This is a genomic window from Aeromonas sp. R7-2, from assembly GCF_040908105.1.
Lineage (GTDB): Bacteria > Pseudomonadota > Gammaproteobacteria > Enterobacterales > Aeromonadaceae > Aeromonas > Aeromonas caviae.
The window spans coordinates 451,262-554,943 of the sequence record NZ_JBFODC010000036.1; the positions used below are offsets into that span (position 1 = coordinate 451,262).

At 63.0% G+C, this 103,682-nt stretch carries 86 protein-coding genes, 14 tRNA genes and 1 riboswitch (1 of these 101 cut by a window edge); of the genes, 37 read left to right on the top strand and 63 right to left on the bottom strand.

What is annotated here, in order from left to right; translation table 11 throughout:
- Together AB5Y47_RS17525 and AB5Y47_RS17530 are read right to left on the bottom strand one after the other, a co-directional pair.
- A protein-coding gene (locus AB5Y47_RS17525; RefSeq protein ID WP_010675416.1) for an NAD(P)H nitroreductase crosses the window boundary here: on the bottom strand, positions 1-263 show its 5' portion. Its footprint begins 286 nt before the window's first position; 263 of the gene's 549 nt are visible here — the first part of the coding sequence; its start codon is at positions 261-263; its stop codon lies beyond the left edge, outside the window.
- Positions 264-370: 107 nt separating this feature from the next.
- Entirely contained in the window at positions 371-2,398 is a 2,028-nt protein-coding gene (locus AB5Y47_RS17530; protein ID WP_368220433.1) for an FAD-dependent oxidoreductase, read from the bottom strand.
- A gap of 321 nt (positions 2,399-2,719) precedes the next feature.
- Between AB5Y47_RS17530 and sppA the strand changes: the two genes are divergently transcribed.
- Entirely contained in the window at positions 2,720-4,564 is a 1,845-nt protein-coding gene (gene sppA, locus AB5Y47_RS17535; RefSeq protein ID WP_214004378.1) for a signal peptide peptidase SppA, read from the top strand.
- 62 nt (positions 4,565-4,626) lie between these two features.
- On the opposite strand, the gene AB5Y47_RS17540 is transcribed toward sppA, so the two are convergent.
- Positions 4,627-5,184 (bottom strand): NUDIX domain-containing protein, encoded by a 558-nt coding sequence (locus tag AB5Y47_RS17540; protein WP_048207040.1) that lies wholly within the window; start codon positions 5,182-5,184, stop codon positions 4,627-4,629.
- The gene (locus tag AB5Y47_RS17545; protein WP_139738047.1) at positions 5,181-5,984 is read right to left on the bottom strand and encodes a DUF2989 domain-containing protein; all 804 of its coding nucleotides are present in this window, start codon (positions 5,982-5,984) and stop codon (positions 5,181-5,183) included. The genes AB5Y47_RS17540 and AB5Y47_RS17545 overlap by 4 nt, the downstream gene beginning before the upstream one ends.
- Before the next feature lie 211 nt (positions 5,985-6,195).
- Here AB5Y47_RS17545 and AB5Y47_RS17550 point away from each other — a divergent pair, with 211 nt between their 5' ends.
- Both AB5Y47_RS17550 and AB5Y47_RS17555 read left to right on the top strand, forming a co-directional pair.
- Positions 6,196-7,629, top strand: a complete 1,434-nt coding sequence (locus AB5Y47_RS17550; RefSeq protein ID WP_279976167.1) for a glyceraldehyde-3-phosphate dehydrogenase — start codon at positions 6,196-6,198, stop codon at positions 7,627-7,629.
- Positions 7,630-7,712: 83 nt separating this feature from the next.
- Positions 7,713-8,006: a YeaC family protein gene (locus AB5Y47_RS17555; RefSeq protein ID WP_010675423.1), complete on the top strand. Its 294-nt coding sequence runs from the start codon at positions 7,713-7,715 to the stop codon at positions 8,004-8,006.
- Positions 8,007-8,255: 249 nt separating this feature from the next.
- On the opposite strand, the gene ansA is transcribed toward AB5Y47_RS17555, so the two are convergent.
- Positions 8,256-9,263, bottom strand: a complete 1,008-nt coding sequence (ansA, locus tag AB5Y47_RS17560) for an asparaginase (RefSeq protein WP_010675424.1) — start codon at positions 9,261-9,263, stop codon at positions 8,256-8,258.
- A gap of 489 nt (positions 9,264-9,752) precedes the next feature.
- Between ansA and gltS the strand changes: the two genes are divergently transcribed.
- Complete coding sequence (gene gltS / locus AB5Y47_RS17565) at positions 9,753-10,952, top strand: sodium/glutamate symporter (protein ID WP_041212483.1); 1,200 nt, start codon at positions 9,753-9,755, stop codon at positions 10,950-10,952.
- Positions 10,953-11,126: 174 nt separating this feature from the next.
- Here gltS and AB5Y47_RS17570 read toward each other — a convergent pair whose 3' ends face one another.
- On the bottom strand, positions 11,127-12,998 hold the full coding sequence (locus AB5Y47_RS17570) for a methyl-accepting chemotaxis protein (protein WP_041215693.1): 1,872 nt from the start codon (positions 12,996-12,998) through the stop codon (positions 11,127-11,129).
- A 252-nt stretch (positions 12,999-13,250) separates the two neighbouring features.
- On the opposite strand from AB5Y47_RS17570, the gene prfB reads away from it, so the two are divergent.
- Both prfB and lysS read left to right on the top strand, forming a co-directional pair.
- A protein-coding gene (gene prfB, locus AB5Y47_RS17575; RefSeq protein WP_102948437.1) for a peptide chain release factor 2 occupies positions 13,251-14,349 on the top strand; the annotation gives its coding sequence in 2 pieces (ribosomal slippage) (positions 13,251-13,325 and positions 13,327-14,349; 1,098 coding nt in all).
- A 77-nt stretch (positions 14,350-14,426) separates the two neighbouring features.
- Positions 14,427-15,905 carry a lysine--tRNA ligase gene (lysS, locus tag AB5Y47_RS17580; protein ID WP_368220465.1) on the top strand — a complete coding sequence of 493 codons (1,479 nt, stop codon included), beginning with the start codon at positions 14,427-14,429 and terminating at the stop codon, positions 15,903-15,905.
- 133 nt (positions 15,906-16,038) lie between these two features.
- Here the strand turns inward: lysS and AB5Y47_RS17585 are convergent, their stop codons facing one another.
- Positions 16,039-16,836: a PhzF family phenazine biosynthesis protein gene (locus AB5Y47_RS17585; RefSeq protein WP_319910413.1), complete on the bottom strand. Its 798-nt coding sequence runs from the start codon at positions 16,834-16,836 to the stop codon at positions 16,039-16,041.
- Positions 16,837-17,034: 198 nt separating this feature from the next.
- Here AB5Y47_RS17585 and AB5Y47_RS17590 point away from each other — a divergent pair, with 198 nt between their 5' ends.
- From AB5Y47_RS17590 to AB5Y47_RS17600, 3 genes are read left to right on the top strand one after another with little or no spacing between them, the layout of a single operon-like run.
- The gene (locus AB5Y47_RS17590) at positions 17,035-18,822 is read left to right on the top strand and encodes an assimilatory sulfite reductase (NADPH) flavoprotein subunit (RefSeq protein ID WP_368220466.1); all 1,788 of its coding nucleotides are present in this window, start codon (positions 17,035-17,037) and stop codon (positions 18,820-18,822) included.
- Positions 18,822-20,534 (top strand): assimilatory sulfite reductase (NADPH) hemoprotein subunit, encoded by a 1,713-nt coding sequence (cysI, locus tag AB5Y47_RS17595; protein ID WP_039040326.1) that lies wholly within the window; start codon positions 18,822-18,824, stop codon positions 20,532-20,534. Before AB5Y47_RS17590 ends, cysI begins: the two co-directional genes overlap by 1 nt.
- Positions 20,524-21,330, top strand: coding sequence for a phosphoadenylyl-sulfate reductase (locus AB5Y47_RS17600; RefSeq protein ID WP_368220434.1), 807 nt, complete (start codon positions 20,524-20,526; stop codon positions 21,328-21,330). The genes cysI and AB5Y47_RS17600 overlap by 11 nt, the downstream gene beginning before the upstream one ends.
- A gap of 99 nt (positions 21,331-21,429) precedes the next feature.
- Here AB5Y47_RS17600 and proX read toward each other — a convergent pair whose 3' ends face one another.
- The 7 genes from proX to AB5Y47_RS17635 form a co-directional block, all read right to left on the bottom strand.
- The gene (proX, locus tag AB5Y47_RS17605; RefSeq protein ID WP_368220435.1) at positions 21,430-22,431 is read right to left on the bottom strand and encodes a glycine betaine/L-proline ABC transporter substrate-binding protein ProX; all 1,002 of its coding nucleotides are present in this window, start codon (positions 22,429-22,431) and stop codon (positions 21,430-21,432) included.
- On the bottom strand, positions 22,428-23,576 hold the full coding sequence (gene proW / locus AB5Y47_RS17610) for a glycine betaine/L-proline ABC transporter permease ProW (RefSeq protein WP_045525744.1): 1,149 nt from the start codon (positions 23,574-23,576) through the stop codon (positions 22,428-22,430). The genes proX and proW overlap by 4 nt, the downstream gene beginning before the upstream one ends.
- On the bottom strand, positions 23,573-24,769 hold the full coding sequence (proV, locus tag AB5Y47_RS17615) for a glycine betaine/L-proline ABC transporter ATP-binding protein ProV (RefSeq protein ID WP_010675435.1): 1,197 nt from the start codon (positions 24,767-24,769) through the stop codon (positions 23,573-23,575). Before proV ends, proW begins: the two co-directional genes overlap by 4 nt.
- 473 nt (positions 24,770-25,242) lie before the next feature.
- Complete coding sequence (folA, locus tag AB5Y47_RS17620) at positions 25,243-25,734, bottom strand: type 3 dihydrofolate reductase (RefSeq protein WP_045525742.1); 492 nt, start codon at positions 25,732-25,734, stop codon at positions 25,243-25,245.
- 23 nt (positions 25,735-25,757) lie between these two features.
- Complete coding sequence (locus AB5Y47_RS17625) at positions 25,758-26,225, bottom strand: threonine/serine exporter family protein (protein ID WP_010675437.1); 468 nt, start codon at positions 26,223-26,225, stop codon at positions 25,758-25,760.
- A complete protein-coding gene (locus AB5Y47_RS17630) occupies positions 26,222-27,019 on the bottom strand; it encodes a threonine/serine exporter ThrE family protein (RefSeq protein WP_042014428.1) in 798 nt (265 codons plus the stop codon). Before AB5Y47_RS17630 ends, AB5Y47_RS17625 begins: the two co-directional genes overlap by 4 nt.
- Before the next feature lie 232 nt (positions 27,020-27,251).
- Positions 27,252-27,590: a DUF3135 domain-containing protein gene (locus AB5Y47_RS17635; protein WP_010675440.1), complete on the bottom strand. Its 339-nt coding sequence runs from the start codon at positions 27,588-27,590 to the stop codon at positions 27,252-27,254.
- Between the two features lie 407 nt (positions 27,591-27,997).
- Here AB5Y47_RS17635 and mog point away from each other — a divergent pair, with 407 nt between their 5' ends.
- Positions 27,998-28,528, top strand: coding sequence for a molybdopterin adenylyltransferase (gene mog, locus AB5Y47_RS17640; protein ID WP_041212474.1), 531 nt, complete (start codon positions 27,998-28,000; stop codon positions 28,526-28,528).
- 31 nt (positions 28,529-28,559) lie between these two features.
- Here the strand turns inward: mog and AB5Y47_RS17645 are convergent, their stop codons facing one another.
- Both AB5Y47_RS17645 and AB5Y47_RS17650 read right to left on the bottom strand, forming a co-directional pair.
- Positions 28,560-28,907 carry a DUF2541 family protein gene (locus AB5Y47_RS17645; protein ID WP_029314779.1) on the bottom strand — a complete coding sequence of 116 codons (348 nt, stop codon included), beginning with the start codon at positions 28,905-28,907 and terminating at the stop codon, positions 28,560-28,562.
- A gap of 208 nt (positions 28,908-29,115) precedes the next feature.
- Positions 29,116-29,871 (bottom strand): DNA/RNA non-specific endonuclease, encoded by a 756-nt coding sequence (locus AB5Y47_RS17650; RefSeq protein ID WP_010675443.1) that lies wholly within the window; start codon positions 29,869-29,871, stop codon positions 29,116-29,118.
- A 642-nt stretch (positions 29,872-30,513) separates the two neighbouring features.
- On the opposite strand from AB5Y47_RS17650, the gene AB5Y47_RS17655 reads away from it, so the two are divergent.
- The gene (locus AB5Y47_RS17655; RefSeq protein WP_045525738.1) at positions 30,514-31,239 is read left to right on the top strand and encodes a carbonic anhydrase; all 726 of its coding nucleotides are present in this window, start codon (positions 30,514-30,516) and stop codon (positions 31,237-31,239) included.
- Between the two features lie 181 nt (positions 31,240-31,420).
- Here AB5Y47_RS17655 and AB5Y47_RS17660 read toward each other — a convergent pair whose 3' ends face one another.
- The 10 genes from AB5Y47_RS17660 to AB5Y47_RS17705 all read right to left on the bottom strand — a co-directional run bounded on the left by AB5Y47_RS17660 (position 31,421) and on the right by AB5Y47_RS17705 (position 44,223).
- Entirely contained in the window at positions 31,421-32,329 is a 909-nt protein-coding gene (locus tag AB5Y47_RS17660) for a pseudouridine-5'-phosphate glycosidase (protein ID WP_045525736.1), read from the bottom strand.
- The gene (locus AB5Y47_RS17665; RefSeq protein ID WP_042014421.1) at positions 32,323-33,414 is read right to left on the bottom strand and encodes a PfkB family carbohydrate kinase; all 1,092 of its coding nucleotides are present in this window, start codon (positions 33,412-33,414) and stop codon (positions 32,323-32,325) included. Before AB5Y47_RS17665 ends, AB5Y47_RS17660 begins: the two co-directional genes overlap by 7 nt.
- 144 nt (positions 33,415-33,558) lie before the next feature.
- Positions 33,559-33,918, bottom strand: coding sequence for a nitrite reductase small subunit NirD (gene nirD / locus AB5Y47_RS17670; protein ID WP_042865446.1), 360 nt, complete (start codon positions 33,916-33,918; stop codon positions 33,559-33,561).
- A gap of 47 nt (positions 33,919-33,965) precedes the next feature.
- Positions 33,966-36,548 carry a nitrite reductase large subunit NirB gene (gene nirB, locus AB5Y47_RS17675; RefSeq protein ID WP_368220436.1) on the bottom strand — a complete coding sequence of 861 codons (2,583 nt, stop codon included), beginning with the start codon at positions 36,546-36,548 and terminating at the stop codon, positions 33,966-33,968.
- Positions 36,549-36,574: 26 nt separating this feature from the next.
- Entirely contained in the window at positions 36,575-37,396 is an 822-nt protein-coding gene (locus AB5Y47_RS17680; RefSeq protein ID WP_010675449.1) for an ABC transporter ATP-binding protein, read from the bottom strand.
- A gap of 31 nt (positions 37,397-37,427) precedes the next feature.
- The gene (locus tag AB5Y47_RS17685; RefSeq protein WP_045525809.1) at positions 37,428-38,387 is read right to left on the bottom strand and encodes an ABC transporter permease; all 960 of its coding nucleotides are present in this window, start codon (positions 38,385-38,387) and stop codon (positions 37,428-37,430) included.
- 14 nt (positions 38,388-38,401) lie between these two features.
- Positions 38,402-39,757: a CmpA/NrtA family ABC transporter substrate-binding protein gene (locus tag AB5Y47_RS17690; protein WP_233265265.1), complete on the bottom strand. Its 1,356-nt coding sequence runs from the start codon at positions 39,755-39,757 to the stop codon at positions 38,402-38,404.
- Positions 39,758-40,101: 344 nt separating this feature from the next.
- Positions 40,102-40,686 (bottom strand): ANTAR domain-containing response regulator, encoded by a 585-nt coding sequence (locus tag AB5Y47_RS17695; protein WP_010675452.1) that lies wholly within the window; start codon positions 40,684-40,686, stop codon positions 40,102-40,104.
- 125 nt (positions 40,687-40,811) lie between these two features.
- Complete coding sequence (cobA, locus tag AB5Y47_RS17700; RefSeq protein WP_010675453.1) at positions 40,812-41,570, bottom strand: uroporphyrinogen-III C-methyltransferase; 759 nt, start codon at positions 41,568-41,570, stop codon at positions 40,812-40,814.
- Between the two features lie 28 nt (positions 41,571-41,598).
- Positions 41,599-44,223, bottom strand: a complete 2,625-nt coding sequence (locus tag AB5Y47_RS17705; protein WP_368220437.1) for a molybdopterin-dependent oxidoreductase — start codon at positions 44,221-44,223, stop codon at positions 41,599-41,601.
- 284 nt (positions 44,224-44,507) lie between these two features.
- On the opposite strand from AB5Y47_RS17705, the gene AB5Y47_RS17710 reads away from it, so the two are divergent.
- A complete protein-coding gene (locus tag AB5Y47_RS17710) occupies positions 44,508-45,011 on the top strand; it encodes an RNA methyltransferase (RefSeq protein ID WP_045525729.1) in 504 nt (167 codons plus the stop codon).
- A 43-nt stretch (positions 45,012-45,054) separates the two neighbouring features.
- On the opposite strand, the gene AB5Y47_RS17715 is transcribed toward AB5Y47_RS17710, so the two are convergent.
- Complete coding sequence (locus AB5Y47_RS17715; RefSeq protein ID WP_010675456.1) at positions 45,055-45,798, bottom strand: hypothetical protein; 744 nt, start codon at positions 45,796-45,798, stop codon at positions 45,055-45,057.
- Between the two features lie 194 nt (positions 45,799-45,992).
- On the opposite strand from AB5Y47_RS17715, the gene AB5Y47_RS17720 reads away from it, so the two are divergent.
- Complete coding sequence (locus AB5Y47_RS17720; RefSeq protein ID WP_041212463.1) at positions 45,993-46,424, top strand: universal stress protein; 432 nt, start codon at positions 45,993-45,995, stop codon at positions 46,422-46,424.
- 169 nt (positions 46,425-46,593) lie between these two features.
- On the opposite strand, the gene AB5Y47_RS17725 is transcribed toward AB5Y47_RS17720, so the two are convergent.
- The 6 genes from AB5Y47_RS17725 to gpt form a co-directional block, all read right to left on the bottom strand.
- Positions 46,594-47,229 carry a murein L,D-transpeptidase catalytic domain family protein gene (locus AB5Y47_RS17725; protein WP_042016892.1) on the bottom strand — a complete coding sequence of 212 codons (636 nt, stop codon included), beginning with the start codon at positions 47,227-47,229 and terminating at the stop codon, positions 46,594-46,596.
- Positions 47,230-47,385: 156 nt separating this feature from the next.
- Positions 47,386-48,642 (bottom strand): glutamate-5-semialdehyde dehydrogenase, encoded by a 1,257-nt coding sequence (locus AB5Y47_RS17730; protein WP_262512438.1) that lies wholly within the window; start codon positions 48,640-48,642, stop codon positions 47,386-47,388.
- Between the two features lie 32 nt (positions 48,643-48,674).
- Positions 48,675-49,778 (bottom strand): glutamate 5-kinase, encoded by a 1,104-nt coding sequence (proB, locus tag AB5Y47_RS17735; protein WP_010675460.1) that lies wholly within the window; start codon positions 49,776-49,778, stop codon positions 48,675-48,677.
- Between the two features lie 145 nt (positions 49,779-49,923).
- Complete coding sequence (gene crl / locus AB5Y47_RS17740) at positions 49,924-50,316, bottom strand: sigma factor-binding protein Crl (protein WP_368220438.1); 393 nt, start codon at positions 50,314-50,316, stop codon at positions 49,924-49,926.
- A 62-nt stretch (positions 50,317-50,378) separates the two neighbouring features.
- Positions 50,379-51,647 carry an esterase FrsA gene (gene frsA, locus AB5Y47_RS17745; protein ID WP_010675462.1) on the bottom strand — a complete coding sequence of 423 codons (1,269 nt, stop codon included), beginning with the start codon at positions 51,645-51,647 and terminating at the stop codon, positions 50,379-50,381.
- Positions 51,648-51,821: 174 nt separating this feature from the next.
- Positions 51,822-52,289 carry a xanthine phosphoribosyltransferase gene (gene gpt / locus AB5Y47_RS17750; RefSeq protein WP_039040347.1) on the bottom strand — a complete coding sequence of 156 codons (468 nt, stop codon included), beginning with the start codon at positions 52,287-52,289 and terminating at the stop codon, positions 51,822-51,824.
- 927 nt (positions 52,290-53,216) lie between these two features.
- On the opposite strand from gpt, the gene AB5Y47_RS17755 reads away from it, so the two are divergent.
- Positions 53,217-54,668: an aminoacyl-histidine dipeptidase gene (locus AB5Y47_RS17755; protein ID WP_368220440.1), complete on the top strand. Its 1,452-nt coding sequence runs from the start codon at positions 53,217-53,219 to the stop codon at positions 54,666-54,668.
- A gap of 629 nt (positions 54,669-55,297) precedes the next feature.
- Here AB5Y47_RS17755 and AB5Y47_RS17760 read toward each other — a convergent pair.
- The 5 genes from AB5Y47_RS17760 to AB5Y47_RS17780 form a co-directional block, all read right to left on the bottom strand.
- Positions 55,298-56,299 carry an ABC transporter ATP-binding protein gene (locus AB5Y47_RS17760; RefSeq protein WP_069784465.1) on the bottom strand — a complete coding sequence of 334 codons (1,002 nt, stop codon included), beginning with the start codon at positions 56,297-56,299 and terminating at the stop codon, positions 55,298-55,300.
- Positions 56,300-56,393: 94 nt separating this feature from the next.
- Positions 56,394-57,431 (bottom strand): ABC transporter ATP-binding protein, encoded by a 1,038-nt coding sequence (locus tag AB5Y47_RS17765; protein ID WP_042883300.1) that lies wholly within the window; start codon positions 57,429-57,431, stop codon positions 56,394-56,396.
- 25 nt (positions 57,432-57,456) lie between these two features.
- Positions 57,457-59,274, bottom strand: a complete 1,818-nt coding sequence (locus tag AB5Y47_RS17770) for an extracellular solute-binding protein (protein WP_324041301.1) — start codon at positions 59,272-59,274, stop codon at positions 57,457-57,459.
- A gap of 82 nt (positions 59,275-59,356) precedes the next feature.
- Positions 59,357-60,400 carry an ABC transporter permease gene (locus AB5Y47_RS17775; RefSeq protein WP_041212459.1) on the bottom strand — a complete coding sequence of 348 codons (1,044 nt, stop codon included), beginning with the start codon at positions 60,398-60,400 and terminating at the stop codon, positions 59,357-59,359.
- A 2-nt stretch (positions 60,401-60,402) separates the two neighbouring features.
- Entirely contained in the window at positions 60,403-61,428 is a 1,026-nt protein-coding gene (locus AB5Y47_RS17780) for an ABC transporter permease subunit (protein WP_109112249.1), read from the bottom strand.
- 739 nt (positions 61,429-62,167) lie between these two features.
- Here AB5Y47_RS17780 and AB5Y47_RS17785 point away from each other — a divergent pair.
- The 7 genes from AB5Y47_RS17785 to AB5Y47_RS17815 all read left to right on the top strand — a co-directional run bounded on the left by AB5Y47_RS17785 (position 62,168) and on the right by AB5Y47_RS17815 (position 69,922).
- Positions 62,168-64,774, top strand: a complete 2,607-nt coding sequence (locus AB5Y47_RS17785) for a TonB-dependent siderophore receptor (RefSeq protein WP_214002450.1) — start codon at positions 62,168-62,170, stop codon at positions 64,772-64,774.
- A 102-nt stretch (positions 64,775-64,876) separates the two neighbouring features.
- Positions 64,877-65,641: a DUF3450 domain-containing protein gene (locus tag AB5Y47_RS17790; protein WP_266110068.1), complete on the top strand. Its 765-nt coding sequence runs from the start codon at positions 64,877-64,879 to the stop codon at positions 65,639-65,641.
- On the top strand, positions 65,638-67,011 hold the full coding sequence (locus tag AB5Y47_RS17795) for a MotA/TolQ/ExbB proton channel family protein (protein ID WP_010675474.1): 1,374 nt from the start codon (positions 65,638-65,640) through the stop codon (positions 67,009-67,011). The genes AB5Y47_RS17790 and AB5Y47_RS17795 overlap by 4 nt, the downstream gene beginning before the upstream one ends.
- A gap of 10 nt (positions 67,012-67,021) precedes the next feature.
- On the top strand, positions 67,022-67,549 hold the full coding sequence (locus AB5Y47_RS17800; protein WP_045525714.1) for a MotA/TolQ/ExbB proton channel family protein: 528 nt from the start codon (positions 67,022-67,024) through the stop codon (positions 67,547-67,549).
- 66 nt (positions 67,550-67,615) lie between these two features.
- Positions 67,616-68,023 carry a biopolymer transporter ExbD gene (locus AB5Y47_RS17805; protein ID WP_010675476.1) on the top strand — a complete coding sequence of 136 codons (408 nt, stop codon included), beginning with the start codon at positions 67,616-67,618 and terminating at the stop codon, positions 68,021-68,023.
- Positions 68,024-68,039: 16 nt separating this feature from the next.
- Complete coding sequence (locus AB5Y47_RS17810; protein WP_010675477.1) at positions 68,040-68,675, top strand: energy transducer TonB; 636 nt, start codon at positions 68,040-68,042, stop codon at positions 68,673-68,675.
- A gap of 11 nt (positions 68,676-68,686) precedes the next feature.
- Entirely contained in the window at positions 68,687-69,922 is a 1,236-nt protein-coding gene (locus tag AB5Y47_RS17815) for a lipopolysaccharide assembly protein LapB (RefSeq protein ID WP_042014300.1), read from the top strand.
- Between the two features lie 341 nt (positions 69,923-70,263).
- Here AB5Y47_RS17815 and AB5Y47_RS17820 read toward each other — a convergent pair whose 3' ends face one another.
- Complete coding sequence (locus AB5Y47_RS17820) at positions 70,264-73,269, bottom strand: glycosyl hydrolase family 18 protein (protein ID WP_368220467.1); 3,006 nt, start codon at positions 73,267-73,269, stop codon at positions 70,264-70,266.
- A 145-nt stretch (positions 73,270-73,414) separates the two neighbouring features.
- A riboswitch (cyclic di-GMP riboswitch) is annotated at positions 73,415-73,498 on the bottom strand.
- A gap of 293 nt (positions 73,499-73,791) precedes the next feature.
- On the opposite strand from AB5Y47_RS17820, the gene AB5Y47_RS17825 reads away from it, so the two are divergent.
- Entirely contained in the window at positions 73,792-75,933 is a 2,142-nt protein-coding gene (locus AB5Y47_RS17825) for an ExeM/NucH family extracellular endonuclease (RefSeq protein ID WP_319910420.1), read from the top strand.
- Positions 75,934-76,548: 615 nt separating this feature from the next.
- On the opposite strand, the gene AB5Y47_RS17830 is transcribed toward AB5Y47_RS17825, so the two are convergent.
- The 7 genes from AB5Y47_RS17830 to gltX form a co-directional block, all read right to left on the bottom strand.
- A tRNA-Ala gene (locus AB5Y47_RS17830) sits at positions 76,549-76,624 on the bottom strand.
- 34 nt (positions 76,625-76,658) lie between these two features.
- A tRNA-Ala gene (locus AB5Y47_RS17835) sits at positions 76,659-76,734 on the bottom strand.
- Positions 76,735-76,782: 48 nt separating this feature from the next.
- Positions 76,783-76,858 (bottom strand) — tRNA-Ala (locus AB5Y47_RS17840).
- A 63-nt stretch (positions 76,859-76,921) separates the two neighbouring features.
- Positions 76,922-76,997: transfer RNA gene (locus tag AB5Y47_RS17845), tRNA-Ala, on the bottom strand.
- 28 nt (positions 76,998-77,025) lie between these two features.
- Positions 77,026-77,101: transfer RNA gene (locus tag AB5Y47_RS17850), tRNA-Ala, on the bottom strand.
- A gap of 236 nt (positions 77,102-77,337) precedes the next feature.
- A complete protein-coding gene (locus tag AB5Y47_RS17855; protein ID WP_368220469.1) occupies positions 77,338-77,640 on the bottom strand; it encodes a hypothetical protein in 303 nt (100 codons plus the stop codon).
- Positions 77,597-79,012 (bottom strand): glutamate--tRNA ligase, encoded by a 1,416-nt coding sequence (gltX, locus tag AB5Y47_RS17860; RefSeq protein ID WP_342040949.1) that lies wholly within the window; start codon positions 79,010-79,012, stop codon positions 77,597-77,599. Before gltX ends, AB5Y47_RS17855 begins: the two co-directional genes overlap by 44 nt.
- Before the next feature lie 263 nt (positions 79,013-79,275).
- Here gltX and AB5Y47_RS17865 point away from each other — a divergent pair, with 263 nt between their 5' ends.
- The 3 genes from AB5Y47_RS17865 (at position 79,276) to AB5Y47_RS17875 (ending at position 82,642) form a co-directional block, all read left to right on the top strand.
- Positions 79,276-81,378 carry a methyl-accepting chemotaxis protein gene (locus tag AB5Y47_RS17865; protein ID WP_368220442.1) on the top strand — a complete coding sequence of 701 codons (2,103 nt, stop codon included), beginning with the start codon at positions 79,276-79,278 and terminating at the stop codon, positions 81,376-81,378.
- Between the two features lie 99 nt (positions 81,379-81,477).
- Positions 81,478-82,137 carry a LysM-like peptidoglycan-binding domain-containing protein gene (locus AB5Y47_RS17870; RefSeq protein ID WP_010675484.1) on the top strand — a complete coding sequence of 220 codons (660 nt, stop codon included), beginning with the start codon at positions 81,478-81,480 and terminating at the stop codon, positions 82,135-82,137.
- 295 nt (positions 82,138-82,432) lie between these two features.
- The gene (locus tag AB5Y47_RS17875; protein ID WP_005297820.1) at positions 82,433-82,642 is read left to right on the top strand and encodes a cold-shock protein; all 210 of its coding nucleotides are present in this window, start codon (positions 82,433-82,435) and stop codon (positions 82,640-82,642) included.
- 563 nt (positions 82,643-83,205) lie between these two features.
- On the opposite strand, the gene AB5Y47_RS17880 is transcribed toward AB5Y47_RS17875, so the two are convergent.
- The 8 genes from AB5Y47_RS17880 to orn form a co-directional block, all read right to left on the bottom strand.
- Positions 83,206-83,281, bottom strand: a tRNA-Gly gene (locus AB5Y47_RS17880).
- Positions 83,282-83,305: 24 nt separating this feature from the next.
- A tRNA-Gly gene (locus AB5Y47_RS17885) sits at positions 83,306-83,381 on the bottom strand.
- A 38-nt stretch (positions 83,382-83,419) separates the two neighbouring features.
- Positions 83,420-83,495, bottom strand: a tRNA-Gly gene (locus AB5Y47_RS17890).
- 24 nt (positions 83,496-83,519) lie between these two features.
- Positions 83,520-83,595 (bottom strand) — tRNA-Gly (locus AB5Y47_RS17895).
- A gap of 124 nt (positions 83,596-83,719) precedes the next feature.
- Positions 83,720-83,795 (bottom strand) — tRNA-Gly (locus tag AB5Y47_RS17900).
- 32 nt (positions 83,796-83,827) lie between these two features.
- Positions 83,828-83,903: transfer RNA gene (locus AB5Y47_RS17905), tRNA-Gly, on the bottom strand.
- A gap of 25 nt (positions 83,904-83,928) precedes the next feature.
- Positions 83,929-84,004: transfer RNA gene (locus AB5Y47_RS17910), tRNA-Gly, on the bottom strand.
- Positions 84,005-84,181: 177 nt separating this feature from the next.
- Positions 84,182-84,727: an oligoribonuclease gene (gene orn / locus AB5Y47_RS17915; RefSeq protein WP_042014296.1), complete on the bottom strand. Its 546-nt coding sequence runs from the start codon at positions 84,725-84,727 to the stop codon at positions 84,182-84,184.
- 91 nt (positions 84,728-84,818) lie between these two features.
- Here orn and rsgA point away from each other — a divergent pair, with 91 nt between their 5' ends.
- Genes rsgA through AB5Y47_RS17940 form a run of 5 tightly spaced genes read left to right on the top strand, consistent with a single transcriptional unit; the run spans position 84,819 to position 87,660 of the window.
- Positions 84,819-85,853 carry a small ribosomal subunit biogenesis GTPase RsgA gene (gene rsgA, locus AB5Y47_RS17920; protein WP_049636584.1) on the top strand — a complete coding sequence of 345 codons (1,035 nt, stop codon included), beginning with the start codon at positions 84,819-84,821 and terminating at the stop codon, positions 85,851-85,853.
- Between the two features lie 29 nt (positions 85,854-85,882).
- Positions 85,883-86,755, top strand: coding sequence for an archaetidylserine decarboxylase (gene asd / locus AB5Y47_RS17925; RefSeq protein ID WP_124244799.1), 873 nt, complete (start codon positions 85,883-85,885; stop codon positions 86,753-86,755).
- Positions 86,752-87,000, top strand: a complete 249-nt coding sequence (locus tag AB5Y47_RS17930; protein WP_041212447.1) for a VF530 family DNA-binding protein — start codon at positions 86,752-86,754, stop codon at positions 86,998-87,000. Before asd ends, AB5Y47_RS17930 begins: the two co-directional genes overlap by 4 nt.
- A gap of 4 nt (positions 87,001-87,004) precedes the next feature.
- Positions 87,005-87,256 carry a DUF2960 domain-containing protein gene (locus tag AB5Y47_RS17935; protein WP_368220443.1) on the top strand — a complete coding sequence of 84 codons (252 nt, stop codon included), beginning with the start codon at positions 87,005-87,007 and terminating at the stop codon, positions 87,254-87,256.
- Positions 87,257-87,258: 2 nt separating this feature from the next.
- Entirely contained in the window at positions 87,259-87,660 is a 402-nt protein-coding gene (locus tag AB5Y47_RS17940) for a hypothetical protein (RefSeq protein WP_257710191.1), read from the top strand.
- 102 nt (positions 87,661-87,762) lie between these two features.
- On the opposite strand, the gene AB5Y47_RS17945 is transcribed toward AB5Y47_RS17940, so the two are convergent.
- Complete coding sequence (locus tag AB5Y47_RS17945) at positions 87,763-88,257, bottom strand: hypothetical protein (protein ID WP_029314787.1); 495 nt, start codon at positions 88,255-88,257, stop codon at positions 87,763-87,765.
- A gap of 166 nt (positions 88,258-88,423) precedes the next feature.
- Between AB5Y47_RS17945 and AB5Y47_RS17950 the strand changes: the two genes are divergently transcribed.
- Positions 88,424-90,397, top strand: a complete 1,974-nt coding sequence (locus AB5Y47_RS17950; RefSeq protein ID WP_053288764.1) for an EAL domain-containing protein — start codon at positions 88,424-88,426, stop codon at positions 90,395-90,397.
- Positions 90,398-90,465: 68 nt separating this feature from the next.
- Here AB5Y47_RS17950 and rraB read toward each other — a convergent pair whose 3' ends face one another.
- The gene (gene rraB / locus AB5Y47_RS17955) at positions 90,466-90,801 is read right to left on the bottom strand and encodes a ribonuclease E inhibitor RraB (RefSeq protein WP_010675493.1); all 336 of its coding nucleotides are present in this window, start codon (positions 90,799-90,801) and stop codon (positions 90,466-90,468) included.
- A gap of 381 nt (positions 90,802-91,182) precedes the next feature.
- On the opposite strand from rraB, the gene AB5Y47_RS17960 reads away from it, so the two are divergent.
- Together AB5Y47_RS17960 and AB5Y47_RS17965 are read left to right on the top strand one after the other, a co-directional pair.
- Positions 91,183-91,258: transfer RNA gene (locus AB5Y47_RS17960), tRNA-Phe, on the top strand.
- Between the two features lie 5 nt (positions 91,259-91,263).
- Positions 91,264-91,339, top strand: a tRNA-Asn gene (locus AB5Y47_RS17965).
- Between the two features lie 64 nt (positions 91,340-91,403).
- Here AB5Y47_RS17965 and AB5Y47_RS17970 read toward each other — a convergent pair.
- A complete protein-coding gene (locus AB5Y47_RS17970; RefSeq protein WP_257713785.1) occupies positions 91,404-91,529 on the bottom strand; it encodes a hypothetical protein in 126 nt (41 codons plus the stop codon).
- A 251-nt stretch (positions 91,530-91,780) separates the two neighbouring features.
- On the bottom strand, positions 91,781-91,915 hold the full coding sequence (locus AB5Y47_RS17975; protein ID WP_080560565.1) for a hypothetical protein: 135 nt from the start codon (positions 91,913-91,915) through the stop codon (positions 91,781-91,783).
- Positions 91,916-92,151: 236 nt separating this feature from the next.
- Here AB5Y47_RS17975 and AB5Y47_RS17980 point away from each other — a divergent pair, with 236 nt between their 5' ends.
- Together AB5Y47_RS17980 and AB5Y47_RS17985 are read left to right on the top strand one after the other, a co-directional pair.
- A complete protein-coding gene (locus AB5Y47_RS17980; protein ID WP_368220444.1) occupies positions 92,152-93,429 on the top strand; it encodes an alpha/beta fold hydrolase in 1,278 nt (425 codons plus the stop codon).
- A gap of 97 nt (positions 93,430-93,526) precedes the next feature.
- Positions 93,527-97,087 carry an ATP-binding cassette domain-containing protein gene (locus AB5Y47_RS17985; RefSeq protein WP_368220447.1) on the top strand — a complete coding sequence of 1,187 codons (3,561 nt, stop codon included), beginning with the start codon at positions 93,527-93,529 and terminating at the stop codon, positions 97,085-97,087.
- Positions 97,088-97,142: 55 nt separating this feature from the next.
- Here the strand turns inward: AB5Y47_RS17985 and AB5Y47_RS17990 are convergent, their stop codons facing one another.
- The 5 genes from AB5Y47_RS17990 to trmB form a co-directional block, all read right to left on the bottom strand.
- A complete protein-coding gene (locus AB5Y47_RS17990) occupies positions 97,143-97,349 on the bottom strand; it encodes a YgdI/YgdR family lipoprotein (RefSeq protein WP_041215736.1) in 207 nt (68 codons plus the stop codon).
- Positions 97,350-97,532: 183 nt separating this feature from the next.
- Positions 97,533-98,825 carry a sulfurtransferase gene (locus tag AB5Y47_RS17995; RefSeq protein WP_043156003.1) on the bottom strand — a complete coding sequence of 431 codons (1,293 nt, stop codon included), beginning with the start codon at positions 98,823-98,825 and terminating at the stop codon, positions 97,533-97,535.
- Between the two features lie 29 nt (positions 98,826-98,854).
- Positions 98,855-99,775, bottom strand: coding sequence for a glutaminase B (gene glsB, locus AB5Y47_RS18000; protein WP_010675499.1), 921 nt, complete (start codon positions 99,773-99,775; stop codon positions 98,855-98,857).
- 96 nt (positions 99,776-99,871) lie between these two features.
- Positions 99,872-100,204 (bottom strand): YggL family protein, encoded by a 333-nt coding sequence (locus tag AB5Y47_RS18005; RefSeq protein ID WP_039040181.1) that lies wholly within the window; start codon positions 100,202-100,204, stop codon positions 99,872-99,874.
- Between the two features lie 26 nt (positions 100,205-100,230).
- Positions 100,231-100,944 (bottom strand): tRNA (guanosine(46)-N7)-methyltransferase TrmB, encoded by a 714-nt coding sequence (gene trmB / locus AB5Y47_RS18010; protein WP_010675501.1) that lies wholly within the window; start codon positions 100,942-100,944, stop codon positions 100,231-100,233.
- A gap of 260 nt (positions 100,945-101,204) precedes the next feature.
- Between trmB and AB5Y47_RS18015 the strand changes: the two genes are divergently transcribed.
- Positions 101,205-102,272 (top strand): M28 family metallopeptidase, encoded by a 1,068-nt coding sequence (locus AB5Y47_RS18015; protein WP_049636588.1) that lies wholly within the window; start codon positions 101,205-101,207, stop codon positions 102,270-102,272.
- Positions 102,273-102,471: 199 nt separating this feature from the next.
- Complete coding sequence (locus AB5Y47_RS18020) at positions 102,472-103,653, top strand: PLP-dependent aminotransferase family protein (protein WP_124244295.1); 1,182 nt, start codon at positions 102,472-102,474, stop codon at positions 103,651-103,653.
- Positions 103,654-103,682 lie beyond the last annotated feature (29 nt).

Genomic DNA, 103,682 nt, shown 5'->3' on the forward strand with positions numbered 1-103,682 from the left:
AGGGGAGCACGCAGTGGCGCGGCGCGGCACTTCTCGACACTGTCCGCATCCTCGCCACGGGCATGGGCGGCATCGGCCAGCAATGTCCCCAGACGCTCACGCCCCTCCCCTTCAAACAGGATGAACTGCCAGGGGGTCAGAGTGCCGTGATCCGGCGCCCGCAGCCCGGCCTTGAGGATATTGTCGAGCACTTCGCCACTCGGGGCAGGCTCGGCCAGACGACCACAGGAGTGGCGATTGAGTAACAGATGGAGGGCATCCATGGGGCAGTTCCTTGTCAAAGGCGATGATGGCGCTACCTTAGCACAGCACCGGATGAAGAAAACCCCTGGGGTTCAGGGGTTTGTCAGGATACGAAAGGGCCGGGAGGCTAGATGACGGCAGCCAGCTCCGCCCCTTGCCGGATGGCGCGTTTGGCATCCAGCTCGGCGGCCACGTCGGCACCGCCGATGATGTGCACCGGCTTGCCCGCGGCCTGCAGACCGGCCTGCAACTCCTTGAGGGGTTCCTGTCCGGCACAGATGATCACCTGATCCACCGGCAGGCACTGCTGCTGGTCGCCCACCTGGATGTGAAGCCCGGCATCGTCGATACGCAGGTACTGGACGCCGGAGAGCATCTGCACCTTGCGATTCTTGAGCACGGTGCGATGGATCCAGCCGGTGGTCTTGCCAAGGCCGTCGCCCACCTTGCTCTCCTTGCGCTGGAGCAACCAGATCTGGCGCTCGGGGGCATCGATCTCGGGGGTAGTCAGGCCGCCGCGCTCACCCAGTTGCTTGTCGATACCCCACTCCTTGAGCCAGTGATCGCGATGGCTTTCAGCATCCGGCGCTCCTCTCTTCTCCACCAGGTATTCGGCCACGTCAAAGCCGATGCCGCCGGCGCCGATGACCGCCACCTTCTCGCCCACCGGCTTGTGATCCCGCAGCACATCCAGATAGCTCAACACCTTGGGGTGCTCGATACCCGGGATGTTGGGAGTGCGCGGGCGGATGCCGGTGGCGAGGATCACCTCGTCAAAACCGCCGCCCAGCAGGCTCTCGGCACTCTGGCGCTGGCCCAGATAGAGCTCGACGCCGCACTTCTCAAGCCGTTTGGCAAAGTAGCGCAGGGTCTCGTGAAACTCCTCCTTGCCCGGGATCTGCTTGGCAAAGTTGAACTGGCCGCCGATTTCGCTCGCCTGATCGAACAGGCTCACCTGATGGCCCCGCTCGGCGGCGTAGCAGGCAAACGCCAGCCCGGCAGGACCCGCCCCCACCACCGCCAGCTTCTTGGGCTGGGACACCCGGCCAAACGTCAACTCGGTCTCGAAACAGGCGCGGGGGTTGACCAGGCAGGAGGCACGCTTTTGCTTGAACACGTGGTCGAGGCAGGCCTGGTTGCAGGCGATGCAGGTGTTGATCTCGTCCGCCCTGTCTTCAGCCGCCTTGATGACGAATTCGGGGTCTGCCAGGAAGGGGCGCGCCATGGAGACCATGTCCGCTTCGCCGCCCGCCAGGATGCGCTCCGCCACCTCTGGGGTGTTGATGCGGTTGGTGGTGATGAGGGGCACCTTGAGGTGCTTTTTCAGCTCGGCGGTCACCCAGCTGAAGGCACCGCGCGGCACGCTGGTGGCGATGGTGGGAATGCGCGCCTCGTGCCAGCCGATACCGGTGTTGATGAGGGTGACCCCCACCTGCTCCAGTGCCCGGCCAAGTGCGATCACTTCCTCAAGGGAGGAGCCCTGCTCCACCAGATCCAGCATGGAGAGGCGGAAGATGATGATGAAATCCGTGCCCACCCGCTCACGGATGGCGCGGACAATCTCCACCGGGAAGCGCATGCGGTTTTCGCTGCTGCCGCCCCAGCCATCGGTGCGCTTGTTGGTGCGTTCGCAGATGAACTGGTTGATGAGATAGCCTTCCGACCCCATCACCTCGACCCCGTCATAATCGGCCGCCTTGGCCAGCGCCGCAGTGGCGGCGAAGTCGCGAATGGTGCCGCGGATCTGCCGCTCGCTCATGGCCCGCGGCTCGAACGGGGAGATGGGAGCCTTGAGGGCGCTCGGCGCCAGGCTGAACGGATGGTAGGCGTAGCGGCCCGCATGAAGGATCTGCAGCGCTATCTTGCCCCCTTCCCGGTGCACTGCCTCGGTCACCTTGCGGTGTTTGGCTACCTGCCAGGGAAAGCTCAGCTGGGAGCCGTGGGGCACCAGCCGCCCCCGCAAATTGGGGGCGATACCGCCGGTCACGATGAGACCGACCCCGCCACGGGCCCGCTCACCATAGAAGGCGGCCAGCTTGTCAAAGCCCCCCTTTTCCTCCTCGAGGCCGGTGTGCATGGACCCCATCAGTACGCGGTTGCGCAACTGGGTAAAACCCAGATCGAGGGGGGTCAGCAGCGTGGGATAACGGCTCATGATGCACTCCTTGTCGAGGTCGATGTGCACGGGGTCATGCTCCAGCCTTCCTGGCTGCCTCGGGTGACGGGCAGTAAAAAGAAGCGGTGGGTGGAGGTGGGGCCGGCTCATCGGGCCTTTCAGTTAATTTTTTGTTATCAAACTGGAGCTAGAGTAAAGAATCGAAAACTCTTTTTCAAACAAATGTTTGGACATTTTTTCAGCGAACAGCCGTGTTCCGAAGTGGCGGGGAGGCAGTCGACTCAAGGGGAAATGGCAATTGGCTGCGCAACTGGTTAATAATGGCTGCTCTCAACCCATTAACAGGGCGACAACGCAGCTATGTCTATTTTCAAAGGTCTGGGATGGCTCTTTCGCAGCCTCTGGCGCCTGCTCAACTTTACCCGCTTGATGCTGGTCAACCTGCTGTTTCTTCTCGTCGTGCTGGTCATTGTCTTCAGCGTCAGCCAGAGCGAGACCCCAAGCACCCCTATCGAGGGGGCGCTCACCCTCAATCTCTCCGGTGTGCTGGTAGAACAGCGCACCCAGACCGATCCCACGGTGCAACTGCTCAGGCAGATGGACAAGGGGGACGAGCAGCCAAGCGAAATCGTCCTCTCCGATCTGCTGTGGGCCATCAAGAGCGCGGGGAATGACGATCGCATCAAGGCACTGGTGATCAAGCCCCAGGGTCTGCAAGGGGCCAGCCTCTCCAAACTGCAGGAGGTGACGGCCGCCATCGACGCCTTCAAGGAGAGCGGCAAGCCGGTCATCGCCATGGCGGACTACTACAGCCAGGGGGCCTATCTGCTCGCCGCCCACGCCGACCACGTGCTGCTCAACCAGAGTGGTGCCGTGCTGATCGAGGGGCTGGGTGTCTACCAGACCTACTTCAAGTCGGCACTGGAGAAGCTCAACATCACCCCGCACGTCTTCAAGGTCGGCACCTACAAGTCCTTCGTCGAGCCCTACACCCGGGACGAAATGTCCCCCGAGAGCAAGGAGGCGAACCAGCGCTGGCTGGATCAGCTGTGGCAATCCTATGTGGCCGACGTGGCGGAGCAGCGGGAGATCGAGCCGGATGCCGTCGCACCGAACAAGGATCACTTCCTCGAACTGCTGCGCAAGGCCGGTGGCAATGCGGCCAGCTACGCCCTCGACAACGGTCTGGTGGATCAGCTCGCCACCCGCGACGAGATGACCCAGGCGGTGATCAAGGAAGTGGGCGAGGCCGATGATCATGGCTGGAAGGGGGTGGGCCTGAAAGAGTATCTGGCCGCCATCCCGGAACAGTACCCCCAGAGCGGCAAGGATGAGGTAGGCCTCATCACCGCCAGCGGCGCCATCATGGATGGCGTCCAGCCTGCCGGCACCATCGGCGGCGACAGCCTTGCCGATCTGCTGGCCGAGGCCCGCCGTGACGATCAGGTGAAAGCCGTTGTGCTGCGAGTGGACAGCCCGGGCGGCAGCGCCTTCGCCGCCGAGCAGATCCGCGCCGAATTGCTGGCCCTGAAACAGGCGGGCAAGCCGGTGGTCATCTCCATGGGCAGCTACGCCGCCTCCGGTGGCTACTGGATCTCCGCCGATGCGGACAAGATCTTCGCCTCCCCCACCACCCTCACCGGCTCCATCGGGGTGTTCGGCATGTTCGCCACCATCGACAAGGCGCTCTCCCAGTACGGGGTACACACCGACGGCGTCGGCACCACCGACTTCGTGGGGGTCGGGCTGACCCGTGCCCTGCCGGATCACGTGGGTGAAGCCATTCAACTGAGCGTGGAAGACACCTATCAGCGCTTTGTCGGCCTGGTGGGCAAGGGCCGGGGCCTTAGCCCGGAAGAGGCGGAAAAAGCCGCCGAAGGCCGGGTCTGGACCGGGCAGGATGCCAAGGCACTGGGGCTGGTGGACGAGTTCGGCAATCTGGATGACGCCCTCAAGGCGGCCGCCGATCTCGCCAACCTCAAGAGTTGGCAGGTCACCCCCATCGCACCGGAAGAGTCGGCCAGGGACAAGTTCCTGCGCGAGCTGTTTGACAGCAGCGCCCAGGCGCTGGCCCCGCACCTGCAAAGCTGGCTGCCCGCCGGGCTTGGCAAGGCGCTGCTGGAGATGAACCGCGGTCTGGACCCGCTGACCCGCTTCAACGATCCCCAGGGCACCTACGCCTTCTGCCCGGTCTGTCTCACCTGACGCCGGGGACAGCCATAAAAAAACCGCCGACAGGCGGTTTTTTTATGGGGCAAGCGGCCTTGTCAGGTCAGCAAGCCGGACGCTTGCCAGCGGTGCAACTCTGCCAGCACCCGGGTCTCTCGCGCCGTCCACTGGGGACAGGGACCCGCCAGCTGGGTCTTGTTGGTCTGCAGGGCCTCGGCCAGGGGGAACCAGCCCGGCGTGAAGCCGAGGCGGATCTCGTAGGGCTGGGGGCGCGGTGCACTCCAGTCCTCCCCGACCCGGCAGAGGTAATAGGACGATCGGATGCAGTAGGCATCGTAATCCGGCTCGCGCGCGGCACGATACTCCCGGGTCTCTCCCAGCAGGGGGCCCACGGCCACCAGCTCGGCGCCACACTCTTCCCGCAGCTCCCGGGCCAGGGCCGCATCGTGCGCCTCCCCGTGCTCGATGCCGCCCCCGGGGAACATGAGATCCCCGTTGACGCGGGAGTGCACCAGCAGCAGTCGATCACCACGCATCACCACGGCCCTCACCGTGGCCCGTTCAAGCACCCTGTCCTCGCCGCGGATCTGGCCGTGCACGAGACGGATATCGAAGGGATGGGCCCATTCCCGGGCTTCTGACAGGGTCGGATTCATGGTGTGCGGTAGCTCCCCTGCCTGAGTGCATCGACGATGGTGGCCGCCTGGTCGTCCAGCGTCTCCTGCTCCTCCTTGCCGATGGCATGGTAAATGCCGAGCCGGGTGGCGGAGACCTCGGGGCTCTCCTGGAATGACTCGCTCACCTTGCCCCACAGATAGGCCTGATCAAATCGCTTCTGCCCCATGTAGAGGGTGCTGAGGGCGGTGAGGATCCGGCTGTTGACCTTGTCCCCCTCCCGATAGAGAGAGAGCGCATGGTGCATCAGCCTGATGGCCTTCTCGGGCTCGCTCTTGGCATAAATGCCGCCGAGCGCCAGTTGCAGCTCGGGCTCCTCGAGGCTCGGCGTCCCCTCCTGCGCGAGGAAGCTGGCGCGGGCCTCGGGGCTGGTGTTGTTGGTCCAGTGCCAGAGCAGCAGGTAGGGATCCCGGGAGTTCCGGGTTTGCGCATCCAGCTGTTCCAGTTGACGGCCGGCGGCCAGCATCCCTTCCACTCTGGGGCTCTTCTGCTCCCTGGCCCGCTTGTACTCGATGTTGGTGGAGTGCTCGGCGCACTGCAGATAACGCTCCAGGCCGCGCATCAGATCGTACTTGCGCCTGTCCGTCCCCTCTTCCTGGAGATAGTAACGACCGCGAATGACGTCGCTGCGCTCATAGCGACACCAGCCGTCGTCCACCAGGTCCGCGCACAGGGCGGGATATTGGGAGCAGATGTTGTGGATCCTGTCGTCGTCGCAGGCCGTCAACGTCAGGCAACAAGCGAGGGAAAGCAGTAACGGACGCTGTGAGAATAGGGTCATGGTTCACATCTGGTTGATAACAATCGCAACCCGCACCGGCCACCGCCAACTAGCAAACAGGCTACATATCCATTACAATGCGCGCGCCGTATAAGGCCGCGATTGCAGAATAATATAACGAAACCATCAGCCCTACACTGATCTGCCTTCGACGAATTTCAATTTGCCCAGGCAACTTGCTTCAACAACGTGAAATAAAAGGATCTGGTTAATGACCCACGAGCACTACTTGCAGGCGTGGCAGGAGAGCCAGGAGCTCGCCGAAGCCATGCAACCCTTGATAGGTCTCCTCTACCGACAGCAAGGGATAGAGATCACCCTCTACGGACGCCCCCTGCAAAACGCCTCCACCATCGATATCCTCAAGGCCCACCGGGTCGTTCGCCGCCACCAGGGAGCCCCCCTCCCTATCCAACAGAGCTTTCCCCTGCTGCAAGCCATCCTGGCCCTGAACCCGACCGCCGCCGAAGTCGATCTCGGCAAACTGGCCGTGGGCTACTGGCAGGATCACCAGGATGAAGCCGGCATCGAGGACTATCTGCGCGCCAAGCTGGCACCGGCCCTGAACCGCAGTGCCGTGCCCGCCCCGACCGACGTGGTGCTCTACGGCTTCGGTCGCATCGGCCGCCTGCTGGCCCGTCTGCTCATCGAGCGCACCGGCGCCGCCAACTCCCTGCGCCTGCGCGCCATCGTGGTGCGCGGCGGTCGCGACGGGGATCTGGAGAAACGTGCCAGCCTGCTGCGCCGCGATTCGGTGCACGGCCCCTTCAACGGCTCCATCGAGGTGGATGTGGAACGCAGCGCCATCATCGCCAATGGCACCTTCATCCAGGTGATCTACGCCAACAGCCCGGCCGACATCGACTACACCGCCTACGGCATCGACAATGCGCTGATCGTTGACAACACCGGCGTCTGGCGTGACGAGGCGGGCCTGTCCGAGCACCTCAAGGCCCGCGGCGCCGCCCGGGTACTGCTGACCGCCCCCGGCAAGGGGGAGATGAAGAACGTGGTGTTCGGGGTCAACCACGAGGTGATAGGTCCGGATGACAAGATAGTCTCCGCCGCCTCCTGCACCACCAACGCCATCACCCCGGTGCTCAAGGTGATGCAGGACAAGTACGGCATCCGCCACGGCCACGTGGAGACGGTCCACTCCTACACCAACGACCAGAACCTCATCGACAACTATCACAAGGGCGAGCGCCGCGGTCGCAGCGCAGCCCTCAACATGGTGATGACCAGCACCGGCGCCGCCAAGGCGGTGGCCAAGGCGCTGCCGGAGCTCAAGGGCAAGTTGACCGGCAACGCCATCCGGGTGCCCACACCCAACGTGTCCCTGGCCATCATCAACCTGTCGCTGGAACAGACCACCGATCGGGAGAGCCTCAACGCCTATCTGCAGCAGATGGCGCTGAGCTCGGCCCTGCATCGCCAGATCGACTTCAGTGCCAGCACCGAGCTGGTCTCCTCCGACATGGTGGGCTCCCGTTTTGCGGGCATCGTCGACTCCCAGGCCACCATCGCCGAGGGGGATCACTGCGTGCTCTACGTGTGGTATGACAACGAGTTCGGGTACAGTTGTCAGGTAGTACGGGTGATGGAGCAGATGGCTGGCGTAGTCCGCCAGGATCTACCGGTATAGTCCGCCAGGATCTACCGGTATAGTCCGACAGGATCTGCCCGCCTGAACCCGCGTTCATGGCTCAATTTTCAAGGAGAGGCCGGATGTCGTCTCAGCAAGTGACGTTTCAACAAGCGATAGCGCAGATGCCCAAAGAGGTGTACGAGCGGCTCAAGACTGCGGTCGAGCTCGGCAAATGGCCGGATGGCAAGCCCCTGACCGAGGAGCAGAAGGCCACTTCCCTTCAGGCCGTGATGGCCTGGCAGGCGATGCACCTTGAGAACCCCGAGCACATGAACATCGGCCGTGACGGCGAGATCGTGATGAAGAGCAAGAGCGAGCTCAAGCGCCAGTATCGCGACGAGGAAGAGATAGTGCGGGTCGACCTTAGCCACTGAGGCAGGCCGCACGTCACCTATCGCGGTAACGAAACGAAAGAGGGGAGCCATTATGGCTCCCCTCTTTTTTCCTCTCTATGCAGGATGGCTCATCCCCCTCATCCCCGGCCCTTCTCCCACCAAGGGAGAAGGGAGCTGGCACGCACCTGCGAGCAGTCAGCGGGCCACCTGCCGGCGATCTTCATGGTAAACCTCGCCACCTCGATCTATCCCCTCTCCCGCTGGGAGAGGGTTAGGGTGAGAGGGAAGTCAGGGGGTCAGCTCCCCGCGCAGAGACTGCTGCATCAGCTCGCGGATGCGCGGCGCCGGCAGATCCTGGCTCAGCAGGAAGTGCAGCTTGGTGAGCGCCGCCTCGGCGGTCATGTCAAAGCCCGAGATGACTCCCGCACGGGAGAGGGCGTTGCCGGTGGCATAGCCCCCCATGTTGACCTTGCCGTGCAGGCACTGGCTCAGGTTGACGATGATGACGCCCCGGGCAGATGCCTCTGAGAGCAGCGCCAGCATGGCCGGGTTCTGGGGCGCATTGCCCACCCCGAAGGAGAGCAGGATCAGCGCACGCACCGGTTGTTGCAGGATGTTCGCTATCACCTCCGCCGAGATCCCCGGGTAGAGGGTCACCACCCCGATGGGCTGGGGGGTGATGTCGTGCAGCACCAGGGGGCGATCGCACGGCACGCCCAGCTCACCTGCCTCCAGGGAGATGGCGATACCGGCATTGAGCAGGGGTGGGTAGTTGGGCGAGTCGAAGGCGTGGAAACCGTCGGCATGCACCTTCTTGCTGCGGTTGCCGCGATAGAGCTGGTTGTTGAAGAAGAGCGTCACCTCGTGGATCGGGTAGTTGGCCGCGATATAGAGGGCGTTGAGCAGGTTCTGCTGACCGTCCGAGCGCAGCTCAGCCAGGGGGATCTGGGAGCCGGTGATGATGACCGGCTTGTGCAGATCTTCGAGCATGAAGGAGAGCGCAGACGCGGTGAACGACATGGTGTCGGTGCCGTGCAGAATGACGAAACCGTCGTACTTGTCGTAGTTGCCCTTGATGTCCTCGGCGATGCGCTGCCAGTCTGCCGGCGTCATGTCGGAAGAGTCGATGAGGGGGGCATATTCGTGGATATGGTAATCGGGCATTTCCGGTCGATGGAACTCGGGCATCCGTGCCAGACAGTCCTCCATGAAGCCCGCCATCGGTACATAACCGTGGTCGGAACGCTGCATCCCTATGGTGCCGCCTGTGTAGGCAATGTAGATGGACTTCTTCACACCCTCTCCTCTCTCTGGACTGGAAACCGGCAAATCAAACAGGGCTCAACCGATACAGCCCCCGTCCTTCAGATGGTGCGGGCGGGCTCAATATCGGTCATCAGCAGACCTCTTGAGGGTCTGTGTCCTCCCGTGGGGGCGGAACCGGGCGAATTATAAAGAGTGCCGCTGCAAATGACAGCCGCAGCAGCATTGTTGCGATCCGGAGCACACTCGGCGAGGCAGTTTTAAATGCCATGTTAACACCATGTTTTAATCATTAATGTGACATATGTGGATGTACTTGGTGTTTTTTGCTAGTATCCGGCGGATTTTTCACAAATCTCATCTGGACGCCCGACGAACACGGGCTCGTGTCGACCCCCTCTTTTGCAGAGGGACGGGGCTGCGGCCCCTCTGTCACTGGCGCGTTCGCCACTCTGTTTCATCCCGGCTGGATCCGTGAGTCTTTCTCGCCAAAGACACAGCCGATCAACATGGGAGCACTGAATGCTACAACTTGATGCCTACGCCACCCTGGTCGCCGCGACCCTGGTGCTGCTGCTTGGCCGCCTGCTGGTCAACAAGATAGGACCCCTGCGCACTTTCAACATCCCCAAACCCGTGGCCGGTGGCCTGGTGGTTGCCCTGGTGCTGCTGGTGCTGCGCTCCACCTTGCAGATCGAACTGCAATTTGATACCAGCCTGCAGACGGCCCTGATGCTGACCTTCTTTGCCTCCATCGGCCTCTCCGCCGATCTGGGCAGCCTCAAGCGCGGCGGCAAGGCGGTGGCCACCTTCCTGCTGGTGGTCACCGGCCTGCTGCTGGTGCAGAACAGCCTGGGGGTGGGTCTGGCCACCCTGCTGGGGCTGGATCCCCACATGGGGCTGCTGGCCGGCTCCATCACCCTCTCCGGCGGCCACGGCACCGGGGCGGCCTGGGGCTCCATCTTCACCGAGAAGTACGGCGTGCAATCCGCCGCCGAGCTGGCGATAGCCTGTGCCACCTTCGGCCTGGTGCTGGGGGGCCTCATCGGCGGCCCGGTGGCCCGTTATCTGGTGAAGAAGGTGCAGGTGCCCGGTGAGGAGCACAACCGTGACGGCGCCCCCCAGGGCTTCGAAATGCCGGACATGGAGCGCCCGCTCACCACCTTCAGCCTGATCGAGACCCTGGCACTCATCGCCATCAGCCTGAAAGGGGGCGAAATGCTGGCCCTCTATCTCAAGGGCGGCGTCTTCGAGTTGCCGATCTTCGTCTGCGTGCTCTTTGTCGGCGTGCTGCTGCGCAACCTGCTCACCCTGCTCAACTGGCACGAAGTGAGCGACCGCGAGGTCTCCCTGCTCGGCAACGTCAGTCTGTCGCTCTTCCTCGCCATGGCGCTGATGAGCCTCAGGTTGTGGGAGCTGGCAAGCCTGGCCCTGCCCATCTTCATCCTGCTGGCCGTTCAGACGGTGGCCATGGCGCTCTACGCCATCTTCGTCACCTTCCGGGTCATGGGGCGCAACTATGATGCAGCCGTGCTGGCGGCGGGTCACTGCGGCTTCGGCCTCGGCGCCACCCCCACGGCCATTGCCAACATGCAGGCCATTACCCAGCGCTTCGGCCCCTCCCACCTGGCTTTCCTGGTGGTGCCCATGGTCGGAGCCTTCTTCATCGACATTATCAACGCTGTGGTGATCAAGCTGTTCCTGGCCCTGCCCTTCTTGTGATCCCGGGCGCAGGCCCCGTATGACAGAGCCCACCTTGCGGTGGGCTCTTTGTTTGCTGGCCCCTGGACGCTGCCCCGACCCCCACCAAGGGGCCGACGGCAGGCAACAAAAAGCCCCGCACCAAGGTGCGGGGCTTTTTACTGACGCCACGGTAGGACTGCGGCCTGACCTTCCTTACAAAATAAAGGTCGACACCTGCTGGTTCAGGTTGGTGGCACGCCCCTTGAGGTTGTGCGCCTGATCCAGGTCGCGCATGGCGGAAGCGGTGATCTCGTCGCTCACATCCTTGATGGCGGTGGTGTTCTGGGTGATTTCACCGGTCACCTGGGTCTGCTCCTCGGCGGCGGTGGCGATCTGGCCCGCCATGTCGGAGATGAGGCTGACGGCCTGGGTGATCTCCTCCAGAGCCGCAGCGGCAGCGTCGGCATCCTTCACGCTGTTGTCCGCCAACCCCTGGCTGGTCTGCATCAGGCTCACCGCGCGGGCCGTGGTCTGTTGCAGGGTTTCGATGGTGGACTGGATCTCCTGGGTGGAATCCTGGGTACGGCGCGACAGCACCCGCACCTCGTCCGCCACCACGGCGAAACCGCGACCCTGTTCACCGGCACGGGCCGCTTCAATGGCCGCGTTCAGCGCCAGCAGGTTGGTCTGCTCGGCGATGCCCTGGATGGTGGAGAGGATGCCGGAGATGGCCTGGGCGTGACGGCTCAGCTCACCGATGACGCCGGTCGCCTGCCCCACTTCCTCGGCCAGGTTGTTGATGGACTGGCGAGTCTGGTTCACCAGGATCTTGCCCTGTTCACTGCTCTGGGCGGATTGCTGGGCGGCGGCAGCGGTGTTCTCGGCGTTGCCCGCGATCTCCATGGTGGCACTCGCCATCTCGGTGACGGCGGTGGCGACCATGGTCACCTCCTGTTGCTGGCGTTGCAGCTCTTCCACCGCGGCCTGGTTGGTCACCAGACTGCGTTCGGCATCGGCGTTCAGCTCGTTGGCAAGCTGACGGATGTTGGCGATGAGCTGATGCTGGCTGCCCACGAAGCGGTTGAAGCTGCCGGCGAGCTGGCCCACTTCGTCATTGGCGTCGATCTTGATGCGCTGGGTCAGATCGCCGTTACCGTCGGCGATGCGGGCCAGGGCCTGGGACACCTTGGTGAGGGGACCGAGCAGCAGGCTGACCAGCCAAGAGATGGCGAGGATGCTGCCCACCAGCACCAGCAGGGCCAGGCCGAGCTGGGTCATCAGCAGGGAGGAGAGCGGCGCCTCCAGGGTACTCTTGTCCAGTACCAGCACCAGCTCCCAGTCGGTGTCCGGAATGTCCGTCGCCCACAGCAGCTTGTCACGCCCCTCGTTGTCGAAGAAAGCAGGCACCAGGCTGTTGCTCGCCTTGCTCTGCTCGATCAGGGCATTGGTCAGATCGTTGTCGATCTCGCTGGCCGGCTTCATCGCCTTGGCCGCATCCTTGTAGGCGATGACGGTGCCATCCTTGTGCATCAGGATGGCGAAGCCGTCCGCTGGCAGCTTCATCTTGGTGATGTCATCCACCAGGGAGGCGATGGAGAGATCCCCCCCCACCACGCCGCCTTGGGCAGGCTGGGCCAGGGTCACCACCAGGATGTTGTAGGCCACGTCGAGGTAGGGTTTGGTGACGATCATGCCGCCCTTGGCCATGGCTTCCTGATACCAGCCACGGGAGCGGGGATCGTAACCGTCGCGGTTGATGGAGGGGTCGGAGTCGTTCATCTTGCCGCTGCCCTCACCAAAATAGGTGAGCTGGAAACGGCCGGACACCTGGGCCTGTTGCAGGGCGTTGAGGGGCTCGGCACCGGCCTTGTTGCCAAGGGCCTGGATGACGTCACGACGGGCGGCAAGCCAGTCGCTGACGCTGGCGGCCTGCTGGCTGCCAAGGCGCTGCACCTGTTCCTGACTGCCTTGCAGCAGCATGGACTTCTGGCTGGTGTAGCTCTGCCAGGAGAGCAGCAGGATCACCAGTGACAAGGCGATGACCACAGACAACAGTATCTTCTGCTTGAGTGATAGGTTTTTCATCGTGTTTTCTTCTTGTGGGGGTCGGGAACAGGATCAATCGGGAGTGCGTGGCACTGTGTGTTGTTAGCGGCCAATCCGCGCAAAACTGAAGCGGAGAATGGCGTGAGTGACGATATTTTACGCGGAAATTTTAAAAATGCTGCGGAAAATTGGAGCAGGAAAAAGAGCGAGGCCAGCCAACCCTGTTTATTCCTTCTGCAATTGGCTAGAATATCCCGTTTTTAAATCACATCGACCCCGAGAGTTTTCACGATGTTTGAAGTCAATCCTGTATTAAACAAGCTTAAGGAGCTGTCTGAGAGGACCGAGCTGCTTAGGGGGTACCTTTGACTATGACGCCAAGAAAGAGCGTCTAGAAGAGGTCAATGCCGAGCTGGAACAGCCGGATGTCTGGAACGAACCCGAGCGCGCACAGGCGCTGGGCAAGGAGCGCGTCTCCCTGGAGAACGTCGTCAGCACCATCGATACCCTGACCCAGGGCGTCGATGACGTCGAGATGCTGGTCAGCCTGGCCGTCGAAGGCGAAGACGAAGAGACCTTCAACGAAGCCGTGGTCGAAGCGGACGAACTGGAGGCCAAGCTGGTGGATCTCGAGTTCCGTCGCATGTTCTCCGGTCAGCACGACGGTTCCGACTGCTACATCGACATCCAGTCCGGTTCCGGTGGCACCGAGGCCCAGGACTGGGCCAACATGGTGCTGCGCATGTACCTGCGCTGGGGCGATGCCCACGGCTACAAGCCCGAGCTCATCGAATGCTCCGAGGGCGACGTGGCCGGCATCAAGTCCGCCACCATCAAGTTCACCGGCGAGTATGCCTTCGGCTGGCTGCGCACCGAGACCGGCGTGCACCGCCTGGTACGCAAGTCGCCGTTCGATTCCGGCGGCCGTCGCCACACCTCGTTCTGCTCCGTGTTCGTCTACCCCGAGATCGATGATGACATCGAGATCGAGATCAACCCGGCTGATCTTCGCATCGACGTCTACCGCGCCTCCGGTGCGGGTGGTCAGCACGTCAACCGGACCGAGTCCGCGGTGCGTATCACCCACGTGCCGACCGGCGTGGTGGTGCAGTGCCAGAACGACCGTTCCCAGCACAAGAACAAAGATCAGTGTATGAAGCAGTTGAAGGCCAAGCTCTACGAGCTGGAAATTCAAAAGCAGAACGCTGAGAAGCAAGCCCTCGAAGAGACCAAGTCCGACATCGGCTGGGGCAGCCAGATCCGCTCCTACGTACTGGATGATTCCCGTATCAAGGATCTGCGCACCGGCGTCGAAACCCGCAATACCCAATCGGTACTCGACGGCGACTTGGACAAGTTTATCGAAGCCAGCCTGAAATCAGGCCTGTAAACAGAGCAGCAGGAATCACCATGTCTGAACAAACCACCACCCCGGAAGTCGACCAGACTCTCGAACTGAACAACGAGATGCTTGAGCGTCGCTCCAAGCTGGCCGCCTTGCGCGCCCAGGGCAACCCCTTCCCCAATGACTTCCGTCGTGACAGCCTCTCCGGCGATCTGCACGCCGAATTCGGCGACAAGAGCAATGACGAGCTGGTCGCCCTGGGTAAACAGGTGAAGATTGCCGGTCGCATCATGACCCGCCGGATCATGGGCAAAGCGTCTTTCGCGACCCTGCAGGACATGGCTGGCAAGATCCAGATCTACGTGACCCGTGACGATCTGCCGGAAGGCTTCTACAACGAGCAGTTCAAGAAGTGGGATCTGGGTGACATCGTCGGTGTCGAGGGTACCCTGTTCCGCACCAACGCCGGTGAGCTCTCCGTACACGTCTCCACCATCCGCCTGCTGACCAAGGCCCTGCGCCCGCTGCCCGAGAAGCACAAGGGTCTGACCGACCAGGAAGCCCGCTGCCGCCAGCGTTACCTGGACCTGATCGCCAACGAAGAGTCCCGCAAGACCTTCGTGACCCGCACCAAGGTGGTGGCCGGCATTCGCAAGTTCCTGAATGACAAGCGCTTCATGGAAGTGGAAACCCCCATGATGCAAGTCATCCCGGGTGGCGCCTCCGCACGTCCCTTCATCACCCATCACAATGCGCTGGACATCGACATGTACCTGCGTATCGCTCCGGAACTCTATCTGAAGCGTCTGGTGGTCGGTGGTTTCGAGCGTGTCTACGAGATCAACCGCAACTTCCGCAACGAAGGCATCTCCGTTCGCCATAACCCCGAGTTCACCATGCTCGAGTTCTATATGGCCTACGCCGATTACATCGATCTGATGGATCTCACCGAAGAGATGCTGCGCACTCTGGCGCAAGACATCCTGGGCGACACCAAGATCCGTTACGCCAAAGAGGGCGAAGAGGGCCTGACCATCGATTTCGGTCAGCCGTTCCAGCGCCTCTCCATGGTCGACTCCATCCTGAAGTACAACCCGGGTGTGACCCGTGACGATCTGGCCACCCTGGAGAAGGCCACCGCCATCGCCAAGGGTCTGAAGATCGAGCTGATGAAGAGCTGGGAGCTGGGCCACGTGATCACCGCGATCTTCGAAGAGACCGTGGAACACATGCTGCTGCAACCGACCTTCATCACCGAGTACCCGGCCGCCGTCTCCCCGCTGGCCCGTCGCAACGACCAGAACCCGGACGTCACCGACCGCTTCGAGTTCTTCATCGGCGGCCGCGAGCTGGCCAACGGCTTCTCCGAGCTGAACGATGCGGAAGATCAGGCCGAGCGCTTCCAGGCCCAGGTTGACCAGAAAGCCGCAGGGGACGACGAAGCCATGTTCTACGACGCCGACTTCGTCACCGCGCTGGAACACGGTCTGCCGCCGACCGCCGGTCAGGGTATCGGTATCGACCGTCTGGTGATGCTGTTCACCAACAGCCACACCATCCGCGACGTCATCCTGTTCCCGGCCTTGCGTCCACAAAAGTAAGCGCCGCAGAAACAGGGCCGCAGCAGTACAGCTTCCGTCCATGACAATCAAAACGCCCCGCAATTGCGGGGCGTTTTTTTATGACGGACACAACCGGTGGCGAACCTTCAATACGCCACCAACTTGCCGCTTATCAGGCCGGTGGCAGCAGCCACTCCCCCTGCCACAGGGTCAGAGCCCGGCCCGCCATCAGCACCCGCTCCTCCTGCAATTCCAGCCTGAGATCCCCGCCTCGGGCCGAGACCTGGCGGGCCCGCAATTGCCGTTTGCCGAACCGCTCGGCCCAGAAGGGCACCAGGGCGCAGTGGTTGGAGCCGGTCACCGGATCCTCGTCCACTCCGACCCAGGGGGCGAAATAGCGGGAGACGAAGTCGTCCTCTCCCCGGCTCGATAGCGCCGTCACCATGATCCCCCGGCCCGGCAGCGCCCGCAGGGCGTGAAAATCGGGGGTGAGCGCGCGGACCGCCTCCTCGCTGGCCAGCTCCAGCAAGAACTTGGCGCCGGCCGCCAGGGTTTGCAGCGGCTGGCAACCGACCGCAGCCGCATAGGCCGGATCTAGAACGAGCGGCGCCAGGGCAATGCGCGGAAAATCGAGCCAGATCCACTCCCCTTCCCGCCGGGCCACCAACTCACCGCTGCGGGTCGCGAAGCGGATGGGGAGATCCCCCGACACCGCCCCCGTCTGCCACAGCACATGGGCCGCCGCCAGGGTACCATGGCCGCACAAATCCACCTCCACTTGCGGGGTGAACCAGCGCAACCCGTAATGCCCCTCTCCCAGTCGGGTCAGAAAGGCGCTCTCAGAGAGGTTGAACTCCGCTGCCATGGCCTGCAGCTCGGCGTCGGGCCGCGCTTCCCCCAGCACCACCACGGCGGGGTTACCTCCGAAGGGGTAATTGCTGAAGGCGTTGACATGATAGAGACGGGACATGGTTGCTCCTTGGGGCATGAGAGATCCCCGGGACAGGGGGCTCGGCAAGGCCATTTTTATATCACGGGCCCCCCCGGGCTGAGATGGATTTTGGCTTTATAAATTCATAAATCGCATAAAGAAGATATTTTTATTCTTTGTTGTTATTCATTACACCCCTTACCCTGACCAAAAATCAGACCATGGAAGACATGTGTGATGCCATTGACAGCCCCCACCCTGAGCCCGCTCTCTGACGAACAGCAGCGCCAGCTCAACCAAGTTCTCACCACCCTCAATACCCAGCAACTGGCCTGGGTCAGCGGTTATCTCTACGGCCTCTCTCAGGCGGGCGTCCAGCCCGTGGCGAGCGCAGGAGCAGAAGTCGCGGCACCCGGCGGCAGCCTGACCATTCTCTACGGCTCCCAGACCGGGAATGCCAAGGGCGTGGCCAGCGCCATCAAGGCCCAGGCCGAGGCCCGCGGCCTGCCGGTGACCCTCACCTCCATGGCGGACTACAAACCCAAGCAGCTCAAGAAAGAGAGCCACCTGCTGGTGGTAGTGAGCACTTACGGGGAGGGGGAGCCCCCCGAGAGCGCCGTCGATCTGTTCGAGCAGCTCAAGAAGGGCAAGGTCGGCAAGCTGGAAGGGCTCAAGTTTGCCGTGCTGGGGTTGGGTGACAGCTCCTATGAGTTCTTCTGCCAGACCGGCAAGGATTTCGATGGCTTCCTCGCCAAAGCAGGGGCAGAGCGCATCCATGAGCTAGCTAGCCTCGATGTGGATTATCAGGATGCCGCCAAGGCCTGGGGCGAGCAGGCCGTTGCGGCGGTCGCCGCCACCCTCTCTGCCGGCGCCGCGACCGCCAGCGTGGCGGGCTCGGTACAGGCCGCCGTCGGCCACAGCCAGTACAACAAGGAGAACCCCTTCCTGGCCAGACTCTCGGTGAACCAGAAGATCACCGGCCGCGACTCTACCAAGGACATCCGTCACATCGAGATCAACCTGGAAGAGTCCGGCATCACCTACCAGCCGGGGGATGCACTCGGCATCTGGTTCGACAACGACGCCGATCTCGTGGGGGAAGTGCTGGCCCTGACCGGTCTGACCGGTGACGAGGCCACCCCCCATGGCAGCCTGCGCGAGGCGCTGACCCGTCACTACGAGCTGACCCGGTTGCACGGGGGCCTGATCACTGGCCTCGCCGAGATCACGGACAACGCGGCGCTCAAAGATCTGGCCGGTGACAAGGCCCAGGTCAACGCCCTGGTGGCCAGCGCCCAGGTGGTGGACGTACTGAAACGCTTCCCGGCTTCCTTGAGTGCCGATCAACTGATCGCACTGCTGCGTCCCCTCACCCCCCGCCTCTACTCCATCGCCTCCGCCCAGAGCGAGGTGGAAGAAGAGGTGCACCTGACCGTCGGCGTGGTGCGCTACCGCCAAGAAGATGGCACAGTGCGAAGCGGCGGCGCCTCTTCCTATCTGGCGGACCGTCTGCCGGAAGATGCCGAGGTCCGGGTGTTCGTGGAGCACAATGACAACTTCCGCCTGCCCGCCAATCCCGACATCCCCGTCATCATGGTGGGCCCGGGCACCGGCATTGCCCCGTTCCGCGCCTTCCTGCAGGAGCGGGAAGCACAGGGGGCAGAGGGCAAGAACTGGCTCTTCTTCGGCAACCCCCACTTCACCCAGGACTTCCTCTATCAGGTGGAGTGGCAGCGTTATGTGAAATCGGGCCTGCTGTCCAAGATCTCCCTGGCCTTCAGTCGGGATCAGGCCAACAAGATCTATGTGCAGGACCGTCTGCGCGAGGCAGGGCTTGAGCTCTACCAGTGGCTGGAAGCAGGCGCTCACTTCTATGTGTGTGGCGACGCCAACCACATGGCGAAGGATGTGCAGGAAGCCCTGCTGGAAGTGATTGCGGAACACGGCCACAAGAGCCGTGAGGAAGCAGAAGAGTATCTGAGCGAATTGCGTCGTGCCAAACGTTATCAAAGGGATGTCTATTGATGAGCAAACAACTTATTCCGGGACCGGTCGAAGGGCCGCTGGCTGACAACGAACGCCTCAAGCGCGAGAGCAACTTCCTGCGCGGCACCATCGCCGAAGATCTGCAGGACCCGCTCACCGGCGGCTTCAACGGCGACAACTTCCAGCTGATCCGCTTCCACGGCATGTATCAGCAGGATGACCGCGACATCCGCCCGGAGCGCGCCGCCCAGAAGCTGGAGCCCCTGCACAACGTCATGCTGCGCGCCCGCCTGCCCGGCGGCATCATCACCCCGGCCCAGTGGCAGGTGATCGACAAGTTCGCCGAAGAACACAGCATGTACGGCAGCATCCGCCTGACCACCCGCCAGACCTTCCAGTTCCACGGGGTACTGAAGCGCGACATCAAGCTGATGCACCAGACCCTCAACAGCACCGGTATCGACTCCATCGCCACCGCGGGGGACGTGAACCGCAACGTGCTCTGCACGAGCAACCCGGTGGAGTCCGAGTTGCACCAGGAGGCCTACGAGTGGGCCAAGAAGATCTCCGAACACTTGCTGCCCAAGACCCGCGCCTACGTGGAGATCTGGCTGGATGGCGAGAAGCTGGGGGGTGACGAGGAGCCGATCCTGGGCTCCAACTACCTGCCGCGCAAATTCAAGACGACCGTGGTCATCCCGCCCCACAACGATGTGGACATCCACGCCAACGATCTCAACTTCGTGGCCATTGCCGATCACGGCAAGCTGGTGGGCTTCAACGTGCTGGTGGGGGGCGGTCTCGCCATGACCCACGGCGACACCACTACCTACCCGCGCAAGGCGAGCGACTTTGGCTTCATTCCGCTCTCCCACGTGCTGGAGGTGGCGGCCGCCGTGGTCAGCACCCAGCGCGACTGGGGCAACCGGGTCAACCGCAAGAACGCCAAGACCAAGTACACCCTTGAACGGGTGGGGGTCGAGGCCTTCAAGGCCGAGGTGGAGAACCGCGCCGGCATCCAGTTCGGGCCGGTTCACCCCTATGAATTCACCAGCCGTGGCGATCGCTTCGGCTGGGTGGAGGGGATCGACGGCAAGCACCACCTGACCCTGTTTATCGAGAACGGCCGCCTGCTGGACTTCCCGGGCAAGCCCCTCAAGACCGGCATGCTGGAGATCGCCAAGGTGCATCAGGGGGACTTCCGCCTCACCGCCAACCAGAACCTCATCATCGCGGGCGTGCCTGCCGGCGAGAAGGCACGCATCGAAGCCCTGGCGCGCCAGTACGGTCTGCTGGATGACGGCGTGAGCGAGCAGCGCAAGCAGTCCATGGCCTGTGTGGCCCTGCCCACCTGCCCCCTGGCAATGGCCGAGGCCGAGCGCATGCTGCCTGCCTTCGTCACCGACATCGAGGGGCTGCTGGCCAAGCACGGCCTGGCGGATGACGCCATCATCTTCCGGGTCACCGGCTGCCCCAACGGCTGCGGCCGCGCCATGCTGGCGGAAGTGGGTCTGGTGGGCAAGGCGCCGGGTCGCTACAACCTGCACCTGGGGGGCAACCTCGAGGGGACCCGCATCCCGCGCCTGCATCTGGAGAACATCACCGAGCCGCAGATCCTGGCCGAACTGGATGCCCTGATCGGCCGCTGGGCGAGCGAACGCAACCCGGACGAGTGCTTCGGCGATTTTGTCATTCGCGCCGGGATCATCGCCCCGGTTATCGACTCCGCGAGGGACTTCTATGCAGCCTGAACAGACTGATACAGCTCGGCTTGCGCGCACCGCCGACGGCCGGCTCGACCTCGACGCCCTCCTGGCCCTGGGCCGGGAGGAGCAGGTCGAGGCGCTGGCCCCCCTCAACCGGGCGCTGGACGCCATGAGCGCCCCCGAGCGGGTGCGCTGGGCCCTGGCCAACCTGCCGGGGGAGCATGTGCTGTCGTCGAGTTTCGGTATCCAGGCGGCGCTCATGCTGCACCTGGTGAGCCGCGAGCGGGCCGACGTGCCCGTGGTGCTGACCGACACCGGTTATCTCTTCCCCGAGACCTACCGTTTCATCGACGAGCTGACCGAGCGTCTCGCGCTCAACCTCAAGATCTACCGGGCCGCACTCAGCCCGGCCTGGCAGGAGGCCCGCTTCGGCCTCCTGTGGGAGCAGGGGGTGGAGGGGATCACCCGTTACAACCAGCTCAACAAGGTGGAGCCCATGGACCGCGCCCTGAACGAGCTGGGTGCCCGCACCTGGTTCTCGGGCCTGCGCCGTGAGCAGTCCGGCAGCCGGGGCAAGCTGCCGGTGCTGGCCATCCAGCGCGGTCGCTTCAAGTTCCTGCCGGTGATCGACTGGAGCAACAAGGACGTCTTCTACTACTTCAAGGAGTTCGACCTCCCCTACCACCCCTTGTGGGAGCAGGGTTACCTCTCGGTCGGCGACGTGCACACCACCGCCAAGTGGGAGCCCGGCATGAGCGAGGAGCAGACCCGCTTCTTCGGCCTCAAGCGCGAGTGTGGCCTGCATGAGGAAGGTGGCGAGAGCGACGGCTCCGGCATCTGATCCCCCGGTCCGGCCATGTGCTGCGCCCCGCCCACAAAAAAACGCCCGGCAACTGCCGGGCGTTTTTCTTTGCGCAAAAGGGCGACGTTCCACCCCTCATTACATGGCGGCGGCGCGCGCCTGATTCAGCCAGTCGTTCACCAGCGCCTCGTGGCCCTTGAGCCAGGCATCGGCATGACGTTCCACGTCCGCCGGCTTGTTCTGCCCCTTGTTCATCAGGCCGTTCTGCACGTTGATGTCATTGAGCGGCAGCTTGACGATGGAGAAGAGCTTGGCGGCGGCCGGATTGGCCTCGGCAAACCGCTTGTTGGCAACGATGTGCATGGTGTTCACCGCAAAGCCGTAGTTCTTGCCGTTCGGCAAGCGGGTCTTGGCCGCATCCGGGGCGTCGGCGGGGACTTCCAGCCACACCACATCCTTGCCCGGCACCAGTTCGCTGCTGAGCCAGTAGGGGGTCCAGGTGTAATAGAGCACCGGCTTGCCGGCCTGGTAGCGAGCCAGGGTATCGGCGATCAACGCCGCGTAGTTGCCCTGCTTGTGGGCCACCGTGGGGGTCAGACCAAAGGCGTCGAGGTGATGGTTGATCGCCCCCTCGCAGCCCCAGCCGGGGTTGCAACCGATGAGGTCGGCCTTGCCGTCGCCATCCCCGTCAAACAGCGCCGCCACCTCGGGATCCTTGAGCTGGCCCAGGTTGGTGATGCCGTATTGGGTCGCGGTCTTCTTGTCGATGAGGTACCCCTGGGCGGCACCGGCCACATAGGTGCCCTCACGGAAGAACACCTTGTCGCCTCCCGCCTGCTCGTACTTGTTGTCCTGCAGCGGCACCCAGTTGAACGCGAGGAAGGTGCCGTCTCCCTGGGCCACCGAGGCATAAGCCACGTTGTAGTCCACCTCCTGGGCGGGCTGGACATCGTAACCCAGACGCCCCATCAGCTTGCTCACCAGCAGGCTCTGGAAGGCCTCTTCCGGCAAGGAGCTCTGCAGGGGCTGAACGCGAACCCCCTCCCCCGGCAACTCGGCGCTGGCCATGGCGAGCGGGCTCAGCAGTTGGGTACTCAGCAGCAATGTGCCCAGGGTCAATCCTTTGGTGGTCTGTCTCATGCATTTACTCCTTTGTAATCGATTTTCTTGTCACGACCGGCCAGGCGCAGCAGCAGGGCGGCGGGGCCGTGCTGATACCAGCGGCCGGTACGGGTGCGATCCGGTTGCCCCATCGCCTGGGTGAGGCGGTCGAGCACGATGGCCAGCAGCACGATGCCGAGGCCGCCGATGGAGGCGAGCCCCATGTCGAGCCGGCCGATGCCGCGCAGCACCATCTGGCCGAGGCCCCCCACCGCGATCATGGAGGCGATCACCACCATGGAGAGCGCCAGCATCAGGGTCTGGTTGACCCCGGCCATGATGGTGGGCATGGCGAGCGGCAGCTGTACCTTGAACAGCAACTGGGAGGGGCTGGCACCGAACGAGTGGGCCGCTTCCACCAGATCCGCAGGCACCTGGCGAATGCCCAGCATGGTGAGCCGGATCATGGGCGGCAGCGCGAAGATGACGGTCACCACCACCCCGGGAACGTTGCCGATGCCAAACAGCATCACGATGGGGATGAGGTAGACGAACGCCGGGGTGGTCTGCATGGCATCCAGCAGCGGCCGGGTCCAGGTGGAGAGCCGCTCGCTGCGGGCCAGCAGGATGCCGGTGGGCAACCCCAGCAGCACACAGAAGAACAGCGAGGTCAGCACCAGGGACAGGGTCACCATGGCATCGGACCAGGCCCCGATGAGCCCGATCCCCACAAGAGATACGAGCGTGCCGAGCGCCATGCGGCCGTTCACCAGTTGCCAGGCAAGCAGGGCCAGGAGCCCCATCATCAGGGTGGAGGGCACCGTCTGCAGCAGATGGGTCATGGCGTTCAGGGTCAGCTCCACCGGTGCGCGGATCAGCTGGAACAGCGGCCGCAGGTTCTCCACCAGCCAGCCGATGCCCCCTTCCACCCAGGTATCCAGCGGCACCAGCGCCTGCTGGAAAGGATCCAGCCAGTCGATGGCGGTTGTGGTGTCGGCGGCTTCGATCTGGTTCTGCCAGTCGGTGGCCAGGGTGTCGGTACTGCCCCAGGGATCGGACACCTCGGTGGACGCAGGCGCGCTCCAGGGGTCTGCCGCCACCTCATCGGCCCGCAGAGAAGGGCTCGCCAGCAGCACCAGGGCCAGCAGCCCGCTCAGCAAGAAATGGGGATTCATCAGCTTCATGCCGGGGTACTCCTGTCCAGGGTGTTGAGCAGATTGGCCTTGGAGATGAGGCCGAGGTAAGTGCCATCCTCCTCGACCACGGGCACCTGACAGGGAGCGGCCGCCACCTGGCTTATCAGTTCATTGAGGGCGGTGTCCGCCAGAATGGGCTGAATGTCCGCCAGCAGCGCCTGCTCCAGGCTGCCTTTGGCCCTGACCGCCTGACCGAGCGACTCCACCGAGACGACCCCGAGGAAACGACGGCTGCGATCCACCACGTAGCCGAACTCCCGCTCAAGCTCCTTGAGCTGGCGCAGGGCGTTGCCCGGCCCGTCGGTGGTGTGTTTCTTGATGAGGGGCACCTGCTTGCGGCTGGCCACGTCCCGGGCGCTGAACACATGAGCCAGATCCACCCCGCGAAAGAAGGCGCGCACATAGTCGTTGGCGGGCTGGTTCAGGATCTCGTCAGGGGTGCCCACTTGCACCAGCTGGCCATCCTGCATGATGGCGATGCGATCGCCGATGCGCATCGCCTCGTCCAGATCGTGGGAGATGAAGACGATGGTGCGCTGCTGACTGGCCTGCAGCTTGAGCAGCTCGTCCTGCATCTCGGTGCGGATCAGGGGATCCAGCGCGGAGAAAGCTTCGTCCATCAGCAGAATGTCGGGGTCATTGGCAAGGGCCCGGGCCAGCCCGACCCGCTGCTTCATGCCGCCGGAGAGGGCATCCGGATAAGCCTCTATCCACTGTCCCAGCCCCACCTGATGGAGCGCCTGACGGGCGCTCTGCTGGCGCTCCGCCAGCGGTACACCGGCCAGCTCCAGCCCGAAGGCGGTATTTTCCAGCACACTCAGGTGCGGCATCAGGGCGAAGGACTGGAATACCATGCTGATCTTCTTGCGGCGCACCCGGCGCAGCTCGCGCTCCGAGATGGCGGCGATGTCCTCGCCATCGATCAGCACCTGGCCGCGGGTCGGCTCGATCAGCCGGTTGAAGAGACGCACCAGGGTGGACTTGCCCGAACCGGAGAGGCCCATCACCACGAAGATCTCCCCTTCGTTGATGGCCAGATTGACATCCTGGACCCCCAGGGTCTGTCCGGTCTTTTTCAGGATACTGGCGCGATCATGCCCTTTCGCCAGCAATTTGAACGCTTTATCCGGCTGATCGCCGAAGATTTTGTAGAGGGATTTGACCTCGAGTTTGACTGTCATATTGTCCTTTTTTCTTGGCCGACGCCTTGCCTGGCAAACCGTCGAACGTGAGCCAATTACTTTTAACACTAAGTAATTTCACACCCAAATAAAAGAACCAATTGAAGCCAGCCTAGAGAGGTTAAATTTAACTTATTGATTTTTATTGGTTATTTTCATTCATAAAAATCCATTAAATCACGATAAAAACGCCTATAACAGACAGGTCCGCCACAGTATCGATGCACTTTCAGCATATTTCATTAATGATTAAAAGGCGTTAGCAGCAGGCGAAAAGAGAGGGTGGGGAGGATGGTGCCCATCGGGGCGATGAATGGCTTATTCATTACATAACTAATCATTTTAATGTCACGCATTCCGGATATTGCTTCAGGCACCTTCAACCATGCCGGTTCAGCCCCCTTCTCTTTGCAGCAACAGGGCACAAAAAAGCCCCCGGCTGTCGCAAGGGGCTCTTCATGGCATCAGAGGGCTCAGCGCCGCTGCCAGGTCTCGAAACAGTAGGGATGGGGGTTCTTCTCGTCGGGGTGATGGGACTCGCGCTCGATGCACGACCAGTCATTCTCGTCGAAGGCCGGGAAACGGGTATCCCCCTCCACCGCCAGATCGATACGGGTCAGATAGAGCCTGTCGGCCCGTGGCAGTAGCTGGCCGTAGAGATGCCCCCCCCCGATCACCATCAGCTCGGCCACATCGCTGCCCGCCAGCAGCGCCAGTGCGGCCTCCACCGAGTCGATGACCTCCACGCCGTCGGCCCGGTAGTCGGGATTGCGGCTGATCACCAGATTGCGGCGCCCGGGCAGCGGTCGCCCGATGGACTCGAAGGTCTTGCGCCCCATCAGCACCGGCTTGCCCAGGGTGACCCGCTTGAAGTGGGCCAGATCCGCCGGCAGGTGCCAGGGCATCTGGTTGTCCAGCCCTATCACCCGATCGTGGGCCATGGCGGCAATCATGGAAATCATCATGGGGTCAACCTCTCGCACCGTCGTCAGATAATGGGGCGGTTACGGTACACGACCAGAGAGGGGATCGCCAAACCGAAACTCAGTGCCCCCACGATAAAGAGCGCCTTGAGGCCGTTCTCCACCGCGCTCTGAAGCAGCTCCATGGTCACCCCGGAGATATTGAGCTCGACGATGGCGATCATGGTCTTGAACGCATAGCTGCCCGGGATCATGGGAATGATGGAGGCGACGCTGAACACCGGGCGTGGTGCCAGCAGGCGGCGCGACCAGTAGACACAGACAAAGCCGACCGTGGTCGCCGCTGCCAGGGTGGCCCACTCGATGGGCATGCCGTAGTGGATGAGCAGGGTACGCAGGCTGTGGGCCAACGCGCCCCCCATGGCGCAATATTTGAGCATCCGTGGCGGCACGTTGAACAGCATGGCAAAGCCCACCGCCGGAATGGCCGACCAGAAGGCATCCTTGGCCAGCAGCCAGAGCAGTTCCATCATACCTTCCACCCCCAGATACCGGTCACCGACATGGCGAGAATGATCCCTATGGCTGCGCTGATGGTCAGCAGTGTCGCCGTGCCCCAGCGGGCCAGCCCCATGTTGAAGTAACCCTTCACCATGTCGGAGACCGCATTGATGAGCGGGAACCCCGGCACCAGCAGCAACACGCTGGCGGCCATGGCGAGATAGGGTTGTTCGCCCCAGCCGAAGAAGGTGGCGCTGGAGGCAAGCAGGGTGGCGATGAAACCGGTGGCGGCAAAGTTGATGAGGGGGCTGTGGTGATGGCGGGCGATGAGCTGGCGCACCCGCATGGCGACCGAGGCCGAGCAGCAGGTCACCAGGAAGATGGGCCAGTCACCGCCAAACAGCAGGCTGAAGGCACCGCAGGAGAGCCCCACCATGGGCACCACCAGCCAGGGGTGATAGTGGAACGGCGTGATGGCCTCGAGGCGCTGACGTACCTCGCGCGCACCGATAAGCGACTTCTCCGTCATGATGCAGATGCGCTGGATCTCGCACACCACCTGCATGTTGATGCCGTGCTCCCGCACCCGGCGGGTGGTGGTGACGCAACTGCCCTGGTAGAGACTGGTGAGGACGATGGCGCTGGAAGAGATGGCCATCTCGACGCTCTCCAGCCCGAGCGCCATGCCCAGGCGGACCGTGGTCTGCTCGATGATGCGGCTCTCCGCCCCAAACTGGGCCAGCATCTGGCCCGCCTTGACGATGATCCGGGTGATCTCCGTCTGCTGCTCTCGCGACAGCACCCTTCCTGGTGTGATGCTTCTCATGATCCCTTTGAGTCATAGCAAGATGAAATGTGTCTGGATATTACCCCAAAATAAATACACCTTCATCCATCTCTATCGGACTGCGGACACTGGTCACTGTTATTCAGCCGCCCGGGGAATATTTGCAGCAAATAAAAAACAATTCACCCAACTTGCTTAACAACTTGTTTGAGAAGGGGTGAAACAAATTAATAAACACCCTGTTTTTTTATATCTTGAACAGGGCCGTGAATTATTTCCGTTTCAGATAACTGGAAAACGCTATCACATTATCCGGCAGCGGGGGCTCTGCCATTTCCTGACAAGATTCGTTCTGCAGATCCAGAATGTGCTGGCGCATGGCGTAGACGGAGTCATGCATCATGTTGGCTATCCGGATGCAGCTGTCGAGGTTGTTTCTTGCCAAGCGGCGCTGGCAGTCGATGCGAAATTGCAGACCTCGCAGCCGACGTTGCCGCTCTGGTCCCACCTGGGCGATCAGGGTCTCTATCTGCTGGTGCAGCAACGCGTCGAGTCGCTCCGGCTCGGCCAGCGCCCAGTACTTCAGGGTATCGAAATCAGGCAGCTCCATATACCCTCCTGGCCGGACCTCGCCCATGGAATGGAACGACGCCGGGCACATCACTATTTCACTGTCCCTAGGGAAGGTTATATAGGATGGGGGCGATTTTGGGCCATTCACCGCCGAGCCACAGGAGTCCGGTTTTTGGCACGGATTGCGCATTGTTGGCGGAAAAAATCATTTATTCCTTATGATTCATGAAATTAACCGAATCCGGCCTGCGTCAGTTTTTTTATAAAATTTCAGCACTATTTTTCTCGGCCTTATGCCTTATTAAGGGACTTTCCTCAAAATTGTTTTTCATTCGACTCTCTCCCTGGCTCGACGCCCTCCCCTTGCCTCATCCTGCGGTTTAACATATCTCACTGATTATGTTATTTTATTTACCACTTTATTGCGGCAACCAAGGGCAGACCATGAGCAAGGCAAGAATCGGTATCGTCACCGTCAGCGATCGCGCCAGTGCAGGCATCTACGAAGATCTCTCCGGCAAGGCCATCATCGACACCCTGAACGCCTACCTGACCTCGGAATGGGAGCCCGTCTATCAGGTGATCCCCGACGAGCAGGATCAGATTGAGGCGACCCTGGTTCGGCTGGTGGACGATGAGCAGTGCTGCCTTGTCGTTACCACGGGGGGCACAGGGCCGGCCAGGCGGGATGTGACCCCGGAGGCCACCGAGGCGGTGTGCGATCGCATGATGCCGGGCTTTGGCGAGCTGATGCGGGCCGAGTCCCTCAAGTTCGTGCCGACCGCCATCCTGTCGCGCCAGACCGCCGGCCTGCGCGGCAGCTCGCTCATCGTCAACCTGCCGGGCAAGCCCAAATCGATCCGCGAGTGCCTGGATGCTGTCTTCCCCGCCATTCCCTACTGCATCGACCTGATGGAAGGGCCCTATCTCGAGTGCGACGAGGCCATCATCAAGCCGTTCCGCCCGAAGAAATAAGCACTGGGTGGGGATTTCCCCCGCCCTTTGCTCATTTGCGCCCATACACCTTGACCCCTGCCCTGCTCCCTTCCGAATTGCCGTACACCTCGATGCGCTTGATGCAGAGCCGGCTGCCGAGTGATTGCCACCCCGACTCCTGATCCTCTCTCAACACCTTGTCGAAATAGAGGGTCTTGCTGCGATCGTTGCCGTAGAACACCTTGACCCGCTCCAGGGTCAACTCCCGCCCTGCCTTGACCATGATGGATTTGGTCGGCCGGCAGGCGAGCATGGGAATGATGGCGGGATGATCGCCGACCCCGAGCAGAATGGTCTGCCCCAAGCGGATATCCTCGTCGGCCATGGCCGGGGGAACAGCAGCCCCCAGCAGCGCCATGGGTACGCAGATGCGCAACGCGCGGGCAAGAGTGGACGAGGAGTGAAGGGAAAACAGCGCTGACATGATGCCTCCTGAAAAAAGGAGTCATGATAAGGGCCCGATGCCAGACCCAAGCTGTACTGGCCCTGTACCAGGGGCCATGACAATGGCCGGAGGCCCGTGTGGGTAACGGGGGCCTGGGCCCCCGTTACCCCTGCCGGACGCGCTAACCGCCCCACATGGCCGACAGCCGCGACTCCATGGCCTCTTCCTGCTCATCCGGCAGCTCGGTGAAGAAGTCGAGCCCGGTCTGCTCCTCCACCTCATCCACCGTCACCACATAGTCCGCCAGCCGACTGGCCGAGACGTTCTCTTGCGGCAGGATGAAGGCGATGGCCCGCTTGCCCGCCAGATCCATCACCACCCGGTAGTAGGCGTGGGGCACGGTCACGCCGTTGCCGATGGCGCCATCGGAGTGGGTGAAGATGGGGCCGGTGATCACCTGCACGCTCTTGTAGGTGATGGCCCACTGCCGGGTCTTCTCCTCCAGGATGCGCCAGGCCCCCTGGTTGAGCGCCGGCAGTTGCGGGGTCATGTTGGTCAGCAGGAAGCTCTGCTTCATGGTGTTGGCGGTGGAGCGCATGTCCGCCGCCGGCGCCTGGTGGCCGCGGTCATAGCCCGAGCCCTTGTAGTCCGACAGGGTGGCGCGAAACTGCACCGGCACCTCCTTGTCCTCGGCGAAGGCATCCTTGCGCGGCACCTGGCCCTGGGCGCTGGCGGCCGTCATCCGGTAAGAGACCCAGTCAGAGACCTTGGTGTCGTAGTTGTACCCGGCGGCATAGCCCTCCCGGCACAACAGCTGACTGGATTGACCGGGTACCCCCAGGGTGACGTGCTCCCCGCACTGGAATCCCGCCGCCAGGCTCGGGAAGGTGGTGAGAGTGAATCCGATAGCCAGAACTAATTTATTGATATTATTCATTATTATGCAACTCCTTGTGTTAGGCGGAGTGATTTGACACCAGGTCGGATGAGTAAGGCAATCGCACAAATAGCGAGCAATCCGGAAATGTGAAGAGGACGGCAAAACCGCAAACAAGGCGCCGCCAACCGGGGGATTGTCATCCCGCCGTCACTGTGCTGAGGGGGGAATTTCTCCAGCACTATCAGAGAGATAAGGGGTCAACACCGAGGCACTCTGTCAGCGCAGCGCCCGGCTCCCGCCACGCACGCCCCTGGCCGGGTCAGGGAATATCGAAAAAATCCCAACGAAATAAGGGATCCTCAAGCCCGATAATTAGTCCGCGCTTGTTTGCTCGAGATCAAACGGAGCCATGAAAAGCCCTCTAGAATCAGCCCGTCATCTATTTGGGGCGCCATGAAAGGGGCCGTTCATTGCGAAAATGCCCGCAGGATTTCTCCTTCATGAATAAGCGTGCCCCGTTGCCGGAATACATCATGGCGCCGCCTCATGCCACGCTTCAAATAACGATGACGACAGACCTTTCATAACAATTAATCCGGTCTGGCACCGCGTACCCTGCGTTTCCAACGATGCCATTCCTGGCCTTCCTGCCGGAAGGCCAGGAATGGTCGTGCTTTTCAATCAGGATAAGGATGCATGATGAAAAAGTCCCTGCTGGCTGGCGCCCTGCTGCTCTGCCCTGCCGCCTTTGCCGCCACCACACACTGGGAATACAGCGGCGAGGCCGGCCCGGCTAAATGGGCCAGCCTGACCCCGGAATATGGCCAGTGTGCCGGCAGCAACCAGTCGCCGGTCAACCTCTCGGGTCTGGTGAAGGCCGATCTGGCCCCCCTGCAGTTCCACTATCAGGCGGGTGGCAAGACGCTGGTCAACAACGGCCACACGGTGCAGGTCCACTATGCCCCCGGCAGCACCCTTGAGCTCGACGGCATGCACTTCGAACTCAAGCAGTTCCACTTCCACGCCCCCAGCGAAAACCTCATCGAGGGCAAGTCCTACCCCCTGGAAGGTCACCTGGTCCATGCCAATGACAAGGGGGAGCTGGCGGTGGTCGCCGTGATGTTCGAGCCGGGCCAGGCCAATGGGGCCCTGAGCCAGGCCTGGCAGGTGCTGCCAGCCAAGGCGGGGGAGATCCATGCCTTCAAGGAACCCATCTCGGCAGAGCAACTGCTGCCCGCCCAGCACGACTACTACCGCTTCAGCGGGTCCCTGACCACCCCACCCTGCTCGGAAGGAGTGCGCTGGCTGGTGATGAAGGAGCCGGTCCAGGCCAGCCAGGCCCAGATCGATGCCTTCAAGGCGGTGATGCACCACCCCAACAACCGCCCCGTCCAGCCTCTCAACGGGCGACTGGTGCTGGAATAAGGGGGTTATCTCACCGATTCGCGCAATAAAAAGAGGGCCTGTTGGCCCTCTTTTGCATCTTTCGCAAAGGTGTTTACAGGCTGGCGGCAATCTTTGCCCCCAGGGCTGTGTTGCTCAGCACCCGCTGGCTATTAACTGTCAGGGAGTTGCCACCGGTCAGCTCGCACACCCGGACGACCGATCACAGGCTGGCAGCGATGCGCGCCCCCAGCGCGGCGTTGTTCAGCACCAACTGGATATTGGCCGCCAGGGAGTTGCCACCGGTCAGCTCGCACACCCGGGCCAGCAGGAAGGGGGTGGACTCCTTGCCCTTGACCCCCTGCTCGTCCGCCTCACGCAGTGCCTGGGCAATGGCGGCGTCGATGTCGGCCTTGGGCATGGCAAACTGGGTCGGGATCGGGTTGGCCACCACGGCGCCCCCGGCCAGCCCCAGCTCCCACTTCAGACGCAGCGCCTCGGCGATGGCCGCCGGGCTCTCCAGGCGGTAATCCACCTTGAAGCCGCTCTCCCGGGTGTAGAAGGCGGGCAGCTCCTCGGTCTGGTAGCCGATCACCGGCACCCCCTGGGTCTCCAGGTACTCCAGGGTCAGACCGATGTCGAGGATCGACTTGGCGCCAGCGCAGACCACGGCCACCGGGGTCTGGGCAAATTCCTGCAGGTCGGCCGAAATGTCGAAGGTCTCCTGGGCACCGCGGTGCACGCCGCCGATGCCGCCGGTGGCGAACACCCGGATCCCGGCCATGGCGGCCACTATCATGGTGGAGGCTACCGTGGTCGCCCCCAACCCCTTGTTGGCCAGCACGAAGGGAATGTCGCGGCGGCTGCACTTGGTGGCGGCATGACCGGCCCGGCCCAGCGCCTCCAGCGCCCCCTCATCCAGACCCACCTTGAGGCGGCCATCGATGATGGCGATGGTGGCCGGCACGGCGCCGTTGTCCCGCACCACCTGCTCGACCTGGCGCGCCGTCTCCACGTTCTGCGGATAGGGCATGCCGTGGGAGATGATGGTGGACTCCAGGGCCACCACCGGCTTGCCGGCGGCCAGCGCGGCGGCAACTTCAGGTTGGATATCGAGGTAAGCGTTCAACATGGGTACTCCTCCAGCATGCGTTCAACGGCGGCCTTGGATAGGCCGGAAAAGACGGTATCGGAACAATTGACGGTGAGGGCGGCGCAACCGAGGGCGAACCGGGTTGTCTCCATGATGCCCTGCTCCTGCAACCAGGCGTGGGCCAGCCCTGCCATGAAGGCATCGCCGCCGCCGGTCACGTTGACGACCGGGCTGCCGAGCACGGGCAGATGGCCCTGGCAGGCCCCGTCGCTATAGAAGATCCCCTGATCGCCCAGGCTCAGGAAGAGTCGCTGCACCCCGGCGCGGTGGAACCAGGCCGCCGCCATGGGCCAGGTGTCGGGCCCGCCGATGGTGAAGCCGCACAGCTGCTCCGCCTCGGTGCGATTGGGTTTGAGGGTGTGGATGCGGTGCAGCCAGGGGCGGATCTTCTCCACCTTGGCCACCGACACGGTGTCCACGAAGATGATGTGCTCCCCCTGGCGCTCGAACAGCCAGTCCAGGGTGTGGGTGGCGAGGTTGGTGTCGAGCACCCAGAGCCGGGCCGCACCGAGAAAACCGCTCAGGGGGGTGAGCCGGGCCGGGGTGAGCTGCTCGATGATCCCCATGTCGTTGACGGCGCAGCTCATCTCGCCGCTGCCATCGTGCAGGCTGAGGTAGCAGGAGGTCGACTGACCCTCCAGTACCAGCACCTGGCGCACATCGACCCCGGCGCGCTGGCTCACCTCCAGCAGGTGGTGGCCGTACTGATCGTTGCCCACCGCGGTCAGCAGCCGGGTGTCGGTGCCAAGGCGCGCCAGGTTCTCAGCGATGTTGCGCCCTACCCCGCCGGCGGAGGTGCGTACCCGGCCCGGGTTGGAATCCCCGATGCGCAGGTTGTCGTGGCTGCAGCCACAGATATCCATGTTGGCGCCGCCGATCACCACGGCGTAGGGGCCTTCGCGCAGCACATAGCCGCGCCCCTGCACATAGCCCTGGCGCATCAGGCTGGAGATGTGGCTTGCCAGCGCGGAGCGGCTGATGCCGAGCCTGTCCGCCAGCTCCTGCTGGGCAATCATGGGATCCTGGCGCAGCAGGGCGAGGATCTCTTGCTCACGTTCCGTCATAGACAAACATCCAGTTGCAAACGTTTGTCTATTATTTCCGAAAAACGTTTTCCCGCCATCCTCTCGTACAAGAAATGTCGGGTCGCGCACAAAAAATCACCGGGCAGTGCCCGGCGATCACAACATGGTTTTCATATGGGCCACTCACCCCAGCTGTACCCAGACCTCGCTCCCCTCCAGCCGCACCGGCCAGCAGGCGACGCTCAGGGCAGGATCGTCCAGACAGCGACCGTCCATCAGGGCGTAGCGCTGCTTGTACAGCGGCGAGGCCACCACGGGCTCCCCACCGGCATCCCCCACCAGGCCACGCCCCAGCACGGCGACGCCGGCCAGGGGGTCCACCCCGTCCAGGGCATAGACATGCTCCCCGAGGCGAAACAGCGCCAGCACCCGCCCCTCCAGCCAGGCGCTGCGCCCGGCCTGCTCCGGCAGCGCCGCCAGCTCGCACACCCGGTGCCACTGCCCATGCTCAAGGTGCGCTGTGTCCTCCTTGAAATCCTTCATACCACCTCCTTGATATTGATGGCGGGCGTGCAACCCGTTGCCCCCGCTCATACCACTTCCTTGACAGCGATATCCGGCACCCATTGCCGCCGCTCCTCACGGCGCGGCGGCGTCTCGTCCTCGGGCCGGTTGACGAAGGCCTCGAACAGCTTGAGCTTGTCCGGATCCGCCAATGTGCTCTTCCACTCGCACTGCCAGGTGCCGACTATCCCCTCCATCATGGCCTCCAGCTCGGCACCGATGCCGAGCCTGTCCTCGATGATCACCGACCTGAGATAGTCGAGCCCCCCTTCCATGTTCTCCATCCAGACCGAGGTGCGTTGCAGCCTGTCCCCGGTGCGCACATAGAACATCAGCAGCCGGTCGATGTAGCGGATCAGGGTCTGCTCGTCGAGATCCGTGGCAAAGAGGTCCGCGTGGCGCGGCCGCATGCCGCCGTTGCCACACACATAGAGGTTCCATCCCCGCTCGGTGGCGATGACGCCGATGTCCTTGCTCTGGGCCTCGGCGCACTCCCGGGTGCAGCCGGAGACCGCAAACTTCAGCTTGTGTGGCGCCCGCAGCCCCTTGTAGCGGTGCTCCAGGGTCTGGGTCAGGGTCATGGAGTCCTGCACCCCGTAACGACACCAGGTGGAACCCACGCAGGACTTCACGGTGCGCACCGACTTGCCGTAGGCCTGACCGGTCTCGAAGCCCGCCGCCACCAGCTCGCCCCAGATGGCGGGCAGCTGGTCGACCCGGGCGCCGAAGAGATCGATGCGCTGGCCGCCGGTGATCTTGGTGTAGAGGCCGTACTTGCGCGCCACCTCGCCGATGGTGATGAGCCCCTCCGGGGTGATCTCCCCCCCCGGGATGCGCGGCACCACCGAATAGGTGCCGTCCTTTTGCAGGTTCGCAAGGAAGGCGTCGTTGGTATCCTGCAACGCGCGGTGGGGCTTTTCCAGCACGTGCTCGTTCCAGAGGGACGCCAGGATGGAGGCCACCGTCGGCTTGCAGATGTCGCACCCCAGCCCCTGGCCATGCTTGTCCCGCAGCGCCTCGAAGCTCTTCAGCTCGCCCACCCGGGCCAGGTGATAGAGCTCCTGACGGCCGTAGGCGAAGTGCTCGCACAACCCCTTGTCCGCCTCGACGCCAAGGTCCGCCAGGGTCTGATCCACCACCTGCTTGAGCAGGTTGCTGCAACCGCCGCAGCCGGTGCCGGCCTTGGTGCAGCTCTTCACCGCCGAGAGCTCGTGATTGCCCGCCCGAACGGCGGCCACCACGTCCCCTTTGCTCACGTTGTGGCAGGAGCAGAGGATGGCGCTGTCCGGCAGCACCAGGGGCGCGGGAGCGGCCCCGACCTCCCCCACCAGCAGGGAGAGCGGTGGCTGGGGCAACGCCACCCCGTTCTGGTAGTACTGCAGCAGTCGCTCGTAATCGGCCCCGTCCCCCACCAGGATGGCGCCGAGCAGGCGATTGCCCTCGCCGTCGGTCACCAGCTTCTTGTAGATGCCGTTGACCCTGTCCAGCAGCAGCAGCTCCTGGGCACCGACGGTGCTGGCGTGGGCATCGCCGATGGAGCCCACGTCCACCCCCATCAGCTTGAGCTTGGTGGACATGTCGGCCCCGATAAAGCGGGTCTCGCCGCCGCACAGACTGGCCACGGCGGCCCGGGCCATCTGGTAGCCGGGGGCCACCAGGCCGAAGATGCGCCCCTGCCAGAGCGCGCACTCGCCGATGGCGAGGATGGCGGGATCCGAACTGTGGCAGCCGTCGTCGATGCAGATGCCGCCGCGCTCCCCGACCTCCAGCCCGGATTGCCGGGCCAGGGTGTCGGCGGGTCGAATACCGGCGGAGAACAGCAGCACGTCGGTCTCAATGTGGGAACCGTCCTTGAAACGCAGGCGATGACGGGCCTGCTCCCCCTGCTCGATGCACTCGGTGGCTTTCTCCACCAGCACCTCGACCCCGAGGGCCTGGATCTTGTCCCGCAGCACGGCGCCGCCGCTCTCGTCGAGCTGCACCGGCATCAGCCTGGGGGCGAACTCCACCACCTGGGTCTTGAGCCCGAGCAGGCGCAGGGCGTTGGCCGCCTCCAGCCCGAGCAGGCCGCCGCCGATGACCACGCCGCTGCGGGCCTGGGCGCAGGCATCGCGGATGGCGGCAAGATCCCCCAGGGTACGGTAGACGAAGCAGCCCTCCCGCTGATGACCGGGGATGGGGGGCACGAAGGGGACCGAGCCGGTCGCCAGCACCAGACGGTCGTAAGGGAACTGCTCGCCGTTGGCCAGCGTCAGGGTGCAGGTGGCCCGGTCGAGCACCTCCACCTCGGCCCCCAGCCGCAGCGCAATGCCGCTCTCCTCATACCAGGCAGGATCCGCCATGCGCAGGGCCTGGGGCGCCTTGCCGCCGAATACCTCGGAGAGGTGCACCCTGTCGTAGGCGGCGTCAGGCTCGGCGCCAAACACCGTCACGTCGAACCGCTCGAGGCCGCCCGCCGCCACCAGCTGCTCGACGAAGTGATGACCCACCATGCCGTTGCCCACCACCAGCAGCCGTTGCTTTTCGGCCGTGTCGGCGGAACCACTGTTCTGGCGACCGAGCAGGTCCATGCCGTCCTCTGCCACCCACTGTTGCTCTTTGTCAGTCATGTCTCTCTTCCTTGAATCCGGCGGGCTCAGGCGCGCAGCTTGCTGCGCACCTGCCCGGCTGCCTTGAGGGGGGTCACCTTGCGCTGCTTCTCGTAGAGGAAGCGCAGCACCTGCTGGCGCAGCTTGTGGTAGTGGGGATCGTCCGCCAGGGCGACCCTGTCTCTGGGCCTTGGCAGGTCCACGGTCAGGATCTCCCCGACGGTGGCGCTGGGGCCATTGGTCATCATGACGATGCGATCGGAGAGCAGCACCGCCTCGTCCACGTCGTGGGTGATCATGATGACGGTGTTGCCAAGCTCCGCCTGGATCGCCATCAGGGCATCCTGCAAATGGGCCCGGGTCAGGGCATCGAGGGCGCCGAACGGTTCATCCATCAGCAGCACCTTGGGGGAGAGCGAGAGGGCGCGGGCGATGCCGACCCGCTGCTTCATCCCCCCCGACAGCTCGTGGGGCATCTTCTGGCTGGCGTGATCCATCTGCACCAGGGAGAGGTAGTAGTCCACCCGCTCCGCCACCGCCCGCTTGTCAGACTCCACCTGGGCCACCGCCAGCGCCACGTTCTGCTGGACGCTGAGCCAGGGCAGCAGGGCGTGGTTCTGGAACACCATGGCCCGCTCGGGCCCCGGGCCCGCCACCTCGCGACCATCGAGAATGATGCCCCCCAGGGTCGGCTCCAGCAGCCCGGCCACCAGGTTGAGGACGGTGCTCTTGCCGCAGCCCGAGTGACCGATGAGGGAGACAAACTCCCCCTTCTCGATGCGCAGGTTGACCCGGCTCAAGGCCTCGAAGCTGCCCTGCTCCGTCTCGAACGAGATGCCGACGTCGCTTATCTCCAGATAACTCTTCATTGGCTCTTCTCCTGCCTGAATAGAAATGTGATTAACGCAGCACCTGGCGCTTGTCCCAGGACAACCACTGCTGCAGGGCCAGCATGCCCCTGTCCAGGGCGCAGCCGATGAGGCCTATGGTGATCACCGCCACCATGATGCGGGCCAGAGACGCAGAGCCGCCGCTCTGGAACTCGTCCCACACGAACTTGCCGAGCCCCGGGTTCTGGGCCAGCATCTCCGCCGCGATCAGCACCATCCAGGCCACCCCCAGGGAGAGCCGCAGCCCGGTGAAGATCATGGGCAGGGCCCCGGGCAGCACGATGCGCCGCACATGGGTCACAAAAGAGAGGCGCAGCACCCGGCTGACGTTGTGCAGATCCCCATCCAGCCCCGCCACCCCCACCGCCGTGTTGATCAGGGTCGGCCAGAGGGAGCAGAGGGTCACCGTCAGGGCCGAGGTGAGGAAGGACTTGGCAAGCCAGGGGGTGGGGTTTGCATACAGAGCGCTCACCACTAGCGTGATGAGGGGTAGCCAGGCCAGCGGCGACACCGGCTTGAGCAGCTGGATCACCGGGTTGGCGGCGCGATAGAGCCCCTGATTCATGCCGAGCAGCACCCCGCACGGAATGGCGATCAGGGTCGCCAGCGCGAAGCCGCACAGCACGGTGAGCAGGCTGGTGGCTATCTGATCGAAGAAGGTGGGACGTCCTGTGTAGGGACGCAGCTTCACCTCGGCCGCCGGATCCGCCGCCAGTCGCTCGGCGTTGCGCACCTGCTGGCGTTCGAGGAAGGCCGCCGCCTTCTCCCGCTCCTGCAGATGCTCCTGCCCGAGGGACCAGAGCTGGCTGGCGGTGGCGAGCGGCCCCGGCAGGGTGCCCAGACTGGTCTGCACCTGGCTCGCCCCCCACTGCCAGAGGCCGAGGAAGAGCAGCACGCCGAGCAGGGGCTGCACCATGATTTTCCAGTTGATGGCTTTTAAATGGATGAGGGGCCATGTGTGTCGTTTCATCGGGATCTCCTTGCTCATTGCACCCGCTCATCGCCCTTGAGGCCGATGGCGAACTGTTGCAGGTAGGCGTTGGGGTGGCGGCCGTCGTAGATGAGGCCGTCGATGAAGCCATCCTGGGGGCCGCGATAGCCCTGCTCGCTGGCAAAGTCCGGGAAGTCACTGGCCTTGAGCTTGCCCTCGGCGATCAGCGCCTCGGCGGCCTGGCGATAGACATCTGGTTGATAGACGGCCTTGGCCACCTGCTCGAACCAGGCGTCCGGTCTGGCTTCGGGGATCTGGCCCCAGCGCCGCATCTGGGTCAGGTACCAGATGGCGTCGGAGTAGTAGGGATAGGTGGCGTGGTGGCGGAAGAAGACGTTGAAATCCGGCACCTGACGCTTGTCTCCCCTGGCGTACTCGAAGGTGCCCGTCATGGAGTTCGCGATCACCTGCTCGTCCGCCCCCACGTACTCGGGTTTGGCCAGCAGCTTGGCCGCCGCGCGCCGGTTGCCGTTGTCGTCTGCATCCAGCCACCAGGCCGCCCGCAGCAGCGCCTTCACCAGCCGCACATGGGTGTTGGGGTGACGCTCGGCCCACTGCCGGGTGACGCCGAACACCTTCTCCGGGTTGTTGCGCCAGATCTCGTTATCCGTGATGACGGGCACCCCTATGCCCCTGGCGACCGCCTGCTGGTTCCAGGGCTCCCCCACGCTGTAGCCGGCGATGGTCCCCGCCTCCAGGGTGGCGGGCATCTGGGGGGGCGGCGTCACCGACAGCAGCACGTCCGCCTGGCGCTGGCCCGAGTTGTCGCCGAGTCGGGGTGCATAGAAACCGGGGTGCAGGCCGCCTGCCGCCAGCCAGTACCTCAGCTCGTAGTTGTGGGGGGAGACGGGGAAGACCATCCCCATGTTGAAGGGCTTGCCCCCCTGGCGATACTCCGCCACCACGGGCTTGAGGGCGGCGGCGCTCACCGGGGGCGGCACCTTGCCCGCCTGCGGCCTGGGCAACTGGGGCACCATGGCGGCCCAGACGCTGTTGGCCACCGTGATGGCGTTGCCGTTGAGATCCATGGCAAAGGCCGTCACCAGCTCGGCCTGGGTGCCGATGCCGATGTGGGCCGCCAGGGGCTGGCCCGCCAGCATCTGGGCACCGTCCAGCTCGCCGTCTATCACCCTGTCCAGCAATATCTTCCAGTTCGCCTGGGCTTCGAGGGTGACGTAGAGTCCCTCATCCTCGAAATAGCCCCGCTCGTAGGCCACCGCCAGCGGCGCCATGTCGGTCAGCTTGATGAAGCCGAGCCTGAGCTCCTCCTGCTCCGGTGCCCCCAGCGCCAGCGCCGGCAGCGACAGCGCCGCCAGCAGCATCCCCGCACATCCTTGTCGTCCGTTCATTGCATCTCCTCCCTCGGTTCCGGGTCAGGGCCATGGCGCCAGGCTGCCTGGAATCGCAGTGCCACCTCGTTGCAGCGCTGCGACCCAAGGTGCGTCGCGACCAAAAAAAAGCCCCGCCGATCCGGGATCGGCGGGGCTTCTTTGCCCTGTTGCGGGTGAGTGACCTGACCGGCCCCTCACTGCGCATCGTTACTTCATTGCTATCGTGTTTTTGTTATTCACTTTCCGTGCCAGCTCGTCCAGGGTGCATCAGGCGGCCCTTTGCGGCCTGTGGTGCCCTGATCCTCCCTCAAATTTGCCTCAATTAGGCGCAGTTGCACCAAAACGGTTGGCCACGGGGGCGCTCAGGCGGGCAAAGCCTGCAGCAGTTGCCGCGCCAGCTCCCCCAGGCTCAGGTGACGGCTCATGGCGGTGCTGCGCATCAGGCGATAGGCCTCGTCCTCGTCCAGCCCCTGATGGCGCATCAGGCGTCCCTTGGCCTGCTCGATGAGCCGCCTATCCTCCAGCTTCTGGCGCAGCTCGCTCTCGGTCTGCATCAGGGCCTGCACCATGGCGAGCTGACTGCGAGCCAGACGCAGCCACTGCTCCACCGGCTCACGCTCGCCGCAAGGGTGGGGCACCAGCAACACCCCCTGCTGCAACAGGGCGAGCTGGGTATCGCCCCCCAGCCGCTCGCAGAACAAGAGGCGCGGCATGTCGGGCCAAAGGGAGAGGCCAAGGCGTACCTCGGCGCTGAACTGGCGGCAACTGACGAGCAGGGCATCCCCCCTCTGCGTCGGAGTCAGCAACTGGCGGGTATCGAGGATCCCGGGCTGATGGCCGTAGTGACTAACCAGCAGGGCCAGGCGGTTCGCCTGGCCCGGGTCATCGGCGTGGATCAACAGCCGGGAAGCGGGGCCGTCCTGGCCCCGGGTGGAAAAAGTGGTCATGGCGCTCCTTGCCGGCGACGATCGCGTTCTGTCTGGCGAAAATGCCGCAACATGAAGGCCAACTCTTTGAATCTACCTCCTTTTTATCTATCAGGAGGTAGTGGGGGTAGAGGAAAAATTGCCCCTCAGGCGACCCGTTCCAGGGCCTCCGTCAGCAGTCCCTGCAGCTCGGCGCGCAGCCGCACCACCTCCCCCATGATGATCAGCACCGGGCTCTGGCCCAGCAGGGCACGGGCGGCCTGCTCCAGGCCATCGAGCGTGGCCTCGTGCACCTGCTGGCGGGGGCTGCAGCCAGCCACCACCAGGGCCACCGGCAGCGCGCCCGGAGCCCCCGCCCTCAACATCCCTTCCCGAATGCGGGCCGCCCGCTCCAGCCCCATGTAGAACACCAGGGTGTGGCCCGCCCGGGTCAACCCCTGCCAGCCCTGATAGTCGCGCTCGTCCATCAGGTGCCCCGTCACCAGGGTCAGGGAGCGGGCCAGCCCCCTGTGGGTCAGGGGAATGAAGCTGCTGGCGGCGCACCCCAGGGCCGCCGTGATCCCCGGCACCAGCTCGGCCTCAATGCCGTGCCGGGCCAGGTGCAGCGCCTCCTCGCCACCGCGCCCGAACACCAGGGGATCCCCTCCCTTGAGGCGCACCACCCGCTTGCCCGTGCGGGCCAGGGCCAGCAGCAGGGCGTTGATCTCCTCCTGGGTCGGGCTCGGCTCACCACAGCGCTTGCCCACATCGAAGCGGGCCGCCCCGTGGGGAATGCGGGCCAGGATCTCGCTCCCCACCAGGCGGTCATAGACCACGACCTCTGCCGCCTCCAGACGGTGCAGGGCGCGCAGGGTCAACAATTCGAGGGGCCCGGGGCCCGCTCCCACCAGACTGATTTGGCTCATCTCAGGCTCCTTGTGTCCTGGCACCGCACTAAGCGGATGCCAGGAAAACATGTTTGATCAACAGCTTGTCGATTTCGGGCAGACAGGTGCCGCAGTTGCTGCCACAGCCGAGCAGGGCCTGCAGCCCCGCCAGCTCGCTCACCCCCTGCCGGGTGATGGCATCGACGATGCGCTGCTCCGAGACCCGCAGGCAGGAGCAGACCAGCCGGCTCTCCCCGGCCAGGGCCTGGCTCAGGGTCTGGCTCAGGGCCCCCGCCTGGAGCGGCGTGCCGAGCAGACTGGCCAGCAGGTCGACCTTGATGTCCGGGCGCCGCGCCCCCACCAGCAGGATCCCCTCGATACGATCTCCGGCCAGGGCCACGGCCAGCCACCCCTCCTTCATGGGCAGCCTGAGCCAGTGCCCCTCGGCCCCCAGCCGTTGCCACAGGCTCTCTGTGCTCTCTGACCAGGAGGCCAGCAGGGTGCAGTTCCCCTCGGGCAGGGGACGCCTGGCCCACCAGTCCACCGGCTCGCGCCACTCACCACGGCCACACCAGATCCCTTGCCAGCGGGTGGGCTGCGCCCTGGCCTGCACCCGCCCCTGTTTGAACATCGGCTGGCCGGAAAGGGGATCCACCACGGGGGCGATGAGGCGGTTGACCGCTCCCTGGCTGCACTGGCTGTCGGTCCAGTGCATGGGCAGGAAGGCCTCCCCCTCCCTGAGCCCCTCATCCAGCCCCACCAGCAGCAGCGCCTCCCCAAGCCCGTTGCAAAGGCGCACCAGGTCCCCCTCCTTCACGCCAAGCGCCAGCAGGCTGGCGGCCCCCATCCGCACCCTGGGCCAGGGCTCGGCCTCCTGCAACCGGGGCACATGGCCGGTGCGGGTCATGGTGTGCCACTGATCCCGCAGGCGGCCACTGTTGAGGAGCAGGGAGACAGCCCCTGCAAGCGGGGGCATTTCTGGCTGCTCGGGGGAGCGCTGGGCCAGGGGCAGCAGGCGGGCCCGGCCATCCGGGGTGGCAAAGCGCTCGTCCTCGAACAAGCGGGCCCTCCCCTGGGGCCAGTCAGCGTTGACGGGCCAGCGCAGGGGTTCCAACGCCTCGAATTCGGCACGGGTGAGACCCGCCAGCCCGGAGATGTCGAACTGGCGGGATCCGTCGTTCTCAAAGCCGGAGAGGGCGGCATGCTCGCAGAAGATCTCGTGCTCGTGCTCATAGGCGAACCCCTCGCCAAAGCCGAGCCGACGGGCGAGCCGGGTCAAGGCCCACCAGTCTGGCCTGGCCTCCCCCGGCAGGGGCAGGAAGGCGCGCTGGCGGCTGATGGTGCGCTCGGAGTTGGTGACGGTGCCGCTCTTCTCCCCCCAGGCGGCGGCAGGCAACAGCAGGTGGGCGAGGCGCGCCGTGTCGGTGTTGGCCGTCACCTCGGAGACCACCAGCAGCTCGCAGCGGCTCAGGGCCTCGCGCACCCGGTTGCCGTCCGGCAGGGAGACCGCCGGGTTGGTGCCGAGCACCCAGAGCGCGCGGATCTCCCCCCGGTGCACCGCCTCGAACAGCTCGACGGCCTTGTGCCCCGGCCCGCGCACCATGGTCGGGCTTCCCCAGAAGCGCTGTACCCGATCGCACTCGGCCTCGCCAAAGCCCATGTGGGCGGCGAGCTGGGTCGCGAGCCCCCCCACCTCACGCCCTCCCATGGCGTTGGGTTGCCCCGTCATGGAGAAGGGAGCCGCCCCCGGCTTGCCGATGCGACCGCACATCAGGTGGGCGTTGATGATGGCGTTGGCCTTGTCCACCCCCTGGTTGGACTGGTTGATCCCCTGGCAGAACAGAGTGACGGTCTTGGGGGTGCGGGCAAAGAGCTGGTAGAAACCGAGCAGATCGCTGCGGGAGAGGCCGCAGCTGCGGGCCACCTCGTCCAACTGCCAGGCCGGATCGTCCAGCTCCCCCGCCAACGCCTCGAAGCCGCTCACGTGCTGCGCCACATAGGCCTTGTCCCAGCCATCGACATCGAGCAGGTAGCGGCACAGGCCGTTCCAGAGCGTCACGTCGCTGCCGGGTTTGAGTGCCAGATGCAGATCCCCCTGCTCCGCCGTCATGGTGCGGCGGGGATCCAGCACCACCAGCCTGAGCTCGGGGCGCCGCGCCCTGGCCTGCTGCAGGCGGCGAAACAGCACGGGATGGGTCCAGGCGGTGTTGGCACCGGTGAGCACCACCAGATCGGCGAGCTCGAGATCCTCGTAACAGGCGGGCACCAGATCCTCCCCGAAGGCGCGCTGGTGGGCCACCACCGCCGACGACATGCAGAGCCGGGAGTTGGTGTCCACGTTGGCACTGCCGAGGTATCCCTTCATCAGCTTGTTGGCGACGTAGTAATCCTCGGTGGTGAGCTGGCCCGACAGATAGATGCCGATGGCACCCGGCCCGGACTCGGCCAGGATGGCGGCAAAACGCTCCGCCAGGGTGTCCAGGGCCTCCTCCCAGCCGATGCGCTGCCCCATCCAGCGCGGATAGAGCAGGCGATCGGGAAAGGCCAGGCTCTCCAGCAGGCTGGCCCCCTTGACGCACAGGGCGCCGCCGTTGGCCGGATGCTGCTCATCCCCCTGCAACTGCCAGTTGTCACCCTCCCGGCTCAGCCGGATGCCGCACCCCACTCCGCAATAGGCACAGGTGGTCTTCATTCCCTTGCTCCTTGTCATGTGTCTGACGAAGGGCCCATAAAAAAAGCGTCCGCCCCCCTGCGGGGACGGACGCCTTTGTCCGGATGCCTCATCGTCTTGTATGGGGAAGTGACTGCAAACCCCGCGCCAGGATGCAAGGGGCGCCGCCATTGCGTATCAGGGTGTCTGGCTGCGCCGCCACGGTGCAGCCGCCCCCTTGTTGGGCCCGCCTTGCGGGAATCCGCCCCGCACGCTGGGCAAGGGGCCCACCGGGGGTATAATGCGCCGCCACACAGGAGAGAGAGATGAAAGTGTCAGATGAAGGCGCTGCCGGGCAGCACCGGGCAGATGCCCGGGAGAGAGGGGACTATTGCGCCATCGGGCTGGTCAATCCCAAATCCCCGGAGAACGTGGGCGCCGTGATGCGGGCCGCCGGCTGCTACGGGGCGAACGAGGTCTACTACACTGGGCAGCGCTTCGAGCTGGCGAGGCGTTTTGTCACCGACACCAAGCAGATGGTGGAGAAGATCCCCCTGCTCGGGGTCGAGGAGCTGCTGGACTTCGTACCCGAGGGCTGCACCCCTGTGCTGGTGGATTTGATCGAGGGGGCCACGCCCCTGCCGGATTACGTGCACCCCGAGAGAGCCTTCTACATCTTCGGCCCGGAGGATGGCACCCTGGAACCCGCCCGCTTCGCGGCGGTGAAGGAGGTCATCTATGTGCCGACTCAGGGTTGCATGAACCTGGCCGCCTCGGTCAACGTCATCCTCTATGACCGGTTGGCCAAGACGCTCAGAGCCAAAGACTAAGGGCGGGGCAAGAGGGGCCCGATGACGGCATCAGGCCCGACAGCTAGGGCTGTGGCTTGTTCGCCCGCACCACCTGCTCCCTGAGAAAGTCCTGGTAGTAGTCGTAGAGCTTGTTCTGCCGATAGATCTCCGCCAGCTTGCCCTGCCTTATCAGGGTACGCATGCCGGGATCCCAGAGCCCGTGCAACTGCCTGCCCTTCGGGGTATCGGCGAAGATGGGGTAGGTCGGGATCCAGCGCAGGAATACCTGTACCAGCTCGGGGGGAAGGGAGCCTTCGGGGTAGAGGGCGCCGTCGGTCAGGTAGTAGCGGTAACGCCCCTTGATCAGCAATTGCAGCGCCATCTCGTGGCTGTCTATCTCGAACCAGCGCATCGGCTCCGGGATGAACTTGTCAAAGGCCCACCCCCTCAGCCAGAGCACCTCCTGCTCCTTGAGGCTGTGCTCCCCTGCCCAGTGCGGCAGCCAGCGCTTTTGCATCACCACGCTCACGTAGTCCGCCGAGTCGGGGTAGTCGGGCTGATGGACCCCGGGCACCTCTCCCCGATAGACCCCCATCGCCATGTCCCCCTCCTTTTTCGACACCACCGCCAGTGCCCGTTTGTAAGGCACCATGTGAAGCTTCACCTCGTGCCCCAGGGGTTCATAGATGGCTCGAACCACATCCAGATAGACCCCCTTGCCGTCCCGGTGACAGAAGCCGGGCCAGTCGTCGCAATAGACGTGTATGGTGTCTGCCCGCACGAACGAGGTGATCAGCAGGCAACAGAACAGAAAAAGACGAACCATGAATATCCTCAGTGATATGGCACTCGGCAGATGCTCACCGCCGGACGGCCCGTTCAGGCATACAGATAGCATAGAAAAACAGAGTCCCGGCCGACATTTTCCCCATTTTGCGAGCGGGTCGAGGGTTATTGTCGCCCCACAGCGTATCATGGCAAACAAGATTCATTAGTAGCCCAACTTGAGGGGAGATTCTCATGCCAACCATCAAATCCCTGCTCTGCCCCGTCGATTTCTCCGAGATGTCCAGAGCGGTACTCGACTACGCCGTCTTCATGGCCAACACCCACCAGGCCGAGCTCAAACTGGTCCACGTGGTGGATCAGCTGCACGGCTTCGACAGCTACAAGATCCTGCACATGACGGCCATCGAGATCACCCACGAGATGGAACGCCAGGCCAAGAGTCAGCTCAAGGAACTGGTCGCCTGCCTGCCGATTCCGGCCAAGTTCGAGGTCCGTTTTGGCCGCGCCGCCGATGAAATCGTACTCCAGGCGAAGGAAGACAAGGTGGATCTCGTGGTCATGGGCAGCCATGGCCGCTCCGGCATCACCCACCTGCTGGTGGGCAGCGTGGCGGAATCCGTGGTGCGCCACGCTCCCTGCCCTGTGCTGGTGGTCCGCAAATAATCCCCGCCTGATGCGCCAAGGCCAGCATATGCTGGCCTTTTTGCTGTTCATTGCCATGGGATGCTCATCTCAGAACCGGTGCACGAGGGATAACGAGAGGTCGTCGGCAAGGTAGAGCGCCGCCCACCAGTCCTGGTGACGCCCTCGCAGCAGGCTCGCGGGCAGGGTCTCAGCCATGGGCATAGATGACGCTCCCTCCCTTGATGGTGTCGATGATCGCCCTGGACTGCTCCCTTGGCAGGGCCGGGCATCCCCAGCTGCGCCCCAGCTTGTCAAACTTCTGCAGATGCCTGGGGCTGGCGTAGTCCGCCCCGTGCACCACGATGGCGCGCTTGCGGGCATTGCTGTTCTTGCCGGGACTGAGGCCGTCGAGACGCAGGGAGTAACCGTGCTTGCCCTGATAGGTCTCGGCGGTGCGGTAGACCCCCAGGGAACTTTGCCGGGAATTCATCTGATTGGAGAACTGGCGGGCGGCCAGCTCCCCCGAATTGCGGCCGTGGCTGACCCAGGTGTGGTAGAGCAGCTTGTGGCGCTTGACGTCGATGACGAACAGCCGGCGCATGGTCGAGGGCTTGCTGTAGTCGATGATGGTGAGAATGGGTTTTCGCTTGTGGCGCACGCTCTGGTAACCGTCCAGGGCCTTGCGAAACACGCGGCTGTCGAGCTTGCCGGCCAGCCCGAGCTGACGATAGAGATCCTGGTCCCAGCTGGCGTGGCTGGCGCCGCTGAAACAGAGCGCCCCCAGCAGCAGTGGCAAGCTCAGCCAGAGGCTGCCCCACCACGCACTCCTATCCTGTCCCTTCATCCTTGAAGTTGCTCCCCTTGCTGTCGCTGGCCTGATGCCCCGGGTGACACCGCATCCTGCTGGATAGTTATATGCAAGCCATTGATTGCGAGCAATAAAAAAGCACAAAAATGCCGACCTGAGTCGGCATTATCCTGCTTGCTGAGCGTGCCTGGATCAGGCACGGCTGAGATAATCCGCCTGCCCCACCCACTTGTAGCTGGTGAGTTCGGTCAGCCCCATGGGGCCACGGGCGTGAAGCATCTGGGTCGAGACCGCCACCTCGGCCCCGAGGCCAAACTGGCCGCCGTCGGTGAAGCGGGTGGAGGCGTTGACATAGACCGCCGCCGAACCGGCCCCGTTGACGAAACGCTCGGCATTGGCGAGGGAGTTGGTCAGGATGGCATCGGAGTGGCCGGCGTTGTGCTCGCGCATATGGGCGAGCGCCTCGTTGACGTCCGCCACCACCTTGACCCCCAGGGTCAGCCCCAGCCACTCGGTGTCGAAATCTTCCGGCCCCGCGTCGCACAGGTTGTCGCTGCCAGCCAGCAGCGCCATGGCATTGGGCGCGCCCACCAGGGTCACCTTGCGCTCGTTCATCAGAGCCACCAGTTGCGGCAGCAAGGTGGCCGCCACCTTCTCGTGTACCAGCAGGGTATCGAGGGCGTTGCAGGCGGAGGGGCGCTGCACCTTGGCGTTCTCGATGACCGCCAGGGAACGCGCCAGATCGGCGCTCTCGTCCACGAAGATATGGCTGATACCGAACCCGCCGATGATGACGGGGATGGAGCTGTTCTCCTTGCACATCTTGTGAAGACCCGCGCCGCCGCGGGGGATGATCATATCCACGTAGCGGTCGAGGCGCAGCAACTCGGCCACCAGCGCCCTGTCCGGGTTGTCGATGTACTGCACCGCCGCCTCGGGCAGGCCGGACGCCGCCAGGGCATGCTGGATCACCCGCACCAGCTCCAGGTTGGAGTGGAAGGTCTCGCGACCACCGCGCAGAATGCTGGCGTTGCCGGTCTTGAGGCAGAGGCTGGCGATGTCGATGGTGACGTTGGGGCGCGCCTCGTAGATGACGCCGATGACCCCGATGGGCACCCGGCGACGGGAGAGGCGCAGGCCATTCTCCAGCACCCGGCTGTCGATTTCGGCCCCGACCGGATCGTCCAGGGTGATCACCTTGCGCACATCCGCCACTATGCCGGCAAGGCGCGCCGGGTTGAGCAGCAGGCGATCCAGCATCGCTTCCGTGAGCCCCGCCTCGCGCCCGGCGGCGATGTCTTTCTCGTTGGCCGCCAGGATCTGGGCACTGCGTGCTTCCAGTTCATCGGCGATGGCCGCCAGCGCCCGGTTCTTCTGTGCCGTGCTGACGGTGGCCAGTTGATAGGCGGCTTCACGGGCCGCCTGCCCCATTTTCTCCAGACTCATCACAGTTCCCTTTTGTTCATGCGGTGTCGCCCTGTTCAGAGCAGCACCATGTCATCACGGTGGATGGCCACGGCCCCATAGCCGTAACCCAATACCTGTTCAATCTGATCCGAGTGGACACCGCGCAGCCGATCCAGCTCCAGATGGTCGTAACGGCAAATGCCGCGAGCCAGCTCGCTCCCCTTGGGATCCAGGATACGCACCACGTCGCCACGCACGAAATCTCCCTTCACCGCGACGATGCCCTTGGGCAGCAGGCTGGAGCCCTTCTCCTGCATGGCGGCCACGGCCCCCTGATCCACCTGCACTTCGCCGTGAGGAGGGGGCCCTGCCAGGATCCAGCTCTTGCGCCCTTCCAGGGGGGATGCCAGGGCCGGGAACAGGGTCCCCACCCGCTCCCCGGCGGCGAGTCGGCCGATCACTTCCGGGATCTGGCCGGTGGCGATCACCACGTCCACCCCGGCCCGGCGTGCCACGTCGGCCGCCTGCAACTTGGTGGCCATGCCACCGGTGCCAAGGCCGCTCACGCTGTCACCGGCAAGGGAGCGCAGGGTGTCGTCTATGGTCTGCACCTCTTCGATGAGCTGGGCATCCGGGTTGGTGCGCGGGTCGGCGGTGAAGAGCCCCTTCTGATCCGTGAGCAGGATCAGCAAGTCCGCATCCGCCAGGATGGCCGCACGGGCAGAGAGGTTGTCGTTGTCCCCCACCTTGATCTCGGCGGTGGCCACGGCGTCGTTCTCGTTGATGACGGGGATGATGCGGTGATCGAGCAGAGTGCGCAGGGTGTCGCGGGCATTGAGGTAGCGCTCCCTGTCTTCCAGGTCGGCGCGGGTCAGCAGCATCTGGCCGATGTGCAGCCCGTAGAGGTTGAACAGGTCCTGCCATACCCGGATGAGCTGGGTCTGACCCACCGCCGCCAGCATCTGTTTGTTCGGCAGGGTAGGCGCCAGCGGAGGGTGGCCCAGATGCTCGCGACCGGCGGCGATGGCCCCCGACGTGACCAGCACGACACGGTGCCCGTGTCGATGCAAGGCGGCACATTGTCTGACCAGCTCGACCATGTGGGCACGGTTGAGGCGGGCAGATCCCCCGGTGAGCACGCTGGTGCCCAGTTTGACGACTATGGTTCTGTTTTCCATGGGAACGAAGGGTTAGAAAAGTAAGGAATCCCTTTATACCCACGGCCCCCCTGCCCTGCAAGGCAATTAAGCCTCGCCAGGCAGTTGCGGGCTCGGTGGCAAAGCATCGGGGTACCCCGCACCGGGAAGATGCGGGGCTTGGGGATCAGGCTGCCGTCACGCTCAGTTGGGCGGTCACCTGCTTCGCGGGGGAGAGGGTGCACTCCAGCTGGGTCAACTTGCCGCTGATGAGCTTGTAGAAATATTGCAGGGTGCGTTCCACTTCCGCCTGATGCTTCTTGGGCAGTGCCTTGTCGATCCACTCCCCGTCCGCGTTGTAGAACCCCGTCTGATAGTGGTAGCTGAAGCTGTGATCCTCCTGCTCCAGCACCAGCCACCAGCCCCAGAACTCCCGCTTGTCCGGGGCAGGCTTGGCGCTGACGCAGACGGACAGGCAGTCAAAGCGGTAGCGGCCCTCCTCGCACAGGTCTTCACGCAAATAGGGGCCAATGGCCGCGAACTGCCGAAGCAATCGCTTGTAAGTCACTCTTTCTGACATGCTAACCTCCCTGTTGAACAAGCCATACCATCACATGGTGATGTTACATTTTTAGTTTTATATCATGTACATAAGTGCTTTTTGAGCCAATCTACCGTCTCTTTCAGTGCCTCGTCATAGACCTCGAGCAGTGGCTGCTTGTCAAACACCACCGCCTTGCCGTTGCGACTCGCAGCGGCCAATGCCCGGACATCCTGCTCGGGACAAATAAAATCTTTCTTGTGCCCGATACTCAATATCGGCACGGAAGTGCGACTCCCCAGCAATCCCTGGGTCTTGAGGGAGAAGACCTGACACTTGGTGCGCAGCAGATCCCACTGGGCCGCGTCCGCCCCCAGCCGGTTCGCCAGCCCGTCGCGCATCATGCGCGGGCAGCGGGCGAACATCTCCTGATTGGTGAACACCTGGTTGATGCCGGCACCGATGCAGACCACGGTCCTAAGCTTGAACGGCTCGACGAAGGCGAGACGGGCCGCCACATTGCCGGCGAGGCGGAACCCCACCATGGCGATGCGCTGGTGATCGACCCAGGCCACCTCCGAGAGGTAGTTGAGCACCGCCTGGTGCAGGCGGCTGGTGTCCTGCACGAGGGGCCAGTGCTCGGCATAGCCGGTGCCCGGCATGTCCAGGGAGAGCATCCCGATGCCGTGGGGCTCGAGACACTTGAAATAGAAGTTGAGGAAGTCCACCTGAAGCGAATCGATGCCACCGCTGACGATGACCAGGGGCACAGGTTTCTCGGTGGTGGGCAGATGCAGGTAGCCCTGGATGGTCTTGCCCCGAAACGGGACCTGCAACTCCTTGAGGGGCACCTTGAACAGGCGTCCTGCCTCGCGATAGGCCATGTTGCCGAGCAACTGGGCCTGATCCGCCAGCTCGTCGTGCTTGAGGTGGGGGTAGCTTGCGATGGAGTAGTAGCGCACTGCCTTGAGCAGGCTCTTCAGCGCCGCGGCGCGATCCCCTTCCCCCAGCAGCGTCCGCCCCGTATTGAAATAACGGCCGGCGAGCTGGCTCCACTCATAGACCCAGTTGCCGGGCACATAGCCCTTGATGGTGTCCAGATAGCGTTCGTGACTGCGCTCCCCCTGCCCCATGGCGATGTGCGCCAGGGTCTGCTCCACCTCGACGGGATCGGCCCCCTGCCAGGCCCAGGTCGGTCTGCGCAGCAGGCGATACCAGCGGGGCGACAGGGCGCCATCGATGAAGCTGTCAGACAGTGCGCTGTCTTGCTCGTCGACGGGGCTAGAGTTGGAGACTTCGGAAGTTTCCAATACCTTTTTGACCCGGGTAAACAGCTTTTCCGTCAGATTGGTATCGTCGTTTGGTTCCAAAATGGTGGCTCTTCTGTCTCAAACAATGTCCCATCTTAACCACTTTTCACATCGAGCAGCCACACCAGAAACACATTGAGCCCCAAAAGGGGCTCAATGTGGTCAACCTTGCATCACGACGGATCAGTCCGCTCCCGAATGCCGGGGAGTCACTGGTCGCGACCGGTGCGGCGATTACGCTTCGTCGCAGATCGGCTTGGCGAACTCCAGCGCCATGTCCCAGGGCTGTTCAATCCAGGTATCCTGCGGAATGGCGACTTCGAAGTCATCCACCAGGGGTTCGCCCATGGGCTTGGCGAAGATGGTGATGAACTTGGCTCTGGGGTAGAGCTCGCGGATCGCCTTGGCGGTGCCGCCGGTGTCCACCAGATCGTCCACCACCAGCCAGCCTTCGCCGTCACCTGCGGTGGTGGCAGCCTTCACCACCACCAGCTCGCGCTGGTTGTCGTGGTCATAGCTGGAGATGCAGAGGGTTTCGACATTGCGAATGCCAAGTTCGCGGGCCATCAGGGCCGCAGGCACCAGACCACCGCGGCTGACGGCGATGATCCCTTTCCACTGGCTGACAGGCAGTTGACGACGGGCCAGACGGCGCGCTTCGCGTTGCAGGTTATCCCACGATACATAGAACTTTTTTGGCATGCTATCGATCTCAACGAGTTATAAAGCAATCACTTATGAGGCGAGAACCCGGCAAAGAGACGGGTTCAGGTCAATTCTGGCACCCCGTTTCCCGAATTTTGCTTGCACTTTTTCGGCCTCGGGGCTGACGCCTCGGCGGCAAAAACGGATGCAATGCGAACAGGGATGGGGTGTAGCTGGCGGCCATCTCGGGTGGACTCCCGATCTCGGGCCGGCTGTTGGGCCGGTATGATAGCACTCTTTATGGATAAATTGAGCGGCAAACGTATGCGAAAAACAGGAAATGTCCGCCATCTCCCGCACTGTCGCCCTTTTGGGAGGGCTCCGGCGACACCGACAGGTTAGCCGTTTGACACACATTCCATGACATTCGGGCAAAAAAATAGCAGGGGGAGGAGAGGATCCTCACACACCTGCTGCTGTTACCTGTGACGCCTGCGAGCCTTAACGGCGGGTGGCGTAGGGATTCGGGTAGTTGAAGCCCTGGGTATAGAGAGATTGGGCAAACCAATAGGTTGAATTGCTGCCTGACATCATAAACTCCTGATTGCTTAACAAGTTACGTACCTTAATGCGGGTTCACATCCTTGAACTGACACTCGGTTCCATGGAGGCGCACTTGCTTTGCTTCGGTTCCCTGGAGGCATTGATTGTCATCCTGACAAGTGGGCTGGCCACGGCGGCTAATTTACCACCCGGCGCCCAAAAGACAATATTTTTGTGACTGATATCACAAAATTGATGTTGTGCTGACACAAATAAGGCAGGTAGTGAAGTTCGCCATACATGCTCCCTTTCCCAGCACAAGCAGAGCGTCATTTGCGCTGATCGCTCACATTTTTGCGTGATTGACTGTATTATCGTTATCCTCTTCCCCGGCCCGCAGAGTGGGGCCCGACATTTTCCATGCTGGTAAGGAGTCCCGACGTGGCACAGCTCAGTTCTCTGTCTCCCAAGTTGATTTGGCAATTCTTCGAGCAGATCTGCTCCATCCCCCACCCCTCCAAGCACGAAGCCCAACTGAGCGCCTGGATCGTCGCATGGGCCCAGGGAGAAGGCCTGGCGGTCAAGCAAGATGCCGTCGGCAACATCATCATCAAGAAACCGGCCACGCCGGGGATGGAAAACCGCAAGGCCGTGGTGCTGCAAGCCCACATCGACATGGTGCCCCAGGCCAACGCCGACACCCAGCACGACTTCACCACCGATCCCATCGATGCCTACATCGATGGCGAATGGGTCACCGCCCGTGGTACCACCCTGGGTGCCGACAACGGCATGGGCATGGCGGGCTGCCTGGCCGTGCTGGCCGACAAGACCATCAAGCACGGCCCGCTGGAAGTGCTGCTGACCACCGACGAGGAGACCGGCATGACCGGCGCCTTCGGTCTGGAAGCGGGCTGGCTGGAGGGCGAGATCCTGCTCAATACCGACTCCGAAGAGGATGGCGAAGTCTACATGGGCTGCGCCGGCGGGGTGGATGCCAATATCCGCTTCCCCCTGGAGCTGGTTGCTGCCACCGAGGGTGAAGGTTTCGAGCTGCAGGTCAAGGGCCTGCGCGGCGGCCACTCCGGGGTCGACATCCATCGCGGCCGCGGCAACGCCAACAAGCTGCTGGTCCGTCTGCTCAAGGCCGCCGAACCGCTGGGGGTGCGCCTTGGCGATCTCAGCGGCGGCACCTTGCGCAACGCCATCCCCCGCGAGGCCCGTGCCAGCCTGCTGGTGCCCGCCGCCAGCGTGGCTGACTTCAAGGCCCTGGTGGACCGCTACGCCGGCATCTATCAGAGCGAGCTGGCCGCCACCGAGGCCAACCTCACCGTGCTGCTCACCGCCCGGGAGAAACCGGCCCAGCTCATGAGCGAGTCCCTGCAAAGCCGCCTGCTGGATGCCCTGATGGCCTGCCCGAACGGGGTGATGCGCATGAGCGACGCCATCCCGGGCGTGACCGAGACCTCCACCAACCTGGGTGTCATCAAGACACTCGAGGGGGAAGTCTATGTGCAGTGCCTGATCCGCTCCCTCATCGATTCCGGTCGCGAGAACATCGAGCAGATGACCCGCTCCCTGTTCACCCTGGCCGGCGCCAGCTGCGAGTTCACAGGCGCCTACCCGGGTTGGGCACCGAACGTGGACTCCCCAGTAATGGCGCTGGTACGCAACAGCTACCAGACCCTGTTTGGCGAGATGCCGAACGTCATGGTGATCCATGCAGGCCTCGAGTGCGGTCTGTTCAAGAGCGCCTACCCGGACTGGGACATGGTCTCCTTCGGCCCGACCATCCGTGGCGCCCACGCACCGGGGGAGAAGGTACACATCCCGGCGGTCGAGCGTTTCTGGCAACTGCTGGTTCACGTGCTGGCACATATCCCGGCCAAGTAAGCCAGCTCACGACCATACCGATGCCCCGCCCCGTGCGGGGCATCTTTTTTGTGCTCCCTCCTCGGCCACCTCTCTCATATCCCCGATTCCACGCGCGGCCCTGGCTTGAAACCGTATCCATGAACAGGTCTGCATTTGAAAACCCTTTCCATGATTTATGTAAATTTACAACACAAAAAGTTGATCCAGCTCACATATGCCCCTAGGATCAGAACGTGACCAAGGTCACACAACCCATGAACCACAGAGAAACGAGGTCATCATATGTTCGAGAATCTGGCAGTGCTGTTCCACCTGAAGGGTGCAACCAGCAAGAAAGGTGCTGAAGAGAAAGACACTTATGCGCCTGCAACCCGCAATTACTACTTCCGTTATGGCGCCTGATATCGCCTGTCCGGAAGTTGAAATTAGCAACGTAATAAAACTACAAAACAACTCAGCAATCCACACAGCAGCCACCCCCATCGGGGCGCTGTCCTGCCCGGGCCAGAATTTCCACGGCCAAACCTGAACTCCAACCATGAAGATGGGGCCCGCAGGCCCCATTTTTTTATCCCGTTTCCGCCTTTATTGCGCCTCCTCGGTGCCACCTTGCAGCGATGCCGGTCGCGACGCGGCGGGCGCCGGCATCATATCGCCTTTCCCAACGGCACCGCCTCCTGCACGGTCAAGGGGAAATGGCAGGCCACCTGATGCCCCTGCCCGCCGCACGCCTCAAGGGCGGGCGAGCGGGTGCGGCACAGATCCGTTGCATGGGGACAGCGCTGGTGAAAGTGGCAGCCACTCGGCGGCGAGATGGGGGACGGCACATCCCCCGTCAGCAGGATGCGCTGGCTGCGCCGCCGCGGATCCGGCACCGGAATGGCGGAGATGAGCGCCTGGGTATAGGGATGGCGCGGTGCCAGGTAGAGAGCCTGGGCCTCGGCCAGCTCGACGATCCGGCCCAGATACATCACCGCAATCCTGTCCGAGATGTGCTTGACCACCGACAGGTCATGGGCGATGAAGATGATGGCGAGGTTCATCTCCCGCTGCAGATTGAGCAGCAGGTTCACGATCTGGGACTGCACCGACACGTCGAGCGCCGACACCGCCTCGTCACACACCAGCAGCTTGGGCTTGAGGGCGATGGCGCGAGCGATGCCGATGCGCTGGCGCTGGCCGCCAGAGAACTCATGGGGGTAGCGATCCACCGCGCTGCCGGGCAAGCCGACTTTCTCCAGCAGCTCCTGCACCCATGTCCGGCGCTGTTCGGCGTTGCCCTTGCCGTGGATGATGAAAGGCTCCTCCAGGATCTGCCCAACCGTGTGGCGGCTGTTGAGGGATTCTGCGGGATCCTGGAACACGATCTGCATCTCCTGACGCAGGGATCGCATCTCCTTGGGCGAGAGGTGGGTGATGTCACGCCCCTCGAAGGTGATGGAGCCGGCGCTCGGCTCGAACAGCTTGAGCAACGAACGCCCCAGGGTGGACTTGCCGCATCCCGACTCCCCCACCAGGCCAAGGGTCTCCCCCTGCCTGAGATCAAAGCTGATGCCATCCACCGCGTAGACGGTGTATTGCTTGCGCAAGAAACCGCCACCCATCTTGAAATGCTGCTTTAAATTGCTTACCGACAACAAGCTGGTCATGACTTCCATCCCCGACGATTCATGGCAGCAGACGACCTGGTCGCCTTCCCGCCGCCTGGCTGCCCTGCGACACCCCGCCCCCGCACCAGGCCGTTCATAGGCTCACCTCCTTCCAGTGGTGGCATGCCACCCCGTGGCGTTCGCTCAACTGCTCGGTCACCGGTATCGTCTCCACGCAAAGGGGCGTGGCATGGGGGCAGCGGTTGGAGAAACGGCACCCCGCCGGCATCTCGTGCAGGGCGGGCACCTGACCCTTGATGGTCTTGAGCAGGCTCTTTGGCACATCTTCCAGACGCGGGATCGAGGCCATCAGACCATGAGTATAGGGATGGCGCGGGTGGTCAAACAGTTCATAGATATCGGCCCGCTCCACCGCACGCCCGGCATACATCACCACCACCTCGTCGCACAGCTCCGCCACCACCCCGAGATCGTGGGTGATGAAGATGATGGCCATGCCGGTCTGGGCTTGCAGCTCCTTCATCAGATCCAGGATCTGGGCCTGGATGGTCACATCGAGCGCCGTGGTCGGCTCGTCGCAGATGAGCAGGGCCGGTTCGCAGGCCAGCGCCATGGCGATCATCACCCGCTGGCGCATGCCGCCGGAAAGATTGTGGGGATAAGCCGCGAAACGCTGGGCAGGCTCGGGGATCCCCACCTTCTTCAACATGGCGATGGCGGCGTCACGGCGCTGGGCCTTGCTGTAATCGGGGCGGTGGAGGCGAAACACCTCCATCAGCTGATCGCCGACCGTCTGCACCGGGTTGAGGGCCGTCATGGGCTCCTGAAAGATCATGGAGATACGGTTGCCGCGCACCTTGTACATCTGCTCCGGCGGCAGATTGAGCAGCTCCTCCCCCTGAAAGCGGATGGAGCCCGCCACCACCTGACCGTGGGGCCTTGGCAGCAACCCCATGATGGCCAGCGAGGTGACGCTCTTGCCGCAGCCGGACTCGCCGACTATCCCCAGGGTTTTGCCCGGGGCGACCTGGAAGCTGACCCCGTCGAGCACCTTGATCTTGCCGTCGTCGACGGCGAACTCCACCTCGAGATCCCGCACCTCGAGGATGGGGGACAGAGACTGCCCCTCATGATCTCTGGTGCCGGGGGCGGTGGCCTGTGTGTTGGGCATGACTGCTGCTCCCTTCTGGGCCACATCAATGATGTGCATAGGTCTTGTCGATCAGGGTGATGGGGGCCAGCGACTTGCCGTCAGCCTTGGCCTTCTGGGTCTCCTCCTTCACTTTGGGATCGATCCAGAGCAGGCCGCCACTGCTGTGGGGGTAGCCATCCATGGGCCAGTAGAGCAGATCCGGGGTGTTGCGGGTGGCGGGCACCTCCGGCAGCATCACATAGCGCCAGCTGCTGGCTCGCACGTAGTTGAGCTGAACGCCGGGCACGAAGATGGCGAGATCATAGATGCGCTGCTGGATCTGGTGGGAAAGCGCGGCCCGCTTGTCCATGTCGAACTCGACGTTGTAGGCGTCGATCAGGCTGTCGAGCGCTTTGTCAGCCACGTTGAACAGGTTGTTGGTCTGGGGCTTGTTGGCGTTGTCGGAGTGGAAGGACTCCCAGTATTGCGGATAGAGACCGCCGCCCCCCCAGCCAAGCCAGGCCGCCTCGTGTTTCTTCTCCAGCATCACCTTGAAGCCGGTGGCGCCATCCACCAGATTGAGTTCCAGATCCAGGCCCGCCTTCTTGGCCTCTTCCTTGAGCACGGTCAGCCGCTTGGAGTGCTCCTGGCTGGTGTAGGTGAGGGCCAGGGTGAGCCGCTCTCCCTTGTCGTTTTGCAGGATGCCGTCCGGCCCCTGCTTGCCGTAACCGCCCTTGGCGAAGTACTCCCGTGCCTTGGCGATGTCGTAGGCCCGCTCCGGCAGCGCGATGTCGGTGAAGGCCCCGAAGCCAGAGCCGAAGGTGGTAGCGCGGTCATAGTCGCCGTGCAGCACCGTCTCTATCATCTTGTCGATGTTGAAGGCGTGCTGAATGCCGACCCGCACGTTGAGATCCGCCAGCTTGGGATTGGCCACGTTGAGGTGAACCCCCTGACCCCCCTGCTTGGTGTCGGTCATGGCCATCACCTTCTGCACGTATCCCTGCTTGTACTCCGGGGTGACCGCCTTCTCATGCCACCAGTTGGGCAGGATCATCTCGAAGGTGTCCAGCTCCCCCTTCAGGAAGTGGCGGAACGCGATGTTGTGGTCGCGGATCACCTGCACCTTGATGGTGTCGAGGTTGAACCTGTGCTGGTTGTAGCGATCGTCTTTTGCCCACCACTCCTTCTGCTTGCTGAAGGTGACGGACTTGCCCTTCTTCACGTCGCTCATCACGTAAGGGCCCGTGGTGGGTACCACGGCCCAGTTGTACTGCTTCACCCAGTTCGGGCCCATCTTGTAGTAGTGCTTGGGCTGGGGCCACAGTTCGGTGGTGTTGAGGAGATCGAGCTTGGCCTTGCGGCTGCCCGCTTTGACCAGGATGGTGTGGTCGTCAATCTTCTCCACCGCCACCACCTCGGTGGTGTAGTAGTTGTTGAACCAGGGGCCCTTGATGTCCTTGGAGCGCATCATCTCGTAGCCGAAGGTGTAGTCATCGGCGGTGACCGGCTTGCCGTCGGACCACTTGGCGCGCGGGTCGAGCTTGAAATAGACGGTCTGGCTGTCCGGCGCGATGGCCCAGGCATTCGCCAGGGCCGGAATGGGGTTGCCCGTGTTGGGATGGAAGCTGATGAGCCTCATCTGGTTGTCGAGGATGAAGGAGCGGAACGAGCCGTTGGAATCCGGCCCCACGGTGCGAAACGTCAGCGGGAAGCTGTCGACGAAGAGATTTAGGTTGCCGCCGGGCAGCGCCTTGGGAGAGGCGAACACGGGGTCGGTGTCGTTGGTCTCCCACGTCAGATCCGCGGGCAGGCTAGCCGCCCACACCCAGGATCCGTTCAACAGCAGAAAGAGAGCACCTGTCCATTTGATTTTATTGTTCATGTTTGACTTCCTGGTCATGCCCCTGCACTGGGGGCGTCTTCATTAAGGGTCCTGTCGATGTGCCCTGGCAAGGCGCCACCGCTCACTGATAACGGGTAAATTTGCGCGGATCGAACGCCTCCCGGATGGCCTCCCCGATGAAGGAGACCATGATGAGCACCAGGCTCACCGCCGCCACCACCGAACTCACGATCCAGATGGCGTCGAGGTTGTTGATCCCCTGGGAGAGCAGCTCCCCCCAGCTCGGGGTCGGCGGCGCCAGGCCAAAGCCCAGGTAGTCCAGCGCCGTCAGGGTGGAGATGTTGCCCACCACGGCAAACGGGGCCAGGGTGACGATCATCATCAGGGTATTGGGCAGAATGTGGTTGAAGATGATGCGCCGGGTGCTCGCCCCCTGGGCCCGCGCCGCCATCACGTAGTCCCGCGCCCGCTCCTTGTAGGTGAGGGTGCGCATGTACCAGGTGATCCCCATCCAGCCGAACAGCACGTTGATACCGACGAACAGGCCGAAGTTCGGCTTGGCCAGGGAGACCAGGATCATGATGACGTAGAGGAAGGGCACCTGGGACCAGATCTCGATGAAACGCTGCATCAGGAGATCGAACCGACCGCCGAGGAACCCCATCATGCAGCCGATGCTGACCCCGATGACATAGCTCGCCACCAGCGCGATGAAGGCAAAGCCGATGGCGATGCGAAAGCCGTAGACCAGCCGTGCCAATACGTCGCGACCGCTGGTGTCGGTGCCGAGGAAGTGGCGCTCCGCCAGGCTCGGGGCATAGGGCGGATAGGCTTCCTCCTTGAAGTCCTGCTCATAGGGGTTCCAGGGGACCAGGGGCAGCAACACCCAATCCCCCTTATCTTCCTTCGCAAATTGGCTCTTGAGCTGGCGGTAGTTGGTCTCGTACTCGTAGTCGAGCCCGAAGTGCTGGCCCGGGATCACGTCCCCATAGGTGGGGAAATAGAGCTCCCCCTGATAACTCACCGCCAGGGCCCGGCTGTTGACCAGCAGTTCCGCCAGCAGAGAGATGACCACCAGGACCGAAAAGATGACAAAGGAGTAGTAGCCGCGCTTTATCGACTTGAAGCGCTTGAGTTTTTTCAGCGTTACCGGATTCAGGTTCATGCTCACTCTCCAAACCGCACGCGGGGATCGACCAGGGCAACGCAGATGTCGGAGACAATGTTCCCCACCAGCATCAGCATGGAGGTGATGGCCAGAATGCCCATGACGGTGGGGTAATCCCGCTCGACAATGGCCTCGTAACCGAGCAGGCCGATGCCGTCGATGTTGAAGATGGTCTCGATGAGGAAGGAGCCCCCGAAGAAGACGGTGAGCACCGATCCTAAGTGACTCGCGATGGGGATCAGGCTGTTGCGCATGGCGTGATCGGTCACCGCCTTGCGAAACGGCAGCCCCTTGGCCACGGCGGTGCGCACATAATCCGCCGACAGGTTCTCCATCAGGCTGTTCTTCATGGTCATGGTGAGGATGGCGAAATCCCCGATGGCGTAGGCGATGAGCGGCAGCAGCGCGTGGGAGAATACGGTGCGGATCTGATCCCAGCTGCTCTCCATCCCGTCAAACTCGTCCCCCGGGAAGCCCCCCATGGGCAACCACTCCAGATGGAACGCAAAGACGGTGATGAGGAAGATCCCCACCACGTAGGCGGGCAGCGCATAGGCCATGTAGATGAGCATCGAGCTCAGGGAATCGAAGCGGCTGTTGTGCCTGAGCGCCTTGGCCACTCCGAGCGGGATGGAGACGGCATAACTCAGCAGAAAGGTGGCGAGCCCGAAGAAGGCGGTCACCGGCAACCTCTCCTTGATGAGATCCCACACCGGCTCGTAATAACGGGTCGACTCCCCGAGATCCAGCACCGCCAGCTTCTGCAACCAGTCCCAGTAGGCGACCAGCATGGGCTTGTCGAGGCCGTAGAACGCCTTGAGCTCTTCAATCTGTTCGTCGGAGAGTGCCTGCGCCCCCTTGCTGCCACTGGAGCGGCCTGACTCGTTTTGCGAGACCTGCGCCTGCAGCAGCATGCGCTCGACCGGGCCGCCCGGCACGAAGCGGGTGATGGTGAAGACGAGCAGGGTGATACCGAGAAACGTCGGGATGATCAAAAGCATCCGACGTAGGAAATACGACAGCATGGTGGAACCTCGTCCTTGTTGTTCTTTTATGGCCAGTCACATCCGGTGACGGGCCTATCCTTACCTGGCATTACTCACTGAATTGACTGGCATTGACAGACAATCCGGCTCGGTCACTGTAAAAGCTCTGCAACAAAAATCAAGTAGAACCCGGCCTGCGACCGGGAATGTCCCCCCGCAGCATATCCCGCGGATGATTTTTTCCAAAAAACCCAACTTCAATATAAAAAACTGCTACGCCTACCCGTCCAACTCGATTTTAATTATTAAAAAATTAATTACACAGGTGTTTTAATCCATATCAAGCAGAACAAAATCAACAAGTTAATGGTAGGTCGGACTGCTTTCTTATTTACCTATAGAAGAAGAGGGATAGCTGCCCACACCATCCGTTCCCCGGAAAACGCTCTCGCCATAAAAGCAGATGAAAATACTGCAAAAAACCGTTTTCTCGATATCGACACTGGAGTGACAAGCGACTTATCGATAAGTTCAAAAATAATCAATAAAATTGTAAAAATCGAACTTAACAACATCTTTACATAAGTTGACGCGGCATTTACGGAATAAAACGCCAAAAATATTCCATCAAGTGCATATTCCCATCTAATTCCCCCTGCAGCCCCCATCCCCGCCGCTCCATTTGACGTCCATCACCAAACCTTGATAAGCCTTACGCACCGCTCCAACGAGGGCGGTAATGGAAGCAAACAATAAACAATCAGGAAGGATACTAGCGATGCTTAGGAAAAGCAGACTCTCTGCTGCCGTAGCGTTTGCCTTGGCGAGCGCGGCAGTTGTGGCCACCCCTGTCCTGGCCGAAGAGGGCCAGAACGTAGAAAAACTGCAAAAAATCAAGGTCACCGGCTCGCGGATCTCCCGGGTCGATGTGGAAGGCGCCACCCCGGTCGTCTCCGTGACCAAGGCGAAAATCGAGCAATCCGGTCAGCAGACCGTCGCCGATTACCTCAAGCAAGCCTCCTACAACTCCTTTGGCGGCGTCTCCCCTGCCTCCGGCAGCTCCTTCCAGTCCCAATCCACCGTCGGCCTGCGCGGCCTGGGTTCCGAGCGTACCCTGGTTCTGCTGAACGGCAAGCGGGTAGCGGGTTCCCCCACCATGGGCGGCACCTCCATCAACCTCAACACCATCCCCATGGCCGCCGTTGAGCGGGTCGAGGTCAACCTGGACGGCGGCTCCGCCATCTACGGTTCCGACGCCATTGGTGGCGTGATCAACGTGGTGCTCAAAGAGGGCTACGAAGGGCTGGACTTCCAGGGCCGCATTGGCTCCCCGAGCGAAGAGGGAGGCGACGAGAAGAGCGGCTCCATCGTGGCAGGGGTGGCCGGCGAGAAGGGCTCCCTGATGGCGGTCTACGAGCACGACAAGAAGGACGTCATCTACGCCCGGGATCGTGACTATCTCTCCAAACAGGGCAACGACTCCCCGAGCCCCTACGGCCGCAACGTGGAAGGGATCACGGGTCTTGACGCCAACGGCGACCCCATCTGGAAATACGGCCCCCTGGCCGGCGCCACCAATGCCGACGGCTCATGCAAGGAGCCCTTCGTCGGGTTCGAGGGTGGCTGTAACTTCAACTACGGCCAGGTCGCGGCCACCACGGCCTCCCGCAGCCGTGACACCCTGTACGTAAACGGTCGCTACCACATCAACGACAACGTGGACTTCGTGCCGCAGATCATCGGCTCCCGAGTCGAGAGTTTCGGCCGCTTCGCCCCGGCCGCCGGTGCCTTCACCATTGACCCGGCCAACCCGAAGAACGCCCAGTTCTTCGCCGACAACGGCCTGGATGCCGCCGCCACCCAGGGTCTGGGTGAGGCCGCCTACGCCTACTACCGCTTCAGCAACGTCGGTCCCCGTGACAACTATGTCACCGACACCACCGGCAGCATGAACCTCGGCTTTGAAGGCACCATCGCCACCGAAAGCGTCGGCGACATGCAGTGGAACGCCGGCTACATGTACTCCAAGACCGACAACAAGGAGAACGGCACCGGTTACGTGCTGAAGTCCGCCGCCCAGCAGGCGGTCGCAGACGGCAAGTTCGTCGGTGGCGAGTTCGACGCCTCCACCACGGCCTCCATGGCCGCCGACACCAGCCGCCGCTCCACCATGGACTTCTACCAGTGGTACGCCGGTGTCCAGTGGGACATGGGTGAACTGCCGGCCGGTCCGGTCAGCTGGTACGCCGGTGCCGAGTACAACGACTGGGTCTATGCCGACAAGTACGACGCCCAGTCCGAAGCCGGCAACATCATCGGCTCCTCCGGCAACTCCTCCGGTGGCGTGCGTGACGTGACTGCCGCCTACATCGAGTCCCTGGTGCCCATCACCGAGCAGATCGAGCTGAACGTGGCCGGTCGCTTCGACAAGTACAGCGACTTCGGCAGCGCCTTCTCCCCCAAGGCAAGCCTGCGTTACCAGCCGCTGGACAACCTGATGCTACGCACCTCCTGGTCCCGTTCGTTCCGCGCCCCCAGCCTGAGCGATCTCTACTCGGCTGACTCCTTCTCTGCCGACTGGGCGAAGGATTACGTCTACTGCGAGGCCAACGGCATCTCCGCGGCTGACTGCCCGAACCGCCAGTACGACACCACCCGTACCTCCAACGAGGATCTGAAGGAAGAGACAGCGGACACCTGGAACTTCGGGGTGGCCTACAGCCCGGTGGATGACCTGAACCTCTCCCTGGACTACTACACCATCAAGATCGAGGACGTGATCCAGCTGAACTCCCTGCAGTCTCTCATCTATGACGAACTGAACAGCGGCAGCTCCAGCAGCATCACCCGCAACAGCCAGGGCAAGATCAGCAACGCCATCGCGCCCATGGTCAACCTGGGGACCCTCGAGACCTCCGGCCTCGACCTGAAAGTGGATTACACCTACGACCTGAACTACGCCACCGTGCGTTATGACCTGGGCGGTACCTACATCCTGAAATACAAGGAAGGTCTGTACGCCGGTGGTCCCGTCATCGACAAGATCGGCCAGAACGGTCTGCCCCAGATGCGCTTCAGCTCCGGTGTGGGTGTCAACGTTCCCCAATGGTGGAACATGGATACCTACCTGAGCGCGAACTACATCGACTCCCAGAGCCAGGACTACATCGCCGATACCGGTGAGGAAGTGGGCCACATCGCGTCCCAGACCACCTGGAACCTGAACGTCGGCGTGGAAGCGCCCTGGAACGGCAAGATCCAGGTCGGCGTGAAGAACATGTTCAACGTGGGCCCGTCCCTCGAGAGCGATGGCTTCACCTATGACGACGAGCTCTACAGCATCGACGGTCGCATCTACTACCTCGACTACAGCCAGAAGTTCTAATCCACCAGCAAACCACAAGCCGGCCCGTTCGGGCCGGCTTTGCCCAAGGTCCCAAGGAAGTTACGGAGATAGGGTAATCCTATGAAAACAAGGACAATTACAATGAAGAAAGCGCTCCTCGGCAGCCTGATTTCGGCTGCCTTGCTGACCAGCTTCAATCTGAGTGCCGCCACCGCCGGTCAGGCCGTGGACGCTCAAGCCGCCACCGACAATGCATCCAAAGTTTCCCAGCAGAAGATCGACAGCTACGCCGAATCTGCCGAGTCTGCCCTGGCCCAGTACAAGGCCGCCCTGCGCCAGGTGGACAGCCTGCGCGCCTACAACGAGCAAGTGGGCAAGATGGTCGACTCCCAGAGCGCCGAACTAGCCTCCATGCAAAAGCAGATCGCCCAGATCGACCAGACCAGCACCGAAGTGGTGCCCTTGATGCTCAAGATGATCGACTCCCTCGAGCAGTTCGTCTCCCTGGACCTGCCGTTCCAGAAGGTGGAGCGTGAGGACCGCGTGGCGGCCCTGACCGATCTCATGAACCGGGCCGACGTCACCATCTCCGAGAAGTACCGCAAGATCCTCGAGGCCTACCAGATCGAGGAGGGCTTCAGCCGCACCATCGAAGCCTACAAGGCGAGCCTGGACAAGGATGGGGACGAGAAGACCTACGAGTTCCTGCGCGTCGGCCGCATCGCCCTGCTCTACCAGTCCCCGGATGGCAACGAGACCGGCATGTGGAACAAGAAGACCCGCCAGTGGGAAGTACTGCCCCAGGAGTATCGCAGTGCGGTTGAACAAGGCCTTCGCATCGCGAAGAAGCAGGCGCCCCCCGCCCTCATCAAGCTGCCGGTTCAAACTGCGGAGAAAACATCATGAAAGGAATCAAACTTGCCATCGCCTCGCTGATCGCGGGCGCTACCCTGGTCACCCTGCCGGTGACCGCCGCCGAGAAGCCGGTGGATCTCAACGCCCTGCTCAATCAGGTCAAGGCCGCCAGCACCAGCGAATCCCAGCTCAACAAGGAGCGGGAAGCCCGCTTCCTGGCTGACAAGAACGAACAAGGGGCCCTGCTCGCCAAGGCCAAGGCGGATCTCGCCGCCGAAGTCGCCAGGGGCGAAAAGCTCAAGGCCACCTTCGATGCCAACGACAAGCAGCTCACCGAGCTGACCGAAACCCTGCGCCAGCGCTCCGGCAACATGGGCGAGATGTTTGGCGTGCTGCGCCAGTTCGCCGGTGAATTCAAGGGGATCTTCAATGCCTCCGCCCGCCGGGTCGAACATCCCGAGCAGACTGCCCTGCTGACTCGCCTGGCCGAGAGCAAGGAACTGCCCTCCAGCGATGACCTGACCGCCTTCTGGACCACCACCCTCAGCCGCATGGTCGACGGTGGCAAGGTGAGCCAGATCCCGGCCACCGTGGTCTACGGCGAGGGCAACCAGGCCCAGAAGACCGTGACCCAGATAGGCGAGTTCAACACCGTCTCCGAAGGCAAGTACCTCACCTTCGTGCCGGAGACCGGCAAGTTCGAGCAACTCTCCCGCCAGCCCGAGAACGCGGTGCTGGAACCGGTCGCCAAGTTTGAACAGGGTGGCGGCAGCGTCGAACCCATCTTCATCGACCCGTCCCGCGGCGTGATCCTCTCCCTGCTGGTGCAGTCGCCGACCCTCAAGGAGCGCATCGATCAGGGTGGCTCCGTGGGTTACGTGATCCTGGCGCTGGGTGTCATCGGTACCCTGCTGGCCCTGTTCTGCGGTGCCCGTCTCTCCCTCATCGGCGGTGCCATGCGCAAGCAACTGAAATCCGAGCAGATCATCAAGGGCAACCCCATCGGCGAGATGCTGGGTGCCTACCAGGATCACCGGGGTGACAACATCGAGGATCTGGAATCCAAGCTCGACGAGATCATCCTGCGCAACGTGCCCAAGCTGGAGAAGGGCATCAGCCTCATCAAGCTGATCGCCTCCGTCGCCCCGCTGCTGGGCCTGCTGGGTACCGTGGTCGGGATGATTGCCACCTTCCAGGCCATCACCCTGTTCGGTACCGGCGATCCCAAGCTGATGGCGGGCGGTATCTCCGAGGCCCTGGTGACCACCATGCAGGGTCTGGTCGTGGCCGTGCCCATGCTGTTCCTCTACACCATCGTGCAGACCCAGAGCCGCCGTCTGATCCAGGTACTGGAAGAGCAGAGCGCCGGTTTCGTTGCCCGTTATCAGGAACGTCTGCACGCCGCCAAAGCCGCAGCCTAAGGAGTCACCCATGTGGTTCTGGTTGATTGAAGAAGTCGAGTCGGTCCGCCGGTTTCTGGGATTGGGGGGCGACGTACTGGTCGCCCTGTTCTTCCTGACCCTGATGATGTGGGCCCTGCTGCTGGAGCGCTGGTTCTACTTCATGGCGGTCTATCCCCAGCAGGTGAAACAGACCAAGACGGCCTGGCTGGCCCGCACCGATCACCTCTCCTGGTCCGCCAGGCAGATCCGCCGCGAGCTGGTCTCCCAGGTCGCCATGGCGGTGGACAAGGGGATGCCGGTCATCAAGGTGCTGATCGCCCTCTGCCCGCTGATGGGGCTGCTCGGGACCGTGGTAGGCATGGTGCAGGTGTTCGATACCCTGGCCATCACCGGCACCGGCTCCCCCAGGGCGATGGCCTCGGGGATCTCCAAGGCGACGGTACCGACCATGGCGGGCATGATTGCCGCCCTTTCCGGCCTGTTTTTTGTCAGCCGGCTCGATCACAAGGCCAAGCTGGCCGTGCAAAAGCTGGAAGACAACCTGAAACACGGCTGATGCAGGATGCACATCCCCGGCCGGGCCATGCCCGCCGGGGCACAGAACAAGCAAGGAGTTTTTGCCATGAGAAAACGTCACAGCGACAGCGGTGCTGACGAGGCGGCCATCGATTTGACCCCCATGCTGGACATCGTGTTCATCATGCTGATCTTCTTCATCGTCACCACCTCGTTCGTCAAGGAGTCCGGCGTGGAGATCAACCGCCCGAGCGCCAGCACGGCCGAGACGGTGAAGAAGGGGAACATCATGGTCGCGGTCCGCGAGAACGGCCAGGTCTGGGTCGACAAGCGCATCGTCGAAGTGGGTGCCGTGCGTGCCAACATCGAGCGGCTGCGGGCGGAGAACCCGGAAAGCGCCGTGGTGATCCAGGCCGACAGCGAATCCCGTTCCGGTCTGGTGGTGCAGGTCATGGACCAGATCCGCATGGCCGGTGTCCAGAACATCTCCATCGCCGCCGACAAGAGCAGCTGATGCCGGAGCGAATGCCATGAGATACCTGATATCGTTAGCGGTCTCCTGCGTGGTGGTGTTCTTCCTGTTCCTGGGAATGAACAAGCTCATCACGCCGGATCACCGGGAGCTGACGGAGCGGGAGGACGTCACCATGACCGACTTCATCCGCCTCAAGCCTCAGGAGACCTTGCAAGAGAAACAACGGGAACTGCCCAAACCGCCGCCCCCGAAACGCCCGCCGCCCCCGCCCGAGATGGAGGTGGCGAGCACGGACAGGCCGAAGATGGACAGCTCCCCCATGGACATGCCCAAACTCGACATCCCGGTCAACATCGGTGGCGGCAACGCCCTGGGTGCCTACAGCACCGGCGGCGGTGGCGGCGGCATGGGTGGCAACAACGGCGCCATCCCGATGGCGACCTTCGAGCCCATGATGCCCCGCAAGGCGGCCCTGGCCGGTCTCGCATCCGGCAAGGTACTGGTGGAGTTCACCGTCACCGAGCGCGGTACCGTGAGCAACATCCGCATCGTCAAGGAAGAGCCCCGCAGCTATGACCTCGGCAAGGCGGCGCGCCAGACCATCGCCAAGTGGACCTTCAAGCCGGCCATGGTGGACGGCAAGCCGCAGGCCAGTCGCATGCAGCAAGAGATCGAGTTTGCGACCAACTAAGGAGGGTGGCGATGAAAAAGTTACATACCCTGATCCTCGCCCCGGTAGCCATGGCGGTGCTGCTCAGCACCGCCACCTGGGCCGCCGAACAACCCGCCCTGTCTGACCGCGCCTACCGCGCGGTCAACAAGGCCCAGGCGTTGATCACCGAGAAGAAATACGGCGAGGCCAATGCCAAGCTGCAGGAGGCGCTGTCCGGCGCCGGCGAGCGGGTCTACGACAAGGGGGTCATTTTGCAGACCCTGGGCTTCGTGGCGGCGCAGCAGGAGAAGTACGGTCAGGCGACCAAGTACTTCGCCGACGCCATCGCCACCGGCGGCCTGCCGCCCCCGGTGGCCCAGCAGGTGCGCTACAACCTGGCCCAGCTCTACATGGCGGAGGGGAACTTCAAGGGTTCCATCAACACCATGAAGGAGTGGTTCGCAAACCTCGGCAAGGACGAGAAGCCGACCCCGCACGCCTACATCACCCTGGCCAACGCCCATGTGCAGCTCAAGCAGTACAGGGAAGCCATTCCGGCAGTGGACAACGCGATCAAGCTCTCCGCGGGCAAGGCGCCGGAGTCCTGGTACCTGCTGAAGATGGCGGCCCACTACGAGCTGAAACAGTACAAGCCGGCTACCGAGGTGCTGACCGCCCTGGTGGACCGCTACCCGGAGAAGAAGAAGTACTGGACCCAGCTCTCGGCCATGCACATGCAGGCGGGCAACGATGCCAAGGCCCTGGCGGCACTGGAAGGGGCCTACAACCTCGGCATGCTGACCGAGGCCAACGAGTTGCAGCGGCTCGCCAACTACCTCGCCTTCGCCGGCATTCCCCACCGCGCCGCCCGCGTGATGGAGAAAGCCATGAAGGAGGGGCAGATCGAGAGCACCGCGGCCAACTACAAGACGCTGGCCAACTACTGGCATCAGGCCAAGGAGCTGGACCCGGCCATCGACACCCTGGCCAAGTCCTACAAGCTGGCCCCCAATGCCGAGCTGCAGCTCAAGATGGCGCGCATGATGATCCAGAGCAAGCGCTACCAGGATCTGGTGGCCTTCGCCGCCAAACCTGCCGCCAACGCCAGCGGCGAGCAGCGGGCGGATCTGAAGTTCCTGACCGGGGTCGCCTATTTTGAGCAGCAAAAGCCCAAGGAGGCGCTCTCCGCCTTCACTCAGGCCGCCCAGAATGGCAACGTCAGTGGTCGTGCTTCCCCCTGGATCAGCTTCTTGAAAGAGCAGCAGGGCGGCGCCGTCACCCAATAAAGCTGCGCGGCCCGGCTGGCGGGGCGGGGATCTCCCCGACTCGGCATCCGGGCCGCGACACATCGACAAGGGGGTCACCCCGCAGATTGCCTTGGTGGCAATTGGCCGCTCTTCGGAGCGGTCTTTTTTATGGTCACTCCCCTGCCCTTTTCCCCTCCTTCTCCTGATACAAGGCATAAAAAAATCCGGAGCCTGGGCTCCGGATTGGGTCATTGCCTTGCGAGAGAACAGGCCATGCAAAGTGCCGGCCTGCCGCTCAAACGGTCATCAGTAGCTGCACACCAGCTTCCAGCTGCCGTCGCCCACTCTGAGTTCGCTGCTGGTATAGCAGCCTGGACAACTCAGTAGCTGCATATCAGTTTCCAGCTGCCATCGCCCGCCTTGGGCTCGCTGCTGGTCCACCAGTTGGCCTGCCACACCGCCTTGCCGTTGGTCATGCGGTCGTTGCCATTGGCGTGATCCCCGCGCGGCCAGGTCGGATAGGCATTGTAGTCCGCCGGGTTGACGTTCTGGCTGGCACAGGTGGTGCCACCGCTGCCGCCGTCACCACCGCCACTGCTGCCCAGCACCGCCTCGGCCAGGGCCGGGAAGTCGGACTTCAGGCCTATGGTCTGGCTGCCGGCAATCAGGCGCATGCCACTCGGCACGCCGGCGGCCGGCAGGTAGTAGGTCATGGCCACTTCCACGTCGGTGCCCGGCGTCCAGGCTTTCCAGGCCGGCAGCGTCAGAGCCACCTTGTGGAAGTCCTTCTCATTGGCGATGCCGTCCGAGTTCTGGTTGCCACCGCTCTCCACCACTTTCAGCCCCATGCCGCTCTGGTCGGTGATGGTGTCTGAGGTGGAGGTGGGGACCAGGAACTCGATGCGGGTGCCGCCCGGAATGGTCTGGGTCGACTTGTTGGTGAGCTTCAGGGTCGGGTTGATCGGGTAGTTGGAGTCCCCTTCCTTGAAGCCGGAGAGGCTCACGCCGATGTCGAGCTGGGCAGCCGGAGCCGGCAGATCATTCTGCTTCAGGGCCGCCTTGTCGGCCTTGCTGAACTTCTCGTAGGCGAGGCTGGTGAGGGTGCTGCCCATCACGTACTCGTTCTTCGCGGCGTCGAAGTCATAGTCCCCCGCCATCTCCCAGAACATGACGCCCCCCAGGCCCCGCTTGACGATGTAGTCGAGCTTGTGACCCATGGACTCTTCATCTTCGGTGGAGAGGAACACCTTCTTCTGCTCGTTCCAGAGCCAGGGCGCATGGGCCTTGTCGTCGTAGTAACGCACATACTGGCCTTGCATCACGTGGGCCGGGTTGTTGGGATCCAGACCCCAGGCCTGGCCGTAGCTCGGCAGGGTGGTGATGCCGAGGCTGGCCGCGTGCTCCAGGTTCTTGGCATGCCACATGGGCACGGCGCCGCCGCCAATCTCCTTGCCGTTCTTGTCAAGGTCATGCCAGATGTTGTCGATGCCCACCGCCCCGTTGCCGCACGGAATGGTGCTGCCACCGGTGCCCGGCTGGCAATCGCTCTGGCTCGGCAGCGCCGCCTTGCCACCCAGACCGTGGGTGCCACCGGTGACCCCCTGCCAGCCACGGGTGTAATAGGGCACCCCTATGTTGATCTTGCCCGCCGCCAGGGCACCACGGAAGTAGTGGGCCGCCCAGGCGGAGTTGAGATAGCCGATGCCGCCAAACTGGGCCTGGGTGTAGACACCCCACTGGGACAACTCGGGATCCGCCTTGTTGTCGAACAGGGCGGCGTTGTGACCGACGAAGTGGTTCCAGGCACCGTGGAAGTCATAGGTCATCAGGTTGACGTAGTCGAGGTACTGGGTGACCTGGAAGTTCTCCATGCCGCGCAGCAGGTAGGCCGAGGCCGGCGAGGCGATGGTCAGCATGTACTTGCGACCGTCCTCGGTGCCGGCGCTGTCGAGCTTGTTGCGCAGGGTCTTCATCAGCACTTCATAGTTCGCAAAGAGCTTGCCGCGACACTGGTTGGAGAGCGGGAAATCGTTGGGGTTGCCCGCATCCTTCATAGAGGTGGGGTACTCGTAGTCGATATCCACCCCATCGAAGCCGTACTGGCGGATGAAGCCCACGGCCGAGTCGGCAAAGGCGTTGATGCCGGCGGTGTTGACCGAGCAGTCACCCTTGGTGGTGGCGGCGTAGAAGCCGCGGGTATCGGCCCAGCCCCCGACGGAGATGAGGGTCTTCACGTCCGGGTACTGCTTCTTGTACTTGGACAGCAGGTTGAAGTGACCCTGATAGGCAAACTCCGGATCCATCTCGGCGCCCGGCACCCCGTTCCAGGTCAGCTTGGTGGCGGCGTCATCCACCTTGATGGTGTGACTCTGCTCGTCCACCGCCGCGAAGGCGTAGTTGATGTGGGTGATCTTGTCCCAGGGAATGTCGCTCACCAGGTAGGCGGGCATGCCGTTCTTGCCGGTGCGCCAGGAGGTGAAATACCCGATGACGCGGCGGCCGTGGTCATCCCCCATGCACTCGCTGCCGTCGGCGCGGTAGATCTGGCGCACGTCGCAGGAGAGGTTGCCGCCGGTGGGGGGCAGGGCCGCCTCTTCCACCTGCACGTCCACCTGGGCCGACTCGCCAGAGAGGTTGGTCTTGTCGGTCGCCACCAGCTTGAGGCCGGTCAGCCCCTTGTTCTGGGGCGTCCAGCTCAGTTGCCAGGGGGCGCTGGTGTCCTCGCCCACCTTCTGGCCATTCACGAACAGCTCGACCTTGGCGACGTCGTCATTGGCATCGGTGACATTGCCGCTCACGGTGAGGGCGCGGCCCAGGGTCACCCTGGCGCCGGCGGCGGGGCTTGCGATGCTCACCCTGGGCGCCTCTGGCGCCACCACGGCGGCGACCTTGAAGCTCGAATCCGCCTCGCTCAGCACCTTGCCGTCTTTATCCAGCGCCCGGGCCTTGAGGGCGTGAGCGCCCGCACCGACGGCAGACCAGCTCGCACTCCAGGGAGAAGCCGTGGCGGTGGCGACCAGAACGCCGTCGATGAGGTATTCCACCCGGGCGAGCGCCGTGACCGGACCGCTCAGCGTCACCGCCAGGGCCACACTGGCCCCCTCGCTGACGCTGGCACCCACGGCGGGGGAGCCGATGGCGACGACCAGGGCCGGCGGCGGCACCTCGCCACCATACAGCTTCCAGGCATCGGCCCAGACCACCCCCACCCCGGGGGCGTAGTGATAGGGGGACGCGCCGCACCAACCGGAGTAAGGGAATTCCTTGCATTCATAGAGGGCGCCTGCATTGCTGACGATGTCGCCAGCCTTGTAGGCGGTGCTGGCCTGATAGGCGGGGTAAGCGGCCTGCGCCCAGGCAGGGACGGCCGCAAGGGCGACCAGCATGGCAAGCCTGCTGGGCCTCAAGATCTGTTGCATATTGTTATCTTCCTTGTTTTGTCTTGGCTTCAATACCGGGAAAAGCGCAATCGCAACAGGGAACAAGGGAGCGACAACAGGCCATGGACGGGCCACAAACCCTCAAGTCACCCTGGGTAACCCCGCTGTCTGGCCCGGATGGGACAGATCGGAGGCTTTGCGTCCCGGCATCACTGCCGGTTTGCCCTTTGCCTGGGTTCCGTGAGGAACGGCTCGAGTATAGGAAGCAAGTGGCCACTGCTCAATCTTTATTCTCGAAGGAAAATATGTGAATGCTGGCGGCCTCACACTTTTCGCTCCCACCTGATGACAAATAGATCATCAATATCAAACTGTTAGCCACGTCAAAAAATGGCAGATGGGCTCCTTTGTCTCCTCATAATGTGCGTTGGTTCACTGGTCAGAGCTGCCAGAAATGTGACAATGCGCGCCCTTGGCCACGATGCCAAGGCTATGGAAACACTGGCAAAAATAAAAAAAGGAATACCCATGAAAGGAACACCTACCCTGCTGTCGCTGGCCGTGGGGCTCGCGCTCGCGTCCCCGTCTCTCTACGCCGCCGGCTTCAGTTGCCCGGCCGACAGTGCCCTCACCCCCATCCCCGCCATCCAGGGCAGTGGCGACAAGAGCCCCCTCGTCCCGGACGATCAGTTCGAAAGCGCCCAGAGCGTCTCGGTCAAGGCGGTAGTCTCGGGTCTGGGGGAAAGCCTCAACAAGGGCTTCTACCTGCTGGATGTGCAGGGGGACGGCAACCCCGAGACGTCGGACGGCATTTTCGTCTACCTCAACGACAAGAACTTCGCCAGCAAGTACCCGGACATCCAGCCTGGCGCCCTGGTCTGTCTGGAGGCCAAGGTCGAGGAGTATTACGGCCACACCCAGCTCAAGCCCCTGTTTGACGGCAGCACGCCGCGCCTGACGACCCTGGCCCAGGGCGACGCCCCGGCCGCCACGGCGCTGCGGGTACTGGAGGGGGAAACCCTGGCCCGAGCCCTGGAGCGTCACGAAGGGATGCGAGTGCGCCTCGACGCCGACAGCGCCCTCAAGATCAGCCGCAACTTCAGCTACGACTATGCCGCCCGGCGCAACAACCTGGTGCTCGCTCACGGCGCCCCGCTGATGAAGCCGACCCAGCTCCATGTGGCGAGCAGCCCAGAGGCCGTGGCGCTGGCCGAGGCCAACGCCAGCAACCGCGTCTTCCTCGAGTCGGACTTCAAGGCGGGGGACGGCAAGCTCCCCTGGCTGCCCGCCTGGGAGCCGGAGCAGGGTTACCTGCGCATCGGCGATGCCCCGATCAATCTGGAGGCCATGGTCGGCTACAGCTACAACGAGTACCGCCTTATCGTGCCCCGGGATCAGACCATCACCGCGGGGGATCTGCTGCGCACCGGCGACAACGACCGCCAGAGCGCCCCGGCCCGCGTGGATGGCACTGACCTTCGCATCGGCAGCTTCAACGTGCTCAACTACTTCACCAGCCACTCCAGCGTGGGGGGTGCCCTCAACGTGCTCTGCGCGGATCAGGCGGATGCGGACAGCACCAAGGGCTGCAACCGCGGCGCCAAGAGCCTGGAGGAGTTCCAGTTACAGCGCGCCAAGATCGTCAACGCCATCACCGAGATGGACGCCGACCTGCTCGGCCTGATGGAGATGGAGAACAACGGCTTTGACGAGCACGCCGCCCTCCACGATCTGGTGGAGAGCCTCAACGCCAGGCAGAAGGAGGCGAGCAAGCACTACGCCTTCGTCACCCTGCCCAAGGCCCTGCTCACGGAGGATCGCTTCTTTGGCGGCGACGCCATCATGGTGGCCATGATCTACCGCCCCGCCCTGCTCACCCCGAGCGGGGATGCCGACGTCATCCCCCTGCCCCAGCAGCGCTACACCACGGGCGGCGTCACCAAGAGCGCCGGTCAGCGGGACTCCCTGGTCCAGCGCTTCACCGTGGCGGGCAGCGACGCCCCCCTGACCCTGGTGGTCAACCACCTCAAGTCCAAGGGGTCGGGCTGCTATGAAAATGGGGATGGCAAGACGGAGCCTGCGGATCTGCAGGGCAAGTGCACCGAGTTTCGGGTGAGCGCCGCCAAGGTGCTGGGGGAGGCGGTGAGCAAGATGCCGGGCCAGGTGCTGCTGGTGGGGGACTTCAACTCCTACGCCAAGGAGGATCCCATCCGGGTGCTGACCGACTATGTGCCGGTCGCGGGGGAGCGCCAGATCCGCTCCGCCTCCCACACCTACATCGGCGACAAGCCCTATGAACAGATGGGCCAGACGGTGGCCAAGGGTTACGGCCTGGTGGATCTGAACGTCAAGTTCAACCAGGAGAAGGCCATCTCCTACAGCTACGAGGCCGAGCTCGGCACCCTGGACTACGCCCTCGCCAACCCGCCGCTGGCTGACAAGGTGGTGGCGGTGGCCGACTGGCACATCAACTCCTTCGAGAGCAACCTGTTCGAATATGGCAGCGCCTACACCGGCGATCTCATCAAGTCGGACAACCCCTTCAGCGCCTCGGACCACGACCCCGTCATCGTTGACCTCAAGCTCAAGGAAGCGAGCAAGGGGGGTGGCGGCGCCATGGGCGCCCTGCTGCTGGCCCTGTTGCCGCTCGCCTGGCGGCGCCGTCGCTAAGACGCGGCATCCTCGATGCCAGGTGCAAAGCCCGCGATGATCGCGGGCTTTTTTTGTGCCAGGGCCATTTGAAAAACAAATGCAAAGGGCCACATCATGGGATTAATAAATACCCTGTTGCCCCCGCCTCGCCCCTTTCCCAGGGGCTGGTACCCTGTCAACGGGGAAACCCGGTGCTGACACCAGGGGCCGGATAGCGTATCCCGCGGGCTGCCGAACGAGCCAACCGCCACGCGGCAGAGGATGGCATCGCGCAGCCCGCGCCATGGCCATGGCGGCATCGGCGCCAATCCCCACCCTCACCCCCGTCAGCGGCGGCCAGGGCCGCTGATGCCCTCGCGGACAAGGTGAAGCGCCATCGCAGGCTGCCGAACGAGCCAACCGCCACGCGGCAGAGGATGGCATCGTGCAGCCCGCGCCATGGCCATGGCGGCATCGGCGCCAATCCCCACCCTCACCCCCGTCAGCGGCGGCCAGGGCCGCTGATGCCCTCACGGACAGGGTGAAGCGCCATTTGCCAGACAAATACAAAGGGCGAGATCATGGGAAATCCAAATGACAGGCAAACAAAAAGGCCACCGCGATGCGGTGGCCTTGGTGCTTTCTTGCGAAAGATGGTGGAGCTACGCGGGATCGAACCGCGGACCTCTTGCATGCCATGCAAGCGCTCTCCCAGCTGAGCTATAACCCCGATGTGTGTGAGTGACGCTGAATCACTCTGAATTTGGTGGAGCTACGCGGGATCGAACCGCGGACCTCTTGCATGCCATGCAAGCGCTCTCCCAGCTGAGCTATAACCCCAAATTCGGTACCGAATGAATGGTTCTGGCGGCCATTCATCCTCAATAATGGTGGAGCTACGCGGGATCGAACCGCGGACCTCTTGCATGCCATGCAAGCGCTCTCCCAGCTGAGCTATAACCCCACAAAGGTCGGCCTGGGTGATACACACCGCACTGCCCTGGGTACTTCATATCAATCGGGAACCTGGTGGAGCTACGCGGGATCGAACCGCGGACCTCTTGCATGCCATGCAAGCGCTCTCCCAGCTGAGCTATAACCCCTTGGATTCCAGATTGTTCGAGGAGAATTTGGTGGAGCTACGCGGGATCGAACCGCGGACCTCTTGCATGCCATGCAAGCGCTCTCCCAGCTGAGCTATAACCCCAACTCACCTCGGCGCTACCAAAGTTATCTCTGGCAACGGAGGCGCATGATAGGCATCACCCGCTTTGCTGTCAACCCAAAATTCTCGCCCACTGGAGCGTTTAGTCAAAATTCAGGCAGTTAGCTGTTTTTACCGCCAACCTCGTCTCTATGTCGCTGTTTTACGTCGCAAATCCGCTTGAGGCCAAAATACGAAGGGCCCCCGTCAGGGAGCCCTTTTCATGCCATGGCCGATGTTTATTCAGCGGCCATGCGCGCTTCGATATACGCCAAAGCGCGGTCGATGCGGGCGAGGACCCGCTCCTTGCCCACCAGCGCCATCACGGCATCGATGGCAGGAGACTGGCCCGTACCGGCGCTCTGAATTACTCGGCGGCCATGCGCGCTTCGATGTACGCCAAAGCGCGGTCGATGCGGGCGAGGACCCGCTCCTTGCCCACCAGCGCCATCACGGCGTCGGCGATGCCAGGGGACTGGCCCGTACCGGCGCTCTGAATTACTCGGCGGCCATGCGCGCTTCGATATACGCCAAAGCGCGATCGATGCGGGCGAGGACCCGCTCCTTGCCCACCAGCGCCATCACGGCGTCGATGGCGGGGGACTGACCGAGACCGGTGACGGCCACGCGCAGCGGCATGCCGACCTTGCCCATGCCCTGACCCAGCTCGGCGGCGGTCGCTTCAATCAGCTCGTGCAGCGCTTCGGTGGTCCAGCTATCCAGGGCAGCCAGCTTGGCCTTGGCCAGGGTCAGCGGCTCGGCAGCAACGCCGCGCAGGTGCTTCTTGGCAGCCGCTTCGTCGAGCGCTTCGTACTCTTCGAACAGGTAGCGGCTCTGGGCAGCCATCTCGACCAGGGTGTTGCAGCGCTCGGCCAGCAGAGTGACCACGTCGGCCAGCGCCGGGCCATTGCTGGTGTCGATCTGCTGGTGTTCCATGTGCCAGGCCAGGTGCTTGGCCACATAGGCCGGATCCAGGCTGCGCATGTAGTGATTGTTCAGCCACAAGAGCTTGTCGGTGTTGAAGGCGGAGGCGGACTTGGAGATGGCATCCAGGCTGAACAGCTTGATCATCTCGTCGAGGGTGAAGATCTCCTGATCCCCGTGGGACCAGCCCAGACGCACCAGATAGTTCAGCAGCGCTTCCGGCAGGTAGCCATCGTCGCGGTACTGCATGACGGAGACGGCACCGTGGCGCTTGGAGAGTTTGGCACCGTCGTCACCCAGGATCATGGAGACGTGGGCAAACTCCGGTACCGGCGCGTTCAGCGCCTTGTAGATGTTGATCTGGCGCGGGGTGTTGTTGATGTGGTCTTCCCCACGCACCACGTGGGTGATCTCCATGTCCCAGTCATCGACTACAACACAGAAGTTGTAGGTCGGCGCGCCATCGGTACGGCGGATGATGAGATCGTCCAGCTCGGTGTTGGCGAACTCGATGCGGCCACGGACGTGGTCATCGAACACCACGGAACCTTCGGTCGGGTTGCGGAAGCGGATCACGTGGGGCGCATCGGCCGGGTGATCGTGGTCGCCATCCCGGCACTTGCCGTCATAGCGGGGCTTCTCGCCGTTGGCCATCTGGCCTTCGCGCAGCGCTTCCAGCCGCTCCTTGGAGCAGTAGCACTTGTAGGCGCGGCCGTCAGCCAGCATCTCGTCGATCAGTGCGTTGTAGCGATCGAAGCGCTTGGTCTGGTAGTAGGGGCCCTCATCCCAGTTCAGCTCCAGCCATTCCATGCCCTCAATGATGGCGTCGATCGCCTCCTGAGTGGAACGTTCCAGATCGGTATCCTCGATACGCAGCACAAACTCACCGCCCTGGTTCTTTGCAAACAACCAGGAATAGAGTGCGGTACGGGCACCGCCGACATGCAAAAAGCCGGTCGGGCTGGGAGCAAAACGGGTTTTGACTTTCATCTTTAAGCCTTGTGTAGAGGGCCTTGGGCCAATTCGTTAAAAAAACCGTCGCATTTTAGCACCGACAATGACGGATGGGAAAACCATGGCGAGGCAGAGGGGAAAATAGGGTCTATTCCCGCAAAAACCGCTGTTTTAGAGTGATGTCTCAGAATTTTCCCTTTTTTCCCGCTTAGCTAGGCGAGGTCGCTGGAGAGATCTCCCGCACAGCCGATACTTCAGTCACCCCGTCAACGAACCCTCAACGATACAAGGAACGCGCGATGCAGTTTCGTTCTATCCAGAATCGTATCCTGGTACTGGCCGGTGTCGCCATGACCACGGCCCTGGTCATCCTGATCCTGCTCAACCAGTATTCAGGTCGGCAGACCCAGCAGCTCACCATCGACTCCAGCCGCGCCGCCCTGCAACAGGAGGCGTGGCAGAAGGTGAGCGCCAACGCCCGTGCCGAGGCCGCCACCATCACCCAGCTGCTGCAAAAGGGGCTCTCCTACACCCAGCAGATGGCCAGCGTCTTCGCCCGCCAGCAGGAGGGCAAGCTGCCGCTGGATCGCCAGCAAGCCACCGACCTGCTCAAGGCCCAGCTTGCCCTGGAGCCCCAGCTCTATGGCGCCTTCGCGGGCTTCGAACCCAACGGCTTCGACGGCCAGGACGAAAGCTTCGCTGGCCAGAGCGCGCTCGGCAGTGACGACAAGGGGCGCTTCGTTCCCTATTTCTATCGCGACAAGGAGAGCATAGGCACCGACCTGCTGCTCTCCATCGAGAAGAGCGATCCGGACGAGTTCGGCAACCCGGCCAACGACTACTACGCCTGCCCGAAACGGGAGGGGCGCCCCTGCCTCATCGACCCCTTCAAGGTGGACATCAACGGCCAGCAGGTGCTGGTGAGCACCATCACCACCCCCATCCTGGTGGATGGCCAGTTCAAGGGCATCGCCGCGCTGGATCTGGCGGTGGACTCCATCAGCCGCCAGGCCCAGTCCCTCAACAGCAACATCTATGACGGCAAGGGGGAAACCCTGATCGTCAGCGCCGCCGGCGTCATCACCGGTACCAGCGGCGACGCCAGCCTGCTCGGCAGCCGCGCCGACAAGGTGCTCGGCAACGGCTGGCAGCAGTACCTCAAACCGGACGTGCAGCGCCAGGAGCTCACCGACGCGTTCCGTATCTCGGTGCCCATCGCGGTGCCCGGCATGGCCCGAAACTGGGCCATCATCGTCACCCTGCCCTACAAGGTGGTGCTGGCGGGAGCGGACGAGCTGGCACGCCAGCTCACCGACATGAACCGCGCCGCCATGACCCAGCAGCTCATCGGTGCCCTCATCGTACTGGCGCTGGCCCTTGGCACCATGCTGGTCATTGCCCACAGCATCACGGGCCCCATCCGTCAGATGGTGAGCCTGGTGGATGACATCGCCGACGGCGACGGGGATCTCACCAAGCGTCTGGAGAGCCGCTCAAGGGACGAGCTGGGGGCCCTGGCCCGGGGCATCAACCGCTTCATCAACAAGCTGCAGGCCCTGCTCGGGGATGTGCAGAAGACCGCGAGCGAGGTCCATCGCCACGCCGGGGACACCGATCGCATCGCCGGACAGACCGACAGCAACCTGCAGCATCACCAGGCGGAAATGGAGCAGATGCTGACCGCGGTGCAGGAGATGTCCTATGTCAGCCAGGAGGTGGCCACCCACGCCAACAACACCGCCGACTCCGCCAAGCAGGCCCAGAGCGCGGCGGACGAGGGCAAGGTACGCTTCCAGCGGGTGATCCACTCCATGCACAAGGTGGCCGCCGAGGCAGGCAAGGGAGCCGAAGTGGTGGAAGGGCTGGCTCACGACAGCGAGCAGATCACCAGCATCCTCACCGTCATCCAGGGGATCGCCGATCAGACCAACCTGCTGGCGCTCAACGCCGCCATCGAAGCGGCCCGGGCCGGCGAGCAGGGGCGCGGTTTTGCGGTGGTGGCCGACGAGGTGCGCAAGCTGGCGGGCAACACCCAGCAGGCGGTGCAGAATACCCAGGAGCTGATCGACAAGATCCGCCACAGCTCCACCAACGCGGTCAACGCCATCCAGCAGAGCCAGCAGCTGACCCATCAGGCGGTGGGGGAAGCGGATCAGGCGGAGGCGGCCCTCGGCAGCATCTTCCAGGCCATCGCCACCATCAACGACATGACCTACCAAATCGCCTCCGCCGCCGAGGAGCAGAGCTCGGTTTCCGAGACCGTCTCCGGCAATCTGTCAAAAACCAGCGCACTGGCCAACGACATCGCCAGGGACGCCACCAGCACGGCCAACGCCAGTCAGGCCTTGCGTCAGGCGGCGGAACGTTTGCAACAATTGTTGGGTCAGTTTCGTCTCAGCTGATAATTTTCATGCTCCGGACTCTCCCCCTCGGGGACGAGTCCGTTTACCATAGGCGGCATATTTGCCTGATGGCAGGCAATGTAGTGAGAGGTAAATGCCGTGCCCACCCCGGACCGTCGCCCACGTGGCCATAACAGACGAGCCCAGCAGCGTCGCCAAGACGAATCACAAGGAACCCTGCTCCAACGTATCAACGCGGCTACCCTGCCCCTGCGCCAGCGTCTCGGCCAGGGCATGAGTGGCCTGGGTCAGCGCAACAAGGAGCCGAAGGCGGCCTCTTTCAAGCTGGCAAGCCCCCTGCCCCGCAAACACACCATAGGGTTGCTGGTGCTGATCCCGCTCTGGCTGCTGGTGCTGGCCTGGGAGCCCGCCCCCGCCGCCCCGACCACGGCGCCGTCAGGCTCTCTGGCGGTCCCCCTGGCCGTGCCGGCCCAGGCCCTGACCGTCGGCAACGCCGGTGAGCCCCAGGCCGCCAAGCCCGTCGAGGAGAAAGTGGATGGCACCTGGTTGCAGCACGACGTGCAGGCCGGTGAAACCCTCTACTCCATCTTCCGCAAGTTCGAGCTGCCGGGGGCCGAGCTCAGCCGGCTCATCGCCATCGAAGGGCCGGACAGGCCGCTGACCCGGCTGCAGTCGGGCAAGTCGGTGTTCATCCTGGTGGACACCAGCCGCCGCATCCAGCGGGTCGAGGTCCGCTCTCTCGGTCAGGTCAGCTACCGCTACGACCGCCAGGGGGAAGGGTTCGCCCTCAAGGAATAAGGGGGCTCGACCACCCCCCCTTATGCAGACGGGAGGCCATGGCCTCCCGTTTTTTTTGATGTGAAGCATGAAACAAGCTGCTGACTTCACAATACTTTTAGCTCGCTCAAAAAATGAAAAGTGCCAAATTGACAAGGGATCGGGCTCCAGTACAATCGGTCAGGCTTTAGACAGGGATTGTGCTACATGCTACTGGGACAAAGAGACGTGGTCAGTCATGCTTCAACCCCTGACTTCCAGGCAAATGCTGCCCAACCAGGCTTAGTTTCATTTTGTTATAGATAGGACTTACCACATGTCTGACATTCGCACCGGCCAAGTAAAATGGTTCAACGAAACCAAGGGTTTTGGCTTCATCGAGCAATCCCAGGGACCGGACGTTTTCGTTCACTTCTCCTCCATCCAGAGCGCAGGTTTCAAGACCCTGGCTGAAGGTCAAAAAGTCCAGTTCACTGTGACCCAGGGCAAAAAAGGCCCTCAGGCCGAGAACGTCACCGTTATCTGAGCCAGCGCCAGTGAACCCGTAGGAGGAGCCATCGCCCCTCCTATTTTTTTGCCCGCGATTTCCCCTCCCCGATCGGCAGAGCTCTTGCCGGGCTTGCCATCCCCACCTGCAAGCCGTTTATGGCCGCCACCAGCCGCTATAAATCAAAATGATGAGTTTTGGTTAAATGCCCCGGTTTTAACTTATACCGAGCCACTGTCTGTCATTCAGGCCCTGCCAAGCCTGTTAGCCGACCGCAAAGGGTTGTGCCCGATCTCCGGGAGGCTATTAGCAAGCAATACATCTTGGTCTTATGACTTGGGATGTGCGGGGAAGAGAGAAAGCAGGCAAACGCCGGATACGACAAATCATCGCGGCGCGATGTGATGGGGAATTCAAAGGGATTATGAGGACGTCGAAGAGAAATTGGAGCGGGAAACGAGACTCGAACTCGCGACCCCAGCCTTGGCAAGCGCGGATCATGCTCTACCAACAGGACGCGGCAGTGATGGTACTGAGAAACTGGATTCGTGTACTTGGGGGAGAGATTGAACTCGAAGGGTTCGAAGGGTTCGAAGAGAGATTGGAGCGGGAAACGAGACTCGAACTCGCGACCCCGACCTTGGCAAGGTCGTGCTCTACCAACTGAGCTATTCCCGCAACAGAATGTCATCTGCAAGTGATTGGAGCGGGAAACGAGACTCGAACTCGCGACCCCGACCTTGGCAAGGTCGTGCTCTACCAACTGAGCTATTCCCGCATCGGAATATCACTTACACATATCTACCGGACACTGTTTGGAGCGGGAAACGAGACTCGAACTCGCGACCCCGACCTTGGCAAGGTCGTGCTCTACCAACTGAGCTATTCCCGCAACAAAATGTCATCTGCAAATGATTGGAGCGGGAAACGAGACTCGAACTCGCGACCCCGACCTTGGCAAGGTCGTGCTCTACCAACTGAGCTATTCCCGCATCGGAATATCACTTACATATTTTTGGATATTTTTGGAGCCAGCAACGAGACTCGCGCTCGCTACCCCAGCCTTGGCAAGCACTGAACATGCTCTACCAACGCGGTGACTCCGGCACTGCATATTGGAGCGGGAAACGAGACTCGAACTCGCGACCCCGACCTTGGCAAGGTCGTGCTCTACCAACTGAGCTATTCCCGCAACATGGATTGTCTTGAGGCTGTGCTGATGATTGGAGCGGGAAACGAGACTCGAACTCGCGACCCCGACCTTGGCAAGGTCGTGCTCTACCAACTGAGCTATTCCCGCATCGGAACGTCATCAGCAAACATTTTGGAGCGGGAAACGAGACTCGAACTCGCGACCCCGACCTTGGCAAGGTCGTGCTCTACCAACTGAGCTATTCCCGCAAAACCTGAAAACAGACCGTACAGCATTTGGTTGCTTGCGCTACTGTACGGGAGCCGAATTATAAGAGCAGACATTCCAATTGCAAGGGCTTTTTTGTCTGGTTGCAGCCGTTCGCTCAAAAGCTGGCCGAACTGCTGATTTTAGCAACCGAACGACGGCAAACCCTTGCCAGCCACTCAGATTTTGAAGACGTGGGCGCGGTAGAACTGCAGTTCGGCGATGGATTCGCGGATGTCGTCCAGCGCCTGGTGGGAGCCGCTCTTCTTGAACTGATCCAGCAGTTCAGGCTGCCAGCGACGGACCAGCTCCTTGATGGTGCTGACGTCCACGTTGCGGTAATGGAAGAAGGCTTCCAGATCGCTCATGTGCTTGACCATGAAGCGGCGATCCTGGCCGATGCTGTTGCCGCACAGGGGGCTGGTGCGCTCCGGCACCCACTGGCGAATGAAGGCGAGGGTCTCGGCAACGGCCTTGGCCTCGTCGTATTCACTCGCCTTGACCCGGGCCACCAGCCCGCTCTTGGTGTGGGTGTTGACGTTCCAGTCATCCATCTTGCCCAGCTCTTCCTCGCTCTGGTGGATGGCGATGACCGGCCCTTCGGCCAGCACGTTCAGGTCCTTGTCGGTGACGATGGTGGCGATCTCCAGTACCACGTTCTCTTCGGGGTCCAGACCCGTCATCTCCATGTCGATCCATACCAGGTTCTGCGCGCTGACTGTCATGATTGCTCTCTCTATTGGGAGGAATGGCGGAATTTTGCCAATTTGCATGTATCATACTGGCTTTGAATCTGTTCATAAACTGGCAAACCCCGTGGCAAAGAAAGCAAAACTCAATCTGGGTCAACAAAGGCGCGTCCAGGCCAACCGCGAGCGGCGGCTGCAAAAAGAGCACACCACAGTGGTAGATGACACCCTGTTCGGCCCCGCCATCGAAGGGGTGGTGATCAGCCGTTTCGGCCAGCACGCGGATGTCGAGGCGAGCGATGGTGCCATCCACCGCAGCAACCTGCGGCGCAGCAGCATCAGCAGCCTGGTGTGCGGCGACAAGGTGGTGTGGCGCCCCGGCCTCAATGCCGCGACTGCCGGCGTCATCGAGGCGGTGCACCCGCGCCACTCGGTGCTGACCCGGCCGGACTTCTACGACGGGGTCAAACCCATCGCCGCCAACATCGACCAGATCATCATCGTTTCGGCGGTGATGCCCGAGTTCTCCACCAACATCGTCGACCGCTACCTGGTGGCGGCAGAAGATGTGGAGATAGCGCCCCTCATCGTGCTGAACAAGGTCGACATGCTCGATGACGCGGCCCGCGCCCGTATCGAGCACCAGCTCGAGACCTACCGCAAGCTCGGTTACGAGGTGCTGCTGGTGAGCTGCGAGAGCGGTGAGGGCATCGACGCCCTCAAGGCGGCGCTCACCGACAAGATCAGCATCTTCGTGGGCCAGTCCGGGGTGGGCAAGTCGTCCCTCACCAACGCCCTGATGCCGGGGCTGGACGTGCTCACCGGCGAGATCTCCGAGAACTCGGGGCTCGGCCAGCACACCACCACCACGGCGCGGCTCTACCACTTCCCGAGCGGCGGCGATCTCATCGACTCCCCCGGAATCCGCGAGTTCGCCCTCTGGCACCTGGAAGCCGACCGCATCACCTGGTGCTTCGTCGAGTTTCGCGACTACCTGGGTGGCTGCAAGTTCCGCGACTGCACCCACAAGGATGATCCCGGCTGCGCCCTGCGCGCCGCGGTTGAAGTGGGCGCCATCAGCGCCGATCGCTTCCACAACTACCACCGCATCCTGGAAACCATGCAGGAAGCCCGCCACGGTCGCCAACAGGCGCGGCTGTGACCCGTTCAACTCATTCCCAGATGAAGATCATGAGCATCACTGACAACCTGAAAATTGCCGGTCAATACTGCCTGCCCAAACACGCCCTCTCCCGCCTGGTGGGCAAACTTGCCGCCGCCGAAGCGGGCAACCTCACCACCAGGGTGATCGAGGCCTTTATCAAGCAGTACCAGGTCGACATGAGCGAGGCGCTGCACGAGAGCCCTGCCCACTACAAGAGCTTCAACGAATTCTTCACCCGCGAGCTCAAGCCCGGCATCCGCCCCGTGGTGGAAGACGCCATGACCCTGGCCCTGCCGGTGGATGGCACCGTCAGCCAGCTCGGGCCCATCAGCCAAGGTCGCATCATCCAGGCCAAGGGCCACGACTACAGCGCCCGCGAGCTGCTGGGGGGCTATGAGGATCTGGTGGCCCCGTTCAAGGATGGCGACTTCGCTACCATCTATCTGGCACCCAAGGATTACCACCGCATCCACATGCCGCTGGACGGCGTGCTGGAGAGCATGGTGTTCGTGCCGGGGGATCTCTTCTCCGTCAACCCCCTCACCGCCGAGAACGTGCCCAACCTGTTTGCCCGCAACGAGCGGGTGGTGGCCACCTTCCGAACCCCCCAAGGCCCCATGGCCCTGGTGCTGGTCGGTGCCACTATCGTCGCGAGCATCGAGACCATCTGGGCCGGCAACATAGCGCCGACCAAAGAGAAGAAGGTGGTGCGCTGGGACTACACCGGCGATGAAGCCATCACCCTGCAAAAAGGCGCCGAGATGGGCCTGTTCAAGCTGGGCAGCACAGTCGTCTGCCTGTTTGGCCCGGGCATGCTGGCCGGTTTCGAGCCGCACCTGGCCAACGGGGTCACCACCCGCATGGGTCAGCCCTTTGCCACCCTGGCGGCGCAAGCATGAGCGATCAACCCGCTTCCCAGAAGAACAACCCGCTGCACGGGCTGACCCTGGAGGCCATCGTCACCGCCCTGGTCGCGCACTATGGCTGGGAAGCGCTGGGGCAGCAGATCAATATCCGCTGCTTCACCGATAATCCCAGCATCAAGTCCAGCCTGAAGTTCTTGCGCAAGACTCCCTGGGCCAGAGAGAAGGTCGAAAGCCTCTATCTGTACGTCCAGCGCAAGCAGGCCAAAGAGAAGGAGTGACGCCATGGCGTTCAAGATTACCTACACCTACAAGAAGCAGGCCAGGGAGATTGGCTACGCCAACGACAAGTTCAACAGCATCTATGATGCCGTTGCCACCGCCGAGGGGATCGATCTGACCCGCTTCCACGCCATGGAAGAGCAGCTGGCACAGGTGTGCCGCCGCGACAAGAAGAGCGTGAAGGATTACCGGGAGAACTACTTCAAGGAACTGGGCTTCTCCAACATCGTCATCGAACGGGACGCCAAGGAGTAACCATGCGCACCCTGACCCTGATGGCGGCCACCCTGCTGCTGGCCGCCTGCAACACGACACCGAGGGAGCCCCTGGTCGGCGCGGATCGCGACGAACATGGCTGCATCGGCAGCGCGGGTTATCAATGGTCGGCGCTGGCAGGCCAGTGCGTGCGGCTGTTCGAGCAGGGCATTCGCCTCAACCCGACCGATGCCGGTCAGACCGTCAGCGCTTTCGTGCTGTTCAATGCCGATCAGAGTCAGGCCGAGCTGACCCTGCCAGAGGGCGAGCCGATCCGGCTGATCCGCCTGGGCGAAGAGGGCAACTGGTCCTGGCAGGGCGGTGGCTATCAGCTCTTCCCCTGGAAGGGCTATGTGCTCAAAGCCGGCGACCATGTGCTCTATCACGGCGATCTGACCCCCTGATCCTCTGGCGTCATCCCTCCCCCCACGCCCTGATGGGCGCAGAGCAGGCATAAAAAAAACCCGTTGCACGCAACGGGGTTTTTCATGATACCCGGCAGGATATCAGTTGCCGAGGGTGGAGAACAGGCTCTGTTCCAGGCTGCCGCGGGAGACGCACACCGGGGTGATGGAGGGAGCCAGTACCCGCTCGCCGGAGGACTCGACGAAGTAGAGCTGGGTATTGCCCTTGACGTTCACGGTGGCGACGCTGTTGTTGCCGCTCTGGGTGATGATCAGGTTGATCTGCAGGTTGGGGTTGCCCAGCGCCACCTTGGACCCCATGGTGCCGCAATCCAGCCACTCCAGACCATCGGCCGAGTTTTCCACGTTGGCGGTCATCAGACCGGCACCACGCTGGCTGTTCTCGATGTTCAGGCCGTGATCGCCGAACCACTTCTCGGCACGGGCCCACACCAGATCCACCGGGATCGCCATCTCCTGGGTGTTGTTGGTTGCCTTGGCAACCGGCGGGGTATAGCGATACTGCTCGCCGCCGTTGTTGTCGCTCGCACAACCCACCATCAACAGGGCCAGGGCGCCCCCCATTATCTTCTTCATGCTGCTTCTCTCATCCATAAGGCCATAGGCCGACCGGCGGCTATTATGGCGATCGCGACACAGACTGTCAGCAGGGATCCGCACAAATGGCGTACTCTTAACCCAGGCTTTACAAAACCCACCTGTTATCATAGATTTGCTCGAAGTCTCCCCCGTGAGTGCTCTCGTGACTTCTTCGCTCTCCCTGGCGCTGCTGCAGCAGATCATCGACCAGTTACCCATGAATATCTTCTGCCGGGACAAGCACGGACGGTACCTGTTTGCCAACAAGGCATTCGCCAGGGAAGCCGGCCTGCAAGACCCGAGCGAACTCATTGGCAAGAGCGATGCCGAGATGCCCTGGGGGGATGTATTCCGGGAGGAAGATGACCGCCTGCTGGCCGACGGCAAACCCCTGCTGCACCAGCAGCTCCATTGCCACAGCGGCGAAGGCGCCAGCTGGATGGAGATCAACAAGGTTCCCCTGTATGACGAGCACGGCGATCCCATCGCCCTGTTTGCCATGGTCAGCGCCATCGATCAGCGCAAGGAGCTGGAGCAAACCTTCCGCCAGCAGCAGTTGCTGCAACGCCGCCTGCTGGATGCCATTCCCGACCTCATCCGTCTCGAGGATCACCAGGGCGTGCTCATCGACTGCAACCAGGCCTTTCTCGACTTCATGGGGCTGGTGGCAAGCGAGGCTCTGGGTCGGCGCGTCCCGCCCCGGCTGCCCGTCGAACAAACCCTGGGTCAGGGGGAGTATTGCGTGGTGGATGCCCAGGGCAGAGGCCGCCATCTGGAGGTCACCCGGGTCGAGGTGCCGGATGACGAGGGCAACTCCCTCGGCATCCTCACCCTGAGCCGCGACATCACCGGGCTGCGCACCACCCAGGCCCAGTTGCAGCAGGAGCAGCACTACGACAGCCTGACCGGCCTGCTCAAGCTCTCCCACTTCCTCCAGACCAGCCGTCATCTGGGCGCCCGCAAGGCCAGCCTGCTGCTGGTGGATCTGCAACATTTTCGCGAGATCAACGATCGCTTCGGCATCCGGGTCGCCGACCGCCTGCTGAGCCAGGTGGCCCGTCGCCTGCAGCGACTGGCGCCGCCCCAGTCCCTGCTCTGCCGGGTCGCGGCGGATGACTTCGCCCTGCTGCTGCCCGAGCTCCCCCTCTCTCTGGATGCGTGGAGCCGCAACCTGCAGCAGGAGCTGATGACGCCCTATCAGGTGGAAGAACACAGGATCCAGATCCCGGTGTTCCTCGGCATCGCCCATGGCAAGGCCAAGGATGCCGAGCGTCTGTTGAGCCACGCCGAGGCCGCCCTGGCCCAGGGCAAGCGCCAGCAGCAGCACTGTACCCTGTTCGACCCCGCACTCGATGCCAAGCTCAAACGCCGCCAGCTCATCGCCGCCCAGTTGCCACTCGCCATCAAGTCCGCCGAGCTGACCGCCGTCTACCAGCCCATCATCTGCACCCACAGCAACCGGCTGCACGGGGCAGAGCTGCTCTGCCGCTGGCCCCATCCCGAATTCGGCATGATCTCCCCCGACGAGTTCATCCCGCTGGCGGAGGAGCTGGGGCTCATCGGCCAGCTCGGCCAGCTGATGCTGGAGCTCGGCTGTGCCCAGCTTGCCCGCTGGCAGGTGGCGGCCCCGGATCTGGTGCTCTCCATCAACCTCTCGCCCCTGCAGTTCCGCGATCCCGAGCTCTGCCCGCAGATCTTCGACTGCATCGCGCGCCACGGGCTCGCCCCCTGGCAACTGGAGCTGGAGATCACCGAAGGGGTGCTGATGGAGAATGCCGACGAGATAGAGAGCAACCTGGCCAGCCTCATCGAGGCGGGCTTCCAGCTCGCCATCGACGACTTCGGCACCGGCTACTGCTCCCTCGCCTACCTTCCCAGGCTGCAAGTGGCGACCCTCAAGCTCGACAAAAGCTTCACCCAGGGGCTGGCCACCAACCAGGCCACCACCGCCATCGTGCGTTCCGTCATCGGGTTGGGCCATGAGCTTGGCATCAAGATCACCGCCGAAGGGGTGGAGACACCGGAGCAGCAGGCCTGGCTGGTGCAGGTCGGTTGCGATCGGCTGCAAGGCTATCTGTTCAGCCGCCCCCTCCCACCGGCCGAGTTTGCCCGCAGCTACCAGCTGCCGGAGCAGTAAGCCAGCAACAACAAGGCCACCCGAGGGTGGCCTTGTTGTTTTTGCAAAGCGTACGTGATCTGGCGCACTTACTCCTGGAAGTAGGTGCCCCAGCCGTCGTAGTCCACCCCGTATTTCTCGAGGATGGGCAGCATCTTCTCGATGTCGGCGACGATGGTGTCGATGTCCAGCTTGCACTCCACCATGGCGTCGAAACAGAAGATGGTGGCGCCGTCGTCCAGCTCCATCTCCTCGGCGTCGGTCACTTCGAAACCGGCCTTGAACAGATCGACCGCCGCCTTCTCCAGCAGATCGAACTTCTGGCAGGCAAAGTGGTGCTCAATCTCGTAATCCAGATCCGGGTTGCTGCCATCGGCCAGCAGCTCGTTGACGATGGCGGCGGTCTCTTCGCGCCACTCTTGCATATTGGTATTCATATAAACCCCAGGCGGTGTTGAATGGATGTCACCCCTGCCAGCCGCGTCGGCCCGGACCATGGCCAGGGGATGAGTGCGGCAAAGCATACCCGCAGAGCGCGGCAGGCTCAATCGATGGGCCAAGATAACTGGCGCCTCTCCCGGCTTGGCGCCAGCGGGCAGCCCTCGGCACGTCAGGCAGCTCGCCCCCCTTCATGATGTTCTGCTGGCCGTCGGCCCACCCTGCCCCGCAGGCGCCCCTCTTTTCATGGTTAAAACGGGGAAACCGGTCCAATCACGGGAAGATTGCTCGGATATCGAGCGAACGGTACATCAATCTGCGGCCTGTGGTTGACACCTCAGTCCAGAAAGGGTTTAATGCGCGCCGTTGCCCAGATAGCTCAGTCGGTAGAGCAGGGGATTGAAAATCCCCGTGTCGGCGGTTCGATTCCGTCTCTGGGCACCAACTATTCCTCCTTAGTTCAGTCGGTAGAACGGCGGACTGTTAATCCGTATGTCACTGGTTCAAGTCCAGTAGGAGGAGCCAAATTCGAAAGGCCCGCTCAGATGAGCGGGCCTTTTTGCATCTGTCATTTACTCACATGCCGGGGCTAGTAGTGGTTTTCGTCCCCATGCCATACGTGTCCGGCCGAGCAGGCACGGGCGACTTCGTGACAGGGGTCGTCCGCATGGCGGCGGAAGAAGTGCTGATCCTGTTGCAGCAGGAGCGAACTCATCGAGTGGCTCATGCCAGCCAGTGCCTCGCCGGCGGTCAATCCTGCAACCCGGTGATCTGTGGCCAAATGAGCCAGGACTTTTTCACGACTGTTCATGATCGCCTCCCTCTGTGGATCCGGTCGTAAATTGACCATAGCAGCCGTACTCTGCATACCGCAAACCCGCGTCAGCAAAGGGCTACAGGCAGGTCCCGACCTTCTGCTCCGGCATGAAAAAACCCGCTCATGACCAGCGGGTCTGTTTCACTCAGCTAACCGCCGTTGCAGGCCGCCAGCAACAGAGTGGCACCACAGGTGGCGCTGAACACCAGCAAACCCACCTGCAGCACCCCCTCCGGATCCCTCTGTGTGCGTCTCTTGCGAACACGTATCCATCTCGGCTTCATCGAGCCAACTCCATCCAGTTTCCTGCACCCGGGGTGCTGACCTATCCCTGCCCGTCCCGGCAGGCGGCTCATCTTTGTCCAGTTGCAGCCCGCCGTCAACAGCGGCGAAACCACACCTTGTACGGCACCGACCTCAGGCTCCATCTCTGTTAACAATCTGGAAAACCGGCGTGACCCGCCCCTGCGCCAGGGCTATGATGAGGCCGACGATTTTCCTACCCTCAGGGAGACCCCAGATGAGCAGCCCCTTGCACTATGTGCTGGATGGCATCCATTGCGAGCCACACTTTTTTACCGTGCCCCTCGACCACCAGCATCCCGACGAGGAGGCGACCCTCACCCTGTTTGGCCGCACCCTCTGCCGCAAGGACAAGTTGGATGATGACCTGCCCTGGTTGCTCTATTTGCAGGGGGGCCCGGGTTTTGGCGCTCCTCGCCCGACCGCCGATGGCGGCTGGATCAAGCGGGCCCTGCAGGAGTTTCGGGTGCTGCTGCTCGATCAGCGCGGCACCGGCCACTCCACCCCCATCAGTGCTGACGCCCTGGAGGGGATGACCCCCGGTGAGCAGGCGGACTACCTCGGCCATTTTCGTGCCGACAGCATAGTGCGCGACGCCGAATGCATTCGCGAGGTGCTGAGCCCGGGGCGCCCCTGGAGCCTGCTCGGCCAGAGTTTCGGCGGCTTTTGCAGCCTCACCTACCTCTCGTTGTTCCCGCGGAGCCTGCACGAGGTCTACCTCACCGGCGGCGTGGCACCCATCGGGCGCAGTGCGGATGAGGTCTACCGCGCCACCTACCAGCGGGTAGCGGACAAGAACCGCGCCTTCTTCACCCGCTTCCCCCATGCCCAGGCCCTGGCCAACCGGCTGGCCAACCACCTGCACCACTACAATGTGCGCCTGCCCAACGGCCAGCGCCTGACGGTGGAGCAGTTGCAGCAGCAGGGGCTGGATCTGGGGGCCAGCGGCGCCTTCGAGGCACTTTACTACCTGCTGGAAGACGCCTTCATCGGCGAACGCCTCAACCCCGCCTTCCTCTATCAGGTGCAGGCCATGCAGCCGTTCAACACCAACCCGGTGTTCGCCATCCTGCACGAGCTCATCTATTGCGAAGGGAGTGCCAGCAACTGGGCGGCCGAGCGGGTGAGAAGGGAGTTCCCTGCCCTGGCCTGGGCGCCCGGCAAAGATTTCGCCTTTACCGGTGAGATGATCTTCCCCTGGATGTTCGAACAGTTCCGCGAGCTCATTCCCCTGAAGGAGGCCGCCCACCTGCTTGCCCAGAAAGCGGACTGGGGTCCCCTCTACGACCCGGCGCAGCTGGCCCGCAACACTGTGCCGGTGGCCTGCGCCGTCTATGCCGAGGACATGTACGTGGAGTTTGACTACAGCCGCGACACCCTGAAGGGGCTTGGCAACAGCCGCGCCTGGATCACCAACGAGTACGAACACAACGGCCTGCGGGTCGATGGCGAGCGGATCCTGGATCGGCTCATCCGCATGAACCGGGATCACTGATCCCGCCGGGCGCACGCCCGCAGCAAGACGACAAGTTCGAGGGCGGCCCATGAGCCGCCCCGCCCATGGAAGCAACACAAAACAACAAGGACACCCATTGGATCATCCGGAAATCTCGGCCGGCTGGCTGAGTCGCCTCTTCTATCGCTGGACCGGCCCGCTGCTGCGCAAGGGGCTGACCCAGCCCCAGGTCAGTCTCGACGATCTCTATCCCCTGCTGCCGGAAGACAGGCGCGACGGCCGCGCCGACGCCTTCCTCGCGCTCACCGCCCGCCAGCCGGTGCGCCCCTGGCCCCTGACCGCCTTTATCTGGCGCCATTACAAGGGACGGATTGGCCTGCTCACCCTGCTGCAACTGCTCGGCATGCTCGCCACCCTGACCAGCCCTTGGCTGCTCAACCACAGCATGACCCAGCTCGGCACCGATGCCACCACCGGCCACAAGCTGCTGCTGGCCCTGGCCCTGTTCGCCTCCGTGCTCGCCGCCGGCATGCTGGCGGAGCACTCCCTGCAACTGGCCCTCAAGATGCACGTGCCCATCCGCCGTCTGCTGGCCGAATCCCTGCTCGCCAAGGTGATGAAGCAGGGTGGCAAGAGCTTCGACGACAGGGCCGGCGGCCGGGTTCAGAACCTCATCAACCGGGACGTGTGGGACATCACTTGGATCCTGGCTGACCCCGCCATGCCGGTCACCATGGCGCTGCAACTCATCGGCACCATCGCCCTGCTGGTGTGGCAGGTGGGCAGTGCCGGTCTGGTGGGCTTCGCGGTGCTGGCCCTGCTGCTGCTCATCTCCACCCGGGTGGTACGGCGCATGAACCAGCAGGAGCAGCAGCTCAAGCGTCAACAAGACGAGCGCAACGGCATCCTGGCGGAATACATCAAGAAGCTGCGGCTGGTGCGCCAGAACGGGCTTGGCCCCTTCTTCACCCGGGCGGCCAACACCAAGCGCCAGCAGGAGTTGGGAGTGCTGGGCAGGGTGCTCAGGCTCGATGCCATCAACGAAGGGCTGATGCTGAGCACTCCCCTGCTGGTGACCCTGGCCACCTTCACCACCTACCTGGCGTCGGGCAACACCCTCACCCTGCCCCAGGTGTTCACCACCATCGCCCTGTTTACCGTGCTGCGCATTCCCATGATGCGACTGCCCTACCTCATCCGCACCCTGATCAACTTCAACACCGGCTTCAACCGGCTGTGCGAGTTCCTGAACAGCCCGGAGCAGCATCGGGATCTCACCGATCCCAGCTTGCCGGTGGGCAGCCTGCGGCTCGACAACGTCACCGCCCTGCACCAGCAAAAACCGGTGCTCGAGGGAGCCAACCTCGCCATCGCACCGGGGGAGCTCGTGGGGATCACCGGGGCCACCGGGGCGGGCAAGAGCTGCCTGCTGCATCTGGTTGCCGGCTTTGACAGCGAGTTTGCCGGCAGCATCCGTCGCCACGGCCGGGTTGCCCATCTGGGCCATAAACCCTGGCTGATGAACGACACCATCCGCAACAACATCCTGTTCGGCCAGCCCTGGCACGCCGAGCGCTATCGTTGGGTGCTCGGCGCCTGCGCCCTCACGGCCGATCTCGCGCTGCTCAGCCACGGGGATCAAACCCTGGTGGGGGAGCTCGGCACCCGCCTCTCCGGCGGCCAGCAGCAGCGGGTCGCCCTGGCTCGCGCCCTCTACGCCCGGGCCGATATCCTGCTGCTGGACAACCCCTTGTCTGCGCTCGACCCCATGGTCGCGGCCCAGGTACTGGAGCAGGGGCTCGCCTTCAAGCCGGGGCCGACCCGGCTCCTGGTAAGCCACGACCCGGATGTGCTGGCCAGGTGCGATCGGGTGATCCGCATCGAGCAGGGGCGCCTGGTGGAGCTCGATGCCCACCAGTTGGCGGATCTTGTCCAGCATCCCCAGCCCGCCCCGCCGGTGCCCCCTCAGGAGGCGGAGCAGTTCAGCGAGGAGAAAGTGGTGGAGGGCAAGGTGGACTGGGGACTGTTTGGCTTCATGTGGCAGCGCCTCGCCGCCCCCGGTGCCATCCTGCTCGTCCTGCTGCTCACCCTGGGCCAGGAAGGGCTGCGCATCGCCTCGGATCTCTGGCTCGGCGGCAAGGCCGAGGTGAGCGACGTCAAGACCCTGCTCGGCATCTATGTGCTGCTGGGGGCGGGCTCCCTCGCCTGCATCATGGCGGTGCGGGTCATCAACTACAAACTCGGCCTCAAGCTGGCCTGGACCCTGTTTGACGGCATGCTGGGGCGCATCAGCCGCGCCCCCATGGCCTTCTTCGACAAGGTGCCCCAGGGGCGCATCCTCAACCGCTTCGACCGGGATCTGGGGGAGGCGCAGGAGATGCTGCTCTCCATGCTGGTGGGACTGTTCGGCATGCTGGTGTCCGTGGCCTTGCAGGTGGTGGTGATCGGCATCAATATTCCCCTGCTGCTGCTCATCGCCCCCCTGGTGGGATGGGCGCTCTATGTGTTGCAGCGCCGCTACCGGGCGGTGCAACTCAAGCTGCGGCGCCAGTCCTCGGTGCTGCGCTCCCCGCTCTACATCAGCATCAGCGAGACCATCCGCGGCGCCCCCGCACTGCGTCTGGCCGGGGCCGAACGCTTCGCACTGGATCAGGTGCTGCATCACTATGACAACAACTTGCGCAGCTGGTACACCACCACCTCCATCAACCGCTGGCTCGGCATGCACCAGACCCTGCTCTCCGCCGCCCTGGTGGGGGCCGTGGCGCTGATGGTGGCCTTTGGCAACAGCCCGCTGCTGGGGGCCGTGGCCATCACCTACGCCTTCACCGCCTCGGCCATGCTCAACTCCCTGATCCGTACCTTCGCGGAAGTGGAGCAGGTGATGAACGCGGTGGAGAGGGTACGGGAATACAGCGAGATAGAGAGCGAACGCCAGGAGGGAGAGGCCCTCGCCACCCCTCACCCCGCAGTGCGCTTCGACAACCTGGGGCTGCGCTACCCCCAAACCAGCCAGTGGGCGCTGCACAAGGTGAACTTCGAGCTGGCCCCAAGTGAAAAGGTGGGTGTGTGCGGGCGTACCGGGGCAGGCAAAAGCTCCCTGCTGGGGGTATTGCAGGCCATGTATCCCGCCTCCCAGGGAGAGATCTTCTACGGCAATCAGCCACTGTCACGACTTGCACCGGAGGCGGTGCGCGATCTCTACGACACCGTCTCCCAGATCCCACTCACCTTCTTTGGCTCCTTGCGGGCCAATCTGACGCCCCTGACCGAGCATGACGACGCCGTGCTTGAGCAGGCGCTGGCCCGGGTGGGCCTCGCCGAGCGCTGCGCCGGGCGGCTGGATGAGGATCTCGACAGGCTGCAACTCTCCGCCGGCGAGACCCAGTTGTTGGTGATCGCCCGCATCCTGCTGTCGCGCCGACCGCTCATCGTGTTGGATGAAGCCACCTCGGACCTCGATCACGGCGGCATGCGCAAGATGGCCGAGCTGCTCTACCGCTACCGGCCGGAGGCCAGCTATCTGGTGATCGCCCACCATCTGGAGCCGCTCTTGTCGGTGGACAAGGTGGTGGTGATGGAGGCCGGCACCGTGGTGGAGCAGGGTTCGCCGGTGAGCCTGCTGGCCAACCCCCACTCCCGCTTCCACCAGCTGTTTGCCGGCCAGGTCAACCGCCAGGTGCCCCAGACGGTGTGAGGGCTGAAAATGACAAGGGCTGCCCGCGGGCAGCCCTTGTTGCTTGAGGAGAGCCTCAACGCTCCATGATCTGGGTGATGTCGTCCTTGTTGATATGCACCTCCCTCCCCTCTTCATCGTAATAGCGATACATGCCTGTGGTCTCGTCCAACCTGGGTTTGCTGTCGGTGGCAATCATCTTGCCATCCTTGGTGCTCATGATGTATTGGGAGCTGCACCCCGCCAATCCCAACAGACAAACCAGCATCATCACAGCTTTCATCACTCTCCCCTTCTTCACGCTCACCCTGGCGGTGATAGATGAAGCCTAGCTCAACCGGATGGCCCGTTTACCTTGATTGCAGCAACAGGATTCACAGAAAGAATCCACCTGCTATAGCCATTGAAAATGATCTATCAAGAAAAGAAAGACCGGACATCTGTCCGGCCTGCTCTGGATTATTAGTTACTTGCCCGGCTTGCGCTCGCCGGTGACGGTGGGGTTGGCCGGATCCATGCTCCACTCGAACCATCCGCCGTCGTAGACGCTGATCCGCTTCCAGTCCATCAACCAGGCGTAGAAGAACGCCTCGGAGGCGCGCCAGCCGGTGCCGCAGTAGAAAGCGGCCTGCTGGGTCGGCTCGATATTCCACTCATCCCACATGGCGAGGATCTCGCGGGCGGGCTTCATGGTGCCGTCCGGGTTGTGGAAGTCGCTCATGCTGTTGGCATCCACCCCGCCATGACCCCATCTGGCCCCGGGAATGTCCCCCTTGGGCTTGATGTAGCTGTAGCCCGAGGTATTGCCCACGAACTCGTCCCAGGTGCGCACGCTGACCAGGGCGCCGTCCGGCTGCTTGAGCAGGGCCTTGGCCTGGTCAAGGGTGGTGTAGAACTCGGGACGGGCGGGGATGACCACGCCAAACTCCCTGGCCGGTTTGAAAGTATTGGCCAGACCGGTCTCGGTGCGCAGATGCTGCACGAACCAGGCCTCCAGCCCGCCATCCAGCAGCCGCACATCCTCGACCCCCGCATACATCATCAGATGGGCCGCACGGGCCGCCGCCATGGTGTTGCGGCCATAGAGGATGACGGTGGTGTCATGACGGATGCCGTTCTCCAGCAGCAGCGCCTTGAGCGCCTCGTCAGAGACCTTGTTCCACAGCGGCTCCCCTTCCAGCCGGTTGGTGTCGATGTAGCCGGCTCCCGGAATGTGGCTCAGCAGATAGGCCTTGGGGGATCCCCAGTCCACCTCGAACACCTTCCACTCCCCCTTGGGGGCGGCGATGACCGGCTTGCCTGCCTGCAAGTCTGCCAGCCAGAGCGGATGGACCAGCTGCTGCCAGCGTGCCAGGTGCTCCCGGGGCGCATCTTTCCATCCCTGCAGCTCGAACAGCTGCTTGATGCCCTGCTGGCGCAGCAGACGGGCCACCTCGGCCACCTCGCGAGGGGTGCCATAGAGGGCGACGGGTTTGTCGGCCTTCAGCCCCTTGCTCGCAAGCGCCACAGGCCACTCCTCGTCACTGTATTTCCACTCTGCGGAGAGCAGCTCGGCACCGGCCACATGGCCCCCCTGCTTCTCCCCGTCCATGGGCCAGCCCTGGTAGAAATAGCTCGGGCGGGTATCCAGGATCACCGCCTCCTTGCCCTTGGCATCCGCCAGGGAGAGCGGGGGCAGCTCAGCGGCCAGCGCGGGCCAGGCACACCAGAGCAGCAAGGCGGTCAGGCAGCTTCGCCACAGTCCAGTCATTCGTTTCATGATGTCGTCTCGATGCATAGTGAAGAGAGTTAAAAAATGGAGCGGCCCAGGCGCTCGGCCAGCAGCTCCAGCGCCGCCGTCCCGGCCAGGGAGTTGCCCGCCTTGTTGAGCTCGGGTGACCAGACGCAGATGGAAAGCTCTCCCGGGATCAGCGCCATGATGCCGCCCCCCACTCCGGATTTCCCCGGCATGCCGACCCGGTAGGCGAAGTCGCCCGCCTCGTCATAGAGGCCGCAGGTGGCGAGCAGGGCATTGACCTGCTTGGTGGTCCGGGCCGGCAGCAGGGGCGTGCTCTCGCCAAGGGGGACGCCCCGGTTGGCCAGATAGACGAAGGCTCGTGCCAGATCGACGCAGCTCATGCGGATGGCGCAGGCATTGAAGTAGCTCTGCAATACCTTGTCCACCTCGTTCTCGAAGTTGCCATAGGCCTTCATCAGATAGGCGATGGCGGCATTGCGGGCGGAGTGCTGGTACTCGGAGCGCGCCACCACCTGATCCGCCATGATGGCCGGGTTGCCGCACAGGCGGCGCACCAGTTCCAGAGTGCGTTGACGAGGAGCGGTGAGCCGGGTTTCCAGCAGATCGCTCACCACCAGGGCACCGGCGTTGATGAAGGGGTTGCGGGGAATGCCCTGCTCGAACTCCAGCTGGACGAGGGAGTTGAACGGCTGACCGGAGGGCTCCTTGCCCACCCGGGCCCAGATCTCCTCCTCCTGATAGAGGGTCAAGGCCAGCGTGAGGCTCAGGGCCTTGGAGATACTCTGGATGGAGAAGGGCTCGAAAGCGTCACCTGCGGTGAACAATTCCCCTTCAACGGTACAGACCGCGATCCCCAGCCGGTCGGCAGGCACCTGGGCCAGGGCGGGAATGTAATCGGCCACCTTCCCCTGCCCGAGCAGCGGACGCACCTCTTCCAGGATGCCGGCCAGTAATTCGGATGACAACACCATTGGCTATTCCATGACGTGAAACGAGGCGGGGCCAGCCCACCGACAAAAATCCCGCCGGCGGCGGGATTTTCTATCTGCCCGGGAGGCAGTCAGATATCAGGCCGGCTCGCCGTACCAGAGATCGAACAGCTCGGTGACCACCACGGCCTCCAGCCCTTTGCCTTGCAGCCAGGTCTGAACGGCGGAACGGTCTTCGTCGGTGCACTTGCCGAGCTGCTGGGTGCAGATCATCCCTTCCCAGGCCAGGTGACCCGAGCCGGCGAAGGCCAGCTTGCGAGGCTCAATCACCTCGTCGATCAGCGCATCGACCACGGCATCAATGGTCTCTTCGGCGGTGCCGACCGGGAAGTTGAAACTGATGTCGAACCCCATTTCCTGGAATTCATCGACGCGCAGTTTCTTGCGCAGACGGCGGCTACGGTTGGCCATGATAGCTCCTTAGTTGATACGTTGACTCAGTTGACTCGTTTGAAAATCAGATCCCAGACACCGTGGCCCAGACGATGGCCACGCTGCTCGAATTTGGTCAGGGGGCGCCAGTCGGGACGGGGCACCCAGTTGCCGGTGGCGGAGGTGTTCTCGTACCCCTCGGCGGCGCTCATCACCTCCAGCATGTGCTCGGCGTAGTTCTCCCAGTCGGTGGCCATGTGGAAGACGCCACCGATGGCAAGCTTCTGGCGGATATCCTGGGCAAAGGCAGGCTGCACGATGCGACGCTTGTGGTGGCGGCTCTTGTGCCAGGGGTCCGGGAAGAAGAGCTGCAGGCAGGAGAGAGAACCGTTCGGGATCATGTGCTCCAGCACTTCCACCGCATCGTGGCAGATGACGCGCAGGTTGGTGACGCCCGCCTCCTGGGCGGTGCCAAGGCAGGCGCCCACACCCGGAGAGTGCACCTCGATGCCGATGAAGTTCTTCTCGGGGGCGTTCTTGGCCATCTCCACCAGGGAGGCGCCCATGCCGAACCCGATCTCCAGCACCACGGGTGCCTCGCGGCCAAACAGGGCCACCATGTCGAGCGGCTCTGGTGCGAAATCGATGCCCATGACCGGCCAGAGCTCTTCCAGGGCCTTCTCCTGCCCTTTGGTCAGGCGGCCTTCGCGACGGACGAAGCTGCGGATCTTGCGCATGAACTTGCCGTCTTCGTTAAACACATCTTGGGTCACAGACATAGTAAATTGCTCGTTATTGCATCGCTCTGGAACAGAGCCGACATAAATGGATCGCTCGTTATTGCATCAGTTCGCAAAAACAGGGGAGCGAATTATCCCAAGATAGGCACAAGGCGCAAGTGTTTCCCACAACAAATCCCCCGGGACTGCCCACATCCACCGGCAAGGTTGACAAATGCCACCCCCTTCACAGAATCTGCCGGACGTCGGGTTCATCCTGACGCGGAAAAATAAAACCATATACAACAAAGGATTGCAGTATGAAGAAAACCCTGTTGGCCCTCGTCCTGCCTGCCCTGCTGGCCGGTTGCAACCCCTCTGACAACGACTCCCAACCCCCTGCCCCCGCCGCTCAGGCCCATGAGTTTCTGGTGCAACTGAGCTCTGGCGCAGAAGGGATAGGCGCTCGTCCCACGGGCACCGAGGCCGAAACCCGCGCCGCCGCCTGGATCCAGGATCACCTGGCCGGCTGGGGTTACGAGGTGCAGAACCAGCCATTCACCTACACCCGGGGCGGCACAGACCGAACCTCCCAGAACATCGTCGCCGAGCTCAAGGGTCAGAGCGACAAGGTGATCCTCATCGGTGCCCACTATGACAGCACCGGCGAGAAGAAAGGATCCGAAGGCGCCACCGACAACGGGGCCGGCGTCGCCGCCCTGCTGGCAGTTGCCGAGGCACTCAAGGGAGAGACCCTGCCCTACACGGTGCGCTTCGCCTTCTTCGGCGCCGAGGAAAACGGCCTCAACGGCTCCAGAGCCTATGCCGCCAGTCTCGACACCGATGCCGTCGCCAAGCTGCTGGCCATGGTGAACTACGACACCATCGCCGGGGGTGACATCGTCTATGTCCACTCGGCCCACTCCGACGTGGCCGAGTACAACTGCGCCGACCCGAGCCGCTACAGCTTCGATCCCAAGGTGCGCGATCGCCTGCTGGCCATCTCCCAGCAGACCGCCACCCCGTTCGCCATCCACCCCAGCTACAGCGGCTACCCGGAAGGGGAGACCGGCAGCTGGTCCGATCATGCCCCCTTTGCCTGCCTGGGGGTGCCCATCGCCTACGTGGAGGCCACCAACTTCACCATCAACGGGGAAGATGGCTATGACGGCTACTCCCAGAGCACCAATCCGGCGCTGTGGGACTGCTACGACGACGCCACCAAGAGCGCCTGCGACCGGGACAGCGAGACCCAGTGGGGCAAGATTTGGCACACGGAGCATGATCGCCTCGACAAGATGGCCGAGCTCTTCCCGGGCCGGATCGAGCAGCAGCTCGGGGCCAACACCGACCTGATGATCCGCTTCCTCAAGGCGCCGGGGCTCTGACCCCCATCCCGCCCGATGCCCCCCTGACAGGGGTTTTTGCGCCCCTGACCGGGGTCGGGACGATAAAATTCGGGCAGGTGCCAAACCTGCCCTTTTTTATGGATTTTTGTGACAGCCATTGCCTCATTTCTGAAATCTGATACAAACGGATAACCTGGCGGTTGAATGGAGCGACCGCCACCTAGTCAGAGAGAACCCTATGCAGCCGTTTTTTGCCCAGCGCTTCGAGAAGGTCGAGCCTTCCTTTATCCGCGAAATCCTCAAAGTTGCCGCCAATCCGGAGATCATCTCCTTCGCCGGCGGCCTGCCCAACCCCCATCTGTTCCCGGTCAAGGCCATCGAGCAAGCGTGCCAGGACGTGCTGCGCGAGCAGGGAGCCGCCGCGCTGCAATACGCCACCACCGAGGGCTTTGCCCCGCTGCGCCAGTTCATCGCCGACCGCTACCTGAGCCGCCACGGCATGGCCGTCAATCCTGACAACATCCTCATCACCAGCGGCTCCCAGCAGGCGCTGGATCTGCTGGGCAAGGTGCTGGTGAACGAGGGGCAGGATCTCATCATCGAAGAGCCGGGCTACCTTGGCGCCATCCAGGCGTTCTCCGTCTATCAACCGAATTTCAAGCCCATTACCCTGGCGGAAGAGGGGCTGGATCTGGCCGCGCTGGATGCGCTGCTGGAGCAGGGGTCCAGCGCCAGGCTGCTCTACGGCGTGCCCAACTTCCAGAACCCGAGCGGTGTTTCCTACAGCCGCGCCAACCGGGAGGCCCTGGCGGAGCGCCTGGTGCGCCACGATCTGCTGATGGTGGAAGACGACCCCTATGGCGAGCTGCGCTTCGAGGGGGAACACCTCCCTCCCATCGCCAAGCTGGCCCCCCACAACACCGTGCTGCTCGGGTCCTTCTCCAAGACGGTGGTGCCCGCCTTCCGCCTGGGCTGGATGGTGGTGCCGGACTGGCTGCGCAAGAAGGTCACCATCGCCAAGCAGGCCACCGACCTGCACAGCAACGCCTTCAGCCAGCAGGTGCTGCACCGCTTCCTGACCGACAACTCCCTCGACGCTCACCTGGAGAAGATCAAGGAGGTCTATGGTCGCCAGCGTGCCGCCATGGAAGCCGCCCTCGCCCGCCACTGTCCGCCCGGCGTCAGCTACACCCGTCCCGAAGGGGGCATGTTCCTCTGGCTGACCCTGCCGTCCAGCGTCAGTGCCATGGCCCTGTTCGACGAGGCCATCAAGGAGAAGGTGGCCTTCGTGCCCGGCGCCCCCTTCTATGTGCGCCCCGAGATCCAGAATACCCTGCGCCTGAGCTTCTCCTGTGTGGATGAGGCGACCACGGAAGAGGGTGTTCAGCGTCTGTGCCGCGCCCTGGCCCGCATGCTCTGAGCCATCCGGCCATAAAAAAACCAGCGACC

Coding starts and splice junctions, on each gene's coding strand:
- AB5Y47_RS17530 (WP_368220433.1), bottom strand. CDS start 2,398: ATGAGCCGTTATCCCACGCTGCTGACCCCCCTCGATCTGGGTTTTACC.
- sppA (WP_214004378.1), top strand. CDS start 2,720: ATGTCTATTTTCAAAGGTCTGGGATGGCTCTTTCGCAGCCTCTGGCGC.
- AB5Y47_RS17540 (WP_048207040.1), bottom strand. CDS start 5,184: ATGAATCCGACCCTGTCAGAAGCCCGGGAATGGGCCCATCCCTTCGAT.
- AB5Y47_RS17545 (WP_139738047.1), bottom strand. CDS start 5,984: ATGACCCTATTCTCACAGCGTCCGTTACTGCTTTCCCTCGCTTGTTGC.
- AB5Y47_RS17550 (WP_279976167.1), top strand. CDS start 6,196: ATGACCCACGAGCACTACTTGCAGGCGTGGCAGGAGAGCCAGGAGCTC.
- AB5Y47_RS17555 (WP_010675423.1), top strand. CDS start 7,713: ATGTCGTCTCAGCAAGTGACGTTTCAACAAGCGATAGCGCAGATGCCC.
- gltS (WP_041212483.1), top strand. CDS start 9,753: ATGCTACAACTTGATGCCTACGCCACCCTGGTCGCCGCGACCCTGGTG.
- AB5Y47_RS17570 (WP_041215693.1), bottom strand. CDS start 12,998: ATGAAAAACCTATCACTCAAGCAGAAGATACTGTTGTCTGTGGTCATC.
- lysS (WP_368220465.1), top strand. CDS start 14,427: ATGCTTGAGCGTCGCTCCAAGCTGGCCGCCTTGCGCGCCCAGGGCAAC.
- AB5Y47_RS17585 (WP_319910413.1), bottom strand. CDS start 16,836: ATGTCCCGTCTCTATCATGTCAACGCCTTCAGCAATTACCCCTTCGGA.
- AB5Y47_RS17590 (WP_368220466.1), top strand. CDS start 17,035: ATGCCATTGACAGCCCCCACCCTGAGCCCGCTCTCTGACGAACAGCAG.
- cysI (WP_039040326.1), top strand. CDS start 18,822: ATGAGCAAACAACTTATTCCGGGACCGGTCGAAGGGCCGCTGGCTGAC.
- AB5Y47_RS17600 (WP_368220434.1), top strand. CDS start 20,524: ATGCAGCCTGAACAGACTGATACAGCTCGGCTTGCGCGCACCGCCGAC.
- proX (WP_368220435.1), bottom strand. CDS start 22,431: ATGAGACAGACCACCAAAGGATTGACCCTGGGCACATTGCTGCTGAGT.
- proW (WP_045525744.1), bottom strand. CDS start 23,576: ATGAAGCTGATGAATCCCCATTTCTTGCTGAGCGGGCTGCTGGCCCTG.
- proV (WP_010675435.1), bottom strand. CDS start 24,769: ATGACAGTCAAACTCGAGGTCAAATCCCTCTACAAAATCTTCGGCGAT.
- folA (WP_045525742.1), bottom strand. CDS start 25,734: ATGATGATTTCCATGATTGCCGCCATGGCCCACGATCGGGTGATAGGG.
- AB5Y47_RS17625 (WP_010675437.1), bottom strand. CDS start 26,225: ATGATGGAACTGCTCTGGCTGCTGGCCAAGGATGCCTTCTGGTCGGCC.
- AB5Y47_RS17630 (WP_042014428.1), bottom strand. CDS start 27,019: ATGAGAAGCATCACACCAGGAAGGGTGCTGTCGCGAGAGCAGCAGACG.
- AB5Y47_RS17635 (WP_010675440.1), bottom strand. CDS start 27,590: ATGGAGCTGCCTGATTTCGATACCCTGAAGTACTGGGCGCTGGCCGAG.
- mog (WP_041212474.1), top strand. CDS start 27,998: ATGAGCAAGGCAAGAATCGGTATCGTCACCGTCAGCGATCGCGCCAGT.
- AB5Y47_RS17645 (WP_029314779.1), bottom strand. CDS start 28,907: ATGGCGCTGCTGGGGGCTGCTGTTCCCCCGGCCATGGCCGACGAGGAT.
- AB5Y47_RS17650 (WP_010675443.1), bottom strand. CDS start 29,871: ATGAATAATATCAATAAATTAGTTCTGGCTATCGGATTCACTCTCACC.
- AB5Y47_RS17655 (WP_045525738.1), top strand. CDS start 30,514: ATGAAAAAGTCCCTGCTGGCTGGCGCCCTGCTGCTCTGCCCTGCCGCC.
- AB5Y47_RS17660 (WP_045525736.1), bottom strand. CDS start 32,329: ATGTTGAACGCTTACCTCGATATCCAACCTGAAGTTGCCGCCGCGCTG.
- AB5Y47_RS17665 (WP_042014421.1), bottom strand. CDS start 33,414: ATGACGGAACGTGAGCAAGAGATCCTCGCCCTGCTGCGCCAGGATCCC.
- nirD (WP_042865446.1), bottom strand. CDS start 33,918: ATGAAGGATTTCAAGGAGGACACAGCGCACCTTGAGCATGGGCAGTGG.
- nirB (WP_368220436.1), bottom strand. CDS start 36,548: ATGACTGACAAAGAGCAACAGTGGGTGGCAGAGGACGGCATGGACCTG.
- AB5Y47_RS17680 (WP_010675449.1), bottom strand. CDS start 37,396: ATGAAGAGTTATCTGGAGATAAGCGACGTCGGCATCTCGTTCGAGACG.
- AB5Y47_RS17685 (WP_045525809.1), bottom strand. CDS start 38,387: ATGAAACGACACACATGGCCCCTCATCCATTTAAAAGCCATCAACTGG.
- AB5Y47_RS17690 (WP_233265265.1), bottom strand. CDS start 39,757: ATGAACGGACGACAAGGATGTGCGGGGATGCTGCTGGCGGCGCTGTCG.
- AB5Y47_RS17695 (WP_010675452.1), bottom strand. CDS start 40,686: ATGACCACTTTTTCCACCCGGGGCCAGGACGGCCCCGCTTCCCGGCTG.
- cobA (WP_010675453.1), bottom strand. CDS start 41,570: ATGAGCCAAATCAGTCTGGTGGGAGCGGGCCCCGGGCCCCTCGAATTG.
- AB5Y47_RS17705 (WP_368220437.1), bottom strand. CDS start 44,223: ATGAAGACCACCTGTGCCTATTGCGGAGTGGGGTGCGGCATCCGGCTG.
- AB5Y47_RS17710 (WP_045525729.1), top strand. CDS start 44,508: ATGAAAGTGTCAGATGAAGGCGCTGCCGGGCAGCACCGGGCAGATGCC.
- AB5Y47_RS17715 (WP_010675456.1), bottom strand. CDS start 45,798: ATGGTTCGTCTTTTTCTGTTCTGTTGCCTGCTGATCACCTCGTTCGTG.
- AB5Y47_RS17720 (WP_041212463.1), top strand. CDS start 45,993: ATGCCAACCATCAAATCCCTGCTCTGCCCCGTCGATTTCTCCGAGATG.
- AB5Y47_RS17725 (WP_042016892.1), bottom strand. CDS start 47,229: ATGAAGGGACAGGATAGGAGTGCGTGGTGGGGCAGCCTCTGGCTGAGC.
- proB (WP_010675460.1), bottom strand. CDS start 49,778: ATGGAAAACAGAACCATAGTCGTCAAACTGGGCACCAGCGTGCTCACC.
- crl (WP_368220438.1), bottom strand. CDS start 50,316: ATGTCAGAAAGAGTGACTTACAAGCGATTGCTTCGGCAGTTCGCGGCC.
- gpt (WP_039040347.1), bottom strand. CDS start 52,289: ATGCCAAAAAAGTTCTATGTATCGTGGGATAACCTGCAACGCGAAGCG.
- AB5Y47_RS17760 (WP_069784465.1), bottom strand. CDS start 56,299: ATGACCAGCTTGTTGTCGGTAAGCAATTTAAAGCAGCATTTCAAGATG.
- AB5Y47_RS17765 (WP_042883300.1), bottom strand. CDS start 57,431: ATGCCCAACACACAGGCCACCGCCCCCGGCACCAGAGATCATGAGGGG.
- AB5Y47_RS17770 (WP_324041301.1), bottom strand. CDS start 59,274: ATGAACAATAAAATCAAATGGACAGGTGCTCTCTTTCTGCTGTTGAAC.
- AB5Y47_RS17775 (WP_041212459.1), bottom strand. CDS start 60,400: ATGAACCTGAATCCGGTAACGCTGAAAAAACTCAAGCGCTTCAAGTCG.
- AB5Y47_RS17780 (WP_109112249.1), bottom strand. CDS start 61,428: ATGCTGTCGTATTTCCTACGTCGGATGCTTTTGATCATCCCGACGTTT.
- AB5Y47_RS17785 (WP_214002450.1), top strand. CDS start 62,168: ATGCTTAGGAAAAGCAGACTCTCTGCTGCCGTAGCGTTTGCCTTGGCG.
- AB5Y47_RS17790 (WP_266110068.1), top strand. CDS start 64,877: ATGAAGAAAGCGCTCCTCGGCAGCCTGATTTCGGCTGCCTTGCTGACC.
- AB5Y47_RS17795 (WP_010675474.1), top strand. CDS start 65,638: ATGAAAGGAATCAAACTTGCCATCGCCTCGCTGATCGCGGGCGCTACC.
- AB5Y47_RS17800 (WP_045525714.1), top strand. CDS start 67,022: ATGTGGTTCTGGTTGATTGAAGAAGTCGAGTCGGTCCGCCGGTTTCTG.
- AB5Y47_RS17805 (WP_010675476.1), top strand. CDS start 67,616: ATGAGAAAACGTCACAGCGACAGCGGTGCTGACGAGGCGGCCATCGAT.
- AB5Y47_RS17810 (WP_010675477.1), top strand. CDS start 68,040: ATGAGATACCTGATATCGTTAGCGGTCTCCTGCGTGGTGGTGTTCTTC.
- AB5Y47_RS17815 (WP_042014300.1), top strand. CDS start 68,687: ATGAAAAAGTTACATACCCTGATCCTCGCCCCGGTAGCCATGGCGGTG.
- AB5Y47_RS17820 (WP_368220467.1), bottom strand. CDS start 73,269: ATGCTGGTCGCCCTTGCGGCCGTCCCTGCCTGGGCGCAGGCCGCTTAC.
- AB5Y47_RS17825 (WP_319910420.1), top strand. CDS start 73,792: ATGAAAGGAACACCTACCCTGCTGTCGCTGGCCGTGGGGCTCGCGCTC.
- gltX (WP_342040949.1), bottom strand. CDS start 79,012: ATGAAAGTCAAAACCCGTTTTGCTCCCAGCCCGACCGGCTTTTTGCAT.
- AB5Y47_RS17865 (WP_368220442.1), top strand. CDS start 79,276: ATGCAGTTTCGTTCTATCCAGAATCGTATCCTGGTACTGGCCGGTGTC.
- AB5Y47_RS17875 (WP_005297820.1), top strand. CDS start 82,433: ATGTCTGACATTCGCACCGGCCAAGTAAAATGGTTCAACGAAACCAAG.
- orn (WP_042014296.1), bottom strand. CDS start 84,727: ATGACAGTCAGCGCGCAGAACCTGGTATGGATCGACATGGAGATGACG.
- asd (WP_124244799.1), top strand. CDS start 85,883: ATGAGCATCACTGACAACCTGAAAATTGCCGGTCAATACTGCCTGCCC.
- AB5Y47_RS17930 (WP_041212447.1), top strand. CDS start 86,752: ATGAGCGATCAACCCGCTTCCCAGAAGAACAACCCGCTGCACGGGCTG.
- AB5Y47_RS17935 (WP_368220443.1), top strand. CDS start 87,005: ATGGCGTTCAAGATTACCTACACCTACAAGAAGCAGGCCAGGGAGATT.
- AB5Y47_RS17940 (WP_257710191.1), top strand. CDS start 87,259: ATGCGCACCCTGACCCTGATGGCGGCCACCCTGCTGCTGGCCGCCTGC.
- AB5Y47_RS17945 (WP_029314787.1), bottom strand. CDS start 88,257: ATGAAGAAGATAATGGGGGGCGCCCTGGCCCTGTTGATGGTGGGTTGT.
- rraB (WP_010675493.1), bottom strand. CDS start 90,801: ATGCAAGAGTGGCGCGAAGAGACCGCCGCCATCGTCAACGAGCTGCTG.
- AB5Y47_RS17970 (WP_257713785.1), bottom strand. CDS start 91,529: ATGAGTTCGCTCCTGCTGCAACAGGATCAGCACTTCTTCCGCCGCCAT.
- AB5Y47_RS17975 (WP_080560565.1), bottom strand. CDS start 91,915: ATGAAGCCGAGATGGATACGTGTTCGCAAGAGACGCACACAGAGGGAT.
- AB5Y47_RS17980 (WP_368220444.1), top strand. CDS start 92,152: ATGAGCAGCCCCTTGCACTATGTGCTGGATGGCATCCATTGCGAGCCA.
- AB5Y47_RS17990 (WP_041215736.1), bottom strand. CDS start 97,349: ATGAAAGCTGTGATGATGCTGGTTTGTCTGTTGGGATTGGCGGGGTGC.
- AB5Y47_RS17995 (WP_043156003.1), bottom strand. CDS start 98,825: ATGAAACGAATGACTGGACTGTGGCGAAGCTGCCTGACCGCCTTGCTG.
- glsB (WP_010675499.1), bottom strand. CDS start 99,775: ATGGTGTTGTCATCCGAATTACTGGCCGGCATCCTGGAAGAGGTGCGT.
- AB5Y47_RS18005 (WP_039040181.1), bottom strand. CDS start 100,204: ATGGCCAACCGTAGCCGCCGTCTGCGCAAGAAACTGCGCGTCGATGAA.
- trmB (WP_010675501.1), bottom strand. CDS start 100,944: ATGTCTGTGACCCAAGATGTGTTTAACGAAGACGGCAAGTTCATGCGC.
- AB5Y47_RS18015 (WP_049636588.1), top strand. CDS start 101,205: ATGAAGAAAACCCTGTTGGCCCTCGTCCTGCCTGCCCTGCTGGCCGGT.
- AB5Y47_RS18020 (WP_124244295.1), top strand. CDS start 102,472: ATGCAGCCGTTTTTTGCCCAGCGCTTCGAGAAGGTCGAGCCTTCCTTT.